At 60.3% G+C, this 115343-nt stretch carries 99 protein-coding genes and 2 pseudogenes (2 of these 101 only partly in view); 51 read left to right on the forward strand and 50 right to left on the reverse strand.

Annotated elements, in window-relative coordinates; translation table 11 throughout:
* Together AC13RC_RS09095 and AC13RC_RS09100 are read left to right on the forward strand one after the other, a co-directional pair.
* On the forward strand, positions 1 to 1442 hold the 3' portion of the coding sequence (locus AC13RC_RS09095) for a GMC oxidoreductase (RefSeq protein WP_488556964.1). Its footprint begins 211 nt before the window's first position; only the last 1442 of its 1653 coding nucleotides appear in the window; its start codon lies off the left edge, out of view; it ends in the stop codon at positions 1440 to 1442.
* Between the two features lie 452 nt (positions 1443 to 1894).
* Positions 1895 to 3187 carry an NCS2 family permease gene (locus AC13RC_RS09100; protein WP_069614091.1) on the forward strand — a complete coding sequence of 431 codons (1293 nt, stop codon included), beginning with the start codon at positions 1895 to 1897 and terminating at the stop codon, positions 3185 to 3187.
* Positions 3188 to 3335: 148 nt separating this feature from the next.
* On the opposite strand, the gene AC13RC_RS09105 is transcribed toward AC13RC_RS09100, so the two are convergent.
* Positions 3336 to 3821, reverse strand: coding sequence for an ureidoglycolate lyase (locus AC13RC_RS09105; protein WP_113420693.1), 486 nt, complete (start codon positions 3819 to 3821; stop codon positions 3336 to 3338).
* Between the two features lie 553 nt (positions 3822 to 4374).
* Here AC13RC_RS09105 and uraH point away from each other — a divergent pair.
* Genes uraH through xdhC form a run of 4 tightly spaced genes read left to right on the forward strand, consistent with a single transcriptional unit; the run spans position 4375 to position 9441 of the window.
* The gene (uraH, locus tag AC13RC_RS09110; RefSeq protein WP_113331751.1) at positions 4375 to 4740 is read left to right on the forward strand and encodes a hydroxyisourate hydrolase; all 366 of its coding nucleotides are present in this window, start codon (positions 4375 to 4377) and stop codon (positions 4738 to 4740) included.
* Positions 4741 to 4742: 2 nt separating this feature from the next.
* Complete coding sequence (gene xdhA, locus AC13RC_RS09115) at positions 4743 to 6227, forward strand: xanthine dehydrogenase small subunit (protein WP_488556965.1); 1485 nt, start codon at positions 4743 to 4745, stop codon at positions 6225 to 6227.
* Positions 6228 to 6230: 3 nt separating this feature from the next.
* Complete coding sequence (gene xdhB / locus AC13RC_RS09120) at positions 6231 to 8585, forward strand: xanthine dehydrogenase molybdopterin binding subunit (protein WP_488556966.1); 2355 nt, start codon at positions 6231 to 6233, stop codon at positions 8583 to 8585.
* Between the two features lie 4 nt (positions 8586 to 8589).
* Entirely contained in the window at positions 8590 to 9441 is an 852-nt protein-coding gene (gene xdhC / locus AC13RC_RS09125; RefSeq protein ID WP_113353387.1) for a xanthine dehydrogenase accessory protein XdhC, read from the forward strand.
* Here the strand turns inward: xdhC and AC13RC_RS09130 are convergent.
* From AC13RC_RS09130 to AC13RC_RS09140, 3 genes are all read right to left on the reverse strand, one after another.
* A complete protein-coding gene (locus AC13RC_RS09130) occupies positions 9431 to 9871 on the reverse strand; it encodes a PIN domain-containing protein (RefSeq protein WP_488556967.1) in 441 nt (146 codons plus the stop codon). The genes xdhC and AC13RC_RS09130 overlap by 11 nt on opposite strands.
* Before the next feature lie 2 nt (positions 9872 to 9873).
* Positions 9874 to 10125, reverse strand: a complete 252-nt coding sequence (locus AC13RC_RS09135) for a type II toxin-antitoxin system Phd/YefM family antitoxin (protein WP_113353389.1) — start codon at positions 10123 to 10125, stop codon at positions 9874 to 9876.
* An 82-nt stretch (positions 10126 to 10207) separates the two neighbouring features.
* Complete coding sequence (locus AC13RC_RS09140) at positions 10208 to 11146, reverse strand: LysR family transcriptional regulator (RefSeq protein WP_113353390.1); 939 nt, start codon at positions 11144 to 11146, stop codon at positions 10208 to 10210.
* A 155-nt stretch (positions 11147 to 11301) separates the two neighbouring features.
* On the opposite strand from AC13RC_RS09140, the gene AC13RC_RS09145 reads away from it, so the two are divergent.
* Both AC13RC_RS09145 and guaD read left to right on the forward strand, forming a co-directional pair.
* Complete coding sequence (locus tag AC13RC_RS09145; protein ID WP_488556968.1) at positions 11302 to 12540, forward strand: urate hydroxylase PuuD; 1239 nt, start codon at positions 11302 to 11304, stop codon at positions 12538 to 12540.
* Entirely contained in the window at positions 12537 to 13880 is a 1344-nt protein-coding gene (gene guaD / locus AC13RC_RS09150) for a guanine deaminase (protein ID WP_113420689.1), read from the forward strand. Before AC13RC_RS09145 ends, guaD begins: the two co-directional genes overlap by 4 nt.
* Before the next feature lie 61 nt (positions 13881 to 13941).
* On the opposite strand, the gene bhcR is transcribed toward guaD, so the two are convergent.
* Positions 13942 to 14769, reverse strand: coding sequence for an HTH-type transcriptional regulator BhcR (gene bhcR, locus AC13RC_RS09155; RefSeq protein ID WP_113331742.1), 828 nt, complete (start codon positions 14767 to 14769; stop codon positions 13942 to 13944).
* A 194-nt stretch (positions 14770 to 14963) separates the two neighbouring features.
* On the opposite strand from bhcR, the gene gcl reads away from it, so the two are divergent.
* From gcl to AC13RC_RS09190, 7 genes are all read left to right on the forward strand, one after another.
* Positions 14964 to 16748, forward strand: coding sequence for a glyoxylate carboligase (gene gcl / locus AC13RC_RS09160; protein WP_488556969.1), 1785 nt, complete (start codon positions 14964 to 14966; stop codon positions 16746 to 16748).
* A 12-nt stretch (positions 16749 to 16760) separates the two neighbouring features.
* Complete coding sequence (gene hyi / locus AC13RC_RS09165) at positions 16761 to 17576, forward strand: hydroxypyruvate isomerase (protein ID WP_152093943.1); 816 nt, start codon at positions 16761 to 16763, stop codon at positions 17574 to 17576.
* A gap of 5 nt (positions 17577 to 17581) precedes the next feature.
* Positions 17582 to 18466: a 2-hydroxy-3-oxopropionate reductase gene (glxR, locus tag AC13RC_RS09170; RefSeq protein ID WP_145321263.1), complete on the forward strand. Its 885-nt coding sequence runs from the start codon at positions 17582 to 17584 to the stop codon at positions 18464 to 18466.
* 15 nt (positions 18467 to 18481) lie between these two features.
* Entirely contained in the window at positions 18482 to 19750 is a 1269-nt protein-coding gene (locus AC13RC_RS09175) for a glycerate kinase type-2 family protein (RefSeq protein ID WP_113353396.1), read from the forward strand.
* Positions 19751 to 20300: 550 nt separating this feature from the next.
* Positions 20301 to 20768, forward strand: coding sequence for a putative pterin-binding protein (locus AC13RC_RS09180; protein WP_113353397.1), 468 nt, complete (start codon positions 20301 to 20303; stop codon positions 20766 to 20768).
* Positions 20769 to 20780: 12 nt separating this feature from the next.
* A complete protein-coding gene (locus tag AC13RC_RS09185) occupies positions 20781 to 23183 on the forward strand; it encodes a putative bifunctional diguanylate cyclase/phosphodiesterase (RefSeq protein WP_113420683.1) in 2403 nt (800 codons plus the stop codon).
* Between the two features lie 471 nt (positions 23184 to 23654).
* Positions 23655 to 25283, forward strand: coding sequence for an MFS transporter (locus AC13RC_RS09190; protein WP_113353399.1), 1629 nt, complete (start codon positions 23655 to 23657; stop codon positions 25281 to 25283).
* Between the two features lie 3 nt (positions 25284 to 25286).
* On the opposite strand, the gene AC13RC_RS09195 is transcribed toward AC13RC_RS09190, so the two are convergent.
* Entirely contained in the window at positions 25287 to 26096 is an 810-nt protein-coding gene (locus AC13RC_RS09195) for an AraC family transcriptional regulator (protein ID WP_112721621.1), read from the reverse strand.
* Between the two features lie 94 nt (positions 26097 to 26190).
* Here AC13RC_RS09195 and AC13RC_RS09200 point away from each other — a divergent pair, with 94 nt between their 5' ends.
* The gene (locus tag AC13RC_RS09200) at positions 26191 to 27387 is read left to right on the forward strand and encodes an MFS transporter (protein ID WP_113353400.1); all 1197 of its coding nucleotides are present in this window, start codon (positions 26191 to 26193) and stop codon (positions 27385 to 27387) included.
* A 56-nt stretch (positions 27388 to 27443) separates the two neighbouring features.
* Here AC13RC_RS09200 and AC13RC_RS09205 read toward each other — a convergent pair whose 3' ends face one another.
* Complete coding sequence (locus AC13RC_RS09205; protein WP_113353401.1) at positions 27444 to 28004, reverse strand: DsbA family protein; 561 nt, start codon at positions 28002 to 28004, stop codon at positions 27444 to 27446.
* 396 nt (positions 28005 to 28400) lie between these two features.
* On the opposite strand from AC13RC_RS09205, the gene AC13RC_RS09210 reads away from it, so the two are divergent.
* Entirely contained in the window at positions 28401 to 29495 is a 1095-nt protein-coding gene (locus AC13RC_RS09210; RefSeq protein WP_113353402.1) for a hypothetical protein, read from the forward strand.
* A gap of 66 nt (positions 29496 to 29561) precedes the next feature.
* Here AC13RC_RS09210 and AC13RC_RS09215 read toward each other — a convergent pair whose 3' ends face one another.
* A complete protein-coding gene (locus tag AC13RC_RS09215; RefSeq protein ID WP_113388778.1) occupies positions 29562 to 30482 on the reverse strand; it encodes a DMT family transporter in 921 nt (306 codons plus the stop codon).
* A 95-nt stretch (positions 30483 to 30577) separates the two neighbouring features.
* Between AC13RC_RS09215 and AC13RC_RS09220 the strand changes: the two genes are divergently transcribed.
* From AC13RC_RS09220 to AC13RC_RS09235, 4 genes and pseudogenes are all read left to right on the forward strand, one after another.
* Positions 30578 to 31351: an AraC family transcriptional regulator gene (locus AC13RC_RS09220; RefSeq protein ID WP_113388779.1), complete on the forward strand. Its 774-nt coding sequence runs from the start codon at positions 30578 to 30580 to the stop codon at positions 31349 to 31351.
* Positions 31270 to 31522: pseudogene (locus AC13RC_RS09225) on the forward strand (type II toxin-antitoxin system RelE/ParE family toxin). Before AC13RC_RS09220 ends, AC13RC_RS09225 begins: the two are co-directional and overlap by 82 nt.
* A gap of 155 nt (positions 31523 to 31677) precedes the next feature.
* Entirely contained in the window at positions 31678 to 32535 is an 858-nt protein-coding gene (locus AC13RC_RS09230) for a helix-turn-helix domain-containing protein (RefSeq protein ID WP_113420679.1), read from the forward strand.
* 99 nt (positions 32536 to 32634) lie between these two features.
* The gene (locus tag AC13RC_RS09235) at positions 32635 to 33510 is read left to right on the forward strand and encodes an NmrA family NAD(P)-binding protein (protein WP_488556970.1); all 876 of its coding nucleotides are present in this window, start codon (positions 32635 to 32637) and stop codon (positions 33508 to 33510) included.
* A gap of 50 nt (positions 33511 to 33560) precedes the next feature.
* On the opposite strand, the gene AC13RC_RS09240 is transcribed toward AC13RC_RS09235, so the two are convergent.
* Together AC13RC_RS09240 and AC13RC_RS09245 are read right to left on the reverse strand one after the other, a co-directional pair.
* Complete coding sequence (locus tag AC13RC_RS09240) at positions 33561 to 34619, reverse strand: sensor histidine kinase (protein WP_113331727.1); 1059 nt, start codon at positions 34617 to 34619, stop codon at positions 33561 to 33563.
* The gene (locus tag AC13RC_RS09245; RefSeq protein WP_113331726.1) at positions 34603 to 35295 is read right to left on the reverse strand and encodes a response regulator; all 693 of its coding nucleotides are present in this window, start codon (positions 35293 to 35295) and stop codon (positions 34603 to 34605) included. The genes AC13RC_RS09240 and AC13RC_RS09245 overlap by 17 nt, the downstream gene beginning before the upstream one ends.
* A 237-nt stretch (positions 35296 to 35532) precedes the next feature.
* Here AC13RC_RS09245 and AC13RC_RS09250 point away from each other — a divergent pair, with 237 nt between their 5' ends.
* From AC13RC_RS09250 to AC13RC_RS09270, 5 genes are all read left to right on the forward strand, one after another.
* On the forward strand, positions 35533 to 36717 hold the full coding sequence (locus AC13RC_RS09250; protein WP_488556971.1) for an efflux RND transporter periplasmic adaptor subunit: 1185 nt from the start codon (positions 35533 to 35535) through the stop codon (positions 36715 to 36717).
* 7 nt (positions 36718 to 36724) lie between these two features.
* Positions 36725 to 39883, forward strand: coding sequence for a multidrug efflux RND transporter permease subunit (locus AC13RC_RS09255; protein ID WP_488556972.1), 3159 nt, complete (start codon positions 36725 to 36727; stop codon positions 39881 to 39883).
* Positions 39884 to 40163: 280 nt separating this feature from the next.
* Entirely contained in the window at positions 40164 to 40490 is a 327-nt protein-coding gene (locus AC13RC_RS09260) for a hypothetical protein (protein WP_095438722.1), read from the forward strand.
* 168 nt (positions 40491 to 40658) lie between these two features.
* Positions 40659 to 41459 (forward strand): bestrophin-like domain, encoded by an 801-nt coding sequence (locus AC13RC_RS09265; RefSeq protein ID WP_113353584.1) that lies wholly within the window; start codon positions 40659 to 40661, stop codon positions 41457 to 41459.
* Positions 41460 to 41732: 273 nt separating this feature from the next.
* Positions 41733 to 43427, forward strand: coding sequence for a dihydroxyacetone kinase family protein (locus tag AC13RC_RS09270; RefSeq protein WP_488556973.1), 1695 nt, complete (start codon positions 41733 to 41735; stop codon positions 43425 to 43427).
* 280 nt (positions 43428 to 43707) lie between these two features.
* Here AC13RC_RS09270 and AC13RC_RS09275 read toward each other — a convergent pair whose 3' ends face one another.
* From AC13RC_RS09275 to AC13RC_RS09305, 7 genes are all read right to left on the reverse strand, one after another.
* Positions 43708 to 45786, reverse strand: a complete 2079-nt coding sequence (locus tag AC13RC_RS09275; protein ID WP_488556974.1) for an acyltransferase family protein — start codon at positions 45784 to 45786, stop codon at positions 43708 to 43710.
* A 647-nt stretch (positions 45787 to 46433) separates the two neighbouring features.
* Positions 46434 to 48401: a glycoside hydrolase family 3 protein gene (locus AC13RC_RS09280; RefSeq protein WP_488556975.1), complete on the reverse strand. Its 1968-nt coding sequence runs from the start codon at positions 48399 to 48401 to the stop codon at positions 46434 to 46436.
* A gap of 134 nt (positions 48402 to 48535) precedes the next feature.
* The gene (locus AC13RC_RS09285) at positions 48536 to 49384 is read right to left on the reverse strand and encodes a fumarylacetoacetate hydrolase family protein (protein WP_113353412.1); all 849 of its coding nucleotides are present in this window, start codon (positions 49382 to 49384) and stop codon (positions 48536 to 48538) included.
* Between the two features lie 43 nt (positions 49385 to 49427).
* The gene (locus AC13RC_RS09290) at positions 49428 to 50738 is read right to left on the reverse strand and encodes an MFS transporter (RefSeq protein ID WP_113420673.1); all 1311 of its coding nucleotides are present in this window, start codon (positions 50736 to 50738) and stop codon (positions 49428 to 49430) included.
* A 48-nt stretch (positions 50739 to 50786) separates the two neighbouring features.
* Positions 50787 to 52370 carry a bifunctional 3-(3-hydroxy-phenyl)propionate/3-hydroxycinnamic acid hydroxylase gene (locus tag AC13RC_RS09295; RefSeq protein ID WP_113395154.1) on the reverse strand — a complete coding sequence of 528 codons (1584 nt, stop codon included), beginning with the start codon at positions 52368 to 52370 and terminating at the stop codon, positions 50787 to 50789.
* Positions 52371 to 52396: 26 nt separating this feature from the next.
* Positions 52397 to 53290: a VOC family protein gene (locus tag AC13RC_RS09300; RefSeq protein ID WP_113395155.1), complete on the reverse strand. Its 894-nt coding sequence runs from the start codon at positions 53288 to 53290 to the stop codon at positions 52397 to 52399.
* Positions 53291 to 53294: 4 nt separating this feature from the next.
* On the reverse strand, positions 53295 to 54347 hold the full coding sequence (locus AC13RC_RS09305; RefSeq protein WP_113395156.1) for an amidohydrolase family protein: 1053 nt from the start codon (positions 54345 to 54347) through the stop codon (positions 53295 to 53297).
* Between the two features lie 124 nt (positions 54348 to 54471).
* Here AC13RC_RS09305 and AC13RC_RS09310 point away from each other — a divergent pair, with 124 nt between their 5' ends.
* From AC13RC_RS09310 to AC13RC_RS09325, 4 genes are all read left to right on the forward strand, one after another.
* Positions 54472 to 55167: a GntR family transcriptional regulator gene (locus AC13RC_RS09310; protein ID WP_113353416.1), complete on the forward strand. Its 696-nt coding sequence runs from the start codon at positions 54472 to 54474 to the stop codon at positions 55165 to 55167.
* Positions 55168 to 55504: 337 nt separating this feature from the next.
* Positions 55505 to 56800 carry a flagellar hook protein FlgE gene (locus AC13RC_RS09315; RefSeq protein WP_113353417.1) on the forward strand — a complete coding sequence of 432 codons (1296 nt, stop codon included), beginning with the start codon at positions 55505 to 55507 and terminating at the stop codon, positions 56798 to 56800.
* Positions 56801 to 57089: 289 nt separating this feature from the next.
* Entirely contained in the window at positions 57090 to 64982 is a 7893-nt protein-coding gene (locus AC13RC_RS09320) for a beta strand repeat-containing protein (protein WP_488556976.1), read from the forward strand.
* A gap of 376 nt (positions 64983 to 65358) precedes the next feature.
* Complete coding sequence (locus tag AC13RC_RS09325) at positions 65359 to 67407, forward strand: O-linked N-acetylglucosamine transferase, SPINDLY family protein (RefSeq protein ID WP_113388784.1); 2049 nt, start codon at positions 65359 to 65361, stop codon at positions 67405 to 67407.
* A 118-nt stretch (positions 67408 to 67525) separates the two neighbouring features.
* On the opposite strand, the gene AC13RC_RS09330 is transcribed toward AC13RC_RS09325, so the two are convergent.
* The 10 genes from AC13RC_RS09330 to AC13RC_RS09375 all read right to left on the reverse strand — a co-directional run bounded on the left by AC13RC_RS09330 (position 67526) and on the right by AC13RC_RS09375 (position 77887).
* Positions 67526 to 68527, reverse strand: a complete 1002-nt coding sequence (locus tag AC13RC_RS09330) for an ABC transporter permease (RefSeq protein WP_113353421.1) — start codon at positions 68525 to 68527, stop codon at positions 67526 to 67528.
* Positions 68528 to 68529: 2 nt separating this feature from the next.
* On the reverse strand, positions 68530 to 69549 hold the full coding sequence (locus tag AC13RC_RS09335) for an ABC transporter permease (protein ID WP_488556977.1): 1020 nt from the start codon (positions 69547 to 69549) through the stop codon (positions 68530 to 68532).
* Entirely contained in the window at positions 69539 to 71089 is a 1551-nt protein-coding gene (locus AC13RC_RS09340) for a sugar ABC transporter ATP-binding protein (RefSeq protein ID WP_488556978.1), read from the reverse strand. The genes AC13RC_RS09335 and AC13RC_RS09340 overlap by 11 nt, the downstream gene beginning before the upstream one ends.
* Positions 71090 to 71152: 63 nt before the next feature.
* Entirely contained in the window at positions 71153 to 72166 is a 1014-nt protein-coding gene (locus AC13RC_RS09345) for a sugar ABC transporter substrate-binding protein (protein WP_488556979.1), read from the reverse strand.
* Between the two features lie 195 nt (positions 72167 to 72361).
* Positions 72362 to 73054, reverse strand: a complete 693-nt coding sequence (locus AC13RC_RS09350; RefSeq protein ID WP_113353425.1) for an amino acid ABC transporter permease — start codon at positions 73052 to 73054, stop codon at positions 72362 to 72364.
* A 16-nt stretch (positions 73055 to 73070) separates the two neighbouring features.
* Entirely contained in the window at positions 73071 to 73778 is a 708-nt protein-coding gene (locus tag AC13RC_RS09355; RefSeq protein WP_113353426.1) for an amino acid ABC transporter permease, read from the reverse strand.
* Positions 73779 to 73835: 57 nt separating this feature from the next.
* Positions 73836 to 74654 carry an amino acid ABC transporter substrate-binding protein gene (locus AC13RC_RS09360; RefSeq protein ID WP_112721605.1) on the reverse strand — a complete coding sequence of 273 codons (819 nt, stop codon included), beginning with the start codon at positions 74652 to 74654 and terminating at the stop codon, positions 73836 to 73838.
* A 14-nt stretch (positions 74655 to 74668) separates the two neighbouring features.
* The gene (locus AC13RC_RS09365; RefSeq protein ID WP_069614054.1) at positions 74669 to 75409 is read right to left on the reverse strand and encodes an amino acid ABC transporter ATP-binding protein; all 741 of its coding nucleotides are present in this window, start codon (positions 75407 to 75409) and stop codon (positions 74669 to 74671) included.
* A 7-nt stretch (positions 75410 to 75416) separates the two neighbouring features.
* Positions 75417 to 76892 (reverse strand): NAD(P)-binding domain-containing protein, encoded by a 1476-nt coding sequence (locus tag AC13RC_RS09370; RefSeq protein WP_113353427.1) that lies wholly within the window; start codon positions 76890 to 76892, stop codon positions 75417 to 75419.
* Entirely contained in the window at positions 76889 to 77887 is a 999-nt protein-coding gene (locus AC13RC_RS09375; RefSeq protein ID WP_113395158.1) for a LysR family transcriptional regulator, read from the reverse strand. The genes AC13RC_RS09370 and AC13RC_RS09375 overlap by 4 nt, the downstream gene beginning before the upstream one ends.
* A gap of 162 nt (positions 77888 to 78049) precedes the next feature.
* On the opposite strand from AC13RC_RS09375, the gene AC13RC_RS09380 reads away from it, so the two are divergent.
* Both AC13RC_RS09380 and AC13RC_RS09385 read left to right on the forward strand, forming a co-directional pair.
* A complete protein-coding gene (locus tag AC13RC_RS09380; protein ID WP_113353429.1) occupies positions 78050 to 78532 on the forward strand; it encodes a CMD domain-containing protein in 483 nt (160 codons plus the stop codon).
* The gene (locus tag AC13RC_RS09385; RefSeq protein ID WP_113353430.1) at positions 78529 to 79104 is read left to right on the forward strand and encodes a peroxidase-related enzyme; all 576 of its coding nucleotides are present in this window, start codon (positions 78529 to 78531) and stop codon (positions 79102 to 79104) included. Before AC13RC_RS09380 ends, AC13RC_RS09385 begins: the two co-directional genes overlap by 4 nt.
* 116 nt (positions 79105 to 79220) lie before the next feature.
* Here the strand turns inward: AC13RC_RS09385 and AC13RC_RS09390 are convergent, their stop codons facing one another.
* The 6 genes and pseudogenes from AC13RC_RS09390 to AC13RC_RS09415 all read right to left on the reverse strand — a co-directional run bounded on the left by AC13RC_RS09390 (position 79221) and on the right by AC13RC_RS09415 (position 84459).
* The gene (locus AC13RC_RS09390; protein WP_488486676.1) at positions 79221 to 79349 is read right to left on the reverse strand and encodes a hypothetical protein; all 129 of its coding nucleotides are present in this window, start codon (positions 79347 to 79349) and stop codon (positions 79221 to 79223) included.
* A gap of 81 nt (positions 79350 to 79430) precedes the next feature.
* The gene (locus tag AC13RC_RS09395; protein ID WP_371864845.1) at positions 79431 to 80408 is read right to left on the reverse strand and encodes an aliphatic sulfonate ABC transporter substrate-binding protein; all 978 of its coding nucleotides are present in this window, start codon (positions 80406 to 80408) and stop codon (positions 79431 to 79433) included.
* Between the two features lie 18 nt (positions 80409 to 80426).
* Positions 80427 to 81210: pseudogene (locus AC13RC_RS09400) on the reverse strand (ABC transporter ATP-binding protein); the annotation flags it as partial.
* A complete protein-coding gene (locus tag AC13RC_RS09405) occupies positions 81207 to 81941 on the reverse strand; it encodes an ABC transporter permease (protein WP_113353587.1) in 735 nt (244 codons plus the stop codon). The gene AC13RC_RS09405 and the pseudogene AC13RC_RS09400, both read right to left, overlap by 4 nt.
* 68 nt (positions 81942 to 82009) lie before the next feature.
* Positions 82010 to 82969 carry a formylglycine-generating enzyme family protein gene (locus tag AC13RC_RS09410; RefSeq protein ID WP_488556980.1) on the reverse strand — a complete coding sequence of 320 codons (960 nt, stop codon included), beginning with the start codon at positions 82967 to 82969 and terminating at the stop codon, positions 82010 to 82012.
* 53 nt (positions 82970 to 83022) lie between these two features.
* Entirely contained in the window at positions 83023 to 84459 is a 1437-nt protein-coding gene (locus AC13RC_RS09415; protein WP_488556981.1) for a sulfatase family protein, read from the reverse strand.
* A 145-nt stretch (positions 84460 to 84604) separates the two neighbouring features.
* Between AC13RC_RS09415 and AC13RC_RS09420 the strand changes: the two genes are divergently transcribed.
* Positions 84605 to 85657, forward strand: coding sequence for a LacI family DNA-binding transcriptional regulator (locus AC13RC_RS09420; RefSeq protein WP_145321211.1), 1053 nt, complete (start codon positions 84605 to 84607; stop codon positions 85655 to 85657).
* A gap of 1 nt (position 85658) precedes the next feature.
* Positions 85659 to 87098: a sulfatase family protein gene (locus tag AC13RC_RS09425; protein ID WP_488556982.1), complete on the forward strand. Its 1440-nt coding sequence runs from the start codon at positions 85659 to 85661 to the stop codon at positions 87096 to 87098.
* A 94-nt stretch (positions 87099 to 87192) separates the two neighbouring features.
* On the opposite strand, the gene AC13RC_RS09430 is transcribed toward AC13RC_RS09425, so the two are convergent.
* Positions 87193 to 88461, reverse strand: a complete 1269-nt coding sequence (locus tag AC13RC_RS09430) for a D-tagatose-bisphosphate aldolase, class II, non-catalytic subunit (protein WP_488556983.1) — start codon at positions 88459 to 88461, stop codon at positions 87193 to 87195.
* Positions 88462 to 88512: 51 nt separating this feature from the next.
* Here AC13RC_RS09430 and AC13RC_RS09435 point away from each other — a divergent pair, with 51 nt between their 5' ends.
* Both AC13RC_RS09435 and AC13RC_RS09440 read left to right on the forward strand, forming a co-directional pair.
* The gene (locus AC13RC_RS09435; protein ID WP_113353438.1) at positions 88513 to 88800 is read left to right on the forward strand and encodes a hypothetical protein; all 288 of its coding nucleotides are present in this window, start codon (positions 88513 to 88515) and stop codon (positions 88798 to 88800) included.
* Between the two features lie 111 nt (positions 88801 to 88911).
* Positions 88912 to 89526 (forward strand): outer membrane protein, encoded by a 615-nt coding sequence (locus tag AC13RC_RS09440; RefSeq protein ID WP_488556984.1) that lies wholly within the window; start codon positions 88912 to 88914, stop codon positions 89524 to 89526.
* A gap of 207 nt (positions 89527 to 89733) precedes the next feature.
* On the opposite strand, the gene AC13RC_RS09445 is transcribed toward AC13RC_RS09440, so the two are convergent.
* On the reverse strand, positions 89734 to 90027 hold the full coding sequence (locus AC13RC_RS09445; RefSeq protein WP_488556985.1) for a substrate-binding domain-containing protein: 294 nt from the start codon (positions 90025 to 90027) through the stop codon (positions 89734 to 89736).
* 470 nt (positions 90028 to 90497) lie between these two features.
* Between AC13RC_RS09445 and AC13RC_RS09450 the strand changes: the two genes are divergently transcribed.
* From AC13RC_RS09450 to rpsU, 6 genes are all read left to right on the forward strand, one after another.
* Positions 90498 to 90935, forward strand: coding sequence for a curlin (locus AC13RC_RS09450; protein ID WP_113353441.1), 438 nt, complete (start codon positions 90498 to 90500; stop codon positions 90933 to 90935).
* 64 nt (positions 90936 to 90999) lie between these two features.
* Positions 91000 to 91398 (forward strand): curli-like amyloid fiber formation chaperone CsgH, encoded by a 399-nt coding sequence (gene csgH, locus AC13RC_RS09455; protein ID WP_113353442.1) that lies wholly within the window; start codon positions 91000 to 91002, stop codon positions 91396 to 91398.
* 236 nt (positions 91399 to 91634) lie between these two features.
* The gene (locus AC13RC_RS09460) at positions 91635 to 92048 is read left to right on the forward strand and encodes a curlin (protein ID WP_113353443.1); all 414 of its coding nucleotides are present in this window, start codon (positions 91635 to 91637) and stop codon (positions 92046 to 92048) included.
* Between the two features lie 220 nt (positions 92049 to 92268).
* Positions 92269 to 92418 carry a hypothetical protein gene (locus tag AC13RC_RS09465; protein WP_095438695.1) on the forward strand — a complete coding sequence of 50 codons (150 nt, stop codon included), beginning with the start codon at positions 92269 to 92271 and terminating at the stop codon, positions 92416 to 92418.
* Between the two features lie 49 nt (positions 92419 to 92467).
* Positions 92468 to 92998: a BON domain-containing protein gene (locus AC13RC_RS09470; RefSeq protein WP_488556986.1), complete on the forward strand. Its 531-nt coding sequence runs from the start codon at positions 92468 to 92470 to the stop codon at positions 92996 to 92998.
* A gap of 439 nt (positions 92999 to 93437) precedes the next feature.
* Positions 93438 to 93641, forward strand: a complete 204-nt coding sequence (gene rpsU, locus AC13RC_RS09475) for a 30S ribosomal protein S21 (protein ID WP_113353445.1) — start codon at positions 93438 to 93440, stop codon at positions 93639 to 93641.
* A 185-nt stretch (positions 93642 to 93826) separates the two neighbouring features.
* On the opposite strand, the gene AC13RC_RS09480 is transcribed toward rpsU, so the two are convergent.
* The 5 genes from AC13RC_RS09480 to AC13RC_RS09500 form a co-directional block, all read right to left on the reverse strand.
* Complete coding sequence (locus tag AC13RC_RS09480; RefSeq protein WP_113388796.1) at positions 93827 to 95170, reverse strand: PQQ-dependent sugar dehydrogenase; 1344 nt, start codon at positions 95168 to 95170, stop codon at positions 93827 to 93829.
* On the reverse strand, positions 95167 to 95616 hold the full coding sequence (locus AC13RC_RS09485; RefSeq protein ID WP_113353447.1) for a DUF2231 domain-containing protein: 450 nt from the start codon (positions 95614 to 95616) through the stop codon (positions 95167 to 95169). The genes AC13RC_RS09480 and AC13RC_RS09485 overlap by 4 nt, the downstream gene beginning before the upstream one ends.
* Positions 95617 to 95746: 130 nt before the next feature.
* Positions 95747 to 95953: a hypothetical protein gene (locus AC13RC_RS09490; RefSeq protein ID WP_113353448.1), complete on the reverse strand. Its 207-nt coding sequence runs from the start codon at positions 95951 to 95953 to the stop codon at positions 95747 to 95749.
* A gap of 10 nt (positions 95954 to 95963) precedes the next feature.
* Positions 95964 to 96146 carry a hypothetical protein gene (locus AC13RC_RS09495; RefSeq protein ID WP_083258237.1) on the reverse strand — a complete coding sequence of 61 codons (183 nt, stop codon included), beginning with the start codon at positions 96144 to 96146 and terminating at the stop codon, positions 95964 to 95966.
* 190 nt (positions 96147 to 96336) lie between these two features.
* Positions 96337 to 97191 carry an SDR family oxidoreductase gene (locus AC13RC_RS09500; protein ID WP_173002519.1) on the reverse strand — a complete coding sequence of 285 codons (855 nt, stop codon included), beginning with the start codon at positions 97189 to 97191 and terminating at the stop codon, positions 96337 to 96339.
* 176 nt (positions 97192 to 97367) lie between these two features.
* On the opposite strand from AC13RC_RS09500, the gene budC reads away from it, so the two are divergent.
* The 6 genes from budC (at position 97368) to AC13RC_RS09530 (ending at position 102540) form a co-directional block, all read left to right on the forward strand.
* Complete coding sequence (gene budC / locus AC13RC_RS09505; RefSeq protein WP_113353450.1) at positions 97368 to 98132, forward strand: meso-2,3-butanediol dehydrogenase; 765 nt, start codon at positions 97368 to 97370, stop codon at positions 98130 to 98132.
* Positions 98133 to 98148: 16 nt separating this feature from the next.
* Positions 98149 to 98586 carry a PPC domain-containing DNA-binding protein gene (locus AC13RC_RS09510; protein ID WP_113353451.1) on the forward strand — a complete coding sequence of 146 codons (438 nt, stop codon included), beginning with the start codon at positions 98149 to 98151 and terminating at the stop codon, positions 98584 to 98586.
* Positions 98587 to 98674: 88 nt separating this feature from the next.
* Positions 98675 to 100768 carry a catalase gene (locus AC13RC_RS09515; RefSeq protein WP_113353588.1) on the forward strand — a complete coding sequence of 698 codons (2094 nt, stop codon included), beginning with the start codon at positions 98675 to 98677 and terminating at the stop codon, positions 100766 to 100768.
* A 170-nt stretch (positions 100769 to 100938) separates the two neighbouring features.
* The gene (locus AC13RC_RS09520; RefSeq protein WP_113353452.1) at positions 100939 to 101259 is read left to right on the forward strand and encodes an oxidoreductase; all 321 of its coding nucleotides are present in this window, start codon (positions 100939 to 100941) and stop codon (positions 101257 to 101259) included.
* Between the two features lie 106 nt (positions 101260 to 101365).
* Positions 101366 to 101575 (forward strand): hypothetical protein, encoded by a 210-nt coding sequence (locus AC13RC_RS09525; RefSeq protein WP_113331686.1) that lies wholly within the window; start codon positions 101366 to 101368, stop codon positions 101573 to 101575.
* A 71-nt stretch (positions 101576 to 101646) separates the two neighbouring features.
* Positions 101647 to 102540, forward strand: a complete 894-nt coding sequence (locus AC13RC_RS09530) for a DUF72 domain-containing protein (protein WP_113353453.1) — start codon at positions 101647 to 101649, stop codon at positions 102538 to 102540.
* A gap of 25 nt (positions 102541 to 102565) precedes the next feature.
* Here the strand turns inward: AC13RC_RS09530 and AC13RC_RS09535 are convergent, their stop codons facing one another.
* From AC13RC_RS09535 to AC13RC_RS09545, 3 genes are all read right to left on the reverse strand, one after another.
* Positions 102566 to 102835, reverse strand: coding sequence for a hypothetical protein (locus tag AC13RC_RS09535; RefSeq protein WP_069614031.1), 270 nt, complete (start codon positions 102833 to 102835; stop codon positions 102566 to 102568).
* A gap of 157 nt (positions 102836 to 102992) precedes the next feature.
* The gene (locus tag AC13RC_RS09540) at positions 102993 to 104786 is read right to left on the reverse strand and encodes a thiamine pyrophosphate-requiring protein (protein ID WP_113353454.1); all 1794 of its coding nucleotides are present in this window, start codon (positions 104784 to 104786) and stop codon (positions 102993 to 102995) included.
* A gap of 232 nt (positions 104787 to 105018) precedes the next feature.
* Positions 105019 to 105267, reverse strand: a complete 249-nt coding sequence (locus AC13RC_RS09545; protein ID WP_113331860.1) for a hypothetical protein — start codon at positions 105265 to 105267, stop codon at positions 105019 to 105021.
* Between the two features lie 333 nt (positions 105268 to 105600).
* Between AC13RC_RS09545 and AC13RC_RS09550 the strand changes: the two genes are divergently transcribed.
* Positions 105601 to 107595: an ABC transporter ATP-binding protein/permease gene (locus tag AC13RC_RS09550; protein WP_488556987.1), complete on the forward strand. Its 1995-nt coding sequence runs from the start codon at positions 105601 to 105603 to the stop codon at positions 107593 to 107595.
* 140 nt (positions 107596 to 107735) lie between these two features.
* Here the strand turns inward: AC13RC_RS09550 and AC13RC_RS09555 are convergent, their stop codons facing one another.
* Both AC13RC_RS09555 and AC13RC_RS09560 read right to left on the reverse strand, forming a co-directional pair.
* On the reverse strand, positions 107736 to 107990 hold the full coding sequence (locus tag AC13RC_RS09555; protein ID WP_113353456.1) for a DUF982 domain-containing protein: 255 nt from the start codon (positions 107988 to 107990) through the stop codon (positions 107736 to 107738).
* A 235-nt stretch (positions 107991 to 108225) separates the two neighbouring features.
* Positions 108226 to 108600, reverse strand: a complete 375-nt coding sequence (locus tag AC13RC_RS09560; RefSeq protein ID WP_112721678.1) for a hypothetical protein — start codon at positions 108598 to 108600, stop codon at positions 108226 to 108228.
* Positions 108601 to 108911: 311 nt separating this feature from the next.
* Between AC13RC_RS09560 and AC13RC_RS09565 the strand changes: the two genes are divergently transcribed.
* Positions 108912 to 109754, forward strand: coding sequence for a DUF1236 domain-containing protein (locus AC13RC_RS09565; RefSeq protein ID WP_488556988.1), 843 nt, complete (start codon positions 108912 to 108914; stop codon positions 109752 to 109754).
* Positions 109755 to 109987: 233 nt separating this feature from the next.
* Here the strand turns inward: AC13RC_RS09565 and AC13RC_RS09570 are convergent, their stop codons facing one another.
* The 5 genes from AC13RC_RS09570 to AC13RC_RS09590 are packed head-to-tail and all read right to left on the reverse strand — an operon-like array spanning position 109988 to position 114900.
* Entirely contained in the window at positions 109988 to 110764 is a 777-nt protein-coding gene (locus AC13RC_RS09570; protein ID WP_113353459.1) for an ABC transporter permease, read from the reverse strand.
* 2 nt (positions 110765 to 110766) lie between these two features.
* Positions 110767 to 111585, reverse strand: coding sequence for an ABC transporter permease (locus tag AC13RC_RS09575; protein WP_269245436.1), 819 nt, complete (start codon positions 111583 to 111585; stop codon positions 110767 to 110769).
* A gap of 31 nt (positions 111586 to 111616) precedes the next feature.
* Positions 111617 to 112693, reverse strand: coding sequence for an ABC transporter substrate-binding protein (locus AC13RC_RS09580; protein WP_183809947.1), 1077 nt, complete (start codon positions 112691 to 112693; stop codon positions 111617 to 111619).
* Positions 112694 to 112707: 14 nt separating this feature from the next.
* On the reverse strand, positions 112708 to 113538 hold the full coding sequence (locus tag AC13RC_RS09585) for an ABC transporter ATP-binding protein (RefSeq protein ID WP_488556989.1): 831 nt from the start codon (positions 113536 to 113538) through the stop codon (positions 112708 to 112710).
* A gap of 6 nt (positions 113539 to 113544) precedes the next feature.
* Positions 113545 to 114900: an LLM class flavin-dependent oxidoreductase gene (locus AC13RC_RS09590; RefSeq protein WP_488556990.1), complete on the reverse strand. Its 1356-nt coding sequence runs from the start codon at positions 114898 to 114900 to the stop codon at positions 113545 to 113547.
* 307 nt (positions 114901 to 115207) lie between these two features.
* Here AC13RC_RS09590 and AC13RC_RS09595 point away from each other — a divergent pair, with 307 nt between their 5' ends.
* On the forward strand, positions 115208 to 115343 hold the start of the coding sequence (locus AC13RC_RS09595) for an acyl-CoA dehydrogenase family protein (protein WP_488556991.1). 1043 nt of this gene lie beyond the right edge of the window; the window shows 136 of its 1179 coding nt (coding positions 1-136); the start codon lies at positions 115208 to 115210; its stop codon lies beyond the right edge, outside the window.

Raw genomic sequence — 115343 nt, forward strand, 5'->3', positions numbered from 1 at the left:
CGATCCAGGCGCGCGCCGCCTTCTTTACCGAGCGCTTCAGCCATTTCTTCGTCAACGATCGCAAGAACCCTTATACGACCCCCAAGGATGCGCCATTCCTGTGGATACGCGGCCGCCAGGGCGGCGGCCGTCTGCACAGCTTCGGCCGGGTGCTGCTGCGCTGGACGGATGATGATTTCAAGATCCGCTCGAAGACGGGCAAGGGCGTCGACTGGCCGGTTTCCTACGACGAGCTCGCGCCCTATTATGCCGAGGTCGAAGGAAGCCTTGGTCTCTATGGCAACGAGGATGGCGTGGAGACATTGCCCGACGGCGTCTACGCCCATCCGGCGAAACTGACCCCGGCCGAAGAAATCTTCAAGACGGAAGTCGAAGGACGCTGGCCGAAGCGGCATGTCGTTTCCTGGCGCTATATCGCGCCCGATGCCGAACGGACGCCGAAGCCGCTGCGCGAGGCGTTGGCGACAGGACGGCTGACCATCCGCCATGACGCCATCGTGCGGCGTATCACCACCGACGATGCCGGCGGCCGGGCGACGGGTGCCGAGTTCATCGACCGCGCGACCGGCAAGGTCGAGGCCGCGCGCGCTGCCCTCGTCGTGCTCTCCGCATCGCCGATTGAAAGCGTCCGGCTGCTTCTCAATTCGGCCACGGCTCGCCACCCCCATGGGCTCGCCAACAGCTCGGGTGCGCTCGGGCGCTATTTCATGGATCAGCTTCCATGCCTTGCCTTCGGCTCCTTCTCCAAGGCGAAGGGTTGGACGGCCGATGATTCCGCGCCTGTCGATCCCTTCTACAATCCATCCGGCGGCATTTTCGTACCGCGCTTTGGAGAAGGCGACACAGGCCGCGGCGATTTCGACTATCAGGGAAGCATCGGCCGAGCGCCGACGCCGGATGAAGAGCCTTCGCGGCTGGCCTTCTTCGGCTTCGGCCGTATGCTGCCCTATGCCGACAATCGCATCACGCTCGATGTAGCGCGCAAGGATGCCTGGGGGATTCCGGTGCCCCATATCCGATGTGTCATGGGCGAGGAGGAACATGCCCTGCTGCGCCGGCAGGAAGAGGTATTAATCGATATGGTGCGCGGCGTCGGCGGCGAGCTGGAATTCATCGGCTCGCCCACCGGTCTTAGGGAGATGGGCCGCGGCGCCTTCCCCGATGCCGATCCGTTCAGCCGCTTCATGTTCCGCAGATGGTTCCGCAAGACCATGTGCATGGGCGCCGCAATCCATGAAACCGGCGGCGCGCGCATGGGAACATCGAACAAGGACTCCGTCCTCAATCCCCATAACCAGAGCTGGGATGTCCCTAACCTGCTCGTGACGGATGCTTCCGCCTTTCCGGGCAGCGGCATTGCCGGCACCACGCTGACCGTGATGGCCCTGACCATCCGCGCCTGCAGGAACATTGCCGATCAATATCGCGCCGGACAATCATGATCAGGCGCTTCGTTCCGATTGGAATTCAAACCTTCGGTCGACCTCCATTTTAGATATGGAGGCTCACCGCACTCCTCCATGGCCGCCGTCCGTGTAACCTTCGCGGTTTCGCCATCTGATGGAAATAGTTTGGCTTTGTCACCTTGCCACTGTAAATATCGTGCATATCCTTCTGCCCAACTACATCGAGCGATTGTGCAGGACGAAGAGGTGGGTTCGACCACTCCGTTACGGTGCCCAACCCAGAAGAAATTCGCGCCGAAATAGCTTGAAAAATTAGAATGTCTTTCGCCAATTGCAGGGAAATCCGGCTCTAGCGCGCAAAGCCATTTAAAGCGCACAATCTCCCCTCGCCACGAAGCGTCGAAAACCGCTTCTCGCGCCAGCATCTGGAGGAGATGCGGGACAAGCCCCATGATTTGACGAGCGTCGGGAACGCTTAGGGAGGAACAATGCTTGAACGACTTTTCAAATTGAGTGAGCACGGCACGTCCGCGCGCACCGAACTCATCGCCGGCGTGACGACGTTCCTGACGATGTCCTATATCATCTTCGTCAATCCCGACATTCTGTCGACGACCGGCATGGATCGCAACGCGGTCTTTGTCGCCACCTGTCTCGCAGCCGCGCTGGGTTCGATCGTCATGGGCCTCGTCGCCAATTGGCCGATCGGCATGGCACCGGGCATGGGGCTCAATGCCTTCTTCGCCTTCACCGTGGTTTCGGCTCTCGGCTTTACCTGGCAGCAGGCGCTCGGCGCGGTCTTCATTTCGGGCTGTATTTTCGTCCTGTTGACGGTAACCGGCGTGCGCAGCTGGCTGATTGCCGGCATCCCGCATTCGCTCAGAAGCGCGATTGCCGCGGGTATCGGTCTCTTCCTGGCGATCATCGCGCTCAAGAGCGCCGGCATCGTCGTCGCCAACAAGGCGACCCTCATTGGCCTCGGCGACCTCAAACAGACCGGCCCCCTTCTCGCGATCTTCGGCTTCTTCGTCATCGCCGTTCTCGATGCGCTGAAAATAAGAGGTTCGATCCTCATCGGTATTCTCGCCGTCACCATTCTCTCCTGGATCTTCGGCGTCAGCGAGTTCCACGGCATTGTTTCGGCGCCGCCGTCGATCATGCCGACCTTTTTGCAGCTCGACATCGTCGGCGCTCTCCATGGCGGCCTGGTCCATATCATCCTCGTCTTCGTGCTTGTCGAGGTTTTCGACGCCACCGGGACGCTGATCGGCATCGCCAAGCGGGCGAACCTGATCCAGGAAGGAAAGCCGAACAGGCTGAGCCGGGCTCTGCTTGCCGATAGCGCGGCCATCGTCGCCGGCTCACTGATGGGCACGAGCAGCACGACGGCCTTCGTCGAAAGCGCGTCGGGCGTCCAGGCCGGTGGTCGCACGGGTCTGACCGCGATCACCATCGCCGCCCTCTTCATCGCCGCCCTCTTCTTCTCGCCGCTCGCGGCTTCCGTGCCAGCCTATGCGACGGCTCCGGCGCTGCTCTATGTCGCGGGCCTGATGATGCGCGAGCTGACCGAAATAGAATGGGATGACCTGACCGAGGCGGCACCGGCGGCAATCACCGCGCTTGCGATGCCCTTCACCTACTCGATCGCCAATGGTCTTGCTTTTGGCTTCATCACCTATGTGGCCGTGAAAGTCTTCACCGGCCGCTGGTCGATGCTGCATCCGGCAACACAGATCGTCGCGGCCCTGTTCGTCGTACGCTTCGCCTTCTTCGCGGATTGACGGCGGAATGATTTCAAGGCCGGGTCGTTCGCTGGAATGACCCGGCCTTTTGGCATTCCGCAGATTGCGAGGAACGGGAACCACTTTGACAAATAAGGGGCGCTGCAACCGCAGCGCCCCTTATTTGTCTGCACCGATCGAGATCCGATCAGCGGATCAGGAACGCCTCGTCATAGAAATGCTCCTCAAGATTGACGCCTTTGCCACCGCGATCCACAACGATGAAATCCGAGATGCCGTCGAGGGGCGTCAGGATGCCGTGCCAGACGTTGCGCCGGATATTGACGCCTTGTCCGGGCCTGGTTCGGAAAGCCATGGGCTCGCCCGGACCATTGTCCGTCTCCGGCGCCGCAACGACGAGGAACGGATTGCCGGTCAGCGGCACGAAGGCCTGGCTGCCGAGAGGGTGCCGCTCGACCATCTTCAGTTCCAGCGGCAGCGCATAGGGTTCGCCGCGCAGCCAGCTGATCATCGTGCGTGCCTCCTCACCAATCGCTTCGACCTTTGCGAGATCATGATAACGAACGCATTTCCCGGCGTTGATGGGGAAACTTTGTGCCCCCTCCATTTCGATGACATCGCCAAAGGGCGCGAATGCGGCTCTCGTCAGCGGCTGAATTTCGATCACTTTCATTCATGGGTCTCCCGTTTCCATTCTCCGAAGTCATCTCTTCCTCGATCGACGATATGTTCGCTTGGGTTTGATACCTGACCCGCTGTGCGGACAGCGGAAATCGAGCCGGAGCGCGGCTGGCAACCCGGCGGCCGCCATGCCGCGGCTATTTCCATGGTCAATCACTACCGACGCTGATCACGAAGACCGCGGCATCGGATTCCCCCTGCCGCAAGCGCCTCTACCCGATACCCATCAGGGTCGGCCGAACATCGGCGTGCTCATCACGTCCGCCATGCAATACGGAAATCTGCATTTTCATGAAATGCATATCGCGATACCGGCACGTATTTCCCGGCCTCAGCGCATGCGAAGCGCGCAAGCCGTATTCATCCATCCCGCCGCGACATCGTATGAAACGCTCCTCCAAACGTTTCGACATCCAATGTCTAACCGCAAATCACGCGTGCCATTCCCCTTGGAAATTTTGAAAGTCTCGAACGTTACAGCTGCTTTTCATGGGAATGAGCCTGGCGGATAGTAGAGAAAGGAGCGCTACGTTCGGGAGAAGAATATGCAGTCTCATTCGCCAGGAGCCGGACGGCTCACGACCCACGTCCTGGATACGGCGCTCGGCAAACCTGCTGAAGGCTTGCGCATCGAACTCTACCGGATCGAGGGCGATGCACTGCACCTCCTGACGTCCACCGAAACCAACGACGACGGTCGCTGCGATGCGCCGCTGCTATCAGGCGAAACCATGCAGGCCGGCACCTACGAGCTGCGCTTCCATGCCGGTGACTATCTTGGCCGCACATCGGCGAGCCCGATGTTTCTAGACATCATTCCGATCCGCTTCGGTCTCGCTGATGAACAAGCGCACTACCATGTGCCGCTGCTCCTCTCGCCTTACAGCTACTCCACCTACCGCGGGAGCTGAAAATGACATCGACGAAAATCCGCTCCGAACTTCGTTTCATTCTCAACGGCCGGGACATCATTCTTACCGACGTGGCGCCGGACCAGACGCTGCTCGACTGGCTGCGCCTTTCCCGTTCGCTGAAGGGCACCAAGGAAGGCTGCGCCGAAGGCGACTGCGGCGCCTGCACGGTGCTTGTGGGTCGGCTGACGCCCGCGGGTGGCCTCGTCTATGAGAGCGTCAACGCCTGCATCCGCTTCCTCGGTTCGCTGGATGGCTGTCATGTGGTCACCGTCGAGCATCTCGCCCCGAGCGACGAACACCTGCATCCGGTGCAGCAAGCGATGGTCGACTTTCACGGTTCGCAATGCGGCTTCTGCACGCCTGGTTTCGTCATGTCGCTCTACGGACTTTGGATGCAGACGCCGAATCCCACGGATCAACAGATCGAAACAGCGCTCCAGGGCAATCTCTGTCGCTGCACCGGCTATGAACCGATCTTGCGCGCCGCCCGCTCCATCTCCCAATATGGCGGTACGCAAGACGACCCGCTGCTGATCGAACGCGAAACCATGATCGCGCGCCTGCAGGCCCTTCGCGATGGCGCCCGCGTCGAAATCGGCGAGGGTCGAAATCGGCTGATCGTGCCGGCGAACCTTGATGATTTCGCCTCGGTTCTGGAGGCATCGCCGACGGCGACCGTGGTGGCCGGCTCGACCGATGTCGGCCTCTGGGTCACCAAGCACATGCGCGACGTCACGCCGGTCATCTTCATTGCCGAGCTGCAGGAGTTGAAATCGATCGTGGTGAAAGACGGCGTGATCAGCATCGGCGCCGGCGTCACCTATTCGGAGGCGTTCGCGACGCTTTCGCAGCATGTCCCGGCGCTTGGGCCGTTGATTACCCGCATTGGCGGCCAGCAGGTGCGCAACATGGGCACGATCGGCGGCAACATCGCCAACGGCTCGCCGATCGGCGATACGCCACCGGCGTTGATTGCGCTCAACGCGTCGCTGACCTTGCGCAAGGGCATCGTTCGGCGCACCATTGCGCTTGAAGACTTCTTCATCGCCTATGGCAAACAGGACCGCCAGCCTGGCGAATTCGTCGAAGCCATCCATATTCCGGTTCCTGCAGCCGCGGCGAAATTCGCTATCTACAAGGTGACGAAGCGCCGGGACGAGGACATTACCGCCACGCTCGGCGCCTTCCGGCTGGTACTTGGCGAAGATGGCACGGTTGCCGAAATCCGGATCGCCTATGGCGGCATGGCCGCGACGCCGAAACGGGCCTTCGCCGTCGAAAGGGCGCTGCTCGGCCAGCCCTGGAGCGAGAGGACCGTGGAGACGGCAATGGAGAAATATGCCGAGGATTACGCGCCACTGACCGACATGCGCGCCACGGCGGAATATCGCGCGTTGGCTGCCAGAAACCTGCTGCTGCGCTTCTACCTGGAAACGACGTCCATCGCGGCGCCGGCGCAGGTATCGAGATACGAGGCCGCGTAAGAGATGAACAAGCACACTCCCGATTTCAAACCCGAAACCATCATTGGCGGCGTCCATACCAGCCCGCGCCATGATTCCGCCCACAAGCATGTCTCCGGTGCCGCCGTCTATATCGACGACATCACCGAACCCACGGGCACGCTTCACGTCGGCCTCGGCCTGTCCACCGTGGCGCACGGCATCCTGAAATCCGTCGATCTCTCAGCCGTGCGGGCCGCGCCCGGCGTCGTTGCCGTCCTCACCCATGAGGATGTGCCCGGCATCAACGATATCTCGCCCTCCTATATGCATGATGACCCCGTGCTTGCCGCCGGCAAGGTCGAGTTTCATGGCCAGCCGATCTTTTGCGTGATCGCCGAAACGCGCGAGCAGGCGCGCCGCGCCGCAAGGCTGGCAAAGATCGAGTACGAGGAATTGCCTGCTGATATCGACATCTGGGATCTGGATGTTTCCACTCATAAGCAGGTGGTCACGCCGCTAACGCTGAAGCGTGGCGATCCGGCGGACGCCCTTGCGAATGCACCACGGCGCGTGAAAGGCCGAATGCGGCTCGGCGGCCAGGATCATTTCTATCTCGAAGGCCAAGTCTCGCTCGCTGTTCCCGGTGAGGACGACGAGGTGGTTGTCTATTGCTCCACCCAAGGCCCGAGCGAGACGCAGCACATGGTCGCCCATGCGCTTGGCGTGCCGAGCAATGCTGTTACGATCGAGGTTCGGCGCATGGGTGGCGGCTTCGGCGGCAAGGAAACCCAGGCGAACCAATGCGCCGCGATCGCTGCCATCGCCGCCAAGAAGCTGAAGCGCGCCGTCAAGATCCGGCTCGACCGCGACGAAGACATGATCGCGACCGGCAAGCGGCATGATTTCGCCATCGACTACGAAGTGGGCTTTGACGACGAGGGCCGCATCCTTGCCGTCGACTATACCTTCGCGCTTCGCGCCGGCTTCTCCGCCGATCTGTCCGGTCCGGTCGGCGACCGTGCGCTGTTTCACTGCGACAATGCCTATTTCTTTCCGCATGTTCATGCGAAATCGGCGCCGCTCTATACCAATACCGTCTCCAACACGGCCTTTCGCGGCTTCGGCGGTCCGCAGGGAATGGTCGGCGCCGAACGGGTCATCGACGAGGTGGCCTTCGCCGTCGGCAAGGACCCGCTCGAAATTCGCAAACTGAATTTCTATGACGCGATGGGCGTCGATGGTGAGCGCAACCTTACCCCCTACCACCAGAAGGTCGAGGACTGCATCATTCAGCGCATCGTCGCCGAACTGGAGGAAAGCGCTGACTATGCCGGACGCCGCAAGGCGATCGCCGAGTTCAATGCCAAGAGCCGCATCGTCAAGCGCGGCATCGCGCTGACTCCAGTGAAATTCGGCATCTCCTTCACCAAGACGGAGTCGAACCAGGCCGGCGCGCTGGTGCATGTCTATAGCGATGGCTCCGTGCACATGAACCATGGCGGCACCGAGATGGGACAAGGCTTGCACCTGAAGGTGGCGCAGGTCGTGGCGGAAGAATTCCAGATCGATCTCGACCGGGTGAAGATCACCGCGACGACCACGGCCAAGGTGCCGAACACCTCACCGACCGCGGCCTCCTCGGGTGCCGATCTCAACGGCATGGCGGCCCAGGACGCCGCACGCCAGATCAAGGAGCGACTGATCGCCTTTGCCGCGGAAAGCCATCAGGTATCGCCTGACCAGGTTCTCTTCCTGCCCAACCGGGTGCGCATCGGCGACATCGAAATGCCGTTCGACGATCTCGTCAAGAAGGCCTACATGGCCCGCGTCCAGCTTTCGGCCGCCGGCTTCTACAAGACGCCGAAAATCCATTGGGACCGCAAGGCGGGCCGCGGCCATGCCTTCTACTACTATGCCTATGGCGCGGCGTGCTCGGAAGTATCGATCGATACGCTGACGGGGGAATATGTCGTTGAACGCACCGATATCCTGCACGATACCGGCCGCTCACTGAATAAAGCCATCGATATCGGCCAGGTCGAAGGCGGCTTCATCCAGGGCATGGGCTGGCTGACGACGGAAGAGCTCTGGTGGGACGGCAAGGGGCGGCTTCGAACGCACGCGCCCTCGACTTACAAGATCCCGCTTGCATCCGACCGGCCAAAGATTTTCAATGTGGCCCTAACCGATTGGTCGGAGGCCCATGAGCCGACGATCCATCGGTCCAAGGCGGTTGGCGAGCCGCCGCTGCCGCTCGGCCTCTCCGTCTTGCATGCCCTTTCGGATGCCGTGGCGAGCGTCGCCGACCACAAGATCTGCCCGCGTCTCGACGCGCCGGCGACACCCGAACGGGTGCTGATGGCGATCGAGCGTCTCAAGGCGGCGAAGAAGGAGTAAGATAATGCCTGCCGCCTGTGAAGACATCCGGGATTTTCTCCGCCGCGAACCGGCATCGATTCTCGTCGAGGTGACGGGGGTCGCAGGCTCCGCACCGCGCGATGCGGATGCCTGGATGCTGGTATCGGAGCGGGCAATCTTTGCGACGATCGGCGGCGGAACACTGGAATATATGGCGATCGACCAGGCACGACGGGCATTGCGCTCCGGCCTTGCGGCGGAGCCGATGAACGTACCGCTCGGCCCGGAGATCGGCCAATGCTGCGGCGGTCGGGTGGGCCTCGCCTTCACCGCCCTCAGCCCAGCGCTTGCGAATGATCTCATAGCTCGGAGCGACCGCGAGATGGCCACACGCCCACATGTCTATGTTTTCGGCGCCGGTCATGTCGGCGATGCGCTTGCCATGGCGCTTTCGCTCGCGCCATTACGCGTGGTACTTGTCGATACGCGAGAGGAAGAGCTTGTCGCCAGCTCCGTGCCAGGCATTGAAACCTGTCTCACGGCCATGCCTGAGGCTGTCGTGCGCGATGCGCCGGCCGGCAGCAGCTTCGTCATTCTCACCCATGATCACGCGCTCGATTTCCTGATTGCCGCCGAGGCGCTCAAACGTAACGATGCAGCCTATGTCGGCATGATCGGCTCCAAGACGAAGCGCGCCACTTTCCGCAACTGGCTGTCGCGCGAAAGCGGGCACGCTGAGCTTTTCGATCGCCTCGTCTGCCCAATCGGCGGAACGGCCGTGAAAGACAAGCGTCCCACGGTCATCGCCACGCTTGCCGCCGCCGAGATCATGACAGCGGCGCTGACTTGGACGGCCGCGGCACAGCTAGCCGCGACAAAACCTGTTATCGGATAACGGGCAACTGCTTGAAGGGATTGGCGACCGGCACGCCGAGCGGCGCGAAATGCCGCTCATTGGTCGTCAAAACCGTGAGGCCGCATGCAGCGGCGATGGCGGCGATGGCAATGTCCTCGAAGCCGGGGTCGTGAGCACGCGCCCGGTCAAGCATCAGGCCAGCATGCTGCGCCTCCTCAACTCCGAAGGGCAGGATACGGCCGGCATAGAAATGTTCCACCGCGGCGAGCCAGCGGCGCAGGTGCTCCGCTTTCGTCGTCGCCCCAATCCTAACCATGCGGGCGATGCCTGCCTCGATCTCGGCGATGGTGATGGCCGAAAGATAAAGCCGGTCACTATTGGCGCGCAGCCAGGCCGCGAATGCCTCAGCGCCGACTTGGCGCTTGATCGGCGCATCGGCCGATACGATATTGGTATCCAGAAGATACAAGATCAGAAGCCATTTTCACGCAATGAACGCGCGGGCTTTCGCGATCGCTCTGGAATATCGGCGGGCTCGCCGGGAAAGGCGAGAAGCAGATCGGGGAAATCAGGTACTTTGGAGACCCTTTGCCATTCCTCGAAGGAAACCAGCACCGCTTCCTTCCGGCCATGGCGGGTAATAACGGTCGGCTCACCGGCCACCGCTTGATCGACCACGGCCGAAAGCCTCGCCTTCGCATCCTTGAGCTGGATTTCCTTCATGCCGCCTCTCCATATGACCACCGATAGACATATGTGATTTCACTGAATTGAGCCAAGTGGAGATCAATCTGTCGCGTTCGATTCACGAGGCTGCGGCCACTGGCTCGTCCTCGAGCAGCTTGCCGATGAGCCGCTGACAGCGCTCCGCCATGAAATCGATCATCAGGCGGACCTTCGGATCCTGGAAACGCTTGTGCGGATAGATGGCGGCGAGCTGAACCGGAGCTGGCGGACTTTCCTTCAGGATCTCCACCAATCGCCCTTCCCTCAGATAGGCTTTAACCTCGAACAGCGGTTTGTTGATGATGCCGCGGTCTTCCAGTGCCCATTGGGTCAGCACATCGCCATCATCGCTGTCATAAGGGCCTGCGACCTCGAACTTGCGGGTACCTTCCGCCGTCATCAGCGTCCAGTAATATTCCTTCGATCCCGGATAGCGCAGCAAGAGGCAGTCATGCTTGTCGGCGATCAACGCATCCGCGCTCGCCGGCACGCCACGACTTGCAAGGTAGGCAGGTGATGCGCAAAGCACCCGCTCGCAATTGAGGATACCGCGCATGCGCAGGTTCGAATCCTCCAGCACGCCAAGCTTGAAGGCGACGTCGACGCCTTCGGCGAGGATGTCGACATTGTGGTCCGACAGGCGCAAGCGTACTTCGATATCCGGATATTTGTCATGAAACTCCGGAATGCCCGAGGCGATCAGCCTTCGGCCGATGCCGAGCGGCGCGGTGATCCTCAGCGATCCCTTCGGATTTCGCGAAAGATCGGCGATCGCCGCTTCCGCCTCATTGACCGCCTCGATGATCTTCACCGCTTTTTCGTAGAAAACGCGGCCATGTTCGGTCGGCGAGAGCTTACGCGTGGTGCGGTTGAAGAGGCGCACGCCAAGATGACGCTCGAGCTCCTTGATGCGGTTGCTCGCCACCGCAGGCGTGACGCGCTGGTCGCGGCCTGCTGCCGAGAGAGTACCGAGTTCGACCACACGAACGAAGACGCGGACATTATCAAGATAGGACATGGCTCCTTCTACCACATTGGCGCGCGGAACAAACCAGGGTTCATCTTATAGATTTTTTTGAAAGTGTTGGTGGATTCACCGGGATTTTCGAGAAAATCACCCGATGGCAAACAGTCCCGTGAAGATCAGGCCCATGAAGGCCGGGAGGAGTTCCCATGTATGAATATGCCATCGCCTGGGACTGGCTGACATTCGCCGTCCGCTGGCTGCACCTCATCACCGCCATCGCCTGGATTGGCTCGTCATTCTATTTCGTGGCACTCGACCTCGGCCTCAAGAAACATCCGGCCCTGCCGCCTGGCGCCTATGGCGAGGAGTGGCAGGTGCATGGCGGCGGCTTTTACCATATCCAGAAGTATCTGGTGGCGCCGGCCAACATGCCGGACCACCTCGTCTGGTTCAAATGGGAAAGCTACGTCACCTGGCTGTCGGGCTTCGGCATGCTCTGTCTTGTCTATTATGCCGGCGCCGATCTCTACATGATCGACCCGGCCGTGCTTGACGTCTCCAAGCCGGTGGCGATCGCCATTTCGCTCTGCTCGATCGCCGGTGGATGGCTCCTGTACGACCTGATCTGCAAGTCGCCCTTCGGCAACGATAATACCCGGCTGATGGTGGCGCTCTATTTCATTCTGGTAGCGGTGGCTTGGGGCTATACCCATCTCTTTACCGGCCGCGCCGCCTTCCTGCATCTCGGCGCCTTCACGGCGACGATCATGTCGGCCAATGTCTTCTTCATCATCATCCCGAACCAGAAGATCGTGGTTGCCGACCTGCTTGCCGGCCGTACGCCAGATGCGAAATACGGCAGGATCGCCAAGCAGCGGTCGACGCACAACAACTACCTGACGCTGCCGGTGCTGTTCCTGATGCTGTCGAACCACTATCCGCTGGCTTTCGGCACGCAGTTCAACTGGATCATCGCCTCACTCGTCTTCCTGATGGGCGTCACCATCCGCCACTGGTTCAATACCCGGCACGCCAATGCCGGCAACCCGACTTGGACCTGGCTGATCACCGTCATCCTGTTCATCATCATCATGTGGCTCTCCACGGTACCGAAAATGCTGACCGGCGAACCCACAACGAAGATCTCCGCCATCCAGCAGCCCTTCATCACGGCGCAGGATTTCCCAAAGGTCCGCGATACCGTGATGGGTCGCTGCTCCATGTGCCATGCGAAGGAGCCGAGCTGGGAGGGCATCGTCGCTCCGCCGAAGGGGGTGATGTTCGAGACCGATCGCGATATCGCCGCCCATGCGCGCGAGATCTACCTGCAGGCTGGCCGCAGCCACGCCATGCCGCCCGCCAATGCCTCTCACATAACCGACGAGGAGCGCCGCCTGCTCGTCTCCTGGTATGAAAGTGCCATCAATGGGGAGAAGACCCAATGAACGAAGTCCTAATCCGTGGTCGCGTGCTGACCTTCCTTGCCGAGCCGCAAGGCATAGATGACACCGCCTCCTATCGCTATATCGAGGACGGCGCCGTCTTCGTCCGCGACGGCAAGATCGTGGAAATCGGCACCTATGGCGACGTGAGAAAGCTGGCTGACGCCGGCATCAGGATCGCGGACCATCGCCCGAACCTCATCCTGCCGGGCTTCATCGACACGCACCTGCATTTCCCGCAGACGCAGGCGATCGCCTCCTATGGCGCGCAGCTGCTCGAATGGCTGAATACCTATATTTTCGTCGAGGAACAGAAGTTTGCACGCGCCGCCCATGCGGCCGAAGTGGCCGACCGCTTCATGGACGAACTCCTGTCGAACGGCACGACGACGGCGGTTGCCTATTGTTCGGTGCATCCGGAAAGCGTCGACGCCTATTTCGCGGCGGCGCAAGCGCGCGGCATGTGCATGATCGGCGGTAAGGTGATGATGGATCGCAACGCGCCGGAGGCGCTGCGCGATACGCCGCAGCGCGGCTATGACGAGACCAAGCGGCTGATTGCGAAGTGGCACGGCCGCGGACGCGTCCATTATGCCATCAGCCCTCGTTTTGCGATTACCTCGACGCCCGAGCAGATGGAAATGAGCAAGGCGCTCGTCGCCGAGCATCCGGACTGCTATGTCCAGACGCATCTCTCGGAAAATCGGGATGAGATCGCCTTTGCCACCTCTCTCTACCCCGAGGCCAAGGATTATACGGATATCTATGCTCGCTACGGTCTGCTCAACGACCGCATGCTGCTCGGCCATTGTATCCATATGAGCGAACGGGAAGTCGCGGTGCTTGCGGAGACCGGCGCGGTGGGTGTCTTCTGCCCGACCTCGAACCTCTTCCTCGGCTCGGGACTTTTCAACGCCGCACAGTTCGACAGGCTTGGCGCGCGCTGGTCGGTCGCAACCGATGTCGGCGCCGGGACCAGCTTCTCCATGCTGGAAACGATGGATGAAGCCTACAAGGTGTTGCATCTGCAGGGGCAGCGGCTGACGCCGTTCAACTCCTTCTATCGCATGACGCGCGGCAACGCCCTGGCGCTCGGTCTCGAAAAGCGGATCGGCTCGCTGCAGGCGGGCGCGGGCGCCGATATCGTCGTGCTGGATTCCAGCGCCAAGTCGGCCATGGAATTCCGCATGCGCACGACAACCTCATTGGCGGAGGAGCTCTTTATCCTTCAGACCATGGGTGATGACCGTTGCGTTGCCGAAGTCTATGTCGCCGGCAAGGCGATGAAGACCAAGGGTAAGAAGACAGATACGACGCTACGCGAACAACTGCAGCTCGCCTGACCCGAGTAAATGTGGCGGACCGGCAACGCCGTCGTCTCGGCAGAGACGGCGGCGAAGATGTTCAGGTCCGCTTCGAGCGTCCACCCATTGCCTTCGTCAATTCTTCCGCTGCGGCCCGCACGACAGGGCCGAGCGCAGCAACCCTTTCATCCGGCAACCGCACAGCCGGGCCTGAAATCGAAATTCCGGCGATAGCCTCGCCATATTCATCGAAGATCGGCGCCGCCACGCATCGCATGCCGAGCGTATGTTCCTCATCGTCGATCGACCAGCCGCGCGAGCGGATCTCGTCCATATCCGCGAGCAGCATAGGCAGAGTGTCGCGGGTTTTGTCGGTGAAATGCTGCAACGGACGCTCCTGGAGCAAAGTTTTTATCTCGCTGTCCGCCCAGGTGGAGAGGATTGCCTTGCCTATGCCCGATGCATGGATCGGCCCGCGGCGGCCAGGGCGGAAGAAGGCGCGCATCGGCGCGTGGCTTTCCGCTTGCGAGATGAAGACGACGTCACCGTCCTCCTCGATGGCGATATTGGCGGTCTCGCCGGATGCCTCCATCAACTGCTTGAGGAAGGGCCGGCTGATCGTGCCGAGCTTGCGGAAGCGCAAGTAGGCGGTTCCGATCTCGAAGGCTTTCACCCCGATCGTCCAGGCGCCGGTCTCATCGTCATGCGCCACCATGCCGTGCTGAGCAAGAGACGTCAGTAGCCGGTGGACGGTGGACGGCGCCATGGCCGACCGGTCAGCGAGATCGGTCAAAACCGCGCCGTCGGCTTGCGCCACCAACTCCAAGAGTTTCAGACTGCGATCGAGCACTTGGACGGATGAAGCCGCCGCGTTCCCTGCCGGTTTCCGGCCCGGCCTGCCCCTCGTCTTTTCCCGATTTTCCGCCATGACGCTCACTCTAGACCAAACGCATGCCGCACAATTTGGCGCGACCCGCTTGGGCTTCATGACATATCCGCTTCGCCGCGATTGTTCCAGATTCGTTGAAAATGTTTATTTCCATATGATGGGATTAATTTCCATTTTTTGATTGCGCTTGTTCACCCATGCGGTACCTTCGATCCAGAAACGGAGGAAATCTCATGGCGAAGATGCGCGCAGTCGATGCCGCAGTGCTGGTTCTGGAAAAGGAAGGCGTCAATTGCGCCTTCGGCGTTCCCGGCGCTGCGATCAACCCCTTCTATTCCGCAATGAAGGCACGTGGTTTTATCCGCCATGTACTTGCCCGCCATGTCGAGGGCGCAAGCCATATGGCCGAGGGCTACACCCGCGCGCGCGCCGGCAATATCGGTGTCTGCATCGGAACGTCCGGACCTGCCGGCACCGACATGATCACCGGCCTTTATTCGGCTTCCGCCGATTCCATCCCGATCCTCTGCATTACCGGCCAGGCGCCGCGCGCCCGTCTGGACAAGGAGGATTTCCAGGCCGTCGATATCGCCAAGATCGCAGCCCCCGTCACCAAGTGGGCCGTGACCGTCATGGAACCGGCGCTGGTTCCTTACGTCTTCCAGAAGGCATTCCACACGATGCGCTCGGGTCGCCCTGGCCCTGTGCTCATCGATCTGCCCGTTGACGTCCAGCTCGCCGAGATCGAGTTCGATATCGACACCTATGCGCCGCTTGCCCCCTACAAGCCCTCGGCGACGCGGGCACAGGCGGAAAAGGCGCTTGCCATGCTGAACGCGGCCGAGCGGCCGCTGATCGTCGCAGGCGGCGGCATCATCAATGCCGATGCTTCCGACCTGCTCGTCGAATTCGCCGAAATCACAGGCGTCCCGGTCATCCCGACGCTGATGGGCTGGGGGACGATCCCGGACGATCATCCCCTGATGGCCGGCATGTGCGGGCTGCAGACCTCGCATCGCTACGGCAATGCGACGCTGCTTGCCTCCGATTTCGTCTTCGGCATCGGCAATCGCTGGGCGAACCGCCATACAGGAAATGTTTCGACCTATACGGAAGGGCGAACCTTCGTTCATGTCGATATCGAGCCGACTCAGATCGGCCGTGTCTTTGCTCCTGATTTCGGCATCGTCTCGGACGCGGGTGCCGCCCTGAAGCTCCTCCTCGACGTCGCGACCGAATGGAAGACCGAAGGCAAGCTGCGCGACTGGTCGGCCTGGGCCGAGGAGTGCCGCGAGCGCAAGCGGACCATGCTACGCAAGACGCATTTCGACCAGACGCCGCTGAAGCCACAGCGTGTCTACGAGGAGATGAACAAGGCTTTCGATCGCGATACATGCTATGTCTCGACCATCGGGCTTAGCCAGATCGCCGGCGCGCAGTTCCTACACGTGTACAAGCCGCGCAACTGGATCAATTGCGGCCAGGCCGGCCCGCTCGGCTGGACGCTGCCGGCAGCACTTGGCGTGCGGGCGGCAGATCCCGACCGCCCGATCGTCGCACTGTCGGGCGACTACGACTTCCAGTTCCTCATCGAGGAGCTGGCCGTCGGCGCGCAGCACAAGCTCCCTTACCTGCATGTGGTCGTGAACAATTCCTATCTTGGCCTCATCCGCCAGGCCCAGCGCGGCTTCAACATGGATTTCGAGGTCAGCCTCGCCTTCGAGAACATCAATGCCGCTGATAATGCCGAACCCGGCTATGGCGTCGACCATGTCGCCGTTGCCGAAGGCCTCGGCTGCAAGGCGATCCGCGTGCGCAGCCCGAACGAGTTCCAGGAAGCGTTCACGACAGCAAAGCAGCTGATGGCGGAGCATCAGGTTCCTGTCGTTATCGAGTTCATTCTGGAGCGCGTCACCAACATCGCCATGGGCGCCGACATCAATGCCGTCGTCGAATTCGAGGAGCTTGCCGAGCGCGGCGAGGACGCACCGACGGCGATCCTCGCATTGCTAGACTAAAGGAGGAACACAATGCCGAAATTCGCGGCCAATCTCACCATGCTCTTCACCGAGGCACCGTTTCTGGATCGTTTCGCGCTGGCCGCCAAGGCGGGCTTCGAGGGCGTCGAATATCTCTTTCCTTACGATTTTGCCAAGGAAGCGCTGCGCGCCGAACTCGATCGTCATGGATTGACCCAGGTGCTGCACAATCTGCCGGCTGGTAATTGGGCCGGCGGCGAACGCGGGATCGCGATCCTGCCCGATCGTATCGACGAGTTCCGCCGCGGCGTTGCTTCCGCTATCGACTACGCGACGACGCTCGGCTGCAGCCAGATCAATTGCCTCTCTGGCATTACACCAGCCGGTGTGCCCGATGAGGTGCTGCGGACTACCTTCATCGTCAACCTCAAATATGCGGCGGAAGAGCTCGGCAAGCACGGGATCCGGCTACTGATTGAGCCGATCAACCGGTTCGACATTCCCGGCTTCTATCTCAACGCGCCGGACCAGGCAGCCTCGATCATCGCCGAGGTCGGCAGCGACAACCTGTTCATTCAGTACGACCTCTATCATCAGCAGCGCACCGAGGGCGAATTGATCGGCACCTTTAGGAAGCATCAGGCACGGATTGCCCATGTGCAGCTCGCCGACAATCCGGGTCGCAATGAGCCGGGCACCGGCGAGATCGCCTACCCCTTTGTCTTCGAAGCGCTTGATGCGCTCGGCTATGACGGCTGGATCGGCTGCGAATACAAGCCGCGCACCACGACCGCGGCGGGGCTCGGCTGGTTTGCCGCAGCAGGCCGCCACGCCGAAAGCGCAGCCATTCTCAATATCAGGAGCTAAACAGCATGGCACATATCGGATTTATCGGCCTCGGCATCATGGGTACTCCCATGGCGCGTCATCTGCAAAATGCCGGCCACATCGTCGTCACATCAAAGTTTGCCATTCCGCCGCGCCAGGAGCTGCTCGACAACGGTCTGCAATTCGTCGAAACGCCGAAGGAGCTTGCCGAAACCGTCGACACAATCATCCTGATGCTGCCGGATACACCTGAAGTGAAGGACGTGCTCTTCGGCGAGAACGGCGTCGCCTACGGACTGTCCAAGGGAAAGCTCGTCATCGACATGAGCTCGATCTCGCCGATCGAGACCAAGGAATTCGCCAGAAAGATTCGCGAGACTGGCGCCGAATATATCGACGCGCCCGTCTCCGGCGGCGAAGTCGGCGCCAAGAACGCCTCGCTTTCCATCATGGCCGGCGGTTCCGAAGCCAGTTTCGAGCGGGCGCTGCCCCTCTTCCAACTGATGGGCAAGAACATCACCCTCGTTGGCGATTGCGGCGATGGCCAGGTTACCAAGGTCGCCAACCAGATCATCGTCGCATTGACGATCGAGGCCGTGTCCGAGGCGCTTGTCTTCGCCTCCAAGGCCGGCGCCGATCCGGCTCGCGTGCGCTCGGCCCTGATGGGCGGTTTTGCCTCCTCGCGCATCCTCGAAGTGCATGGCGAGCGCATGATCAAGCGCACTTTCGAACCCGGATTCCGCATCTCGCTGCATCAGAAGGATTTGAACCTCGCCCTGCAGGGTGCCAAGGCGCTCGGCGTCTCACTGCCGAACACCGCGGCGACGCAGGAGCTTTTCAACCAATGCGTCGCCAATGGCGATAGCGGGCTCGACCATTCCGGTCTCGTCAAGGCGCTGGAGCGCATGGCGAACCATCCCGTCGCGTAACATGTGAGAAATCCGATGCCTGATATCGCCGATCCCCGCGCCTTTCTGGAAAAGCTGTTCTATGCGGCGGTCGCAGCCGCCGATCCGGATAAGGCACTGGTTCCCCATCTGCCTGAAAAGCCGAAGGGCCGGACGGTGGTGGTCGGTGCCGGCAAGGGGGCGGCGCAGATGGCGCGTGCCTTCGAGCGTCTTTGGGACGCACCGCTCTCCGGTGTCGTCGTCACGCGTTATGGCTATGCCGTGCCGTGTGAGCGCATCGAGGTTCTCGAGGCCGCGCATCCCGTGCCGGACGAAAGCGGTCTGCATGCATCAGATCGGTTGATGGCAGCGGTAAATGGTCTTACGGAAGACGATCTGGTCGTCGCCCTGATCTGCGGAGGCGGCTCGGCACTGTTGCCCGCGCCGGCAGGCGATCTCACGCTTGCCGACGAGATCGCCGTCAATCGGGCCCTGCTTGCCTCCGGCGCACCGATCGGCGCCATGAATGCCGTTCGCAAGCAGGTCTCGCGCATCAAGGGAGGGAGGCTGGCGGCCCTTGCCCATCCGGCAAGGGTCATCTCCCTCGTCGTTTCCGATATCCCAGGCGACAACCCAGCCCTGGTCGCCTCCGGCCCGACCATCGCCGACGAGACGATCCGCGCAGATGCACTTGCGATCATAGAACATTACGGTCTCGACTTGCCCGACGCGGTGATGCGTCATCTCGCAGATAATAGCGATGAGCCGCCCCTACCCTCCGACCCTCGTTTCGCTCGCAACGAGGTGAAGCTCGTTGCTTCGGCGGCCATCGCGCTGGATGCGGCCGCCGATGTCGCCCGCAAGGCCGGCGTCGAGACCATCGTGTTGTCCGATGCTATCGAGGGCGAGGCATCGGAGGTCGGTCGCCAACATGCGGCGATCGTCGCCAAGATCCTGCAGCGAGGTATGGCGTCGCAAGACCCCATGCTTCTTCTGTCTGGCGGGGAAACCACAGTAACGATCAAGGGCAAGGGCAAAGGTGGCCGCAACAGCGAGTTCCTCCTGTCCTTCGCCTGCGCCATTTCCGGCCAGAAGGGCATCTCAGCGCTCGCCGCCGACACGGACGGCATCGACGGCTCGGAGGACAATGCCGGCGCCTTCGCCGATGGCACCACCGTTGCCCGGCTTGCCGATCGAAAGAGGGATGCGGCCGACTTCCTTCAGCGCAACGACAGCTGGTCGGCCTTCGCCGCTATCGACGACCTCTTTGTGAGCGGCCCGACTGGCACGAACGTCAACGACTTCCGCGCGATCCTGCTGCAATAGATCATCGCCGCCCGCCAATCGAGCGACTCGGAGTTATGCTGCCGGTGGCGTGACGCATTCTGTATTGAGCGGCGCAGTTGGAAAGCGTATGAGTTCAACAAAAAGCTGAACTATTTTTCTTGCTGGCAACGCCAACCGTTGCGGGCAAGCCGGGGACCGTATCTATCATGAATTTGTTGCACGTGCTCACTATCGAGGAGTAGCAAGGAGAAGTGCTGTCGCGCCAGTCACTTTTTGGTGTGGTCACCGCACGTCTTGGGGATGATTGATGGGGAGATGAAATCGCAACGTCCTTAAAGCCGCCGAAGCTGCCGAGAAAATCCATATCGGCATCCGTCGACTTCATAGCAAAAGTGCAGATCAGTAGCACGTAACCCGGATCTTACCGAGCTGAAAATAGATCAGCGAGTTCGGACAAATGCTACGCTAAATCTTGAGCTGTTAAGTTTGTTTCCATCGCCCTGTGGAACTTAACCGATCTTTAACAGCCAGTTGTGCAGGCTGGAGATAGAACGGGCAAGGCCCATACCCCGAAAGCATCGGACCCTCAATGCGTCTTCTCGCCTCAGTTATTTTTGCAGTCCTTGCTTTGTTCGTCGCGCCCGCCCTGGCGCAGGACGTGCCGTCAGTGACGATTACCGGTTCCTCGGGCTCGGTGACCTTCGATCGCAATCAGCTTGAGGCGATGGGCCTCGTGTCGATCAAGACTTCGACGCCCTGGAACGAAGGTGTCGTCAACTTCGAAGGCGTGCCAATGGCGCTGTTGCTTGAAAAGGCCAAGGCCCAAGGTGCGACGGCCACCGTCATCGCCCTCAATGATTATAGCGTCGATATCCCGACCAGCGATTTTACCAAGTTCGGCACGATCCTTGCCGTCAAGCGCAATGGCGCATATATGCCTATCGACGATCAGGGCCCGTTCTTTGTTATGTATCCATTCGACAGCAACCCCATCCTGCAGGGACAGCCCTATCACGGTCGTGCCGTCTGGCAGGTCAAGGCAATCTCCGTGAAATAGCCCCGGGGCCGCATGCGCTATCTCCGCACAGCGCTGATCATTGTGATCCTGGGTTTCATCACCTCGGCGATCTATATTTCCGCCTTGGTTTTCCAGCGCCAGACCGCCCTGCAAGATGTCGGCCTGGGCAACATCACCTGGACGATAGCCCAAGCTCCGAGTGAGTTCACCAGGCTCGAACAGCGCGTCAGTGCCATGGGCATGAACGATGGCCAGGTCGATGCACACGAAGTCAGGCTGCGCTTCGATATCGTCGTCAATCGCCTCAAGACCCTGCGATCCAACGGGGTCGAGAAGTTCGTACAATCCAACCCTCATATCGGCGAGACCCTCGACGACCTCGAAGAGGCGCTCAACCAGACCCGCCCACTGCTTAGCCAGCTTTCTGTGCCTGGCACACCGGCGCGGATCCTTGCGATCCTGGAGCCGATCTATCCGAAGCTGGCGCGGCTCTCCAGCGACAGCAACATGTGGTATTCGGCGCGCATTGCCGAAGACCGGCGTGGCCTCCTCGCGCTGCAACTGGCCCTGACATGGGTGACCGTCGGCATGCTCATCGGCGGTTGTCTGCTGATTCTGCTGCTGCTCATTCACAATGGTCTTCTGGGCCGGGCGCAGAAGATCCTGCAGGCCAAGGAGCAGACCCTGGCAATCCAGAATGCACGGTTCGATGCGGCAATGGAAGCCATGTCGCTCGGTCTCTGTCTGCTTGACGACCAATATCGCGTCATCGTGCACAATCCCCGGTTCCTGGCCCTGTTCGGTCTGGACGAAGTCCGGGCGAAGATCGGCACCCCCTTGGCTGACCTCATCGCGCCCGAATTACTGCCTCCTGGACTATCCACCAGCGGGCCGCCCGGCGTTGCTGGCGATAAGGCGCGTGTCCGGAATGACATCGCGGTGCTCAGCGACCATATCCATCATCTCGCGAATGGCATGGTGCTGGCCGTATCGCACGAGCCGACGGCTGAAGGCGGTTGGGTCTGCACTTTCGAGGATGTCAGCGAGCGTCATCGCGCGCAGGATCGTGTGGTGCACATGGCCCATCACGACGCACTCACTGATATGCCCAATCGGCTGCTGTTCTGGGAAAGCGTCAGCCACGCACTGCGCGCATTGGCGGCCGGCGGCCAGTTATTCACCATACTCTATCTCGATCTCGACCGCTTCAAGGAAGTCAACGACACGCTGGGCCACCCGGTGGGCGACGTGTTGCTGCGCAAGGTCGCCAGGCGGCTGCGCAACACCGCGTCACAACATGACATCGTGGCGAGATTGGGCGGTGACGAATTCGCCGTGCTGCATCGGTGCCTGGACTCCACCCTCGACAGCGCCCGCGATCTGTCGGAACGCCTCATTGCCAGCATCAGCCGGCCTTATCGTGTCGATGGCAACGAGATCGTTGTCAGCACCTGCATCGGCATCGCGGTCGCACCGCGCGCTGGCGGTGATACCGGTCAACTGATGAAGAACGCCGACCTGGCGCTATACCAGGCCAAGGCCGATGGTAAGGGAGTCTACCGTATCTTCTCCCCGCAGATGGAGGAGGATCTCCAGAACCGGCGCAATCTGGAGGCGGATATGCGTCATGGCATCAAGCTTGGGCAATTCGAGATTCATTATCAGCCGCAGATTTCGCATAAGACCCGCAAGATCGTCGCCAGCGAAGCACTGGTGCGCTGGCGCCATCCCGAGCGCGGGCTGATCCCGCCGGCCGAATTCATCCCGCTGGCGGAGGAAACCGGCTTCATCGATACGCTCGGCAAATGGGTGCTGCAACGGGCATGCGAGGATGCCCTGAACTGGCCCGAGGACGTGCGCGTTTCGGTCAACCTCTCTCCGGTTCAGTTCCGTCAGACGGATTTGGTCGATATGGTCAAGAGTGTGCTGGAATTCACGGAATTCGATGCACGGCGGCTGGAGCTGGAAATCACCGAGTCGGTGCTCTTGCGGGACAATGCGGCGAACATCGAGGTACTGAACCGGCTGCGTTCGCTCGGCTTGACCATCGCGCTTGATGATTTCGGCACCGGCTATTCTTCGCTGAACTATCTGCAGCGCTTCCCCTTCGATAAATTGAAAATCGATCGCAGTTTCGTGCGCGATCTGGAAAACCGGCCCGACAGCTTTGCCATCGTCCAGTCCATCGCTACGCTCGGTCGTAATCTCAAGATGCTGACCACCGCGGAGGGCGTCGAGACGCAGACCCAACTCGACATGGTCATCAAGGCCGGTTGCTCGGAGAGTCAGGGTTATTACTTCAGCCCGCCTGTCCCGGAAGCCGAATTCCGCGCCATGGTCGACCGGAAGAACAGCAATACCGGCGGAACCTCAAATGGTCGAAGCCCCAAATCTGGCAGAGACAAAAGTCCTGAGAAGACCGCAGATGCTGATTCCGCGGACGGGCAGTATTAGCCCTTACCCGACTGCACGGCACTGACCTAATGAGTGGATGACAAGTTCTCGGGGAAAGCGACCTGCCGTTCAAAGCTGATGCCAATATTGAGGGGTGCGTCCGACGACAAAGGATGGGGGCAGTCGTCGGACGCTGCACTGTCCGGCCCGAGGGTGGCATTCAGGCCGGCAATTAGAATATTAGCATCTACCGCAGATTTAGGTGAGCTACCCAATTGGATTGGAAGGCGGATAGGATGACCCCGATCGAATTGGCACGTTGCTCGAGTGAAAACCGTTCTTCGCAGCTTTGCCGTCCGAGACTTCATTCATGCGAATGCTGAATTCCGCCTTTATTGGCGAGAATATTATTCCAAAATCGTTTCGGAAATTAGCAAATCACTATAGGCTCGATTTCGACTCGGCTGCGCCTACGCTTTGAGCGAGCTCACTGCGCCGCCGGGCAAGATAATCCTGCGAAGAAAAGCCGACATGCCCAATAGACCCTCTCCGCTCGTCGCGTTCCAGTCGAAGACTTTCCGCTCTCTCTGGTCGGCAACGCTCATCTCCAATCTCGGCGGATTGGTCGAAGGCGTCGGTGCCGCGTGGCTGATGACCAGCCTCGCGACATCACATGGCATGGTGGCGCTCGTTCAGTCCTCCACCACCCTGCCCGTCATGATCTTCTCGCTTGCGGCCGGAGCGCTGGCTGACAATTACGACCGCAGGCGGATCATGCTGATTGCGCAGACGCTGATGCTCTCGGTCTCGGCGACGCTGGCGATCCTGTCCTACAGCAATGCATTGACCCCATGGCTTTTGCTCTGCTTCACCTTCCTGATCGGCTGCGGCGGCGCGCTCCACAATCCGTCATGGCAGGCCTCGATGGGCGATGTTGTGCCACGCGAGCACCTGCCGGGTGCGGTCGCGCTGAACAGCATGAGCTACAACCTCATGCGCAGTATCGGGCCGGCGATCGGCGGCGTCATCGTCGCGGCCGCCGGTGCGGCCTTCGCGTTCCTCTTCAATGTCTTCTGTTACTTCGCGCTCATCATCACCCTGTGGCGGTGGAAGACCGCGCCCGCTCGCAATACGCTGCCACGCGAGCCGTTCGGCAGTGCGATGTCGGCGGGCTTTCGCTATGTGCTGATGTCGCCGAACCTTCTCAAGGTCATGTGCCGCAGTTTCGTCTTCGGCTTGACGGCGATCGTCATCCTGGCGCTCCTGCCCCTCGTGGCGCGCGACCATGTCCACGGCACGGCGATCACCTACGGCATCATGCTCGGCTTCTTCGGCTTTGGCGCCATCTGCGGCGCGATGCTGATCGGCCGCATCCGCGATATCCTGAGCAATGAATGGGTGATCCGCAGCGCCTTCTTCACATTGGCGGTGAGCTGTTTCCTGCTTGCGCTAAGCAATCAGGTATGGCTGAGCTGCCTTATTCTCATGCCGGCCGGCGTCGCCTGGGTGCAGGCCTTCTCGCTCTTCAATGTCACGGTTCAGCTTTCCACGCCACGCTGGGTGGTCGGCCGCGCTCTGTCGCTCTATCAGACCGCGACCTTTGGCGGTATGGCGGTCGGAAGCTGGCTGTGGGGTGCACTGGCCGACGCCCACGGCGTCACGGGCGCGCTTTTCATCGCAAGCGTCGGCCTGGCAATAGGCGGGCTGCTTGGCCTGCTGCTGCGCCAGCCGGATTTCGAATCGCTTAATCTCGATCCGACGAACACCTTCAGCGAACCACAATTGCAGCTCGACCTGCGTTCCAGAAGCGGCCCCATCCTGGTCATGGTGGACTACGACATCGATCAGGAGGATGTGGCGGAATTTCTAGCCGTCATGGCCCAGCGTCGCCGGATGAGAATCCGCGACGGGGCAAAGCAATGGTCGCTGTTGCGCGATCTGGAAAAGCCGAACACCTGGACGGAAAGCTACCATCTGCCGACCTGGATCGATTATGTTCGCCACAGCCAGCGCCAGACGCATGCCGATGTCGAGGTCGCCGAACGCCTGGACAGATTGCATCGCGGCGACCGCCCGCCCGTCATCCACCACATGATTGAACGGCAGACGGTGCCCAGGCACGACGACATGCCATTGAAGCCCTATCTCGACGCGACATGATGGTCATGGCTGGGGACTCGCAACGGCGGAGCCGCTTCCAGCGTGCTGGCGCGCCATTTCGCGTGGCGAACAACCGAAGGCGCGCTTGAACATGGTCGTAAAGGCGGCCGGATTCTTATAGCCAAGGTCAATCGCGATCGTCGTCACCGGCACGCCGGCGACAAGCCGCGGAAGCGCGGCATGCAGACAGGCCTGCTCGCGCCATTTGACGAAGCTCAGCCCCGTCTCCAGGCGAAACATGCGGGTAAACGCGCGGCGGCTCATGCGCATGTGGCTGGCCCATAGATCGATCGTATCATGCGTTGCCGGCCGCCTGAGGAAATCCTGGCATTTCTGAGCCAGCGTCCTGTTGCGCGGGATCGGCAGGGATAAGGGCAACGGCCTCAACCTTGCCAGTTCGTGCAGAAGCAATGCCATCAGGGCGCCGGCCCGATCATTGACGTCGTAATCGACCGGAATATCGACGGCTTCGGCGATGAGCGTGCGCAGCAGGGGCGAGATTTCGACCACCTGACAGTGATCCGGCATCGTCTTGATCGCTTCCGGCTCAATGTAGAGACTGCGCATGCTGACCTTTCCGAGCATGCGAACGCTATGGATCACGCCCGGGGGGATCCACATCCCACGCTCCGGCGGCATGACGAGCGTGCCGTCAGGCGTGGTCACCACCACGACGCCGGAAAAACCGTACAGCAGTTGGGCGCGGCGATGCTGGTGCGGTTCGACGCGGTGGCCGTCGCCATACTCATTGCCAAGGGCGATGAGTGGCCGGTCGACATCGATGAATGGGTCTATGCGGCTGTTCCTGACCATTCTGGCCCAGTCTCGTAAGAATTACGCCCTGTCGCGGTAGCGGGCAATTTTGTTTTCTAATATCAGCGCGACGACACATTGAAAAGTGACGATCATGAGCCAGGTGATGAATCCGCCCCGCGCGGCTACGACGATATATCCGGTTATTATGGTGGCGAGCCTTGGCCACTTCATCAACGACGTCACCCAGGCATTGCTGCCGGCAAGCTATCCGGTGCTCAAGACTGGCTTTGACCTGAGCTTCGCCCAGCTCGGCGTGCTGACATTCGTCTACCAGATCACGGCCTCGATCCTGCAACCCTTCGTCGGCTGGTACACGGATGGACGGCCCCAGCCCTATTCATTGCCATTCGGCATGATCTGCAGCTGCGCCGGCATGATCACGCTCGGCATGGCGCCCAATTACCCAGCGCTACTCATGGGCGCGATACTGCTCGGTTTCGGCTCCTCGATCTTCCATCCGGAAGCCTCCCGCATCGCCCGCCTGGCATCAGGGGGAAAGCATGGCTTCGCCCAGTCCCTGTTCCAGGTCGGCGGCAATTTCGGCACCTCACTCGGGCCGCTGCTCGCAGCCTTCTTCATCCTTCCGCGTGGCCAGCATGGAATGGCGGCGCTTGCGAGCCTGGCTTTTGCCGGCATTCTTATTCTTGCTGGCCTCGGCCGCTGGTATCAGCTGAATGGCAGCCATCTGCGCGCGCCGGCGAAATCTGGCAAGCCCCATAAGGCGCTGAGCCTGTCGCGCACCCGCGTCGGTCTTGCCATTGCCGTCCTGATCGCGCTGATCTTCTCGAAGTATTTCTATCTGGCGAGTTTCACCAGCTACTACAATTTCTATCTCATGGCACGGTTCGGCGTGACGGAACGGACGGCTCAGCTCTGCCAGTTCGTGTTCTTCGCCGCGGTCGCCGTCGGCACGATGGTCGGCGGCCCCGTGGGCGACCGCATCGGCCGCAAGAAGGTCATATGGGGTTCGATCCTCGGCATCCTGCCCTTCACCGTCGTTCTGCCCCATGCCAATCTCGAAACGACGATCATTCTCAGCGCGATCATCGGCACGGTCATTGCGTCGGCCTTTTCCGCGATCGTCGTCTACGCGCAGGAATTGCTACCGGGTCGTGTCGGCATGGTGTCCGGCCTGTTCTTCGGCTTCGCCTTCGGCATGGGCGGCATCGGCGCTGCCGCGCTTGGCGTGCTTGCCGACCACACCAGCATCGAGTTCGTATTCGAGCTTTGCGCCTTCCTGCCGCTGATCGGACTTTTGACGATCCTGCTGCCGAACGTCGAAGACTAAGGGCCCTCTGGAGCGAGGGCCCATGGAGGAAACATCGGCGCCTTGTCCTCTGGCTTTCACGAGGCGGAGATTCTCTTCACCCAGGCTTCGACGTCATCGCCGCTGCTCATGTCGGTCTGCACCAGTCCGTCGATCATGAAGGTCGGGGAAACGTGAATGCCGTTCTGCCGGGCATATTTGCAGTGCCACTTGATCTCCCGATCAAGATCCGGGATGGCGAAAGCCTCCTTCAACTTGATACCGCTGTAGCGCTCCAGCCGCTCGATCAGTTCATTCGGCGTCACATCCATATTCGGCCCGCCCGCGTGATGGGCGAATTCAAACTCCTCGCGGTGCGCCCCGATCGCGGCCATCACCTTCCTTGCGGTTTCCCTGCCGCCGCCAAGTGTCGACGCGGCGAGGATGCAGCGCACCAGAACACCCGAATACATATGCCAGGGCTGCGATTGCAGGCGGATCCTGATGGTGATCCTGTCCTCGCCCGCCTGCTCCAGCAAGGCATCGAGCTTGTTGAAGGCCCTGACCGAGAATGGGCAGGTCGGTTCCAGGAAAACCTCGAATATACGAGGTCCGTGACCCCAACTTAGCGGCTCTGCATGCCAGGCGGCATTGGTCATATTGATATCCTTCTTCGGTCTGGAAAATCCATATGGATGCGGAAGCTAAATCATGACGCGCAAAAATGCGCAGCGTTTTTGTGACACCGACACGCGCGAGATCAGAAGTCTTAAGGGCGAGAAACGAATCTGAGAGATCGCGATGCGCTCCCGACGGACTCGTCCGTACCGGTCAAGGTTGCGGTACAAAAAGGTCACACCCAGACGGGTTTACTCTAGCATCACCATGAATTCGTCGAATGGCCTACAACCGGGTATTGAGTCATTGGGTAGAGTATCTATTTCTTCGCGCCGCAGCTGTGGGCGCAAAGTGGGACTTCCGGAATTTTGCGAGGCCTCTGCTTCGCTTCCTGCTTTGCGGATGCCCACACAATCACTCGGAGTTTCAGGCAGACAATGACATTCCCGACAATCAAACTTCCAGAGAGAGCGCTGAGGCTTGGCCAGAACCTTATTTCAATGCCGAAAGCCGTCTATTTCTCCCTGCCGATCCTGATCGGTCTGACGGTTTTCATGGCTGTTTCCGAAGTGCCGGGCATATTGAGGGATTGGACGATCAGCCAAAATCCCGTCAAGCTCGCCAACGGCGATATCCGCGATGGGAAATGCTCGACCCGGAAGGGCTTCTTCACAACCTGCGAGGCGCATCTCAACTACGTCTACGATGGCCAGGCCTATGACAAGGATGTGGAGATCATGTTCGTCGATATCCATGTCGGTGACTATGACACGGACCTGGTCATCTCCGGTGACCATCCGGACCTGGCGACCCTCAGCCTCGGGCTGGATATGCTGTGGAACCGGATCATAACGCTAGCCGTGTTCGTCGCCCTTCTTGGGGGCGCCTGCATCGCCATGATCTTCCAGATCCTGCGTGTCTGGCGTGTTCGCGGGCAATTGCGCCGGGCTGCTCAGCTCGAGCCGGTCCCGGTGGAAATCACAGCCTTCCAGCGGCGAGGCAAGCGGCTGACGGTGACCTATACCGACAAGATCGCCGGCAGAAAAACCGGGCGCGTGGCCCATACGAACCTCGAGCCAGGACAGGAACCCCTGGTCGTCGGTGCAAAGAACGGCAAGGCGGTCGCGCTCGCCGTCTGGCATGGAAATGCGGCTCTCCCAGTACTTTTGGACAGCCGACTGGAGCGGATCGACATGCCGGCGGAGGAACGTACCGGCATTCTCGCGCCCCTGACATCGGAACTTGGCGGTCATCCGCCGCAGCTCGTGGCTCAAGGGAAGAATGGGCCGTCCGTCATGGCGCGGCTTGCCAGGGTTTTCCTGGTCATACTTCTCTTCGTCGCCGGCATTTTCGGTTACTGGGTCTGGTATGTGACCAGTGCCAGTTCGCAGTTCACCTCGCCCGCCATGGATCTCAACAATATGATGCCGGCGCCACTCAACCGCTGGGGCTGCGATCAGCTAAAGGAGCGCTTCGGTGATCAACGCGCGCCCTTTGGCTGTACAGCCTCGGACTATACGAGCTGGAAGTGACGTTCGACCGACACAGGTGGACGCGGCCTCCAACGAGTCCGCGTCCACCTGCCATGCCTTAGACCGTTACTCGACGATCTCGGCGGCAATTGGAGATGAGCCACGCAACGGCCGACGGAAAAGCCCGGCGCAGGCGACACCCACCAGAGCGGCGCCGCCGCCGATGACGTGGTAGGCGTGCACCGGCTCGCCGAGCATCACGATGGCGCCGAGCGCGGTGAAGACCGGCAAGAGGTTCATGAAAGCCGCGCAACGATTTGGTCCGAGAATGTGGACGCCGCGCACCCACAGGAACGGAAGAACGACGGAGGCAAGGCCTCCGGCATAGGCAATCAGCGGCAAGGTCTCGGCATTCAGCGAACGTAAGGGCGCAGGCGTTGCCAGGAACGCCGGAAACATGATGACCAGAGCGCAGATCGCCTGCATATAGGTCGATTGCCAGCCAGCGACTGGGAGGCTCCAGCGCTTGAGCAGAACCCCATATACGGCATAGCTCAGCGCCGCTATGAACATCAGCGGATCACCGAGATGCACGCCATCGCGAGCAAGCGCCGTCGGATCGCCGGCACTCACCAGATAGATAAGCCCGGCAAGCGACAGAACTCCGCCGCCGACCATGCCGACGGTCGGCGTATCCTTCAGCACAAAGGCGCTCAAAGCCACCGTAAGCAGTGGCGTCAAGGCCGTGAACACCGCCATGTTTGTCGCCGTGGTCGTTTCCGCCGCCAGATAGGACAGGCTCTGGAAGAAGCACATGGCAAGGAAGCCGAGAATGGCGAATTGCCCGAGATGCGGCCAGATGACGAAGCGGTTTCGCCAGGCGGGGATGGCGACGAAGGTGCTCATCAAGCAGACGGCGAGAAGCAGCCGATAGAAGGTGATTGCCTCCGGTCCGATCGTGTGCGCTGACAGCCGGGAGACAATGACGTTTCCGGACCAGAGGACGATGGCGACGAGGGGATAGAGGAATGCGAGGTTGTTTTTCATGTGCGATAACCATGGACCAATTCGAAGGCTCTGGCTTATCGTCTTGAAGCCGGTCCGTATCACTCTATGATGACCATGATTGTAGAGATTGGGACATGCAAAGCGATCCGACGCGCAAACATCTTGAGTTTCATAATACCCATCGCGCCATGGCGGCCATGGACGTCAACTATCCTGACGGCGCCTCCACCGGCTGGCATTCGCATCCGCGCGGCCAGTTGCTCCATGCGATCGAGGGGGTGATGATCGTGCGGTCGGCGGAAGGATCATGGGTGGTGCCGCCGAACCGGGCGCTGTGGCTCGCCGCCGGGCTGGAGCATGACGTGAAGATGTCCGGCGAGGTCAAGATCCGAACCGTTTTCATCGATGCGACGGCAATCCGCCATATGCCGGCGGAAAGCTGTGTCATCGAGGTTTCGCCGCTGTTGCGCGAGCTGATCGTTGCCGCCGTCCAAGTTCCGCTCGACTATGGGGAAGGCAGTCGAGACGACCGTCTCATGCAATTGCTCCTAGATGAAGTGCGTGTCTCCGATGTCTTGCCCCTTCATCTTCCCATGCCGGAGGATGAACGTATCAAACGGATATGCGAGGCGATGACCGCACATCCTGCCGACACGTCGACCGCGGGGCAATGGGCCGAACGTTTGAATGTAACGGCCAAGACGGTGCACCGCCTCTTCGCCAGGGAAACGGGCATGAGCTTCGCGCGATGGCGCGAACAGGCACGCCTCCTGTCCGCGTTGAGCAAACTGGCGAATGGCGAACGCATCATCGACGTCGCCTTCGATTGCGGCTACGCCAGCCAGAGCGCTTTTACCGCCATGTTCCGCCGGCACTTCGGCAAGCCGCCGTCGGAGTTTTATCGTTAGGCGCGCTTTGCCGGCGACTTCAACGAGAACCCGAGAATCGGCGAGCGGCTCTTCGAGTTCGGGCCGCGCGAAGTCAGACTGCTACTCGTAGGCCATTTTGAAACGCGCTACGAAATTCAGCAATCGACGATCTACATTCCGCGACTGTGGCACACGAGGCAAGATCGGTGACAGGCTCGAACATCGACATCGGCTCTTCCTGAGCCGAACATTGGATCATTGGCGTAGCCGTGATCCGAAGATGGCTCGACCGAAAGCATCGGCCTAACTATATTCCCTGGATCGTCCTCCATTCCGGACGTGGGATTTGGCGGAAGCACACAATCATGGACCAGTTCAGCAGCACCGCCGCGACCCTCCTCTCCAGCAAGGATCGCGGCTGGAAGGGCCTGGAGGCGAATTTCCTTCATATCAAGGCCGGCCGTACCCATGTGCCGGGGTCGCAGACGCATCGGCTCGGCATTCATTTCGGACGGGCCGTGAATGCTTTTTGCGAATGCGACGGCCGCCAATACCACCGTCGTCAATCGCACGGAGATATCGATATCGTCCCTGCCGGGCTGGATGGCTGGTGGGAGGACGACGGGGACTGCACCATTCTGCGCCTGAATATCCAGCAGGAACTCCTTCAATCGGCTGCGGAAGCACTCGGCGGAAATCCGGAAACCATCTCCCTGTCGCCAAAATTCCAGCTTCGGGATTCTCGGATCGAATCGATCGCCTGGGCGATCAAGGCTGAAATCGAGGCGCCGGTTCCGTCGGACAGGACATACGCGGAAGCGCTGGGATTGGCGCTGGCGATCCGCCTGATGGAAGGCGGCGAACAGTCTTCGGTCAGTACAGTCGCGACAGGCACAACTTTGACAATCCGCCATCAAAGACACCTGAGGGATTTCATCGAAGCGCATATAGATCAGTCGCTGTCCCTTGGCGATCTCGCCGCGACGGTCGGTCTCAGCGTATCGCATTTGAAGCCACTCTTTCGCGCCACTTTCGGCATGCCGGCTCATCACTATGTACTGACGCGCCGGATCGAGCGCGCCAAACTGCTCATCCTGTCTACCGACATGCCGCTCGCAGAAATCGCTTTGGCGACGGGGTTTGCCCATCAGAGCCACATGACGTACTGGATGCGCCGGATCCTCGGCCTCACCCCCGGCATGCTGAGCCGAATGCATTCATGACTTCGATTGTCGTCCAAACCTGCCATTGACTGTCCGAACCTGCGCGATCCCATGCGCATACAGGGCTAGGCTGCAGCAGGATCGACAGGAGAAGATGCAATGCACGCAATTCTGGGCGCCACCGGCAAGGTTGGCCGCACGACCATCACCACACTGCGCAAGGCCGACGTTGCTGTCCGCGCAATTCTGCGCGATGGCTCGAAAGCACAGGCTTTTTCCGATCTCGGCTGCGAGATCGCCATTGCCGACATACATGACCGGGAGGCGCTGGCGACCGCATTCAAAGGGGTAAGCGCCGTCCAGATCATCTGCCCGGTCGATATTCGTGCCGTCGAGGCCTATTCCGGCATGAAGCGAGTGGTGGACTGCCTTGGCGAGGCCCTAATGGCCGCCAGGCCGCGAACCATTCTCGCCATTTCCGACTATGGCGCACAGCATAGCTCTGGCACCGGCGTCACCTTGATCTTCCACGCCCTCGAAGCACGGCTGCGTCAGCTGGAGACCGAAAGACTTATCCTGTTGAGGTCGGCCGAGCACATGGAAAACTGGGCACGTCTGGCGAAGCTGGCGGCAGAAAGCGGCCGATTACCGAGCTTCTATGATCCGCTGACCAAGCCTCTTCCGACCATCTCCGCCCACGATGTGGGCTTGCTCGCCGCCGAGCTGCTTTTGGAGAAGCAGGACGCCGCTCTCAGGATCGTCCATGCAGAAGGCCCCCGGCGCTATACGCCGAACGACGTTGCGACGGCCATCGGTTCACTGACCGGTCGCGATGTCGTTGCCCAGCTGCTTCCCGAGAGCCAGTGGCAGGCCGCGCTCATCGGCGCGGGCCTATCCGAGGACTACGCGCGACTTCTCGTCGAGCTTTATGCCGCTCATAATGCGGGCCGAATAGACGCTGAACAAGATGTCGGTGAAATTCGTCGAGGCCGGAGCGAAATAGCGGAGGTATTGGGGCGGATTCTCAACGCCTGAGGCAGTCCCTGCATGCCCGCAACGGATCGTTTGCCGCCCACCACACCATTTCAGCAGCCCGGGATCGTCAGCACGACGGTCGTGCCGCCGCCCTTGCGGCTGTCGATCGTCGCGTGGCCGCCATGTGCCTCGGCTATGGCCTTGACAACGGCGAGGCCGAGGCCTGACCCACCGCCTCTTCGTGTTCTGGCATCGTCAGCTCTCCAGAACCGTTCGAAGGCCCGTTCGCTCTCCGCAGCCGTCATGCCCGGACCGTCATCCGAGATCATGATGACGCACAGATTGTCGACTGCTTGCGAGGTCACCGCTAGCGTCGAGCCTGGAGCGTAGCGCGCGACATTGTCGATGAGGGCAAGGACGGCCTGCCGGATACGCGCCCGGTCGGCAATGACAGGCATCTCCTGCAAGTCGGATTCGATCCTGATGTTGAGGTTGGAAAGCGTCGGCATTACGGATTCGAGGATGTCGCCGATTTCCTCTCCGAGGTCGAAGCGCGATTGCTGCAGCTCCATGCGCCCGGCATTCATCAGCGAAAGCGTCCTTAGGTCGTCGACGATGCGCGTCAGGGCATCTATATGCCCTATCAAACCGCGAAACACCTCCTGGCTCGGTTCGAACACCCCATCCGCCAGCCCCTGCATGCGGCCGCGCAGGATCGTCAGAGGCGTGCGCAGTTCGTGCGCGATCGCCGAATTTGAATATTGGAGTTCCTTTTCCGCTCTTTGCAGCTCCTCCGCCATGCGGTTGAAGTCGTTGATCAGACGGTCGGCTTCGCCAAAACTGCCTTCGCCGGTCGCCCGGCCGGCAAAGTCTCCCTCCGCGATGAGACGCGCAGCCTCCGTCACGGCCGTCAGGGGCTTCACAAGGCGCCTGGCGAGCCGCCATCCAACATAGGCGCCGACGGCCTGGCCGATCGCCACGTTGATGCCGAGCACGACGAAATCGCTGACTGCCCAATCATCCGGCGGAGCGGAGTCCTTGAATAGCCATTCGTAGGCATAGCCGTAGATCAGGAATCCGAAAAACATCACCGACAGGGCGACGAAAGCCACGATCGTCGTCGACCAGATGATTTGCCTGTTAAGGCTGTTGCTAACCGAAGTCGCCAAGGCGGTAACCCACTCCCCTGACGCCATTAAGGAGGTCGCCGACACCGGCGGCATCCAGCTTGCGGCGAAGTTTGCTCATGTGGCTGTCCACGGTGCGGTCGAGCGCATCTCCCTCGGGAAGGCAGGCATCGACGATTTCGCCGCGTTCGAAGGCCCTGTTCGGGAAGCCGGCCATGTATTCGAGGATGCGGAATTCGGTGCGCGTCAGGTTCAACGGGATGCGGCTTTCGCCGTCCTCCACCACCGCCATATGGGCTACCGGATCTATGGCGAGCCTGCCGACCCGCAGCACCTTATTCGCAGCGCTTCCCGTCGCCCTCCTTAGAACCGCCCGCGCCCGGGCGACCACCTCGACAGGGTTGAACGGCTTGACCACATAGTCGTCGGCGCCCGAGCGCAGCCCATGCAGCTTGTCGAGGTCGTCGGCGAGCGCGGTGACCATGATGACGGGCGTATCGCTTCTTTGGCGAATGGTGGCAAGCACGGTGTGACCGTCAAGCTTCGGCAGCTTGATATCGAGCACCACGAGATCCGGCCTCAGCCGCTGGTGATGGGAAAGCCCGATCTCGCCATCCGAGGCCGTCAGCACCCGAAATCCCTCGCGCTCGAAATAGCGTTCAAGGATATCGGAAATCTCCGGCTCATCTTCCACGATCAATATCAGCGCGTTTTCCATCCAGGGCTCCTTTGCCGGGAAGAAACGTCAGACGGGCCTGCACGTCAATATTCCTCCACCCTCCTCCATGAAACCTCCACAAAACGTCGACCAAAGAACAACAATCCCGATGTTTGCTTAGGCTCGGACGAAAGTGCCACTCGCGCCCGGCGTTGAAGCGGCTCCTTTCGGATAGTTCATGCCGGCAAGACGCGGAGCGACGATCTCGGCGCGTCACGGCCAATTGGGAATACATTCATGCGATCTGCATTCGAACTGCCTTGCTGGAAGGCAATATTGGCGGCGGCGGCGATGCTCGCGCTGGTTTCCGGCCACGCGTACGCACAGGGGAGCGGCGAAACGCCCCCGCCCGCCGTCGGTGTCCTGGAAATCAAGGCGCATCCGGTCCCTGTCATGAGCGAGCTTCCCGGACGCATAGCCGCGACCAGGATCTCCGAAGTGCGTGCTCGGGTCTCGGGCATCCTCCAGGAGCGCGTCTTTCAACAAGGCAGCCTCGTCCATCAGGGCGACGTCCTTTACCGGATCGACCCGAAACTGTTTCAGGTGCGGGTGGCGAGCGCCAAGGCGGCCTTGCAGAAGGCAAAGGCCGTGCAGGCCAATGCCAAGCAGCAACTGGAACGCCAACGCTCGCTCCGTGAGCGCAATGTCTCGACGGCCGTCGACTACGATACCGCCGCCGTCAATCTTGCCCAGGCCGACGCCGATGTCGCGTCCCAGGAAGCGGCGCTCGACGAGGCGGAGATCAATCTCGACTATACTGAGGTGCGAGCACCCATCACCGGCATCATCGGCGGAGCCCTCGTGACCGAAGGAACACTCGTGACTGCCGAGGGCGCGTCCAACCTCGCGCTCATCCAGCAGATCGATCCGGTCTATGCCGACTTCACGCAATCGGCGCAGGATCTCCTGGCGTTGAAGCGCGCCGTCAGCGAAGGCAAGCTGCAGAGCCCGGCGCCCGGAGAGGCGTTGGTCGAACTCGTCCTCGATGGCGGGAAAAGCTATTCCAAGTCCGGCAAGCTTTTGTTTTCGAATGCGAATGTAGACCCCAATACGGGACAGGTCACGCTACGCGCGGAATTTCCCAATCCCGATGGCGATCTTCTGCCCGGCATGTATGTGCGTGTGCGCATCGAGCAGGCCGTCCAGAAGAGCGGCATTACCATTCCGCAGAGAGCCGTGACGAGGGACGCCGAAGGCAATCCTCAGGTCCTCGTGCTCTCTTCCGATCAAACGGCCCAGATACGCAATATCGCCCTCGGCGCATCCCTCGGCGCCGAATGGATCGTCCTTTCGGGCCTGAAGGACGGCGAAACCATCATCGCCGAAGGGGTCCAGAAGGTCACGCCCAGCGGCAAGGTCGCCGCCGAACCATGGACGCCACAAAACGCGGAGCCGAACACCGCAGACCAGGCCGCAAAGTAATTAAATCATGGCACAGTTCTTTATCGGGCGACCCGTCCTCGCATGGGTCTTCGCTTTCTTCATCATGATCGCGGGGATCATTACGATTCCTGTATTACCGGTGGCGCAATATCCCGCCGTCGCTCCGCCGCAGCTCTCCATTTCCGCCTCCTACCCCGGCGCTTCCCCGCAGGAAATCTATCAGGGGGTTACCCGCCTGATCGAGGAGGAGCTGAACGGCGTCCATGGCATCGCCTATTTCGAATCGACCTCCGACAATTCCGGCTCGGTGAGCATCAATGCGACCTTCGTCTCCGGAACCGATATCGGCAAGGCGACCGTCGACGTCCAAAACGCCGTTCGACGCGTCGAGGCGCGGCTGCCGCAGGCGGTCCGCACGCAGGGCATTCAGGTTGAGGAAGCGAGCGCCGGCTTCCTGTTGATCGCCGCCCTGACCTCGACCGACGGCAAGATGGACGAGATCGCGCTTGGCGATTACATCAACCGCAATATCCTTGGAGAGCTGCGCCGTTTGCCGGGCGTAGGCCGGGCTCAGGTCTTCGCCTCACAGCGGGCGCTACGCGTCTGGATCGACCCGGATAAGATGGTGGGTCTTCACTTGACGGCGGCAGACATCGGTGCGGCAATCGCAGCCCAGAATGCGCAGGTCGCGGCCGGCCAGATCGGCGCCACGCCCAGTCCGGTCGGCCAGGATTTGACCGTGACCGTGATCGTCGAAGGCCAGCTCGACAGTGCGAAGCAATTCGGCGACGTCATCCTCCGCGCCAATCCCGATGGCTCGACCGTGCGCCTGCGCGACGTCGCGCGCGTCGAGGACGGCGCGGAAACCTATTCGACCGCAAGTCGGCTCAACGGCAATCCGAGCGCCGGCCTTGCCATCCAGCTTTCCTCGACCGGCAACGCCGTCGCCGTGTCGGGCGCCGTCAGGGCGAAAATGGACGAACTGTCGAAATTCTTCCCGAAGGGCGTCGAGTACTCGATACCCTACGACACCAGCCCCTTCGTCAATGCCTCGATCGAGAAGGTCGTTCACACGCTCATCGAGGCGATCGTGCTCGTCTTTATCGTGATGTTCGTCTTCTTGCAGAACTTCCGCTACACGGTCATCCCGACACTCGTCGTGCCGGTCGCGCTGCTGGGCACCTGCGCCATCATGTATGCGACAGGCTTCTCCATCAACGTGTTGACCATGTTTGCCATGGTTCTGGCGATCGGCATCCTTGTCGACGACGCGATCGTCGTGGTCGAGAATGTCGAGCGCATCATGGCCGAAGAAGGTTTGCCCCCGAAAGCCGCGACGCAGAAGGCGATGAAGCAGATCACCGGCGCCATCCTCGGCATTACATTGGTGCTGTCCTGCGTCTTCATTCCAATGGCATTCTTCCCAGGAGCCTCCGGCATCATCTACCGCCAGTTCTCGCTGACCATGGTCGCCTCGATCATGTTCTCGGCCTTTCTGGCGCTGTCGCTGACGCCGGCGCTCTGCGCCACCTTCCTGAAGCCGATCGACGGAAATCACCATGAGAGGAAGGGTCTCGGCGGCTGGTTCAATCGCAAGTTCGATGGAATGACGGCGAGCTACACCGAGATCGCGGTTGGGCTGGCGCGGCGGCCGGGACGCGTGATGGGCGTCTATCTCGCGCTCGTCGTCGGCCTCGGCCATCTTTTCGTCAACCTGCCTGGTTCCTTCGTGCCGGAGGAAGATCAGGGCATCCTGATCGTCGATATCCAGGGACCGCCGGAAGCGAGCGCCAACCGCACGATCGCGTCATTAAAGCAGATCGAAGCGATTTTCAGCGCAGAACCGGCTGTCGAGAACGTCTTCGCCGTCCAGGGCTTCAGCTTCTCCGGAAACGGCCCGAACTCGGCCATCGCCTTCGTGACGCTCAAGGACTGGGCCGTTCGGCCGGCCGGCAGTTCGGTGCCTGAAATCGCCGAGCGCGTCAACGCACAGCTCGCCGGATTGAAGGACGCCACCTCCTATGCGCTGTCGCCGCCGCCGATCGACGGCTTCGGCACGACAAGCGGTTTCTCCTTCAGGCTCCAGGATCGCTCCGGGCGCGGGCAAAAGGCGCTGAAGCTGGCCGGAGACGAGTTGATGGCAAAGGCGGCCGAGAGCAGCGTGGTGACGAATGTCCGCATCGAGGGAATGCAGGAGGCTGCGCAGATCGTGCTGGCGATCGACCGCGAAAAGGCAAACACCTTCGGCGTCGGCTTCTCCGACATCAACGATGCGATCACCACAAGCCTCGGCTCTTCCTATATCAACGACTATCCGAATGCCGGCCGCATGCAGCAGGTCATCGTGCAGGCGGACGGCCGCAGCCGCATGCAGGTGGAAGACATGATGAAACTGAACGTTCGCAACGCAAGCGGCGGGATGGTGCCGCTCTCGTCGTTCGCGACCGCCGACTGGCGCAAGGGCGATCCGCAGATCGTAGGCTACAATGGTTATCCGACGATCCGCATCACCGGCGAGGCAGCGGTAGGCAAGTCTTCGGGTGCTGCGATTGCCGAGATGGAACGCCTCGCATCCGAACTTTCCGACGGCTTCGGCTACGAGTGGTCCGGCCAGTCGCGCGAGGAAATCACCTCCGGCAGCCAGGCGCCGATCCTCTTCGCCTTCAGTATCCTCTTCGTCTTTCTGCTGCTTGCAGGCCTTTATGAGAGCTGGTCGATCCCGCTATCGGTCATGCTTGTCGTCCCACTCGGCATCATCGGCTGCGTGCTGGCGGCAATCCTGCGCGAGATGCCGAACGACCTTTATTTCAAGGTTGGGCTCATCGCGATCATCGGCCTGTCGGCGAAGAACGCCATCCTGATCGTCGAGTTCGCAAGGGATTACTATGCTCAAGGCAAGTCCCTGCTCGACTCGGCGATCGAGGCGGCCCGTGTCCGCTTCCGCCCGATCGTGATGACGTCACTTGCCTTCACGCTCGGCGTCGTACCGCTCGCCATCGCCACGGGTCCCAGTGCCGCCAGCCAGAACGCGATCGGCACCGGCGTCCTCGGCGGCATGATCTCCGCGACAATCCTCGCCGTCTTCTTCGTCCCGGTCTTCTTCGTCTTTGTGCTGTCCCTCCTCCGGACCAAAAGACCGGCCGAAGAGAAGGGTGCGGGCGCCGACGTCCCGCCCGCACCCACTGCTCACTCCGGTTCCGGATAAGGTGTGAAGGGGATAAGAGTGGAGGCGGCCTGAAATGTTCGAGGCCTCTTCCGTTCATGACCAATCAGGTCTGTTAGAAGCCGGGCTGGGAGCGCGGGATACCAGCCCACTGATCCTGCGTTAGAGAATCGAGGCCGCGAGAGACGGATTGTAGGTTGGAGATCGAACATGATGATCGTCATTCTTGCGATCCGGCCTTTGGCGATTTCAATCGCTTCACGTCGCGCGCAATTCCTGACATATATGCGGAGAGGCGACTTGCCGTCGTGGATATGGCGTCATGAACGGATCAACACCGGAGAAAAGCAAGTTGCGGGCACCCGCGGGCTCCGTCACGGGGCTTTGCTCAGCGTCCGCGACGATGTTTGCAGTGGGAATGGCCTTTCTGGGCTATTGGGGAGTGTATGATCAGGGGCCCTGGCGTATATCCGATTATTTCGTCGTGGCCTTAGCCATTATCGGATTCGCAGCTCTCGGCTCCGTGCCCTGGATCGTAACGACGCCGGTAGCGGAAGAAGAGGCGGAGAAAGTTGTCGGTGCCAGGCGCGCGTTGGCACTTGGGGTCGCCTTGATCTGGCTGTCCGTTTGCATCGCGGTATGCACCTGACCCATTCTGCCAACTTGTCGCATAGCTGATTTCAAAACTCCCCCGGCTGCAAGGGATACCGGCCTGCTGGGCTATGCGAACACCCGTGAAAGGATGGAGCTTTTATCCTCCCGCTTCCTCGATATACATGACATAATCAACGGCCATATGGAGCAGGAGCATTTTTCGATGCAGCGCGAAGCGGTGTGGACGCTGGCTTTGTTTATTCTCCTCGTGTTTAGCGCCGCGCTCGGTTCGATATTGCGCGCGAGATTACCCGCCCCGCATCGCGGCAACGAGACGATGGACTTTCTCCGGGTCGTTACAGCCCTTCTTGTCACCTTTGCCGCACTCGTCATGAGCTTGCTCCTGGCATCGGAGCTGAACGCATTCACAACGGCGTCTCACGATCGCAACCGCTACGCCGCCAGCCTGGCGGAGATGGACCGCTGTCTGAGGAATTACGGCCCGGCATTGGATCATGAGCGACAACTTCTGCGCGGCTACACAACCGCCGTCATTGCCAGCACATGGCCAGGTGAGCCAGTTCCAGCGGGGGTGACATATCCCGACATATCAAAATTGCCTTTGACTGGCGAAGCGCCCGTTCTTGGAGCAATTCTCAATGATATGGGTCTCGGCATTGCCCGCGAGCGGCCCACCGATCCCTTGCATCAGTTGCTCGTGACCCGTTGTAATCAGCTCTTCAGTGATCTCCTGGCGGCGCGATGGACCGTGATCGAGGACGCGCACGGCTCGCTTTCGGCACCGTTTCTTGGTGTCCTGATCTTCTGGCTTATGCTGGTATTCCTAAGCTTTGGTCTTCAGGCCCCCAGAAACCCGCTCACCGGCTCCATTGTCACCGTCGCCATCATTTCGGTGGCGAGCGTCATGTTTGTCATCTTGGATCTCGACCTTCCCTATGGCGGTCTCTTCGGCATTTCGAGCGAATCCATGCGGCATGCGCTCGCCGATATGCTGGCGCCCTAGCAGTCGACAAAGCCGTGTACATCGCTCGATCGACGCGTGGGCGCGAAATCATCGGATCGAAACTCGATAGCTGGCGAATATGCGCGTCTTGCAGCTATGATATGGCGCGCAGGATCCTGGAGAAGGCAGGCGTGAGGGTCGCACCGGGCTCGGTTTTCGGGCCTGGGGGGAAGATTGCGACACATGTGTTTTGCCGTTGATCCTGGCGCTCATCGAGGAAGGTGCGAAGCGACTGAAAGCGCTTCCGTGCAAGCAGCAATAGGATGAAGGATAATGAAGAAACTTATCAATCGACCCGCTGACGTGGTGCGGGAAATGCTGGAGGGCATTGTCGCCCTCGCGCCCGGCCTTGCGCTGCTCGACACGGAGAATGTCATCCTGCGCGCCGACCTACCCGCGATCGCGGACCGGGCGGTCGCCCTGATCTCGGGCGGCGGCGCCGGTCATGAACCGGCCCATGCCGGGTATGTCGGGCCTGGCATGTTGACCGCGGCTGTTACCGGCGAGGTCTTCACCTCGCCGAGCGTCGATGCCGTGCTTGCCGCCATTCGCGCCAGCGCCGGCCCCGCGGGCGCACTGCTGATCGTGAAGAATTATACCGGCGACCGCTTGAATTTCGGCCTTGCCGGAGAACTCGCCGCTATCGAGGGAATCCCGACCGAGCTCGTCGTCGTGGCGGACGATGTGGCGCTTTCCGGTCTCGTGCCGCGTGAGCGCCGCCGCGGCATCGCCGGAACGGTACTTGTCCATAAGATCGCGGGCGCGGCCGCGGCGAGCGGCAAGAGCCTGAAGGAGGTTGCCGCCATCGCTCGGTCGGCCGCGTCGCGACTCGGCACAATGGGCGTAGCGCTCGGTGCCTGCATCGTGCCGGCGGCCGGCAAGGCCGGTTTCACGCTCGCTGATGACGAAATCGAACTTGGCCTCGGCATCCATGGCGAAAAGGGCGTCGAGCGCACGAAACATCTGCCCGCGGACGCCATCACCGACAGGATCATCGGGCAGATCGTCACGGACATGCAGCTTGCGTTAGGTTCCAGGGTCGCATTGCTCATCAATGGGCTCGGGGCAACGCCGCCCATGGAGCTGGCGGTCGTCACCCGTCGCGCGGTCGCATCGCTGCGTTCTCGTGGTCTCAGGATCGAACGGGCCTGGAGCGGCAATTTCCTGACGGCGCTCGAAATGCCGGGTTGCTCGATTTCACTCCTGAACCTGGACGAGGGCGATATCGAACTGCTGGATGCCGATACGTCCGCGACCGCGTGGCCGCGGGGCGGCGCGATCTCGGAAGCACCCCATATCGTGCGGGTGCCGAACATGCCGGAGAGCGAAGCTCCGCTCGGCGATGCGGGCCGGTTCGACCCTCACGATTTGCGCCGCATCGGTCTCGCCGTCTGTGATGCGCTGGAGGCGGCCGAAGCCCATCTGACCGAGCTCGACAGCAAGGCAGGCGACGGCGATCTCGGCGCGAGCATGCTTCGTGGCGCCGAAGCCATTCGCGCCCTGCCCGAAAGCGCCTGGATCAACCCCGCCAACGCGCTGGTCGCAATCGGCAATGCGCTACGGCGGGCGATCGCCGGAAGCTCCGGGCCCTTCTATGCAATCGCGTTGACGCGGGCTGGGCGCCATCTCGGCGAGCACAATCGCTTCTCGCCTGAAGATTTTCGCGCCGCCCTCGCGATCGGTATTGCTGCCATCAGCGAGATCGGGGGAGCAAAGCCGGGTGACCGCACCATGCTCGATGCGCTTGATCCGGCCTTGCGAGCGCTCGAGGCAACCGGCGTCAAGGTGCCCGCCGCCGAGGCCTGGAAGCAGGCAGCCTCCGCCGCGGCCGAAGGCGCACGCCGCACGGCGGATATGGTACCGAAACTCGGCCGCGCGAGCTATCTTGGCGAAAGAGCTCTCGGCACCCAAGACGGTGGCGCAGCAGCCGTCGCGATCTGGATGGAGGCACTGGCGACAAGTCTCTGATTTCGCTGGCGTGGCGCCAAACCCGACATTCGAACCGCCTCGACTGCCATCCATGTGGCACTTATGGCCATCTTCTCGGCTGTATGAGCATTCGCATCGCGCGCTGCAGGATCGGACAGTTAGAGGAACGCCATATAATCGGTTTCGCTGTATCGCCAACTACGGCAGTCAATCCTTTTTCGTGAGAGGTTGCCGATACGGATCGACCAATCGGTCCACCCTCCCCCCGTACGCCGGCAGCATGAGTCAGCCGTGGAAACGAAATACATTCTCGTCCCACTCACTTTCCGGAGGAATCCAAGGTCGCCCGCAGCGATTGACGAGCTTCGGACAGCACGGGGACGTAGAGCGAGCTCAAGGTCGCCGCGAACGTCGCTGTGAGATGATCGGCATCCTTATAAAGCGGCAGACCGTTTCGCACGGCATCGCAACGATCGCTGCCGCAGATGGCTGGAAGCGGATCGATGATCGTTGCACCATATTTCGCAGCCACACGGCTTAGGATCACATGCGAGAGCGCCTGCCTCTTCTCGATATACTCCAAGGGGGGAGCAACCTCCGTTGACGTGCCTTGCATCATCGCCTTGGCGACGGCCTCCGGCATATAGCGCCCCATTTCGGGGACATCCGAGACCAGCACGACCTTGATGCCCTGACTAGTCAGATCGGCAATCAGGCGGTCCATCGATTGGGCGACCGACGCCGATCGATCCTCCACTGGAGGCTGCACGGAAGCATCGAAATACGGCCCCTCATTGGGCATTTCGGCATCGTGGACATATTTGGGCCAATAGGCCACCAGGAAAACCAGTGGAATATGCTGGGCCTTAATCAGATCGAGCACCGCGCCGTTGAAATCGCCGCAAAGCTCGGTATCACCGCGCGGTGTGAGCTGAACATCTGGCAAAGGCGGGCACGACGAATGGCCTGCGAATAGGCCGCTGATCCCAACCTGCCTCGCCGCCGCATCGATGGCGGGCGCCATGGCGCCGGAATGGGAATCGCCCCAAACGAGAAAAGTGGGTTTCGCCGCCTCCTCCGGCCCAAGCGGACAAAGCTTGCCCGCACGAATATCCGCAGCAGGACGCCCTGCCGTGTCGGATTCAGCAAAGCACGGCGGTAGGCTGAAGCGGCTCTGATCGTAAGTGGAAGCATAGACCCGCTGCACATCCGCCGGCAGTCGACCGGGTACACCGCCGTGATGGGCGACATAGTCTCCCAATCCGGCAGCGGCGATCACGACGGTCAGTGCCCCAGCAAATAACGGCGAGCGCTTTACCAGGCTGCCGCGTCCACGGAACGGCCGCTCGATGAAGCGCCATGAGATGATGGACATGGCGAGCGACGCCAGCACGATCAGGCCGCCCTGCATCAGCGAAAGCTCCCGTCCCGTCACCTCGCGGCTGAAGACGATGAGCGGCCAATGCCAGAGATAAAGCGAGTAGGAGATCAACCCAACGAAGACCATTGGCCGCGATCGTAGAACTCTGCTCGCTGGCCCGAGCTCGTCTCGCGCATGGATCACCAGTGCCACGCCAAGACAGGGTACCAGAGCTGCCGGCCCGGGGAAGAGTGTCCGCTCGCTAAAGCCGAAGACGGCGATCGCGATCAAAAGCACACCGGCGCAGGCCAATCCGGCTCGCACCTGGGGTCGCTTTGGCATCGGTAGGACACCGAAGGCCAGCATCGCTCCTAGGAGCAGCTCCCAGGCGCGAAATTGCAGCAGATAAAATGCGTCGGGCTGCGACCGGAACAGCGTCCATGTGACCGCTGCGAAAGACACGGCCAGCAATCCAGCCAGGATCGATGCGATATACCGTCGCGCAAACCGGTTTAGGACCAATAACAGCAAGGGAAACAGAATGTAGAACTGCTCCTCGACCGCCAAGGACCAAGTGTGCAGCAGCGGCTTCATTTGCGCGCCGATATCGAAGTATCCGCTCTCCTTGTCGAATTGGATATTCGATGTGAACAGGGCGGCCGCCTTCAAGCTACGCGCGAAATAGGCAAATTCGGCTGGCATCAGCAGGAACCATGCCGCGACCGAAGACGTGGCCAGGACAGCGAACAATGCCGGAAAAATCCGCCGGATACGGCGCTCATAGAATCGGACGAGACTGAATTCGCCCGTCGCGATTTCCTTGGAAATCAGTGATGCCATCAGGAAGCCGGAAATGACGAAGAATATATCAACGCCGACGAAGCCGCCGCCAAACCCCGGGATGCTGGTGTGATAGAGAACGACCGGAAGGATCGCCAGGGCGCGCAGGCCGTCGATATCGCGGCGATAGGTGAAGCCGCCAGGCTCGTATCCGGGGACGGACGCCACGGACGACGAGCGCCTAAGAACAAGATTCAAATTCAACGCTCCGACGCCGCCGACACGTGCATACAGCCGCGGCGTGTTGTTTTTCTGGGAAATAGTCTCTTTGACTGACGTAAAGCTGAAGAACCCTGGTTTCGAGTGCTTTCTCGAGGCGTCGGTCAGGGCGCCACCAGAATGGGGCCGACGGAGGCGATCAAGCATCAAGGCCTTCCGATGCGTCGGCGGCGGCGCATCTGACCGGCCGACACGGAATTCCAGCGTGTCACGTCAGCCTGGTCGTCCCCAGTGCAAGAGCGACATAGCTCCCAAACCTTCACGATCTTACAAGGAATAGGAAGGTCAAGGTCAACAATCGGTCCCGCGGCAACCCGCAACAACGATGATCGGATCGCCGAATGGATCGAACCGACAGCACCATTGTCGCTGGCGCGACTTTTTCGCCCATGGCCGATCTCATTCCGCTGTCTTTCAGAGAGTGTCTCAAAAGGGCTTGAACCGCCTGCTTATAGCTCCCATGGTGGCTTCGGGCAGATATCATTGAGCTGGCGCGTCCCATCGCGACGCGATGGGAGACCAAATGCGCGAACTCGATATTACCATTGCCAGATCGATCAACAGCTTCGCCGGCTGCTGATGACCTATCGGGCCGATTTGTCAAACCAGGTCGGACCGGCCCGATATCAGTACTGCATGCGATAACCGATCGGATAAAGCGGGCGGGATGTGTCGTGCGGCACATCGGATTTCTGCGCGCGCACCTCTTCCATCGATGAAGGAAGCTCGAAAGGCAGCCTGCCTTCAGCTTTCCGCTTGCCCTCGATCACATCGAACAAGGCTGTGTCGCTTGCGCCGAAATTGGCGAGGATTGCAGCGGCATGCTCGCGTATGCCGGTGAGGATTGCCGGACGGGCCAGATAGATGGAGACAACCGTCGGAACCTGTTTCGCCGTTTCCTTGAACGTCTCGAAATCGGCATTGCCGTCCTTGAAATCCAAATCGCCTTCCTGCTGACGGGAACCGAAGAAATAGTTCATATGAGGCTGCTGATAGGGCGCGCTGAGACGCATCACCGCAAAATCGGCATCCTTGGCGTCCGTCACCACGGTAAAGCCGCGTGCCGACACGATTTTTGCATCAACGCCGTACAGGAACACCTTTTTGCCTGGCGTCACAGGCAGCAGGCCAGCCTTATTGTCGAGCAAGACCATGGCGCGGCTTTGAGCGGCGGTTGCCTCCGCAGCAAATGCCCCATTGCCAACAATCACGTGCGCCTTTTGCGGTTCGACATAGGGATTTTCAAAAAGGCCCTGCTCGAATTTCTGGACAAGGATACGAGTTGCGGATTGATCGATGCGCTGTTGCTTGATCTTTCCTTCCTTCACCGCCTGAACGAGAAGATCGGAAGAAGTGACACCGCCGAACTGATCGACGCCGGCATTGACGGCCTTGGCAAAGCGGTCGACACGGCTCAAATCCTCCACGCCCCAAGGCATGCCGAAGGTTTCCTCGTTCAAAGTCGGCTTTACGCCCGGCTTCTCGCCATCCAGGCAAGTTCCCTTGCAGTCGTTGGTGATCAGCCAATCGCTGAGAACGACACCCTGGAAGCCGTATTGGCCACGCAGCAGATCGGTCAGAAGCTGCTTGCTGTATCCCGCTCCCACCGGCTCCAGCAGCTTGCCGCCGAGCGTCACACCGTCAAGGATCGAATATGTCGGCATGACGCCGGCGACCTTCGCCTTGAAAGCTCCCTCAAACGGAATGAGATGTTCGGCAAAATTATTGCCTGGAAAGGTCACGTGGCGTCCATAGGCGTTGTGGCTGTCATAACCGTCTTTTGCCGCACCGTAGCCGACCCAGTGTTTGGCCACGGCGACGACACTGTCCTTGTTGATGCCGTTCTCGCCGTTTTGAAACCCCGCCACATAAGCTTCCGCCATGGATTTGGAAAGTTGCGCATCCTCGCCGAACGTACCGTTGGTGCGTGGCCAGCGCGGCTCGCTGGCAAGATCCACTTGCGGAGACAATGCTTCCTGTATGCCGACGGCGCGGTATTCCTGACGGACAATGTCGCCGAAACGGCGAACGAGCGATGGATCGCCTATGGCCGCCAACCCTAAGGTCTCGGGCCATTTCGAGAATCCGCCGGCCGAAACACTCGCGCCGAGTACGAATTGGAAATGATTGCGCGGATCGGTGCTGATCGTCGCTGGAATCCCAAGCCGGCCAGCTTCCGCGATCTCCTGAAGCTTGTTGTTCTGCTCGGCCAATAGGGCGGCATCGCCCGCCAATCGCGTTATGAAGGTCACGACCTTGCGCCCGTCGATCATCTCCTTGGCGCGTGCAAGATCATATTCGGTCCCGACCCCCATCCCGGAACCGGGACCGGCGGATGGAGCCGTGCCATGCATCATGAGGCCGGCCTTCTCCTCTAGCGTCATCTGACTGATGAGATTGGCCGCCCGCTCGGCAGCCGGGAGGCGCCAGTCCTCATAAGGATCAAGTTTGCCATTGCGATTGAGATCCTTGAAGGAAAGCCCGTCAATGGTCAGCGTCTTGGCGACGCGGGCCGAAAGCGCCGGCTGCTCCTGCGACAAAGCCGTTGAAGCGAGCAACGATACGGCCGCACATAAGGCAATGAACTGTTTCACGGCATCCCTCCCCAAAGAATTTCAATCGATCCCGACAAATTAAAGGGGGCAAACCGTGCCGCCTCATGTACTTTGGCGGCACCTGTCGGCCCGTCGATGCCCATCAGTTCGCAACCGCAAACTGTAAGCATATACTAACCTAGTTCATCAACGACCGGGTTGCTGAGAATGCCGAGCCTGTCGATCTCCACCTCCACGACGTCTCCCGGCTTCATCCACAGCGGCGGCTGCCGCTTGGCGCCAACCCCGCCCGGTGTGCCACTGACGATGACGTCGCCCGGTTCCAGCCGTGTGAAGCTGGAGCAATATTCGATCTGCCGGGCGATATCGAAAATCATTTGGCCGAAGGTCGCATCCTGCACGACGGTCCCATTGAGGCGCGTCTGAATGCGAAGATCGGGCAGCGGACCAAGTTCGTCCGGCGTCATCATCCAAGGCCCGAAAGCGCCGGTGTCGGGAAAGTTCTTGCCCGGTGTGAACTGATGCGTATGACGCTGGAAATCACGCACGCTGCCGTCATTGTAGCAGGCATAGCCAGCAACGTATCCCATGGCCTCATCGCGGGTGATGTAACGGCCCGATTTGCCGATGATGACCGCCAGCTCGCCTTCGAAATCAAGTTCCGTCGAGACCCTCGGGCGCACGATCGGGGCGAGATGGCCCGTCTGGCTATTGGCATAGCGGGCAAAGATCGTCGGGTTTTCCACCTCCGCACGCCCCGTCTCCTTGCGATGCATTTCATAGTTCAGCCCAACGCAGAGGATCTTGTCGGGATTGGGAATGACCGGCAGCCATTCGACGTCACCTAGCGGCGTGGCGGCGGCGGAACCAGCGGCCTCGGCAACGCCGGCAAGGTCGCCGGCCACAGCCGATTTGAGATCGGCATAGCGTGACGCGAGAACCGCGCCGGCATCGAGGAAGCGATCGTCCTCGATGACGCCCCAGGTCGTGCAGCCGGCGATCTTGACGGTGGACAGTCTCATGGTTCTTGCTCCTTTAGGGGGTCGGACTGGGCGACGGGCGCGTTCACACCCGCTGCATTTGATCGGTGAAGCGCGTTAACTTGCCGAAGCGCTCGATGGTGCGATCCGGGAAGATCAGCGCGAAGGCGGAAATTGCGCCAATGATGAGGATCGCGGCCGTGAACAGCATGGCATTTGCATAGCCGGCCGCGACATGATCGGGTCCGGCTGCCTGCACGATCATGCCGGTGACGGCGTTGGATGCGAGTGCGGACACCGCATTCGCCGAATAGATCACGACGATCAGCCGGCCGCGCTGGACAGCCGGCGCGACGCTACCGAGCGTGATCGGGCCGTATATCGTGGTCAGACTTGGAGCAGCGAAAGCGATCGCGATCAGCGCCAGTTGCAATGGACCACTGACATGAACCGAGGCGATCAGCGCCAATCCACTGACGAGAAGCGCATAGCCAGAAGCGCTGCCGAGGGAAGCACGTTTGCTGGCGCCCTTCTGAAGCATGCGCTGCGCGATCCATGAACCAACCAGCAACAGCGGCGACTGGAAGATATAGACGGCCGAAATGATCGAGCCGGTTTCGGTCTGCGAATAGCCAAGGCCCTGCTGCAGGAAGGGCGGCAGCCACGTGGCCGACATGCCGACGATCCAGTAAGACATGGTCGACATGATGATGACACCGATCACGGTCGGGTCGAGCCAGAGTTTGCGGGCTGGGATCGGGGTCTCGCCCACTACGGCGCGCGCCTTTTCATTTTCCGCGACGGCATGCGGCCCTTCGCCGCCGATGAGCAGCCAGGCGATGATCCAGGCAACACCGATCAGCCCGCAGAACAGGAAGCCCGAACGCCAGCCGTAATTGACGATGACATAGGTCAGGATCGGCCCACCGGCGAGCAAGCCGACACTGATGCCCTGCAACACGACGGCGCTTGGCACGCTGCGCTTTTGCGGGCTGAACCAGTTATGGCAGGCATGCAATGCCGTCGGCAGCCCAGGTCCCTCGCCGAGGCCGAGCAAAATGCGGCAGGCGACCAGAACCGTCACCGAGCTGGTAAAATAGATCGGGATCTGCGCGAGCGACCAGATTGCCGCCAGAATGACAAGGATCCATTTGACGGGGACACGACCGATCATGAAGAGACCGACAAGAACGCCCGAAATCGAGAACAGCAGAAAGAAGCTGCTGCCGATCAGGCCGAACTGCTGTGGCGAAATACCGAGGTCCTTCATGATCGACACGGCGGAAAGGCCGAAGACGAGCTTGTCGAAGAAGTTCAGCGTCTGGAACAGGAAAAGCAGGATAAGGACGGCAAAAGGTCGCCATTTGCTGACGGTATCGATGGTTGGTTCAGACATATGTTCCTCCCAGAACTTCAAAGAAAACTGCGATTGCCGATGCGGGACTCAGGCAAGGCGAGCGCGCAGGTCCGCGATCTGCTGGCGAAGCGCCTCGAGGTTGCCTGCGGCGCCAAAGACATAGTGGTCAGGACGTACGAGCGCAGCGATCGCTTCATGCCGTTCGAACCAGGCCGAAAGCACGCCATCCCTTTCTCGGAGCGCGGCCGGATCGGCTGTATTATCGCCTTGAGGCACAACAGCCTTCACCACGATGCCGTCGATCGCGTCGGCGAGCGCCTGTCCTTCCGCCATCCCGATCCGGCGGCCGTCGAGCACAAGCCGCCATTGCGCTCCGGTAAAGGCATCCATCAAGCGCGGAGCGGGGTCTTCGACGATTGCCGGCTGCGGGAACAACAATCCTCGCGCCGGCGTGCCTTCTTCGGCGATCAGCCCATCCTCGATGGGCGGGACGATTTCCTGCCGGGTAATGGTAAGAGGCCGACCGCCGCCCTCGGCAAGTATGCGGGCATCACGCGCCGCGGCGGCTTCCGGATCGCGTTCGCAGATCGTCTGGCCAATCGCCTTGATCTTGCCGGTCAGCGTCTGCACATGCCGCTTGCGTTCCACCGTGTAGGTATCCAGCAGCGCTTCGGAAGACTGCCCCTTCAGGATGCGGTCGAGCCGCCAGACGAGATTGGAAACGTCGCGCAGGCCCTGGCACATGCCCTGGCCGATAAAGGGCGGCTGCTGATGCGCGGCATCGCCGGCGATCATGACTTTCCCCCGCCGCCATTCGTCGGCCACCAGCGCATGAAAGCGATAGGCGGCGGCCCGCCAAAGCTCGCCGTCTTCCGGCGCCAGCCAGGGCGACAGCAGCCGCCAGACATTGTCGGGCTTTTCCATCTCGCGTGGATCCTCGCCCGGCAGAAGCATGATTTCCCAGCGACGGTGATTTTTGGGCCCCATGATGTAGCTGGTCGGACGCGCTGGATTGCAGAACTGGGCCGAAGTCTGTGGTAGCTTGCCCAGCGCGGTTTCATGTACCTGCAAATCGACTACGAGCCACGGCTCGTCGAAGACGAGATCCTTAAGCTTCATTCCCGACAGTTCACGCACACGGCTCCACGCCCCGTCGCAGCCGATCACATATCTCGCTGTGATCCTCTGGCTCTCGCCGGACGAATCCCGAAGCGTCGCGACCACTTCATTCCCCTGAGGATCGAGATCGACCATTTCCGTGCCAAGTTCTATCGTCACGCAGTCGAAACTTTCGGCATGCCGTCTCAGCACGGCTTCGACCGGAGGCTGGGTAAACACCATGCTCGGGGTGTAGCCGAGCGGATACGGTTCCGGCACCATGTCGATACGACGGATGAGCTGCCCCTCTGCGCCGAAGTGCTGGGAGGCCGTGAACGGCGCGGTATGGGGAAGCACCTCGTCGGCGATGCCCATATTGTCGAAGTGGCGCAGGATTTCGTGGTCGAGCGCGATAGCGCGCGGCTTGTCATAGATACCGGTCAACCGATCGACGACGAGCGTGGAATGGCCTTGCGCGCCGAGCATGCCGGCGGCCACGGCTCCAGCCGGGCCGAAGCCGACCACCAGCACGTCATAAGAGTTCGAAATATCGTTATCGTTCGTCACGGGCATGCCTCTGCAAATGTCTATTGGGCGCATCAGGCGCCGGAAAAGCCGATGGAAATCTGTGCCTTCTTGCAGGCTTCGCTTTTGGGAGGCGCAATGCCCCAGTGATCGGTTCGGCCGGGCGGCCAGACCCATTCCTCGGGTCCTCGGGCGCGATAGGAGTCGTCCACCCGCAGGACTTCGGCGGTGTACTCGATCACTACGCCTTGCGGGTCGACGAAATAGGCAAAGACGTTGTCGCCCGGCCCATGCCGGCCCACGCCCCAGCCGATCGGATAGCCGTGATCGACGACGCGACCAGAACCTCGCATGACGGATTCGAGGTCGGGCATCAGGAAGGCGACATGGTTCAGCCCATTGACCGGTGCCTCGGCCAGCACGACCGCATGATGGTCGTCGTTGCAGCGCAGGAAAGCCATAAGTCTCGACCGGTCCGTCAGGCGGAAGCCGAGGACATTGCGATAGAAGTTCGAAAGCGCCTCGATATCAGCGCTGTTAATGTTGACATGCGCCAGACGTTCCGGCCGGTTGGGAACCACGCGGCCATGCTTGCGGCGGTCGCCGTGCACGAATTCCAGAACGGCGCCTTGCGGCTCGCGGATGACGAAACGCTCGCCACCGGCGGGACCATCAGCGGGTCCGATGTCGCGCAGGACAGCACAGCCTGCGGTAACCGTCTTTGCGAACAGCGACGCCAGCGCTTCAGCCGAACCGACGCGAAAACTGATCTTGCGCAGTTCCGAACGGTTGCTTTGCTTTAGCTCCAACACATGAAAATCAGCACCCGTTGCCGCCAGGAAAACCTTGCCCTCCACTTCGGCGACGACATCCAGGCCCCAGACGCGGGTATAAAAGTCGACAGACGACGCGAGATCGGGCGTACCCAGTTCCACGCTGCGCAAAGCGATGACAGGAAATTCAGTCATGGGATCAAACCTCATCCAAACCCAGGAAAGCGCGCGCATTCGCAAATGTCAGGCGCTCGCGCAAACTCGCATCCGCAAACGCCTCCTCGACGCCAGCGATGGGCTCTTTCTCGCGGAAATTGAAGGGATAGTCGGTGCCGATCATGATGCGATCCTCGCCGAAGACGGCGACAAGGCGGCGTAGCATGTCCGGATCGAAAACCAACGAATCCACATAGAGACGCCGCGCCTGCGCGGCGGGGCTCTCATGCGTGATTTCGCTGAGCGCCGGGAAGGCCGAATAGCCCTGCTGCAGCCGCGGCAGCAGCGAGGCAAACGTGCCGCCGCCGTGGCTGAAGGCGATCCGCAGTTTCGGGAATTTCTGAAGCAACCCGCCGGTGATCACGGATCCTGCCGCCAATCCGACATCGGTCGGATAGGCGAGCACCTGCTGAAGCGGCGCTGGCCCAACGAGACGATCCATGCCGGTCGGCCGCACGGCGTGCACGAAGACAGCGGCATTCAGCTTCTCCGCCTCCGCAAAAAAGGGATGGAAACGAGGATCACCGATAGGCACGTCATTGATATTGCTGCCGATCTCGACGCCACGAAAACCGAGTTCGCCGACGAGGCGATGCAACTCGGAAATCGCAAGATCAATATCCTGAAGAGGAAGGCCGCCGAGCCCAACGAAACGACCCTGGCCCTGCCCGATCATCACAGCGATCGCATCGTTGACGTATCGGACAAGGTCGTGGGCCGCGGTCTTTTCGATCCAATAGCCGAAGAGCTCAGGCATGGGAGACAGAGCCTGGATGCGGATACCGGTCCTGTCCATCTCCTCCAGCCGCCGTTCGGCCACCCAGCAGGCATCGCTGACCGTGCGATAAGGCTTGTCATCGATAACGACCGTTGCGTGACAAGCATCCGCGGCAACCATCGAGGGCCAGCCACGGATGGGAGCATTCCCTGCCGCAAGCGGAAAACGTGCGGGCACCACGTGACAGTGGATATCAATGCCGCAACAAGCGCAGCCGTTCGCAAAGGCGCCCGACGCTCGCTCTTTCGTTCCGCTCATGGAGCCCTCCCTCGTTAAGAGCCGTCATAATGTACAAACTTTACCACGTAAAGATAAAATTTATAAATTTTGCGCCGCTGCTTCCTCGTGTATATAAAAAGTGATTTGCAAGCCAGAGAGCACCATGAACGTCAACCTGCTGAAGAAAGAGGCCGGAAGCCCCGCGACATTGGCGACCAGCATCTATGAGCGGCTGAAGGCCGACATTCTCTCGACGCGCCTGGAGCCCGGCCGAAAGCTTCAGCTCCGCTTCCTGATCGAGCACTATGATGCCGGCCAGACCCCGTTGCGCGAGGCATTGAACAGATTGACGACGGAGGACCTCGTCATCGGAAAGGAACAGCGCGGCTTCTTCGTCAAACCCATCAGCCTGGACGAATTGCATGAGCTGACGAAAACGCGCTGCTGGGTGGAGACGCTGGCCCTGCGGGAATCCATGGCGAATGCAACGCCTGACTGGGAAGAGGCGCTTCTGGTCGCCCATCATCGGTTGGAGCGCACCCCGCGCTCACTCAACCCGGAGCAGTTCGAGGACAATCCGGAATGGGAAAGGCTTCACCGCGCCTTTCATGCGCTGCTGATCGGGGGATGTGGATCTAAGCCATTGATAGGCTTTTGCGAGCAGCTGGCCGATAGGCTCTACCGGTATCGAGCGCTTTCGATCCGCAAAGCCTTTCGCGTGCGCAAGGTCAATGATGAGCATGCGCGTATCCTCGGAGCCGTGCTCGACCGGGATACCGTGGAGGCCGAGCGGTTGCTGCAACTCCATTATGAGAAAACGGCCGACATCATCCGGACTGATCTTGATACGGCGACGTAAGGCGCCGCCGCGACCGGCTCGAATACCCAACATAGGGCCAGGGCATTATCTTTGGCAGGGATCTTTGGCAGGCGATAGCCGTTCATGATGCCTTGCGGTCCGAGACGCTGGCCATCGAGACCTGTGTCGCAGTCTCCGCGGGACGCGAAGCGCGCCGTCCAGGATATGAACCGGATCGCATGCCTTGAGCCCCACGAATCGGGAATGTGGAGCGCGCGCCGGCTCAAGCATCGTCGAATGTTTTGAACTGATTCAAACTGGCGGCGCACGCCAAAAAGCCAGCTTCACACAAGTCATTAACGCTACCATCCCCGCATCAGCAACGTGCGAGGAACCAATGAGCATCTTTGGTAGCATGAAAACGGCAGTTTCCGGCATGAACGCGCAGGCAAATAAGCTTAGCACCGTGTCGGACAACATCGCGAACGTCAATACAACGGGCTACAAGTCGGCGAGCACCAGCTTTTCGTCGTTGATTCTCCCTTCGGGCGGCGGCAACTATAACTCCGGCAGCGTCGAAACCAACGTCAGCTATTCGGTCTCGCAGCAGGGCGACACGGTCTCCACCTCGTCGAGCAGCGACTTGTCGATCCAGGGCGCCGGCTTCTTCGTCGTGCAGGGCGCCGACGGCAAGACCGTCCTGACCCGCGCGGGCGACTTTACGCCGGATGCAAACGGGAACCTCGTGAACTCCGCTGGCTATACGCTGATGGGCTACTCCTATGCTTCTGGAGCGCCGGCTGTCGTCGTCAACGGCTTCGACGGCCTGGTGCCGATCAACGTCAATCAGAGCGGTCTTGCCAGCTCGCCCTCGACAACGGGCACCTTCACCGGTAACCTCAATTCGAACGCGACCGTCGTTACCGATACAGCGACATTGCCAAGCGCCAACCCGACCTCGGTTACCTCAAATACCCAGAAGAGCTCGGTGGTTGCCTACGACAAGCTTGGCAACTCCGTCATGTATGACGTTTATTACACCAAGATACAGTCCGCCGATTCCACTACGGGCGCGACCGATCAGTGGGAGGTCAGCGTCTATCGCAATGCCGACAAGAGCACGTCAGGGAGCTCCTCGTTCCCTTATTCGTCGGACCCAGTCAATGTTCCAAATCCATCCACATTGACATTCGACGCAAACGGCAACATGACGAGCGGTGGGACATTCACCATCACCGACCCAACAACCGGCGGATCCATCGCGATGGATTTGAGCGGGATGACGCAGAAGGCCAGCGACTTCAGCTCGACGGGCTCGACCAATGGTCAGGCGGCAAGCCCCGTGACCGGCGTCACCATCGACAAGAACGGCATTGTCTATGCAAACTACAAGACCGGCGATCCGAAGGCGATCTACCAGATCCCGCTCGCGACCGTTGCAAGCCCCGACAAGCTGACGCTCTTGAGCGGCAACGTCTATCAAGCCAATGCCGATTCAGGCGTGACGGTCACCAGCTTTGCCAACAGCAACGGTCTCGGTTATATCCAGTCGAACTCTCTGGAAGCATCGAACGTCGATTTGGCCGGCCAGCTCACTGACATGATCCAGGCACAAAAGAGCTACACTGCGAACTCCAAGGTCTTCCAGACGGGATCAGACTTGCTGGACGTACTGGTCAACCTCCAACGCTGATCTTCCGCCTGCTCAATCAGAAGGGCCCTCCGGGGCCCTTTTGTCGTACGGCCCGATGACGAAGCCCGCTGCTCGATCAGCATGATCGGATTTCGATCAGTGGGAGAATTCGATACCCACAGCGACAATCACAAGTTCAACCACAGCTTCAGGCAAGCCAGTCGAACTACGCTGCGAGCGTGGGGCGTGAATTTTAGAGAGTGTTAATCCGCCAACGCTTCGGCAAGGCAAGCTTGGTCGGCTTTGAACATGCTGACAGTGCAACGTGGCTACGGAAAGAGTCCTGTTAATGACTTCGATCGTTTCATCCTTGAGCCTCACTCAGATCAGATCTCTTTCAACATCAGCTGTGGCGGCCTGGACCACGGAAGATGTGGCATCACTATCCACCAAGCAGATCAGCGTTCTCACATCAGCGCAGATCGCGGCGCTGGATACAGAGGACGTGGAGGTTCTCACCTCCCAGCAGTTAAGCGCAATTTCGCAAAGCGCCATTCCGGGGCTCACGCTCGATCAGCTGGCCGCCCTGTCAACATCCGCGATCGAGAGCTTCAGTTCCGTGCAGATCACCGCGATCACGACACAGCAACTCCAGGCCCTGACAATCGAACAGGCGGAAGCCCTGACGACGTCGCAGGTCCGGGTCTTGAGTTCGTCGCAAATCGCCGCGCTCAGCGCCGCAGATCTGGCTACCTTTTCGACAGACGATATGGCCGCGATCAGCAGCAAGGCGATATCGGGCCTCTCGACCGCTGCAATGGCCACGCTTTCGACCGAGCAGATCGCGGCGTTGAGCACCAGCAGCATTTCCAATTTGACGACAAGCCAAATCGCGGCGCTTGGCACGACGCAAATTGCTGCCCTGACGACGGCGCAAATCGCCGCTCTCAGGACGACGCAAGTCGCAGCGATGGCCACGAGCGATATAGCGGCCTTTTCAACTGCTCAGATCGCGGCCCTGACGGCCAGCGCGATTGCCAGCCTGAAGACGGCGCAAGTCGCAGCCCTGAGCACCGCACAAGCCGAGGCTCTCACCTCCAGCCAGGTCAAGGCCCTGAGCTCGGCGCAGCTTTCCGTGCTGTCCACGGGCGGTATCGCCGCGTTTTCGACGGATGACATGGCGGCGATCACGGCTGCCGCGGTCGCGGGCCTCTCGACAGCGACCATTTCCTCTCTTGCGACGAACCAAGTCGCCGCCTTGAACACGGCCGCGATTTCCGGCCTGACAACGGCTCAGATAGCTGCCTTGAGCACGGCGCAGATCGCCGCGATGACAACGGCACAAGTCGCGGCGCTCACCGCAACCCAGTTCGCGGTCATGAGCACGGGCGATGTTGCCGCCCTCTCGGTCTCACAGGTCGCAGCCCTCAGCAAGTCGGCCGTTTCCGGCCTGAGCACCGTCCAGATCACCGCGTTGAGCACGGCGCAGATCAGCGCGTTGACAACGAGCCAAATCAATTCGCTCAAGACGACGCAGACCGGAGCCTTGAGCACGAGTGATATCGCAGCACTTTCGACCGCGCAAATTGCCGCCTTCAGCGTGAGCGGCATCGCCGGGCTGACAACGAGCCAGATCAGCGTGATGACCACAACGCAGATCGCCGCTCTGACAACGGCTCAGGTCGCGGCGCTGACGTCGACCCAGATATCCGCGTTGAGCATGGACGATATCGCGGCGCTCTCGACCGCCAGCATCGCCGCAATCACCAGCAAGGCCGTATCGGGTCTTGACACGACAGCCATTGCTGCCCTGTCAACGGCGCAAGTCGCGGCGCTAAGCACCGCTGGGATTGCCGGGTTGAGCACCGCCCAGATCGCGATTCTGGGCGCGGCTAAAACGAGCGTCCTGACCACGGCACAGGTCGCGGCGCTCGGCTCAAGCCAAATTGCCGTGTTGGGTACGGATGTCATTGCGGCGCTTTCGACAGGACAGATCGCGGCTCTGAAAGCAGCCACCGTTGCCGGTTTGACGACAGATCAGATCGCCGCGCTAAGCACGCAGCAAGTGGAGGCGCTCACCAGTGCTCAAATCGCGGCGCTGAGCTCGGGCCAATTCTCGGCCCTCGGCACGGATGAGATCGCCACGTTCTCGACGACGGAAATCGCGGCCATTACCAGCAAGGCTGTGGCGGGGCTAGGTACGGAGGTCATCGCCGCCCTTTCAACCGATCAGATCGCCGCCCTTAGCTCGAGCGCGGTCACCGGCCTGACGACGGCCCAGGTCGCCGCGCTTTCGGGCGCTCAGGTCGCGGGCCTGGCGACGCGCGCCATCGCGAGCCTGACGACGAACCAGATCGCGAGCCTGAGCTCGCAACAGGTCGCGGCCTTGACGGCTACCCAGATCAGCGTGCTGAAAACAGCCCAGATCGCGGCTCTCAGCACGAATGACATCGCAGCCTTTTCAACCGCTCAGATTGGTGCACTGACCACGACCGCGATCACAGGGTTGACGACGGGCCAGATTACCGCGCTCACGACAGCACAGGTCGAGGCGCTGTCGTCGAGCCAGCTCAAGGTACTGAGTTCCACTCAACTTGCCGCCCTGGGTTCGGATGACGTGGCAACGTTCACGACAGACGAAATCGCCGCGCTTTCCAGCAAGGCGATCGGCGGCCTCACAACCAGCGTCATCGCGTCCCTTTCGAGCGCGCAGCTCGAGGCCTTGACCACGAGCGCCATCACCGGCCTGACGACCGCCCAAATATCGACGCTGGGTACCGCTCAGCTCGCAAGCCTCACGACCAGCCAGATCGCAGCGTTGAGTTCGACGCAAATGGCGGCGCTGACGGCGAACGACATGGCTGCCCTCTCGACGGTCGACATGGCGGCTATCGCCACCAAGGCAATCGCGGGCTTGAGCACTGGCGCCGTCGCTGCTCTCTCGACAATACAGATTGCCGCCCTGGGCACGAGCACGCTCGCGAACCTGACGACCAATCAGATCGCGGCCTTGAGCACCGCGCAGCTCGCGGCACTCAGCACGACACAGGTCGCGACCCTGACGTCGAGCCAGATCGCAGCCCTCGGCACGGGCACCATTACATCCCTCACCGCCAGCCAGATCGCGGCCCTCAGCACATCCGGCATCCCGGGTCTGACGACGGATCAAATCGCGGCCTTGAGCACGCAGCAAACGCAGGCATTGACGACGGCCCAGATCGCCAAACTGAGTTCGACCCAGGTCTCCGCTCTTGGAACGGATGATATCGCGACCTTTGCGACCGATGAAATCGCCGCGCTTTCCAGCAAGGCGGTAACGGGGTTGAGCACCGGCGTCATCTCGACCCTCTCGACGCAACAAATCGCCTCCTTGAGCGCCGCCGGAATTGCCGGTTTGACGACGAGCCAGATCGCCGCGCTCAATACCGCGCAGATCGCCGCCCTGCCGGCATCGTGGATGACGGCTCTCAGCGCCACCCAGATCGCGGCCCTCGATACCAACGTCATCGCCGCTCTGTCCACGGCACAGGTCGCCGCGATAAGCACGTCGGGGATTAGCGGTTTGACGACCGATCAGGTCAATGCGCTGAGCACCACCCAAGTCGCGACCCTGACAACAAATCAGGTCGCCGCTCTAAAGACCGCTCAGCTCTCCGCGCTGGGGACCGATGATGTCGCCGCCCTTTCAGTCGCCGATATCGCCGTGATCAGTTCGACTGCGATGTCGGGACTGTCGACCGACGCTATCGCCGCGCTGACGACCGCTCAGATCGCGGCCTTGAGCACGGCAGGAATCGCGGGTCTCAGCACCGCGCAGATCGACGCCCTGAGTTCCGGCCAAGTCGATGCGCTGCTCACCAATCAGATCGCGGCTCTCAGCCAATCGCAAATCGCGACCATGGATGCGGATATCGTCGCCTCACTCTCCACCGCCCAAATCGCGGCATTCAGCACGTCCGGGATAATAGGTCTGACAACAGGGCAGATGACCGCGCTTAGTACGGCACAGGCAGAGGCGCTGACCACCGCGCAGGTCAAGGTACTCAGCTCCGTCCAGCTCGGCGCCTTGAGCGCCGATGATATAGCAACGTTCTCGACCGCCGACATCGCCGCAATTTCGAACAAGGCAGTGTCGGGTCTCGGCTCGTCCATCATCGGTTCATTGTCCACGGATCAGATCGCAGCGCTCAGCACGACCACCGTCGCGGGCCTGACGACCGATCAGGTCGCTGCTTTGAGCACGACACAAGTGGCGGCCTTGGCCACAACGCGAATCGCGGCGCTGAGTTCGGCGCAAGTGGGAGCTCTCGGCACAGGAAGCATAGCTTCACTCACGACTGGCCAGATCGCTGCACTCAGCACCGCCGGAATTTCCGGACTGAGCACTGATCAGGTCAACGTCCTGAGCAGCGCGCAGCTTGCCGCCTTGACCACGACACAGATCGCCGCGCTCAGTTCGGCCCAGCTTGGCGTCCTCGGTTCGAGCGACGTCGCGGCCCTCTCGACCGCGGATATTGCCGCCATCGGTTCGAGTGCCATTTCGGGCTTGTCCACGGCAGCCTTGGCGGCGTTCTCGACGGCGCAGATCGCCGCGCTCAGCCCGACCGGCATCCTTGGCATGACCACGGATCAGATCAGTGCCCTCAACAGCAGCCAGATAGATGTGCTATCCACCAAGCAGATCGCAACCTTGAGCTCGGCGCAGGTCGGGGTTTTGGACCCGAGCATCGTCGCGACACTTTCGACCGCGCAGATCGCGGCCCTCGGCGGCTCGGCCGTCGCAGGCCTTACCACCACACAGATCTCTGCATTCAACACCAGCCAGACAGAGGCGCTGACATCGGCCCAAGTCGCGGCTCTGAGTTCCAAACAGATCAGCAGCCTGAGTGCTGCCGATATCGCCACTTTCTCGACCAAAGATATTTCGGCCATCGGCTCCGCCGCCATCTCCGGCTTGTCGACAGATGCCATCGCCGCCATGTCGACAGCCCAGATAGCGGCTCTCAGCACATCGGGCATAGCGGGGCTGACCACCCAGCAGATCGCCGTTTTGAGCACCGGGCAGCTCCAAGCCCTGACGACGGTACAAAGCGCAGCGCTCAATTCCGCGCAGCTTTCCGTATTGACGACAAATGACATAGCTGCTCTGTCGACCAAGAACATCGCAGCCATCACTTCCGCCGCCATATCGGGTCTTTCCACGACAGCAGTCGCCGCTTTGTCGACGAGCCAGGTGGCGGCCCTGAGCACCTCGAGCATTACCGGCCTCACCACGAAACAGATCGCAGCGCTCGGCACCATCCAGGCCGAGGCGTTGACGACAGCGCAGGTCGCGGCCCTGAACTCGACCCAGCTTTCAGCGCTAACGACAGACGACCTAGCCGTGTTTTCGACGCAGGACATCGCGGCCATCGGCTCGAACGCCATATCGGGCCTGTCCACGGGCGCGATAGCGGCACTGACGACAAACCAGCTCGCGGCCCTCAGCACGCTGGGGATCGGCGGTTTGTCGACCAAACAGATCGCCGCCTTGAATACCGCTCAGATCCATGCCCTGAGCAGCAAGCAGATGGCTGCGCTGAGTTCGGCGCAGGTTTCCGCCTTGAGTACGGCGGACATAGCCTCGCTTTCGAACGTCCAGATCGCGGCCCTTAGTTCATCCGGCACGGCCGGATTGACGAGCCTGCAGATAGCCGCCTTGGGCACGGGTCAGGTGCAAGCCCTGACGACGACACAGATCAATGTTCTTGGCTCTAAGCAGGTATCCGCGCTGACGACAGCCGATATAGCGGCGATGTCGACGGCGCAGATTGCCGCTTTGAGCAGTCTCGGCATTGCGGGCCTGACAAGTGCTCAGATCGCGGTCTTGAACACCGCCCAGGCCGAGGCCCTCACCTCGGCCCAGGTCGCCGCTCTCAGTTCGAGCCAGATTGCGACACTGGATGCTGCCAATCTGCAGACATTCTCGACGTCCGATATCGCGGCTATCAGTTCAAACGCCATTTCCGGCCTGTCGACGGCCACCGTCGCCGCCTTCTCGACAGATCAGATCACGGCGATCAGCACCGCCGGCATCGCGGGCCTCACCACCCTGCAGATTTCCGCTCTCGGCACCAACCAGGTCGGGGCGCTCACGACAGCCCAGATCAGCACTCTTGGCTCGAGGCAGATTTCGGCGCTGACAACAGCTGATATCGCAGCCATGTCGACCGCACAAATCGCCGCGCTTAGCACAGCCGGGATACCCGGCCTGACAACGGCACAGCTGGCGGCGCTCAGCGTCGACCAGGCGGAGGCCCTCACAACGGGGCAGATCGGCGCGTTGAGCTCGACCCAGGTCGCAGCTTTGAGCGCGGATGACCTAGACGCTTTTTCCACGGCCGATATCGCGGCCATCAGTTCGAGCGCGATACAAGGCCTATCGACGGCGACGATCGCCGGATTCTCGACGGATCAGGTCGCAGCGCTCAGCGCATCGGGCATTGCCGGCCTGACAACATCGCAGATAGCGGCTCTGAGCACCGGGCAGTTGGAGGCCTTAACCACGGCTCAGGTCGCGGCGCTCAATTCCAAACAGATCGCGGTGCTCGGCACGAACGGCATCGAAGCCCTCTCCACCAATCAGATCGCGGCGCTGAGCACCAGCGGGATTGCCGGACTTACGACCGATCAGATCGCGGTGCTCAGCACGGATCAGGCTGAAGCCTTGACGCCGACCCAGGTTGGGGCGTTCACCTCGAAGCAGATCGCCACCTTCGGGACAGAAGATCTCGCGACCTTCTCGACCGCGGACATGGCAGCCATCGGTTCGCTCGCTATGTCCGCCCTGTCAACCGCCGCGATCGCAGCCTTTTCGACAGAACAGATCGCCGCCTTGAGCACGGCCGGCATCGCGGGCCTCACCACCAGCCAGATGGCCGCTCTCAGCACGGCCCAGGCCGAAGCCCTCACACCCACCCAGGTCGGAGCACTCAGCTCCGCGCAGATCGCCGCTCTCGGAACCGATGATCTCCAGACCTTCTCGAGTGCGGACATCGCGGCCATCAGTTCAAGCGGTATTTCCGGCCTGACGACGGCCATTGTCGCGGCGCTATCAACGGCCCAGATTACGTCCTTGGGTACAGGCGGCATCGCCGGATTGACGACGGCGCAGATCGCCGTGCTCAGCACCGATCAAATCGAGGCTTTGACAGCGGCGCAAGTCGCGGTACTCGGCTCAAAGCAGGTCGCGGTCCTGAGCACCGCCGATATCGCCGCTTTATCGACAAGCCAGGTCGCCGCCTTGAGCACGGCGGGCGTGGCCGGCCTGAGCAGTACCCAGGTCTCCGCCATGAGCGTCGATCAGATCGCGGCATTTTCGACGGCCCAGATCGCCGCCCTGAGTTCAGCCGGAATTGCGGGCCTCAGCTCGGCCGACCTGGCAACCTTCTCCACTTCCGATATCGCGGCGATCAGTTCCAACTCGGTCCAGGGACTGTCGACCGACTTTATCGCCTCCCTCTCCACCGCTCAGATCGCGGCACTCGGGACAGGCAGCATCGCCGGCCTGAGCAGTACCCAGGTCGGGGTGCTTAGCATCGAACAATTCGAAGCGCTTTCAACCACCCAGATCGCGGCGTTGAGTTCAGCCGGTCTGGCGGGACTGACCACGGCGGATCTGACAACCATTTCCACCGCCGAGCTGCCCGTGATCAACTCGGATGCGATCCAGGGACTGTCTACCGCCGTCGTCGCGGCCCTCAGCAGCGATCAGATCGCGGTCCTGACGACCTCTCAGATCGCTTCATTGAGCTATGGTCAGATCGCGGCAATGAGTACGGCTCAGATCGCCGCTCTTTCAACGTCGCAGATCGGCGCCTTGAACGCCCTTCAGGTCGCGGCCCTGGATACGGATGATATTTCGGTCTTCACGACCGATGACATCGCCGCATTGAACTCGGGGGCGGTCGCCGGATTGACCACGCGGGTCATCGCGGCGCTGACGACGGCGCAGGCCGAGGCTCTCGCACCATCCCAGGTCAGCGGGCTGACCTCGGCGCAGGTCGCCGCCCTGACGACCCAGGAGCTCTCGACCTTCTCGACCAAGGATATCGCGGCTTTTAGCTCGAATGGCATAACGGGCCTATCCACTCAGGATATCGCGAGCCTTTCCAGTACGCAGTTGCTCGCGTTGATGCGTTCGCAAATGGCATATCTGAGCTCGGATCAAATCGCCGCGGTCATCTCGAGCTATGTGACGTGAAACGGCACAAAGGCCTTGCGACGGCGATAGGCGAGATCGAGACCCAGGACGCGAAAGGCGAATCCTGAAGATCGCGATATGCCCCGGCATTGCTGGATCGAATCACGCGACAGAGCGCCTGGCGGCGGGCGATTTCAGAAGCTGCCCGAGCCATCGCGAGCAGCGCCCGCGGCATATGACTTGGTCTCGTGGTCTCGAACACCCGCGCGGTCGTTGCAATTCGCCTTGGCGCGTTCGAAAGCTGTTGATTGCCGGCGCGCAACGGCCGATTCCCGCGGCAGGCTGATGACATGCCGACGGCAACCAAGCACAGTCGAGACATCGGCAGCCATTATGAAAATGGTCGCCTTGCCTGCCGCCAGTTTATGGAATGCCCATGGTCACCAATGATGCTTCAGTCACCAGTCCGGTCATGCCCCTTGCCGGCATCTTGGACCTGGCGCGTTCGCAGCGCCTCTCCTTCAACGACCTGTTCCAATTTGCCGAAACACGAAGTGCCGCCGGGCGGAAGCTGGAGGCGGCGGAGGCTTACAAGGTCTGGATTGCGTTCAACGATGGCCACCCCTACCTGCATCTCGTTTACTTCAACTATTCGGTCACGCTGCGGCAGCTCGGCGACATAGCCGGCTCCATTCAGGCGCTGCGCGCCTGCCTGAAGCTCGATCCGCAATTCGGCCCGGCACACATCAATCTCGGACGGGCATTGGAAGATAGCGGCGTCGCGGCGCAAGCCATCGTGCAATGGCGAAGCTTCGTCGACATGACGGCTGAAAGCACTCCGGACAAGCTCGCGCACCGCCTCATGGCGCTTCAACATATTGGCCGCGTCATGGAAAATGCGGGTCTTTTGGATGATGCCGAAGCGGCTCTTTGGCAGGCTATCGAACTACGACCCGACAAGGGCGAGGCCGGGCAGCATTGGAGCGCCTTGCGACAGCGCCAATGCAAATGGCCTGTTCTGACGTCATCCGACCACGTCTCCACGCGTCAGCTCCTCGATTCCATGTCGCCGCTGACGCTTGCCTGCTATTCCGACGATCCCCTGTTTCAGCTCGCAAGAGCCTATCAATACAACAAATCCTTTGTCGGTCGGCCCGACATAAGCGGATTTCCTCGCAAGATGCCGCGCAAAAAATCCGGAACCGCTCAGCGGCTTCGCATCGGCTACGTATCGTCGGATCTGCGCGATCACGCGGTTGGCTTCGCACTCAGGGAAGTGCTGGAGCTGCACGACAAGCAAAGCGTCGAGATCTACGCCTATTACTGCGGGGAGCCCGTGGAGCAAGACGCCACGCAAACGCGCATGAAAGCCGTCGTCGACTGCTGGCGCGAGATCGCCGCGCTCAACGATCAGGATGCGGCACGGCAGATCGCGGACGATGACATCGATATCCTCATCGACGTCAATGGCTATACCAAGCATGCGCGAACGAAGATCTTCGCATATCGACCGGCCCCCGTCATCGTCAATTTCTGCGGCTATCCGGGCACGATGGGCAGTCCTTTTCATCACTATATCATCGCGGACGAGCACGTCATTCCTCCGGAAAATGAGATCTTCTATTCAGAGAAGGTCCGGAGGATCCCTTGCACCCAGCCAATTGATCGCAAGAGAGCGGTCGCCGAAAAGCCGACACGCCTCGAAGCGGGCCTGCCGGACGGCGCCTTCGTCTTCGCCTGCTTCAACGGCATGCAGAAGATCACGCAGGAGACGTTTGCGCGGTGGATGGAAATTCTCGCGGCAACATCCGACAGCGTATTATGGCTGTTGAGCGGCGGTGGCGATGTCGACGCCCGTCTGCGCCAGGTCGCGGCAAATGCCGGTGTCGCACCTGAGCGTCTCATCTTCGCGCCCAAGGCACCAAATGCCCAACACCTCGCCAGGATTGGCCTTGCCGATCTTTTCCTCGACACGTTCCCCTATGGAGCACATTCGACCGCGGCCGATGCCCTGACCATGGGCTTGCCTGTCCTCACCATTCCAGGCAAGAGCTTCGCAGCACGCTTCTGCCATAGCATAGTCGCGGCTGCCGGCGCGACGCAGCTCATCTGCTCGGACCCGCAAGACTACATAGAAAAGGCGATCGGATTCGCAAAGGATTCAACTAGCCTGAAGAGAATAAGGGCGTCCATGCGGGAACAACGAGACACAAGTGTCTTGCGCGATATTCCAGCCCTCGTTCAGCGCCTGGAGACGCTGTTCTGGCAGATGCAAAGAGAAGCCGAGCAAGGAAACATTCCTCAGCCGGATTTGCGCAACCTCGATGTCTACTATGAGATTGGCGTCGGATTGGTGCAAGACCACATTGCCTTTCGCGACGACAGCACTTACAGGCGCGAATATAGAAAGCGGCTGGCCGAATGGCACGACTATTCCCCATTGCAGCGAGACGGTCGCCTCTGGCCTAATGGCACGGTAATCTAGGCATTCCCGTTGGATTTCTCCTGCGCCAATGCCCAAACGCCAAGGTTGCCGAATCTGACGGGCCAGAAGAATCTGACGGATACAGCGGCCGGATTTCCATCACTCTCTGCGGCTTGCCTCACGGGCGGCCAGCCGCTTTCCGGTTCATGAAGCTCAGGGCGAGCACGGTAAAGATCAGTGTTCCCGTACCGACCTGCTGCCAGTAGAAATTCAGATCGGTCAATAAAAGTCCATTGGCCACGATACTGAGCAGCAGCACACCCAGCACGGTACCAGTGACGTTCGGCCGCCCGAGCGGACTGAGCGTCGTGCCGATGAAGGTTGCGCCGATGGCATTCAGCAGGAATGCATTGCCGGAAGACGGGATGTAGACGGTGACGGTCGCGGTCAGAATCAGGCCAGCGACGGCCGCGATCAATCCGACCAATACGAAGGTGGGCGCTATATAGGCGGGAGCCACAATACCGGAATAGCGCACGACACCCGGCTGGATACCGATTGACAGCACGACGCGGCCGAAGCGCGTGCGGGCAAGAATGACCGCGGCGACCGCGATGAGGACGATGGCGATTGCGAGCGGCACAGGGAAACCCCAGATCGTACCGTGGCCAAGGAAACGGAAAGCCTCCGGCACGCCGTTCGGCGGCAGATAGACGGGATTGCCGCCATTGGTCAGCAGTTGCTGGATGCTGCGGCCGATGAACAGCGTGCCGAGCGTCGCAAGGAACGGCGAGACGCCGATCCCCGAGATCAATAGCGCATTAAAGGCGCCCACGAGCGCCCCGGCTCCCAATCCGGCAAACGCCGCAAGTGCCACCGGCTGCCCGGCAAGGACGAGCGAGACGAAGGCAAAGCTCGCGAAATCCATCGCCGTCCCCACCGAAAGATCGATGCCGCCAGAGGCGACCGCGAAGGTCATGGCGATGGAAACGATGGCAAGCAACGTGAAATTGTTAACCAGGATGCTCTGCAGGTTGGCAAGGGTCAGGAATGTCGGTGTGATCAGGGAAAAGACGGCGAAGACCGCAACCAGGGCGAGGATCAGCCCATAGCGCACGAGGCTGGCGGCGATCAGCCGCGTCAAGCCAACCGGGGCGTGTGCGGAACCATGGAGCGACATGTTCAGGCCTCCTGCCGACGCAACAGGGTGGCCGCGGAGACCACGATGAGAATGAGCAGGCCCTGCACGCCGCTGACCAGCGTGCTCGAAATATTGAGCAGCTGGAAACCGTTGGTGAGGAAGCCGACCAGCAGAGCTGAAAGCAACGTTCCAGTCACTGTTGGAACCAGCCTGCGTGAAAAGACCGAACCGAGCAAAGCGGTGACAACGACGGGCAACAGCATCTCGCCGGAACCCGTCGTGCTGCCGCTCAGGTAGGAAACCGAGAGGATGCCGGCGATGCCGCCAGATAGGCCGCTGGCGACGAATGCGCCGGCAAGCAGGCGACGAAGCGGAAGGCCAGCGGCGCGCGCGGCATCCGGAAACTCGCCGACAGCGTAAAGGCGCAGACCAAGCGGCGTATATTGCACGATCGCCGTCGCAATCGCCGTGAAGCCGATGAGCACATAGGCGAGGATCGGCATGCCGAGGGAGTCCGAAGCAGAAAGCGCCGAGAGGAATGGCGTGGAAGCCGGAAGGACGGTATTTCCCGTCAGCACCAGTTCCAGGCCGGCAACGACGTTCATGACGGCAAGCGTGGCGAGTAGCGGCACGATACCGGCATAGACGACGGCGATAGCATTGACCGCGCCGATCAGTGTACCAGTCAGGATCGATGCCAGGATCGCCGTGACATCACCAAAGCCGAGTTGCGTGAGGCTGGCATAGACGGCGGCGCTGAGGCCCATATTGGCAGCAAGCGACAGGTCGATACCGCCGGTGACGACATTGGAGCCGCCGGCGATGAGGACGATCGTCAGTCCGATCGCGAGCACGCCGGAGATGGCTGATTGGCCGAGCACATTGCCGATATTGCCGATGCTGAGGAAGTAAGGCGCGGTCAGCGAAAAGACGATCAGGATGACTCCAAAGGCGATCAGCGACCCGAAGCGCAATGCCGTGGCCGCTATATTGCCGGCCGGCCGGGCAGGTTCTTCTAAGGTCGAAAATCCGGAAGGCGCGAATTCTACCTCAGCCGACATGGCGCTGTCCTTCCGACGATCCGGTGGCTTCGGCGAGCACGGCATCCGCCGTCGTCTCCGACGATATGAATTCCCGCACCACCCGGCCACGGAAGAGCACAAGGATGCGATCTGTGATGCCAAGGAGTTCCGGCAGGTCGGAAGACAGGACTATGACACCGGCGCCGCGCGCCGCGAGTTCGCCGATCAGCGTATAGATCTCGACCTTGGAGCCGATGTCGACGCCGACCGTCGGCTCGTCGAGGAGGTAGACCTCGGAATGGCGACTGAGCCATTTGGCTATCGCCACCTTCTGCTGATTGCCGCCCGAAAGCGTGCGCAGCAAGGCGTTACGCCCGTTGGTCTTTACCTGCAGGCGTTCAATCAGGGCATCGACTTCCCGCCTTTCGCCCTCGCGGTCGAGAAAGCCGAGGCGCGTGAAGCGATCGAGGCTGGAAAGACTGATATTTTCCGCGACGCTGAGGTCGAGCGCGATGCCATGGCGGCGCCTATCCTCGGGCACCAGGGCGATCCTGTTATCCGTCGCGTGACTGGGATTGGCGAAACGGACAGCCTTGCCGCCGATTTCGATGCGACCGAAGGCCGGCCTATCCAGACCGAAGAGAGAGCGGACCAGCTCCTTTGCCCCGGAACCGAGCAAACCAGTGAGGCCCAGCACCTCGCCGCGCCGAAGGGTGAAGCTGACATCCTCGTATCTTCCGGGCGCCGAAAGCCGTTCGACCTTGAGGATTTCATCGCCGGGCACAACAACCGGCTTCGGAAACATGTCCTTGATGTCGCGCTCGACCATCAGCCGCGCGATCGCCGCGGCCGATGTTTCCCGGATCGGCACCGAAGCGACGTCCAGCCCGTTGCGCAGCACGGTGACATGGTCGCAGAGTTCCTCGATTTCGTTCAGGTAATGCGAGATGTAAATGACGGTCACGCCTTCATCGCGCAGGCGACGGATCAGACGGAAGAGAATATCGGCCTCGCGACGCACCAATGCCGCCGTCGGTTCGTCGAAGACAAGCACCTTAGGCTGGTTGAGAAGCGCGCGGGTGATCTGGACGATCTGCTTTTCGGCCGTCGACAATTCACCGATCAGCGCGCTGTTCGGCAACCGCACACCGAAATAATCCTTGAGGATATCGGATGCACGGCGCTGCATCAGCCGGCGATCGAGAAATGGCGTGCCTGGTATGCGCGGCTCCCGGCCGAGAAACAGGGCTTCGCCGACCGTAAAAGTCGGCACGAGAAGCCGATCCTGATGAATGAAGTGAACGCCCAGCTCTTCCGCGAGATGCGGGGTCAGCCTATCGAAAGCTTGCCCTTCGATCTCGATCCTCCCGTCATCCGGCTGATGAAGACCGGCAAGCAGCTTGATCAATGTCGACTTGCCCGCGCCGTTCTGGCCGACGAGACCGTGGATGGTTCCACGCCTGACGCTCAGCGACGCACCCGCCAGTGCCTGCGCTCCGCCGAAGCGCTTGACGATGCCTTCAAAGCGGATGATGTCGTCTTTTGCCGTCACCGGCTGCTTGAAAGAAATGGCCGTCATCTCGGTCTCCAGCGGACATGTTCCGGGCGATCCAGCCATGGCGGCATCGCCCGGAGCGGACTATCAGCCGATGCCGAGCTTCTTGGTGACCTCGCCGACATTGGCCTTGTTGGCCAGAAGTGCTGGAACGTAGGTCTCGCGCGGCAACGTCTGCCCGGCGAGGAGCTTCGCGACATTGCGGATGGCGGTGCGGCCGATTTCCGCGGGCTGTTGAGCGACGTCGGCGCCAGCGGGCGATTTCGGATCGGCGATGAGCTGCAGCACTTCCGGGCTGCCATCGACGCCGTAGGTGCGGATTTCGGTGCGGCCAGCGGCGGCAAGCGCCTGGGTCGCGCCGAGCTGCGGGACGTCCCATGCCGACCAGATCGCCTTGATCGACCCCTTTTCCGGATATTTGTTCAAAATCGCGGTGATCTGGGTGAAAGCGTCCTGCACGGTATTCGGGATGACGTCGCGCAGTTCCGGCTGGATGATCTTCACCTTCGGGAAATATTTGACGACATTGACCAGCTGGTCATAGCGGATCGCGCAAGGCGTCACGCCGTAAAAGCCGTTGAAGACGACGATATTGCCTTCGCCGCCGATATCGGAGACGAGCTGGAGCGCCAGGTCCTTGCCGATGCCCCAGTTGTCGGAGGTGGTATTGTTGATCGAATTGGTCGAGCCGACGTCGACCGTCAGAACCGGAATGCCGGCGTCGCGCGCCTTCTTCAGCCAGGGGTCGATGACGCTGAGCGTCCCGAGGATCTGAACGATGGCATCCGGCTTCTGGGCAATCAGCGTCTGCAATTGCGAGACCAGTTTGGCGTCGTTGCGCCCCGCGTCCACGGCGATCGGCTCGCCCCCGAGGCGTTTGACCTCTTCGATCTGGGCATTATAGGCCTGCAGGTCGAAGAAATGGTCGGTTCCGGTCGCGCTGATGGCGATGCGCTTACCCTTTAGGGACGGCTCTTCCCCGGCCGCGAAGGCGGGCTTTCGCCCGATCAGCGAAGCGCCGGCAACGGCAACTCCAGCCGCCGCGGATAATTTCAGCAGCTCCCGTCTTCCTAGACCGCTGTCGGACTTTTCGATGCTCATTGCCACTCTCTCCAATTTGACTTTAGTCTATAAATTAAGTGGACTAACGAGAATGGGGAGAAATGAATTTCCAAAAAGGCGGCCTGGAGAGGAAAGAGTAGACGGCGCGGGTGCTCGTCCCCGGCCGCGGCTTTCAAGGACGATCAGCCGATGGAGACCGTCTTGTCTTGCCGCGTCGGAAGCGTTGGGTCGAGATCAAGTCCGCACCCTGAGCGCTCGCTCCGTCCTGTCCGCGATCTGGGTTACTGCATAGGCTATCACCATGTAGATCACGACCGCGACCAGGAAGGCCTCGAGATAGTAGAAGTTCAGCGCTGCGGTCAGTTGCGACTGCGCGAAGATGTCGACCACCTCGATGGCGAACCCCAGGGAAAGCGCCTTCATGATGACCATGAAGGAATTGGCAAGATCCGGTATCGCCGCGACGATGACCTGCGGAAGCATGACCCGGCGGAAGAGTTGGCTCTTCTTGTAGCCGAGCGAATAGGCTGCATCGGCCTGGCCGGTGTCGAAAGAATTCAGAGCGCCCTTGACGACTTCCGCCTGGAAGGCGGCGACGCAAGCGGTCAGGGCGACAATGAGCGTGACCCAGTTTGGCGTGGAATGGCCGTTATAGTCCACGCCAATCAGCGATGTCAGGAATTGCAGGGTCGAGGGCAGGCCATAATAGGCGAGGAAGATCACCACGACCATCGGCACGCCCTTGAACGCGACCTTGTAGGCGACGACAAGCTGTCGCAGGACAGGGATGCGCCGATATTCCACCATGGCGAACAGGCTGCCTATGATCGTCGAGAAGACGAAGATCGCAAGCGCCATCGCGAGCGTGAGGGGTACCGCACCCAGGATATCCCAAAGATCGGAGAGAAGAACGTCGATATCGAACATGTAGCAACTCCTTCGATCAGACGCTTGCCATCATCCTGGTTCTGCCGCGCTTCGCGCCTGGAGAAAATCTCGCGGAACGAAGCTCGAAAAAGCGGACGACAGACCAGGCGACCAGGCAAAGCAGCGAATAGAGCACCGCCAGCACGAGGTATGTTTCGAACTGGTACTGGTTATAGTCACGCTCCATCACAAGATGAGCGGTCGCCATGACATCGGCCGCGCCGATATACATGACGAGCGCGACGTTATGGATCAGATAGATGATCGAATTGCCGTAGCCGGGAAGCGCGATGTGAACCGCCTGTGGCCCGAGAACGCGCGTGAGCTTCTGGCGGAACGTATAGCCAAGACTGTCCGCGGCATCATGCTGGCCGCGTTCGACGGCGAGATAGGCCGGCCGCATGACTTCGGACAGATAGCCGCCGTGATAGAGGCTCAAGCCCAGCATCGCCGCGATGGTCGGGGACACGAAGTCCGCGACGCCGAACACACCCACAAGCACGGGAAGCCCGTAGAAGGCGACGAACAATTGCAGGACGACGGGCACGCTGCGGGCATAGGATACGTAGAGATCCGCCAAATGGCTGATCACCGGGATCCTGCGAACCCGGAACGTCGTCGCGATCAACGCCAGCACGAAGCCGGCGATCATGGCCGTGAACGTGATCGCAAGCGTCAGCGGCAGAGCCGAGAGCAGCTCTGGGATCATGACGGAAAGGTCCACTTCGGAACACTCCTTCTCTCAGTCTTTGGGCCTGATCACCGGGGTCGGAGGGCGGCGTTACTTCATATACGTGGTGATGTCCTCGCCGAACCACTTCTGCGAGAGCTTGGCAAGCGTGCCGTCGGCCTTGAGCTCCTTCAGAGCCTTGTCGATGCCATCGGAGAGGGCCTTGTTCTCCTCGGAGCGATGGATCAGCACGAAGGTCTGATTGATCGCGACCGGCTCGCTCGTCTTGATATCGAGCTTCTGCTGGTCGATCACGGTCTGCTCGCCGAGGTTGGATGGCAGCACGAGCGCATCGTATTTGCCGTTCTGCACTTCCTTCAGCCGGTCCGGATAGGGAACGCCGGCGCTCGAGGCGGTGATCTCGATCTTGTAAGCCGGGTTTTGCTCCTGCCATGCCGTGGCGAACTTGTAGATGCCGCCGCCTGCGGTGACGGGCACGATCTTCTTGCCGACCAGATCCTTCATCTCGTTGATGCCGCTATCCTTGCGGCTATAGATCTTGATCAAGCTCGCACCGATCGGGGCGTCAGGAATGAGGAACTGCTTTTCACGGGCAGGCGCGCGATAATAGCCGCCCGTCGCGATGTCGTACTTGCCGGTGGCAAGGCCGGTTTCCTGGGCGATGTCGGCCGCACCTTCCATGACGAACTTGTACTGGGGCAGCTTCGCGTTGATCGCCCTTAGCACGTCGGGTTCGTAACCCTGCGGCTCGACGCCGATCGCGCCCCAGGAGAGCGGCTTCGATTCGGCCGCGGTGGCGATCTTGATCGTGCGGACCTCCTCGGCGAACGAGGCGGTTGCGAAGGCGATCGCGACGCCTGCTACGGCAAGACCGAGGCCACGGCGCGAGATTGAACTCATGGAAGTCATTTCAGGCATCCTTTCTACTGGATCGCGCGTTCGGAATTGAGAAACTGAGCGAGGCGCGGGTTGGAGGGTGTATCGAAGATTTCGGCCGGAGTGCCGTCCGCGGCGACAACGCCCCGGTCCATGAAGACGATGCGGTTCGAGATGTTCTTGGCGAACTGCATCTCATGGGTAACGAGGAGCGATGTGATGCCCGAGGACGTCACATCCTTGATCACCTTCAGGACCTCGTTCACCAGTTCGGGGTCAAGCGACGATGTCGGCTCGTCGAACAGCATCACGTCCGGCTTGACCGCCAAGGCGCGGGCGATGCCGGTCCGCTGGAGCTGACCACCTGAGAGCTGGGAGGGATAGTTGTCGAGCTTGTCGGCAAGTCCGACGCGCTCGAGTTCCCGCAGGGCAATCGCGCGGGCCTCTTCCTTCGGCTTGCGCTGAACGACCACCAGCGGGTCCATGACGTTCTGGATGACGGTCATGTTCTTGAAGACGTTGAACTGCTGGAAAACCATCGCCGTGCGAAGACGGATCGCCTGCACCGCGGCCTTGTCGGGGCGAGCGTAATCCATGCGGATGCCATCCAACGCGATCGAGCCGGAGGACGGCTTGGTCAGATGGTTGATGCACTTGAGAAGCGTCGTCTTGCCGGTGCCGCTCGGGCCGATGATCGACACCACGTCGCCCCGTTTCACCGACAGGTCCACACCATTTAGAATTTGCGTGCTTCCGTAAGACAGCTTTAGGTTCTTGATCTCAAGCATTGCGGGCTCAGGTCCTTTCGGAAGATAGTTCGGAAGGCTCCTTGGTATCGTCATCCGCCCACTCGTCACCGAGGAGTTCCGGCGTGTCGAAAGCCTGGAGGTTTTCAAAGTGTTTCTCGCGGTCGGCGACAAAGAGGGCGCGGACAATGCCGCGCGCCAGGCGATCGGCACCTTCGCTGATCGCGGGGATGTCGCCGGTGAGCTTGCCGTGACTGAGTGTCGCCGGAAAATTGAAGCAGTGAATCCTTGCCAGCGTCGGGCACGAGCCCGGCTCCCTTTCGAGGAATTCGAACGCCTCTCCGAGATCGGGGGATCCCTCGAGCTCGGCGTTGGGCATCTCCGCCGGCACCGGGAAGCGATCGCGCCACAAGCGTATATGTGGGCCGAAGGCGGCAAGCTCCGGTCGATTGCTCAGGTCGATCTTGAAGCCCGTTCCAAAGATCAGAAAGTCGACGGGATAGCCGGCCCTCGGCGTCGTCACGATGACGTGGTCGCCTTCTTGCTCCAGCCTGCTGATAGGGCTCTCAAGATGGAGATGGGCTTGCGGGAAGGAACTGACGCGCAAGACGCTCGGCCGCGGCGGCGGCGTCTGCTGGGCCATGGCATAATTGAGGAAGCGCCACTTCCACTCATCGGGAAGGCCGGCGAATCCGTGCACGACGCCCTGGCTGCCGATGCCGGTGAACTTGTTGATCCGCGGCAGCTCCCTGCGGCGCACGAACATGTCGAGGCGCGCCGCACCGGCTTCGAGAGCGGCCGCTGCATTGTCCATCGCCGAGGCGCCGGCACCAATCACGCCTATCCGCTTGCCGCGCAGCATCGCGAAATCGATGTCGTCAGCGGTATGCGCCCAGAACTTGCCACCGATACTTTTCGCGATATCTGGCACGAACGGGCCGCCCAGACCATCGCGGCCGGTCGCCAACACCGCATGACGCGCAATGATCGTCTCCTTGAGGCCGTCCTCGGTGCAGACAAGATCAAGCATTCCGTCCTCGCGTGGGAGGATCGCATCGACTGTCACGCCGTTGCGGACGGGAAGCTCGAGCACCTTACGGTACCAGATCAGATATTCCATCCACGTCTCACGCGGCGCGCGGTCGAGTGCGACCCACGCCTCCCGGCCAAAGCGCGCTTCGTAGTAGGCGCGAAACGTCAGGGCGGGCAGCCCCATCGCTGGACCGGTGAGCTGCTTGGGAGAGCGTAGCGTTCGCATTCGGGCGAAGGTGACCCAAGGCCCCTCGCGACCCGCGGGTGCCTTGTCGAGCACGACATGGTTGGCGACGCCCAGCCTCTTCAGCATCGCGGAGGCGACGAGCCCGGCCATGCCCGCGCCAATGATGACGACATCGACGACAGGCTGACCGTCGATCATGCGCGGCGGCACCCAGGATTTGGCCGGCAGTTCCAGCCAGGCGAGATCCTGCCGCAGCCGCGCCTCAAGAGCATCGAGACCGTCCGGCAAGATTGAAAGGTCGCTCATATCGACGCTCCCTCAGGTCTCGCGGTTTGCCCGTAAATGGTATCGGCCAGCGCTTCCGCGCCGCTCGAGTCGAACAGGCGGCAGCCTGGCATCGTTAAAGCCACCGCGCGCGCCGCCTCGATCACTGCCGTGATCGTCGATGTGAGCGGCAGCGCGGCGGGCGATATCGCACCGAAGAGAAAGGGGATGGTGTGATCAAGCACGCGCATCACGACACCGTCAAGCGGCACGCCGACGACGGTCGCCGGCTCGACGATGCCAACCCCTAGTCCTGCCCGAACCAACGACAGCGCCGTCAGTGAAGCATTGACGTCGATAATCCGGTCCGGCGAGACCCCTGCCCGTTCCAGTGCCTCATCGACTCGATGCCGCAAGCGATATGGATTTGCCAGGGTGATGATGCGGCGATCGGCGAGATCGGCAAGACGCACCACGTCACGGTCGGCGAGCGGATCGTTCGCGGCGATGGCGACGACACATGGCGCCTCCGCGATCCAGTGTATTTCGAGGCCCGGATGTTCGAGCGGCAGGCTTGCGATCCCCAAATCCGCCGAGCGGGCGAGCACTGCCTGGACGACGTTTTCGGCCGCAAGCGCCTGCACATGCAGATGACGCGGGATCAGATCCGGGGCAACGGCCGCGAGTGCCCGCGGCAGAACGCCCGCCGAAAGCGACGGCGTGGCCGCGATCGTCAGCGTGGGTGGTTCATCACGACCGATCGCCTCCGCGCGCTCACGGATATGTGTGAGACTGGCAAGATGGCGCTCGACCTCGGAATGAAACAGCACGCCTCGCGAGGTCGGCGTGATCCGTGGACCGCTTCGATGCAGGAGCGCATAGCCGATATCGGCTTCCAGATCCTGGATGAGCCTGGTGACCGCCGGTTGCGATCGGCCCAGCAAGCGCGCTGCCCCGGTCACGCTACCCGCGGAAATCACCGCCGCGAAGGCTTCAAGTTGACGAATATCGAAAGAGTTAGAATGCATAATTGAGATGAAACACCCCTCTTAATGCGAGTAAAGCATAAGAATTCTCACTTGACGATCGGAATTAGATAATTATTTCGCATGAAATTCGCTTAATCATTATCGTTTGACATAATGATGTGTCACGCTTACCTAGATGCTGCCCCCAAAGACGCACCCGAGGAGCCTGTTTTGACACTCATCGAAACCCTAGTCTCCGTGAAGCCTGGCTCCGCGCTCGCCGAAGCCATGGAAAAGCGCGCTGAGATCCTGCGCCTGAGCGAGGCAGCCCATGACGCGGTGCTGCTGCCACGCGATCCCGGCGGTCTGTCCCATGGACTTCGGGCGGCGCTTGCCGCCCGCATGGCCCGGCAAAATCACAACGAGGCGCTGGCGCGCCACTATGATGCTCTCGTGGAGCGGGCGGGCGAAACCGCGATTGCCCCGCTCTCCTCACCTGGCACGACCGTGGAGGACCCACGCGCCGCCGAGATCGTTCGTCACGCCGACCGGCTGACCGTCGCACCGAGGGAGGCGAGCCGGGCGGACATAGAGGCATTGCGCGCCAGCGGCGTGGCCGATGCCGACATCGTCCGCCTCTCCGAACTGGCAGCCTTCGTGAACTACCAGGTGCGCGTCATCGCGGGATTGGCATTGATCGGAGCAAGACAATGAGCGAGGTCGTCCATGCCTTCACCACCAAAATTCCGCGCTGGCAGCCTTATGTCGTTCCAGTCGACCTCGAGACCGCGACCGCGGAACAGCGCGCGGCCATGCAGGTGACGCCGTCCAACAAGGGCATTTCGCCCTATGTCCTGACGCTCGCGCACGATCCGGAATCGCTGAGCGTCCGCTCTCCACTGTTCAATCTGATCATGTACGGAAAGGATGGGCTTGCTTCGAGCGAGCGCGAACTGGGCGCGACGGCCGCGTCCATCGTCAACCACTGCGTCTACTGCGCCGCGGTTCACGCCTCCCGCTTCATCAGCCAGACCAAAAGAACCGACGTGATCGAAGCAATCTTCACGGACGGCCTGGATGCGGAACTCGACGAGCACCTGCAGGCGATCTTTGATTTTTCCGCACGCCTGTCGCCAACGCCGCCCGAAGCCACGAAAGCAGATGCGCAGGCATTGGCCGACGTGGGCTTGTCTGAATTGGAATCCATCGATCTCGTCTTCTCGTCGGCAATTTTCGGCTGGGCGAACCGCCTGATGCATACGCTCGGCGAGCCGGTGACCGATTAGGTCGGATAGACCGAAATATGGACCATGAGCCCCAGGACCGCATCCGCGGCTCTGGTGATCCGCTTGTCATCACCGTCTGGCGGTGCGGCCGCGGAGGTTGCTGGCAAGGCCTCCCATCATTTGACGAGACCAAGCGCCGCCGCCACGTGCCCCAGCCGTTGTTTGCTTGCCGGACGATCGTAGATTCGGCGCTTGCCCTCATGTGATTGCCCCTCGATCGAATGGACGATGGTGACTATGGGCACGCTCTTCCGGTATGAAAGGCCAATATGTTTGATCGCGGCTGCCGCGCCACACGACAGCCTTGCCGCCATGCAGGCCCGTTTTCAAGCGGAGAGGAACAATGTCGCGTCGAAATATTTTTCCGGTGGCAGCGGATCCTTGATGGTTCCGAAATCGACGAACATCTTGTTGAATTCACCCAACCACTTCGTGACACTGCCGTCCTCGGTGAACTTGTTCAGCTCGCCGCTCGTTAGAAGTTTTCGGCTTTTCGCAACCTTGGCCGTCGCATCGGGAGGCGATTGCGTAAAGGCGACCGTCAACTCAATCGAATGATCGAGATTGGCAACCCTGTAGTCCATGGCCTTCTTGATGACCTTCAGGAAGCTCTTGGCAAGATCGGGATCGCTTTGGATCGTCTCGTTGCGCGCCACGAAGGTGTTGATGAACGAGGTATCGGGATAGAAATCCTTGTTCGAGGCCAGCTCCTTCATATCGGGGACACGTGGTTTGATCGCATCGATCAAGGGATACCAGATGCCCGCCGCATCGATCTGCTTGGAGGAGAATGCAGCCACGACGGTGCTCGGATCCATCGGGACGACCTGCACGTCCTTGATCGTCAGGCCAGCCTTGCCGAGAGCCATGCGCAGGATCATCTCTCCGGATGTGCCTTGTGGGACACCGACCTTCTTGCCCTTGAGATCGGCGATCGAGGTAAATGCCGCCTGGGCGATGACGCGATCGCTGAACCCGATATCGTTGACGCCGAGCACCTTGGCATGGCCGCTGGCCGGAAGCCACAGCGCGCCCGGCCCGATCGTCCCGAAATCGAGGCTCCCCGCACCCATGGCCTGGATCTGAATGGGACCATTGGTGAACACCTTCAGGTCCGGCTCCAGCCCTTCGGCCTGCCAAAGCTTCTGATCGTTGGCAATCGCGAACAGGCTCGAATTGGGAAAGTCGGAGAGATAGCCGATCCGGATCGGCTTTGAGGCCGCGCGAGCCGACCTAGCGATCATAGGCATCGCGGTGGCGGCCGTCAGAGCCGCGGCCGTCGTCAATAAACTGCGTCTCGTCAGCATGATCATGTCCTCCTGTGATTGCTGATCTTCAGTTTGAGGCAGGGTGATAGACGGCCCGCCAGACCTCGTTGCGCAGCTCGGAAAACCGCGGCGAAAGCCGCATCTCCTCCGTCCGGGGAAAGGCAAGGTCCACGGGAATGATCTTGTGGAGCCGACCCGGACGGGCCGCCATCACAATAACCCGGCTTGCCAGATAGACCGCCTCGTCGACATCATGCGTGATGAACATCACTGTACGGCGCTCCTTGCTCCACATGGCAAGAAGCTGGTCCTGCAATTGCACGCGCGTCAGGGCATCGAGCGCGCCGAAAGGTTCATCCATCAGCAATATCTTCGGATTGACCGCATAGGCCCGGGCAATGGCGCAGCGCTGCTTCATGCCGCCTGAAAGCATTTTCGGCAATGCATCGGCGAAGTCCGTTAGGCCGACGAGCTCGATGAAATGGTCGGCGATGCCGCGGCGCTCATCCTTGGGACGGCCGGAGATTTGAAGCCCGAACTCAACATTCTGCCGCACGGTCAGCCACGGAAACAGGGCATATTGCTGGAAGATGACACCGCGTTCCGGCCCCGGCCCTTTCACAGGCATATTGTCGACCAATACCTGCCCCGATGACGGCGGGGTCAATCCCGCGGCGATGTTCATGGCTGTCGACTTGCCGCAGCCGGAAGGGCCGACGACGGTGATGAACTCGCCATCCTCGATATCGAGGTCAAGGTTTTGCAATGCGGTAAAGGCTGCCTGACCCGCAAGATCGAAGCTTTTCGAAACGTTCTGAAACGAAATCTTCGGCGTCATAGCTTTTCCTGCCATGCTGTGAGAATACGGTCGGCCATCATGACGATCCGATCCATGAGCAGGCCGAGAACGCCGATGGCGATCAGGCTCACGAAAATGGTGGGCAGATCATAATAGAGCTGGGCCTGCTGCATGCGGTAGCCCAGGCCGGACTGCGCGGCGATAAGTTCGGCTGCGACGACGGTGGCCCAGGACGAACCGAGGCCAATGCGCACGCCGACCATGATATAAGGCGTTGAGGCCGGAATGATCACGCGGCGGAAAATGGTGAAATCGTCCGCTCCCAATACGCGCGCGGCGTTGATGAGTGTCTTGTCGACGCTAATCACCCCCTGGTAGGTTGCAACGACGCTCGACAGGAAAGCGGCGAGGAAGATGACAAAGATCTTCGGTGTCTCGTCGATGCCCATCGTCACGATCGCAAGCGGAATGATCGCCAGCGGCGGAATGGTGCGGAAGAATTGCACATAGGGCTCGATGATGCCCCGGGCGATGCGATACCACCCCATCAGGAAGCCGACGGGAACAGCGACGATCAGGCCGAGGCAGAAGCCCGTCATGACCCGGCCGAGACTGGCCAGCGCATCGCCGAGCAGGATGCCGTTTTTAGCCTCGGCGGCGGCGGCCGCGGCCACCTGGGCAGGCGTTGGCAGACCAACCAGCCCTTCGGCCGTCACCAGCCACCAAAGGCCGATGCCGATGACGACAGCGGCCACATTCAGACCCAGCATCGCGGCAGGCGTCGTCAGCAACGGGCGCCGCGGAGCGCCAGGGCGTATGGTCGCGTTCGTCGCGATGGTCATTGGCGTTCGCTCCCAACTGCACATTGCTCGCCGCGAGACTTGTCAGCCTGACGGCTGACACAACGGAAGCCGATATGGGTCGTGGCGCTGTCGATCATTTCCGGATGCCGGGCCGCCGGCCGATAGCGGCGGCAATAAGTCGGCGCGCAAAGATGCGATCCACCCTTCAACACCTTGCGCGGAATGCGGATCGCCGGCTGACGCGGGTCGTAGCTTTGCTCGGCAATGGCGACTCTCGGATTTTTCGGAACACAGCAAGGCTTCGCTGCATCGCCTGGATGGCGGTTCGTCCAGTAATCGTCCGTCCACTCCCAGACATTGCCGATCATGTCGGAAAGACCATAGCCATTTGCGGGAAAGGCTCCGACCGGCGTGGTGCCGAACTCAGCCTTGCCGGGGAGATTGGCCATCGGAAAATCGCCGTTCCAGATATTCGCCATCCTGCGGCCGTCGGGCTCGAGCTCCTCGCCCCAGGCGAAGGTCGCCCCTTCCACGCCGCCGCGGGCGGCGAACTCCCATTCCGCCTCGCTCGGCAAAGCCTTTCCGGCCCAGCGCGCATAGGCTGTCGCGTCGGCATGGCAGATCTGCACCACCGGATGATCCATCATCGCCTCCGTCAGAGACGAGATGCCATCGGGCCGATGCCAACATGCACCCGCCGCAAAGTGCCACCAATCACCCCAGAAGCGCATATCGCCGGACCTCCGCGGCGCTCGAAAGACCAATGATCCCGGCTGCAGGATAGCCGGATCGGCGCCGGGATAAACCGATGGGTCCGGCGTCTGCTCCGCGACCGTCACATAACCGGTATCGGCGACGAAGCGCGAAAAGTCCCGGTTCGTGACCGGCGTGGCATCCATGAAGAAGCCGTCGACCCGCACGCGATGAACGGGCCCTTCCTCGGGATAAAAATCTTCCGATCCCATCAGGAAGCTGCCACCTTCGATCCATACCATCCCATCCTTTGCGGGCGGGGACGATCTGGTTGCGGTTGCCTCCTGAAAATCTGTCATCGCACACCCGCCATGACATCGCGCGTGCGGTAGTTCGACTCGATCAGCCAGTCCCGCATGACATCGAGAAGTTCGCGCTTTCGCGCCTCGCATGCGGGATCGTCCCAGAGATTTTGCACCTCGCCAGGATCGTTCTTGAGATCGAACAACTGTCCGTCGCTCGACCCTTTGAAATGGACCAACTTCCATCCGTCGCTACGCACGCCGGTCATGAATTCCACGCCGCCGCTCATGGCGACGTCACCGATCTGCTCGCAGAATACGTGGGTACGAGGCGTCCACTCACCCGTCTCCAGCGCCGACTTCAGGCTGCGCGCCTCGAAGCTCTTCGGCGGCGTGATCCCCGCATATTCCAATATGGTCGGACCGAGATCGAAGAGCTGGCAGAGGCCGTTTAGCTCCCTGCCACCCTCGAATCGATTTGCGGTCGACCAGATGATGGTGGGCACCCGTGTGACGACGTCATACATCGACCATTTCTGGATCAGGCCGTGGTCGCCGAGGCACTCGCCATGGTCGGAGGTGAAGATGACGATCGCATCCTCCAGATAGCCGCGCTCCTTCAAGGCTTCCAGCAACTCACCGATCTTTTGGTCGATCAGCGTCACGTTGCCGAGATAGTGAGCCCAGAGCCGCTGCATCTGCTCGGGCGACGGATCAAGGCTCCAGACAACCGAATCGTGATCGACCTCGACGTCGTGCTGTCGCTTCTCCTTCAGTTCCTGATGCAAGGAATCGAGCTCCTGGCGCGACGGCTTGGGCAACGGCAGATCGTTGCGCTTGAGGTAAGGCTCGGAATATCGCGCCGGCGGATCGAACGGCGGATGCGGGCCTGGGAAGCCGACCTGCAGGAAAAGCGGTTCGGTCCGTGGATATGTGTCGATCCACCACTTCGCCATATTGCCGACGAAAGCGTCGGAATGCAGCTCCTCGGGCAATTCCCAATCAAAGGCGCCAAGACGCTCGCGATAATCCTCCCGCCGACGATAGGTCTCGCGCTGCTGCTTGACCAGACCATTCGCGGCGAGCGCCTTGTCCCATTCGTCGAAATACCAGCGCCCCTCCATGTAACGATCCTTGTTTTCGACGACGTAACGCTCGTGGAAACCGGAGTCCGAATTGTAGGGAATGGTGTGCATCTTGCCGACGTTGACGCAACGATAGCCGGCATCCCTCAACTGCTCGACCCATGTCCTCTGCCAGCGCTGACCATTGGCGAGCACCCCGGTGGTATGTGGATAGTAGCCAGTGAAGAGGCTGGCTCGTGAGGGAACGCAGCTGGGGGCGTTGATATGACAATCAGTCAGCGTCACCCCCTTTTCGACAAGCGCATCAAGATTGGGCGTAACCGCATACGGAAATCCAAGCGCGGCGATGGAGTCGTATCGCTGCTGGTCGGTCATGATCAGGATGATATTGGGGCGGTCGGCCACGCTTTACGTCCTTCCCTGCTGCCAGAACGCAAACTTCAACGGAAAGTCTCGTTGGAAAAATTTTGCGCTCTTGTCTCCTCGTTCGAGAAATGACATAAAGTTAACGGTAACGCAACGCTCACTTGAGCAAATTTTTGCGAGAAGAATGGGGGCGAACGTGGAGGAGCGAGAAAAGGGCGGCGCACCAACACTGGCTTCGATCGCCGTCAGGGTCGGGGTTTCCATCAATACGGTCTCGCGGGCGCTTCGCGCGCCCAACACGGTGAGGCCGGAACTGCGGCGAGAGATCGCCAAGGCCATGGACGAGCTGAATTATGTGCCGAACCGGCTGGCCGGGGGATTGTCGGGGACGAGATCCGACATCGTCGGCGTCGTCGTGACATCGCTCTATTATTCTGAATTTGCCTCCATTATCGATGCCCTGCAATCGGCGCTTCTCAAAGACAATCTTCAGGTCATGCTCGCCAATACGCGCTATGATCCTGACCAGGAGATAACGCTCGTGCGCTCGATCCTCAGTTGGCGCCCAGCCGCGGTTGCCATTATCGGTGTCGACCACCCGACCAAGGTCACTGAGCTGCTGACGTCCTCGGGCGTTCCGGTCGTCGAAATGTGGGATGTTGGCGGCGACATCATCGATTCCGCGGTCGGCATGGATCATCGGGAGGCCGGCGGGGCGCAGGCCGACCACATGATTGCGTGCGGTTACCGGCATCTCGCCTTTCTCGGCAGCATGCGCGAAAACGACATGCGGGCAAGGAAACGCGCCCACGGCTCAGCACGCGCCATTGCCGCGGCCGGATTGCCGGATCTCGTCTATGCTGTTCGACAGGAAGGCGGCCGGCCGGCGCTCGGCGAAGAGCTCGCCCATGAACTGCTCGACAGCAATCCACGGATCGACGGGATCATCTGCAACAGCGACGTCGTCGCCTTCGGTGTCCTGAAGGCGCTGCATGAGCGCGGCAGGAAAGTGCCCGCCGATATCGGCGTCGTCGGCTTCGGCGACAGCGAGGCGGCAAGCTACGTCACCCCTTCGCTCAGCACCATCAAGCCCGACCGTCATCGGATCGGCGAACTCACGGCCGAATTGATCGTCGCGCGGATCAACGGCGAGGACCCGCGAACGAGTGTGGTCGACTGGGAACTGCTTGCACGCGACAGTACCCGCTCGCCCTTTAAATCCCTGAATGGAGATTGACGTGACAGAGGCAAGGAACAGGCCCAACATCGTCTTCGTCATGACCGACCAGCAGCGTTTCGATACGATCGCGGCGGCCGGTTTCGACTACATGATCACGCCGAATCTTGATCGCCTGGTTCGGGAGGGCACGTGTTTCAGCCACATGTACGTGACGTCACCGTCCTGCGCGCCCTCGCGGGCAAGCCTGTTCACGGGACTCTATCCGCACACCAACGGCGTCTTCCGCAACGATGAGCGCTGGACGCATAGCTGGGTTCGCCGCCTTGCCGATGCTGGCTATCGCTGTGTCAATGTCGGCAAGATGCACACCTCGCCCTTCGAGGAGTCCTTCGGTTTTCACGAAAGGCATGTTGTCGAAAACAAGGATAGAGCGACCGAGCGGCTGCCGTTTTATCTCGACAACTGGGACAAGGCTTTCTGGAGCCGAGGCATCGAAAAGCCGAGCCGCGTCACATACCGACGGCTCGAAGATTATCGCGAACGTCTTGGCGCCTTTGTCTGGGATCTGCCTGAAGATCTGCATTCGGACAATTTCGTCCCTGAGTTCGCCGCCATGTGGCTTGATCGCTACCGGGGCCAAGAACCATTCTTCCTGCAGATCGGCATTCCAGGTCCGCACCCGCCCTACGATCCGACACAGGACTATCTCGACAAATATAGGGATCGCGATCTGCCAGAAGCGATCCGTGACCATGCGGCAATGGATGGGCAGCCATCGGCACTCAAGAAGCTTAGAGAACAACATATCAGCGTCGATCATGATGCGGTCGTGCATCTTGAAAATCCGACGCCGGAACAATTGCGCCGCCAACGCGAGCATTATTTCGCCAACGTCTCGATGATCGATACGCAGATCGGCAAGCTCATGGAGGCGCTCGAGCGTCGCGGCGTTCTTGAGGATACCATCATCATCTTCACGTCGGATCATGGCGACTGTCTGAACGATCATGGACACAGCCAGAAATGGACGATGTACGAGCCGAGCGTGCGCGTGCCGGCAATCGTCTGGTCGCCGGGCCGTGTCGAGCGTGGCAAGATCGTCGGCGACCTCGTTTCGCTCTTCGATTTCGGGCCGACAATCCTGGAGCTGGCGGGACTTGAAGCGCCAAAATGGATGGAAGCACGTTCCTTGGCTCCTTACCTCACCGGTGCGAACGTCACGCCGCGCGAATTCGTCTTCTCCGAACATGCGGGCGACCGTATCCTGAGCGGCACGGAATTCATGACGATGATCCGCGACAGGCGGTTCAAGCTGGTCCACTTCGTCGAGAGCGACGAAGGCCAGCTTTTCGATCTGTCTGTCGATCCAAATGAAGTCAATGACCTGTGGAGCGACCCCGCCTATCAGGATGTCAAACGCCGCCTGATCGATGAAATCCTGAAATGGCGTATCCGCAGCGACCTGAAGACACAAGGCTGGACGGAGGCGATCCTATAAGCGGGAATGGCAAGAGCCTCGATCGCGAGGCCTTTCGAGCTTTAGGTGGCAATGATGAACGGAATATGCGGCAGGAGAGCCGTTTTCCGATCGGTCAGCCGGCTTGTCGGCACGCACGGGCGTAGGTCTCGAGGACCCCACCGACAAACGTCTTGACGATCCTGTCGACGCTGTCCTTCGCGCCGATCCTGTCTGCCATCCGCCCGAGGAACTGGCTTGCCAGCGTCGGCGGAATTTCGCGGCGATGAAGTGTATCGGTCAGCTTTTGAACGGCGCCAACAGCCTCCGGATAACCCCAGTAATAACGGATGCGGTCACTGTAACTGTAGCGAAGTTGAAGCCGGATAGCCTCTTCGCTGCCATGATAATGTCCCGCCCAGTCGCCCGTATGTTTCAGCATGAGGCGCTCCATGGTGACGGCAAGGTCGCGGTCATAGTCCGGGTCAAGTTCCGTTGCGATCAAGTCGAGCGCCAAGAGACCTTCTCGCAGCGCGAACGTCAATCCAGGCCCAACCTTCAGAATTGGAAATCCATCGCGTACCAGTGCGGTCAGCGCGCTTTCCGACTGGTAGTCTGTCGAATGCGCTTCGAAAACCAGACCCACTTCATGATCCAGCACGCTGATTAGTTTCCTAGCGAGCTCAGGTCTGTAGCCAACGACGTTCTCATTGCCAAACTCCACGCCCGGCTGGACGACGAAGGCAATGCATCTGTCGAACGCCTCCGACAACCCTTCCCTCGCAAAAATCTCGCGATGGATCTCGATGGTGGCGGTGGCGGCTTCGGCCTCGGTCGGTTCGACAACATCGAGCGTGTGGTCCGCGCCTCCCGGCACCGGGACTTCCGTCCCCAGCACGTAGAGCGGCTTGGTGCCGACTTCCCGCGCAGCCTGCTCGGCAATTTTGGCAAGCCTTGCCGCCCTTTGAGCCACGATCGCATCGTCGAGGGCGGATGGGTCATCGGCGCATGCCATGGATGCGTCGAGGTGAATTTTCGTGAAGCCCGCTCTCACATATTCAGCAACCATGACCTCGGCCTTGGCCATTGCCGCGGAGGCGGTCTCCCGCCGCCAGGGATTGGGTCCGAGATGGTCGCCACCGAGGATGACGTCGGAAGTCGTTACCCCGTTGGCCGCGGCGAGCGCGAGAACATCTCCGGCAAAATCCGCCGGCGTTTTTCCAGTGTAGCCGCCAAACTGATTAACCTGGTTACAGGTAGCCTCTATCAGGACGGGACCACCCTCCCGCCGAGCCAGCGACATCGTCGCTTCAAGCACGAGCGGGTGCGCCGAGCATACCGACGTAATTCCGACCGGCTTGCCCGCGCGGCGCGCGTCTGCAAGGCTTTTGAGGAAGAGGTTCATGCGGCTCTCCAACCTTATCCGCTTCTGGAATAGCAATGCGGTTCCCATCACATGTACATGCCCGGCGCCTTCGCAATCAAGGTTTCCGCCGGGGGCTCAAGAATTATCAAGCCCGCCGCCGAACGCATGAAGGTTCGAACCTTCATCGACTTCTTCGCTTCGCGGCCAAACCTGTGTTCGGGGCGGCCGAAAAGCGCTGACCGCATGGGCCTGGATGTTTCCTGCGAAATCACGCGGCATGGGACGCGCCGGGATGGCCCCGTTTTCAAATCCGACAACCCGCCGACCTTGCACCTTTTGACACTCCCCAGTGTTTTTTCGCCGTCGCAACAAAAATGAACATGAAAGCACACACAGCAATCTTGCGGGACGACATAGTCACCCTATGAGCCGGGCGGATGCGACACGCGAACGCCTTTCCGCTGGTGCAAAACATGAGGCACTGCCATTATGCATATCAAGCTTTTCGTCGTCGGCGCCCTGGCGTCGTTCCTGGCCGTTCCGGCCCTCGCCGCCGACCTCACCTATGAGCGTTCTGCGCCAGCCGCCGAACAGGCTTATTCGGCCTATGACTGGTCCGGCTTCTATCTCGGCGGACAGGGCGGCTATGTCTGGAACAAAGGGACCGTTCTGGGCACCGACCGCAATCTCGACCGTGGCACGGCTGGCGTTCATGCCGGATATAATTTCCAATCCGGCAATATCGTCTACGGTATCGAAAACGACTTCAACTACAATTTCAAGGACAAGAAGGAAGCGGATCTCGAATGGGATGCGTCGGGCCGCGCTCGCGTCGGTTACGCCCTGGACCGGACGCTGCTCTTTGCGACAGCCGGTCTCGCTGCCGCCGGCGGCAAGGTTGATGCCCCCGGCGTTGGGAAAAAAGACGATATCCTGATCGGCTGGACGGCCGGCGGCGGCATCGAGCACGCCTTCACGGATAATGTCATCATTCGCGGCGAATACCGCTATTCCGATTTTGGAAACAAGGATTTCGGGTCGGCGATCGGGGAGTTCGGCGCCACTCAGAACAAGGTGCTTGTTGGCGCGAGCTACAAGTTCTGAAAAAACGAACAGCAAGCCGCGCTGGCCAAAGCCAGTAGACGAACCGGCAATCGGGCGGAGGAAAAAATCCTCGGTCCAATTGCTGGCACCGGCACGTTTCCCGTCTGCCTTTGCAAACAGCGGTTAGCTATCCGGCTGTCCCCATGCCGAGCAGGGGCGGCGGACACGACCGGGTGCGTCTTACTACCTTTTCGTCCGGATCGCGCGTCAAGTGCTGCCGCGCAATTCCACGCGGGGTTCGATCAGCGGATGTCTGGCCTCGCGCCGGCCATCGATCCTGCCGAGCAGCACCTCCACAGCCGTCCGCCCGAGCAGCATCTGGTTTTGATCGACGCTCGTCAGGCCGACGAGCGGCATGGCGGCCATCGGAGAGTTGTCGTAGCCGATGATCGCAAGATCTTCAGGAACCCGAATAGCGCTTGTCCGTGCTGCATTGATCAAGGGGGCGGCATCGAGATCGGGCGCCATATCGAGCGGCTCGGCGCCGACACGGTCGTTCATCTTGATGTCCCCGAACTGATATCACTTGTCGCACGCACCGACGGCGATCGACCGATCCAGATCGGCGAGGCTTTGTTCGCCACGCCGTTGACCGGGAAGGAGCACAGATTTTCATAGCACCGAGCCACATTGATCTTGATCCAAGGGAGGCGGCCCGCGGGGCTTCGCATGCACCAAGCCGTTGCATTGTTTTTTTAATGCGACGAGCAGAAGCTCTTTACCTGCGATGTTTCCGACCTTCAGAGCAGACAATCGCCGGCCTATATCCATTTTCATCGTGCGGGTAGCTGCCAGCTCGCTAGAAACCAATGAGCCACCATGTCATTTCTTCGGAACGCTAATTGCGAGAGGCTGGTACCGATCTCCGCGAATGAACCCGGGCTGAATGGTGCTTTCAGCTTCTGTTCCGAAGGCGGCGTCTAAAAGAAAGACGTTCAACCGCGGTCTTATCCGCCTGAGGAGACACAGTCATGATCCGCACGTCTTTCATTGCAACCGCACTCGTCGCTCTCGTCGGCATCACCGCCGCGGCCCCCGCCATGGCCAACGATGTGCGTATCGAACAATATGGCTGGTCGAACTCCGCCGGCGGCGCTCAGGAAGGGTATGCAAACCGCATCAGAACCTACCAGAACGGCGCCTACAACCGGATCGTCGGCCATCAATATGGCCGCCACAACCTTTCGGCTATCGGTCAGGAAGGCAATGACAATTACGGCGCCACCTATCAGAACGGTGACCGCAACATAGCCGGCATCGGCCAGTTTGGCTCCAACCACACGACCATTCTTACCCAGGACGGCAATGGCAACATCGCGGCTGGCGTCCAGGTCGGCCATGGCTGCAGCGCCAATGTCAGCCAGGGCGGCAACGGCAATGTCGCGGCCTTCGTCCAGGCCTGCCCTTAAGCGACCGCGCGATGACGTGAAAGAAGTCACAAACGCGACAGCAGACCATTTGGGGAGATGACCCATGCCAAATAGCGTCAAACATCCACGCCGACTGATGACGATCCTCGCGCTGGTCCTGCTTCCCGTCGGCGCCGTTGCGGCCATGACGACTGCCAACCAATCTGACGATGCGGGGCTTTGCGAAATCAAAGCAACGCCTGGAGCAGGTATGGTGAGACTGGATGCGCTCGTCCACGCCGACACGCATGTCGGCGGGACTTACACGTTTCGCGTCGAAAAATCGGGAGACGGTGGAAGTTCCATGATCAACCAGAGTGGCGATTTCGATGCCACGGCCGGGCATCCGGCAATCCTCAGCTCCGTCTCGCTCGGCTCCAAAGGAACCGCATACAGGGCAACGCTGGATATTGTGATCGGAGATAAGAGTTTCAGCTGCACGAAGCAGGTCGGCGACAACTAATCGGCCTCCAAACTCTGCAAATCCCTTTAAAAGGGCGCCGGCTCCTGGCGCCCTTTTGCTTTCGATCAGGTTTAGAGCGGTTCAGTTTCTCACGGAGCCTCTGAACCGCTCTGTCTCTTTGGTTTCACGCAATTCCAGACGACTGAACCACAACTGAACGGGCAATTCCGACTGGGTTCAGCTTAAAGATGCGAAGGTTGGTCATCGGCTCAGACAGCCGGCCAATGGAGATCAGGATGACCCGCAGCGTGTTTAAGATCCTTACCATCACTCTTCTTGCCGGGAGCCTGGGACAGGTCGCCTTGTCCGCGCCAGCCTATGCCGGTGGCCGGATCTCGTTCAACCTTGTGCCTGATAATGCCGAGGATGCGGATCTTTTCTCGACCGGACTGCGCGTCTATTCGCTGTACCGCGGCCTGAAAGACGCCGACATCCGGCAGCTGGGCCGGGGGAACGCGGCTGGCATTGCCCAGGCCGGCCGAGGCAATCTCGGCTTCATCCAGCAGCAGGGCAATGGTCATTCCGCAACCTTGCGGCAGAACGGCAACAACAATGCCTATGGCATTTTCCAGTACGGACGAAATACTGAAACCGATGTGGAGCAGGATGGGGATAATGGCAGTGGCGCTACCTTCAGCTACGGCTGGTAGGCAGTTCACGGCAATCCCGAAGGCGATCCCAGGCAAAAGATCTTCGCTTATTTTGGCAGAGAGAGAAAGCGCCGGCGAACGGCGCGCGGAATGATTTCCTCCTCGATACAGGCGAAGGAAAAGCCGGTCTTTCCTTTCGGATGGGCTTTTATCACGGCTTGGCACGATCGGAACCAGGGCTGCCGACGGGGGTTATATCCATAGCAAAGGAGAAACCGTCATGATCCGCAAACTGAAATCCGGTGAATATCGTCTCTACTCACGCAAGCTCGATCCGAAGACACACAAGCGCAAGAATCTCGGGACGTTCAAGACCCGCGAGGCGGCCGAAAAGCATGAGCGCGAGGTGCAATATTTCAAGCACCATTAACAGATCGGCGGAGCCGGATGGGCGTCCGAGAAGCAAATCGGAGCTTAGCGTGTTTCTTGAGCTGAAGGGAAGGAGATTGGCTATGACACAGTTTCGAAAGAAGAAATCGCTGTCGCGAGAAGAAGATTATCGCGACTATCAGGATCGCGATGCCCGCGAAGGCTGGCCATATTCCGACGAAAGCGCCCTAGATTCGACCGAACCGGAAAATCGAGAATATGGCACCACTCCAGCGAACTTTGACGAAGATACCCCCTCTGGCCTGATTGGAGATAACGCGGACACGAACGGGCTTGAGGAAGACACGGCCCACACGATTGGGCCATTGCCACCCAGCCGTATCGATAACGATGAACTGGAAGCGGCAATTACCGAACGGTTCATCGAAAGCAAAGAAATCGATGCAGACAGCATCGAGGTTCATGCCGAGGACGGTATCGTAACATTGGAAGGCAGTGTCGAAACGCAGGCGGCTGCCGAACAGGCGGAAGCGCTTGGGCTGTCTACGCCCGGTGTCGTCAAGGTTCGCAACAATCTGAAAACGATCGGTGTCGATTCCCATATTCCCCCCGATGTGTGATACGCGGGCCCCACATGCCCTAGACGTTGGGAAGATGTTGCCCCCTTGCAACATCGGAATTCGATACCCATTTATTGGCTTGAGATATGCGGTTCCGCTCGCCCGTTGCATTGCAATGGCTGGTCCAGGCCTTAATCGCCCGACCCATCATGCGGTCCGTTCCTTGCCCTCCGTCCGATGACGTGACGGGCGCTTCCATCATCCATTGACATGAGCGCTGGCTTAGTGGCCGGCGCAGGAGATTTTATTGAAAAAATCAAAGGCAATCGACGCGCTCGCGGCGGTGAAGCCGCGCGGATGCGATCAACCCATCAACCAGCTCCCCGACAAAAGCTGGAAACCCTATCCCTGTTTGCTCACCCGCGAGGAGCTTCAGAAGCTGATAGCCGAGCAACTCGGCTGACGGCCGCCATTCATCACCAATAGTGAGGAGAACAAAATGCAGGTCCTGGTAAGAGACAACAATATCGAACAAGCAATCCGAGTTCTCAAACGAAAGATGCAGCGTGAAGGCTTGTTCCGGGAAATGAAGGAGCGACGAGCCTACGAGAAACCATCCCAGCGGCGTATTCGGGAAAAAGCGCAGGCCATCAGCAGACATCGCAAAGCCGTGCGCAAAAGAATGAAGCGCGATGGCGGCTGATTAGGTCAGCCAGATCCGACATGAAATCGGATGAACACATCATAATGCATGCAAGTTCATTTCGTTCAGGGCGGCTTTGCCATGATGACCGCGACTATGCTGGCGCTTCAAGGCGCCTTTCGATCCGCCGGCATTGCGCGAAACGCGGGCCAAGCACACCGCTTTCTCGACGGCGTCGGTAAAGTTTACGGCGCTGCCGAGCTAACGCGCCAGACCGTATTGCCGACGTCATCGGCGATTAGCAAGGCGCCAGGCTTGTCGACCGCCAAACCTACCGGCCGGCCCCTCGCCTCGTTGTCGCCATTCAAGAAGCCGGTCACGACGTCTTGCGGAAGGCCTTTGGGCCGACCGTCCGCGAATGTGACGAAGACCACCTTGTAGCCGTTGAATTGGTGTCGATTCCAACTCCCGTGCTCGCCGACGAAGGCACCGCCGCGATACGCTTCCGGCAAACTGGTACCGGTATAGAAGACCATCCCAAGGGGCGCCACGTGCGAACTCAGCGCGTAATCCGGAACGATTGCCTTCGCCACAAGGTCTGGTCTTTGCGGCATGACCCTGGGATCGATGTTCTTGCCAAAATAGCTGTACGGCCAACCATAGAAGCCGCCCTCCTTCACCGAAGTCATATAGTCCGGCACGAGATTGGGACCTAGCTCATCGCGCTCGTTGACGACTGCCCAGAGAGCGTGCGTTTGCGGCTCCCAGGAAAGACCATTCGGATTTCTCAATCCATCCGCGAAGATGCGATGGCGCCCCGTTGCTCTATCGACCTCCCAGATGGAGGCGCGGTCCATTTCAGCCTGTATGCCGTTTTCCGTGATATTGCTGTTCGAGCCGACACCGACATAAAGTAGCGTCCCATCAGGGCTCGCCACAAGGCTCTTGGTCCAATGGTGATCGATGGGTCCGCCGGGCAAATCGGTAAGTTTCGTTCCCGGATCGGGGATGCTCGTCTCTCCCGTCTTGTATGGATAACGCATGATCTTGTCCGTCTCCGCGACATACAGGTCGCTACCGACAAGAGCGACACCGAAAGGAGAGGCGAGATGATCGAGAAAAACGCTCTTCGTTTCGGCAACTCCATCCCCATCGGCGTCACGCAGCAAGGTTATACGGTTGCTTCCTTCATTGCTGCCGGCAGATGTCGCCATCGACTCGATCCAGCCCATGATCAGATCCTTGGGACGCTTGATCGATGCCGCGGGCGGCGCAACAGATTCCACGGCAAGAACATCGCCATTCGGCAGCACATAAACCGAACGCGGGTGCTTCAGTCCTGTCGCGAACGCCTTTATCTGCAATCCTTCCGCAACCTTTGGCTTGTCGCCGTTTTGCCAGCCGATCACCTTCGCGACATGCATCGGTGGGATGAGATATTGCGTCTGGGCCGGCAATGTCGGATTTGGTCCGACCTGATCCTTCGGATCCTCTTCGTTCTGACCGCAGCCAGACAGGATAAGGATCGTGCCGCAGATAAGCGCGGCAACGGGGGATGGCGCGGTCAACTTACCTACACCGATCTTCATCTCTCGGCTCCCGGATCTCTGCGGAAAATCAATACCCGCCTTATCCAGCCGCTCAAAAGGACGAGAACGACCACCACGGATGAAAGAATAAGCCCGGTCGGAACGACGGAAGTCCATGCATCCCGGCTATGCACGAGCGCGTTAAAGAAGGACAAGACGAGGATAAGAACGCCGCAGATCGAATAAAGCCAGACTGGTCCGCGCATCAAGGAAAGGCGCCTGCCGAGTGCATCGATTATCATGGCGATTATAGCAAGCAAGCCGAACAGCAAGCCAACCGCGAGCAGCCACGCGGAAGCATCCGCCCACATCATCTCGGCGGTTCCCCAATAGGCCAGGTCCGTTGCCAATGTGCCAAGGAAGCAAACCATCGGGATCGGAATGAGGAGCGAGTGAAGGGGGCGGGGCGGAAGAGGGTGTGCAGCGCGAAGGTCCTGTGCGACCATATCGGTGTCTCCAATATTCCTGAGAGCACCCAAACATTTATCGACTTGCTTTGTTCCAGGCGGACAATTGGGGTCTTATGGACTGCATCGGGCCTTCCGCTCGGCTTCTCGACACGAGCGGAATTCGGCCTCAGCTTGCGGAGTGGCCACCTTTCCGGCTGGGATCGTGGCCATGATGGCGATCTCGTTCGCCGCCGCCGCCGGAAACCTTGCTGCGGTCCCGCTTATCGGGCTCGGCCGGCGGCTTTGGAATATTCAAGGGCGCCTTGGCATTTTCATGGGATGCTCCCGGGCCGCCTTGGCGAATACTGGCCGGTGTTTTCGTCGACGTGGACATTGACACCTCCCTATCGATCCTGTTGATGCCCCTGGTGACTGGTATTGATCCGGCTGTTTCCCTGCTGACCTTTCTTGTCGGGATCCACCGTCATGTCAGGCTTATGGGGGTCGGATATCGATGGCTTGGCGTGGTCACCAACACCTTTATCGCTTCGATTCTCCTCGGGAACCGGTGGTGGTCTGCTGTTCATCATCTCCTCCTGTCATTGCCTTGCCAGAAGCTGTGGACGATTTATCTTGGCCGTCTTGCTGCATTCGTTGTCATGGCCAAACCACTTCCAGCCCGGAATGTTCCGAGAATGAGCGCCGTTCGCGGACATAAGCACATGATTTCGATCTGAAGAGCGCGGCTCAGCTCCGTGTCGCGCAGATGCACCGAACTCAAAGGAGAGGCTTGCCCCCAGTGACCGCGACGGTCGTGCCGGAAACATAGCTGGAGAGTGGATCGGCAAGCATGACATAGGCCGTTGCCAGTTCAGCCGGCTGACCCGGTCGCTTCATCGGCACTTGCTTTCCGAAATTCTCGACTGCTTCCGACGTCATCGTCGAAGGGATCAATGGCGTCCAAATAGGTCCTGGCGCCACGGCATTGGCGCGAATGCCTTTTTCCGCGAGCAATTGCGCCAGCCCCGCGGTAAAATTCTGGATGGCCCCTTTGGTGGTGGCATAGGCAAGCAATGTGGGGTTTGGAGTGTCCGAGTTGATGGACGCCGTATTGATGATGGCGCTGCCCGGCTTCATGTGTGGTACGGCCGCCTTGGTCAGATAGAACATGGCATGGATATTGACCTTGAAGGTCAATTCCCATTCCTCGTCACTGATATCGCCGATATCTTGAAAGCTCGCCTGATGCGCGGCATTGTTGACAAGAATATCGATCCCTCCCAGTTCGGCGACGGCCTTGTCGATGATATCTCGACAATGTCTGGGATCCTGAATATCGCCGGCCATCAACACCGCCTTGCGGCCGGCCTCCTCGACCCATTTCTTGGTTTCGTGAGCATCGTCGTCTTCGCTCAGATAGGCGATCAAAACATCCGCGCCCTCGCGGGCAAAGGCGATCGCGACAGCGCGGCCAATGCCGCTGTCACCGCCGGTGATGACAGCCCTTTTGCCGGCAAGCTTTCCCGATCCGTGATAGGTCACCTCTCCATGATCGGGTTTCGGATGCATGTCGGCGGTATAGCCGGGCATGGGCTGTTGCTGCGGCGGAAATGGTGGTCGTGGATGTGTCATGACTTTGCTTCCGGAGATGATTGCGTTGTCATTCCAAACCATCCACCTCGCTTTCGGTTCCATCCATGGCACACTATCCGCCCGGTGCATCGGGGAACATTCAAGTCCGGTCCTGGTTCCTATCGAAAGCTACGTTTCGATAGATCCCGTTTCGCCGATTTTGAAAGGACAGCCCGATGCATCGCTTCGAAGGAAAGGTCGTCATCGTAACAGGTGCTGCATCGGGAATGGGAGAGGCGACGGCACGACGCTTTTCCAAGGAAGGCGCCAATGTCGCTCTCGTCGACCGCCGCGAGGATGCGCTGGAAAAAGTCATCGCGGATTTGCCAGCCGAACGCAGCCTTAAGCAGTTGGTGGATGTATCGGCATCGTCGGCGGTCGCCGCGATGGTAGCGGCGGTTGTGGAACGGTTCGGTCGCCTTGACGTCATCGTGAACAATGCTGGCATTCACGAGGGTGGCGCGCCCGCCGACATTTCCAACGAGCAATGGCGCGATGTCATGGCGACCGATCTGGACGGCGTGTTTTTCGGTTGTCGTGCGGCCATACCGCATCTTGAAAAGACCAAGGGGTCGATCATCAACACTGCCTCCGTCTCCGGCACCGGCGGCGATTGGGGTATGAGCCCCTACAACGCCGCCAAGGGTGCCATCGTCAATCTGACCCGCGCGCTGGCGCTAGATCTCGGCCGAAAGGGAATTCGCGTCAATTCCGTATGCCCGAGCCTCACGCGCACTGGCATGACGGAGGACATGCTCAAGGATGAAGCCCTCGTTGCCAAGTTCAAGGAACGCATTCCACTTGGTCGTGTCTGCGAGCCGGACGAGGTCGCGGCCGTCATCGCCTTTCTGGCAAGCGACGATGCAAGCTTCGTGACCGGCGCCAACATCGCCGTCGATGGTGGCGTGTCGGCTTCCAACGGCCAGCCGGCACAGGATTGAAAGGGAGACGAGCGCGATGAATTTCAAGAAAGTTGACCTGCGGAACGGCCTGAAGACCTATGTCGTCGTGCTCGATGCGAATGAGGAAGCATTCTCCACGCTCGCCCGCTTCGCCACGGATCAGGACCTGAAGGGGGCTTCGATCACCGCGATAGGTGCGTTTGAACGCGCGACTGTCGGCTGGTTCGATTTTAGCGAGCGAAGCTACCGCAAGATCCCGATTACCGAGCAATGCGAGGTGCTGAGCCTGATCGGCGATATCGCGACAGGCGACGATGGCAAGGCGAGCCTCCATCTTCATGCCGTCCTCGGTCTGAAGGATGGCTCCACGCGCGGCGGCCACTTTCTCGACGGTATCGTGCATCCGACCTTGGAAGCGACCATCGTGGAAACACCGGCGGAATTGCAGCGTCGGCATCAAGAGGATCTCGGCATCGCGCTGATCGAACTTTGAGGTCACCAGCCGCCATCTCCGGCCAATCGGAACATTGCCCGTCGAACAAGGTTCGGTCAGCGGTTCCAACGGCAAAAAAGAGGATATCATGGCGAAGGACACGAGCTTCGAAACATCGCGCGGCGAAGGCGGGGAGACGCACCAGCATATTCCCGAAAGCGGCCCCCATGGCGACGCGGAGCATCTGACCACCAATCAGGGTATCCGGGTGTCGGACAATCAGAACAGCCTGAAGTCCGGGGTCCGTGGCCCGACGCTGCTTGAAGATTTCGTCCTGCGCGAAAAGATCTTCCATTTCGACCATGAGCGCATCCCTGAACGGATCGTGCATGCACGAGGTTCGGCCGCACACGGCTTCTTCGAGCTCTATGAATCGCTGTCCGATGTGACCAGCGCCGATCTGTTTCAGCGCAAGGGTGAAAAGACGCCGGTCTTCGTCCGCTTTTCGACCGTTGCCGGCGGTGCCGGCTCGGTGGATACGCCGCGTGACGTGCGCGGCTTCGCCGTGAAATTCTATACCAAGCAGGGTAATTGGGACCTTGTCGGCAACAACATCCCCGTCTTCTTCATTCAGGATGCGATGAAATTCCCCGATCTTGTGCATGCCGTGAAGATGGAGGCCGACCGCGCGTATCCGCAGGCGGCTACCGCCCATGATACGTTCTGGGACTGGGCGTCGCTGATGCCGGAATCCACGCATATGCTGATGTGGGCGATGTCCGATCGAGCTATTCCGCGCTCGCCGCGCATGATGCAAGGCTTCGGCGTCCACACGTTTCGCTTCGTCAACGATGCCGGTAAATCCACATTCGTGAAATTCCACTGGAAGCCGAAGCTCGGCATTCAATCGCTTGTCTGGGACGAGGCATTGAAGCTGCAGGCGGCCGACAATGACTACCATCGCCGCGACCTCTTCGAGGCGATCGCGGCCGGGCATTTTCCTGAATGGGAACTGGGCCTGCAGCTCTTCGACGATGCCTTTGCCGAAAACCTTCCCTACGACGTCCTCGATGCCACGAAGATCATCCCGGAAGAGGTACTGCCGGTAAAGATCGTCGGACGGCTGGTTCTCGATCGCAATCCGGACAATTTCTTCGCGGAAACCGAGCAAGTGGCGTTCTGCCCGGCAAACATCGTCCCAGGCGTCGATTTCACCAACGATCCCCTGCTGCAGGGCCGGCTCTTCAGCTATCTCGACACGCAGAAATCCCGCCTTGGGACCGCGAACTTCCATCAACTGCCGATCAATGCGCCCAAATGCCCCGTCATGAACTTCCAGCGCGACGGGCAGATGCAGATGCAAGTGCCGAAGGGCCGCGCGAACTACGAACCGAATAGCCTTGGCGACAACGGCGAAATCGGCGGTCCGCGCGAATGTCCGGTGACGGGCTTCCGCACCTATGAGCATCAAGCCGGGAAGGAAGAGCAGGGCGATAAGCTGCGCGTGCGCGGTGAACTCTTTGCCGACCATTACAGTCAGGCTCGTCTTTTCTGGAAGTCCCAGACACCGTCGGAACAGGCTCACATCGCATCGGCCTTCGTCTTCGAATTATCGAAGGTTCAGCTCCAGCACGTGCCGCCCCGCATGGTCGGCAACCTCATGAATGTCGATGCGGGGCTTGCCAACAGGGTCGCCGCGGGCCTCGGGCTCGTCAACCCGACCAGGAATTTGCCGGCGCGTGAGCCGATCGATCTCGCCCCCTCCCCCGCTCTTTCCATCCATAAGAACATGAAGGAGACGCTCGAAGGGCGGCAGATCGGCATATTGATCGCCGACGGAAGCGACGCCAAGGCGATCTCCGATCTCGTCGAAGCCCTCAACGACGCCAAGGCGAGGCCTTTCATCGTGGCGCCCAAGGTGGGGGAGACGAAGCTTTCCGACGGAAATACGATCCGTGCCGATGGGCAGCTCCTTGGTTCGCCTTCGCAGCTTTTCGATGCCGTTGCCGTCATCCTCGCGAAGGAAGGCGCCGCTGTGCTCCTCAACGAAGGGGCTGCCGTGCAATGGGTGATGGATGCTTTCGGACACCTAAAGGCGATCGGTCATGACGCTGCCGCCAAGGCGCTTCTCGACAAGGCGGGCATTCAACCCGACGCCGGTGTCGTGGATCTCGCCTCCTTCCTGAGTGCCGCGCCCAAGCGATATTGGGACCGCGAGCCCCGTGTCCGGATGCTCGCCTGATGGGCAAGCTCCCCTCACGTCGCTGCCTGCCTCCGTTGGTGATCAGCGGTGTCCACCGATTATCGCGCCATTCCCTGATCTGATTACCAGCGAGGAAATATCGGAAAATCCGGAAACAACTGCCCGCCATTGGAGTTGGAAGGTGGCAAATCCAAAGAAAGGAAATACCAATGTTGACGAGAATAATCGCAGTCTGTGCTCTTTCGATCGGCATGGCCACGGCAGCCATGGCTCAGCAATCAGGTTCCGGCGGAACAGGCAATTCCGGAAGTGGTAACGGCGCCGGCACCGGTTCGCAGAGCAATGGCACCTCCAACGGAACTGGAGGCGCCAATAGCAATACCACCGGAACCAACGGGACTCCGAATTCCAACGGTCAGTCCCAGGACTGCAATGCCATGAAAACCGGCAAGAACACGACGCAAGGTACGGATACGCAAAACAATAGCCAGTCGAGCGACAGCACGTCCAGCCAGAACTGCCCGCAATAATAATGGTGGAAATCCGAAATGCCTCCCGCATTTCGCACACCTCTTGGCTGTCGGTGTCCGTGACGTGGATCACCGGCAGCGGGAGGGCCAATCAAGGAGACAAATCATGATGAATGGCGCTCAGGAACTTGCCGAGGAATATCTAAGGCTCGGTGGAAAAAGACTTCTGGTAATGGATGACAACATCCTGTCGACCAACAGCTGGGAGGCTGATCCGCTCGAAGCTGAAGCCTTTTGGAAAAGGGAAATCGAGAGTTTGGCACCAAGACAACGCAACGAGGTCATGTCGTTCCTGCCGTCCATCAACGTTACCTGACGGGATCGACGGGCATTGAATTACGACATCGTCTCTTGCACAGGCAAGGTGATCCGGACGCGGTATGAACCATGGTAAAGGCTGGAACGATCCGCATCGGAATTTCCGGGTGGACGTACGCACCCTGGCGCGGCGTTTTCTATCCGAAGGGCGTGACCCAGAAACACGAATTGTCCTACGCCTCGTCGCAATTTCCATCCATTGAAATCAACGGCACATTCTACAGCCTGCAGACACCCGACACCTTCGCAAGATGGCGGGAGGCCACTCCAGACGACTTCGTTTTCGCGGTCAAGGGATCACGCTATATAACCCATCTACGAAGGCTTCGCGATATCGAGGTGCCGCTTGCCAATTTCATGGCCTCCGGCCTCTTGCGGCTGGGAGCAAAGCTGGGACCCATACTTTGGCAGTTTCCTCCCCGGCTGCGGTTCGATCGAGAACTGTTCTCCAATTTCATCCACCTGCTGCCAAAGGACACGGATGAGGCACTTTCCTTGGCCAAGCGGCATGATGAGCGCTTGAACGGCCGAGATTGGTTGATGGCGGACAAAAGGAGACCGATCCGCCATGCATTCGAAATCCGCAACGAGAGCTTCGTGGACGCCGATTTCATTGAACTCTTGCGGAAGCATCGGATCGGGCTCGTTTGCGCCGATACCGTCGAGTGGCCGTTGCTGATGGATGTCACCGCGGACTTTATCTATTGCCGCCTGCATGGCTCGGAAGAACTCTATGTCAGCGGCTACGATGATGAAGCGTTGAGCATGTGGGCGGAGCGCATCGCCGATTGGGCGCACGGGCGCGAGCCGGACAATGCCAACCGTGTCCTGAAGCCATTGAAGCGGTCACGACGGGGTCGCGATGTCTATGTCTATTTCGATAATGACGTGAAGGTGCGGGCGCCGGCCGACGCGCGGCGGCTCAGCCAGTATCTTGGGCTGGTCTGGCAAAAAGGTCCGTAAGGAGGAGCACGCGGCGGCATCATACTTATTCAAGCCGCCCCCAGGCCGGATTCCAGTTCACGCCTTCCGACAGTTCGACATAGATGGGCCGCATAACCTCATTCGACATCTTGTTGCGAGCGGCCCGAAAGGCGTCATCTGGCTCCATTTCCTCACCAGGAAAAACCGTGTCATCCTCTCCTGGCGACATGACCTTGCGCAGGAATCCTCGGATCTGATCGCCGGAATGGTAGAACTTGATGACGATGGAGCCTGGTGGCACGTTGTTCTTACGATACCTATGATAGGTTTCCACCTTACACCTCCTGACGTTGTCGCCTGTTGCCGCGTCCAGAGCACTTCGCCGTCTCGCGCTATGCTCTTTCATTCAGCCAAGGCTTAGTCGATTGACATCGGTCCAAACCACCCTTCCCAGCATTGGTTCCCGCAGCGCAGCCGACATTTGCCCGTCGTCACCTGTTGGCGCGACTAGGAAGGATGGCACTCAGCGCCTGTCTTAGCGTTCCCTTGATCACACCGCTTTCTTCAGGATCCCCTTTCAGCAGGGCGGTGGTCAGGTTGCGCATCTGCTCGAAAGTCAGGTGCGGCGGTATCGGCGGCACTTCGGGATCTGTCTTGACCTCGAGAACAACGGGACGATCGGCGGTAAGCGCTTCATCCCAGGCGGCGCCAAGCGCCTCCGGTCGATCGACGAAAATCCCCTGAAGGCCAATCATGTCGGCGAAGCGATGATAGGGGACATCGGGGATCCGCTGCGAGGCATCAAATTTTGGGTCTCCTTCCATGACGCGTTGCTCCCAAGTCACCTGGTTGAGATCCTCGTTGTTGAAGACGCAGACGACCATGCGTGGGTCGGACCATTCGCGCCAGTATTTCGTCACGGTGATCAACTCCGCCATGTTGTTCATCTGCATGGCGCCATCACCGACCAGGGCGACGATTGGCCGATCCGGATGCGCGACCTTCGCGGCGATCGCATAGGGCACCGCCGCCCCCATGGACGCGAGACCGCCGGACAAGGAGGCCATCATGCCGCGGCGCATGCGCAAATCGCGCGCGTACCAATTGGCGCATGAACCGGAATCGCTCGTGACGATGACGCCGTCTGGCAGGCGTGGCGAAAGCTCCCAGACGACACGCTGCGGGTTGACCGGATTGGCCTCCACGTGCGCCCTCGCCTCCAGCGTTCGCCACCACTTTCCGACACTCGTCTCGATCTCCTTGCGCCAGGAAAGATCCTGCTTCTGCTTGAGAAGCGGCAGCAATGCCTGCAAGGTCTCCCGGGCGTCGCCGACAAGATTGACCTCCATGGGATAACGCAAGGAGAGCATGTCAGGCCGGATATCGATCTGAACCCCTTTTGCATCGCCTTCTTCGGGCAGGAACTCCGAATAAGGAAAACCGGATCCGACGACCAACAGGGTATCGCAGTCTCGCATCAGGTCCCAGGATGGTTCGGTACCCAGAAGGCCGATGGAGCCGGTGACCCACGCCAGATCATCCGGTAGGGCGGCCTTGCCGAGCAAGGCTTTCGCCGCTCCTGCTCCCAGCCGGTCCGCGACCGCGATCAGCTCGTCGCTCGCGCCCAACGCGCCGGCACCGACGAGCATCGCGACCCTCTTTCCGGCATTCAGGACGGACGCGGCGCGCTTCAGATCGATCTCGTGCGGCACCGTTCTCGGTGCCACATAGCCGACGCCCGACATGACCGAGCCATGCTTGCGTGGCGGCGTCTCATAGGGCATCTCCTGCAGGTCGTTCGGCAGGATGACGGCAGTGACCGTCTTGTTCGCCAGCGCGATGCGCGCGGCCCGATCGACCAGATGGCGTACTTGCGCGGGAGCTGAGGCCTGATGGACGAAGTTGCCGGCAACATCCTTGAAGAGCGATGCGAGATCGACTTCCTGTTGATAGTGACCGCCCAGCGCCCGACGGGCCTGCTGGCCGACAAGGGCCAAGACAGGTTGATGATCCAACCGCGCATCATAGAGCCCGGTCACCAAATGCGTGGCACCCGGTCCAGAGGTGGCGACGCAAACGCCAAGCTCGCCTGAGAATTTGGCATAAGCCGACGCCATGAAAGCGGCCATCTCCTCGTGACGAGCCTGAACGAATTCAATTTTTCCATCGGCCCGGTTCAAAGCCCCGAAGAGGCCGTTGATGCCATCTCCGGGATAGCCGAAGATGCGTCGCACGCCCCAATCGTAGAGGCGCTGCACGATAAAGTCGCCAACCGTCTTTGCCATGATCCATCTCCACTTGTCGCGCGCCATCAAAGCGCGTGGGGTCCAACAAGCAGAGGCTCTTTATGTTCCCGCTATCGGAAGAGGCAGTCATTGGAAAAGCCGGGCATGCGAAGCCTTCGTCGCCGTCCATCGGACGCATCGATCATCGTTCGACACGTCTCTCTGCTAATCCATGAAAAGCCCTCGCATTGCTAAATGAACACGTGCGAGATCATCGCTCGCCATTGTGTGGCTACGACCGGATCTTTTGACCATCAAGGTAACCGTGCTCGTAGGCTTTGGCCAGTTCGCTATTGTCAGGATAAGGGTTCTTTCTATTCTCGGCTTCACATTTTCCCGCCTTGACTCCCTCTTCATACGCTTCCTTTTCACTTTCTGAAGCGGGAAGACGAGGCGATTGCTCGGGGTAATATTGTATCGGATTCGGCAGCCCAAGCGCGGGTGCGAAAAGCGAAGCTATGATTGGCTTTTGCGGGCACATGATGAATTCCTCCTGATATTGAAACGCCATTTGCGATGGACGAGTTCCCTGGAGCCGTCTCATCATTGGCGCGCTGCCATCCGCGCGATAGCGCCGGCCAACACAAGCCAAGGGCGCGTGGTCCGCCCATGGGGTGCATTCTTCCTTGACCGAGGTGCACCTTCGTTCCTAGGGATAAGATACAGTAATCAACCGACTTACGCTTTTACATGAACCTTCCGTTACATGCCGAGGGTTCGCGCGACGACTGCCTCATTGTCCCGACACATGGCCGCCACCATCGACGACATTCCTATTGTGAAACTTTTTGAATTTTAGTCCGTTGTCGTGCTTATGACCGACGCTAAATCCAATCCGAAATCGGTCGACGGCGCCAAGTCGCCTGGGCGTGAGAGGTCGCGCCGGGAGAAAGCTCCGACTATTGATGTCGAGCCACCAGCAAATATCATTGAATCCGATCCGGACATGACGCCCGAGGAGGCCGAACGGGCACGCAAAGGGTACTTGCTTGCACGTTTCTGGATCAGCGCGCGTGGCTACTGGAGTCGCCGCGGAGATGGCTTCGCGTGGCCGTGCACGATCGGACTACTTGCGCTGATCGGCCTGAACGTCTGCTTCCAGTATGGCATTAACATCTGGAACCGCGCGATTTTTGACGCCATTGAGCAACGCAACGCCCACACTGTTTATGTCCTGAGCGCGGTGTTTCTGCCGCTGGTGCTCGGAAGTGTCGCCCTTGTCACGGTACAAGTCTACATTCGCATGATGATCCAGAGACGATGGCGCTCCTGGCTGACGACCGGGCTCATCGCTCGCTGGGTCGCGAACGGCCGTTATTATCAGCTGAACCTGATCGGCGGCGAAGGCCACAAGAACCCCGAGGCGCGTCTCTCCGAGGATTTGCGCATCGCCACGGAGTCCCCGGTCGATTTCCTGGCCGGCGTCATTTCCGCGTTCTTGTCGGCATCGACCTTCATCGTCGTTCTGTGGACGATCGGCGGAGCCCTGACGTTCCAGATCGCTGGTTCAGTCATCACAATTCCCGGCTTTCTTGTCGTCACCGCGGTTCTCTATGCCGTGGTCACGTCCACCTCGATGGCAGTTATCGGCCGGCACTTCGTCGAGATTTCCGAGGTCAAGAACCAGGTGGAAGCGGAATTTCGCTATACGCTGACACATGTGCGCGAAAACGGCGAGAGCATCGCATTGCTCGGCGGCGAAGAGGAGGAGCGTAATGACCTCGAACGAACTTTTGGCAATGTGCTGAGGCAATGGGCGCGGTTGGCGCATCAATACATGCGCACGACGCTTATCTCGCAAGGGTCGATGCTGATCGCGCCCGTCGTGCCGGTCCTGCTTTGCGCACCGAAATTCCTCGAAGGCAGCATGACGCTCGGTCAAGTGATGCAGTCTGCCTCTGCCTTCGCCATCGTCCAGAGTGCGTTCGGATGGCTGGTGGACAACTATCCGCGGCTTGCCGACTGGAATGCCTCCGCACATCGCGTCGCATCGCTCATGACGTCACTCGACGGATTGGAGCGTGCCGAAAAGAGCGATTCCCTCGGACGCATCAAGCAGGGTGAAACAGAAGGCAAGGTGATGCTGTGCTTAAATAATCTTTCCGTGACGCTCGACGACGGCACCTCCGTGGTCAGGGAGACGGAGGTCGAGATCGAGCCGGGCGAACGCGTGTTGGTCGCCGGAGAATCCGGCACGGGAAAAAGCACGCTCGTACGGGCCATTTCCGGTCTTTGGCCTTGGGGTCATGGCAGCGTCAATTTTCATCCCGGTAGCCGATTGTTCATGCTGCCCCAGCGACCCTATATCCCATCGGGCACACTTCGCCGGTCCGTGGCCTATCCGCGAGCGGCCGAGGACTGGACGCTGGATGAGATCAAAGCGGCCCTTGAGAAGGTCGGGCTTGACTATCTCAACGACAGAATTGAGGAAGATGCGCCTTGGGACCAGACGCTCTCGGGCGGCGAGAAACAGAGGCTCGCATTCGCGCGTCTTCTGCTACACGATCCCGATATCATCGTCCTGGATGAGGCCACATCAGCGCTCGATGAAAAAAGCCAGGACAAGATGATGGAGATGGTGATCCGCGAACTGCCGAAGGTCACCATTATCAGCGTCGGGCACAGAGCCGAGCTGGAGGCCTTCCATAGCCGCAAGATCACCCTTGAGCGACGTGAGGGTGGCGCGATGCTTGTCAGCGACATTGATCTCGCCCAGCGCGGGAAAAGACGGAACCTGCTTTTGCGCCTCTTGGATGACCAAAGGCCCGCAGCAAGAGGCAACTTGGCTCACGGAAAGCAGCGCCGTTAGGATTGACTGACATTTGTCTCATCATCAGTCCGGTGGCACCGAGGGCAACACATGATCTTTCGTGTAGTCTGATAGAGCGCATGGCCGCTAGGAATATGGCTGTCATTACAAAGTCGGATCGAGCGCGTCGCGCTCGCCCATCACGCTTCAAATATTTGGATACCGCTTTCTTTAAGCGCGGCGAGGAACGCGGCTCTTGCTACCAGGGCCTCCACGTGACCTTGGTGCGCACTGATCAACGTTCGCTTCGCATTCTTGAAGGCGATCCCGTGCGACTTTGCGGGCCAGTTCCGCAGCAGGTAATAGGTGGCGGTCTCCGTGTTGGCGATCGTCAGGCGCTGACCGGGTTTGCGCGTCTCGACGGTGATTGGCTTGTTCCACAATTGTTGTGTCATGATTGTCCTCTTGCGGCGAAACGGCACCGCGATCCGAATGTTCCGCCGAGGTTGTCACCAAAGCCGCAAGCCAAAGCCACCCAAGCTCGAGCTTTCACCTGAGCGAACTCGGCGGAGCCTTTCCCCGCCACGTGGACCGTGATCATTCCGACCGAACGGTCGCTCTGACCGACAGGCAAATCCTTGGCTTCAAAGGCGGGCACCAAATCTAACATTCCTTCACCACTCACAGCGGCTATTTTTCCGCTCGTTGCAAGAGAACGCGCATTTCCTCGAAGCGTCGCTTGCGGTCCGCATCGCTCTCATTCGCAGTATAGCAAGTGGTTGATACGCAGAACTTAGCGAGATTATGGGGTTTGTCGGGCTTGTCGAATTCACATTCGAAGGTGTCGGTCATTTCCGCGGGAGATGTTCCCTGACGGGTGGAATAGGCCATGCGCACACCAGGCGGCTTCAGTTCCGGAAAGGATTGGATAGCGCCGATCGCGAGGCTATCCGACAGGAAGAAGTTCTTGGCTACGATCTTGCAGGTTGCCTCAAGATCGGCCGACTGCGCGAAAGCCGCTGCCGGCATCAGCGCGAGGCCAAATAGAATCAAAGGTTTGATCACGGTAAGCTCCTTCAGCGAGGTTTCCGCTGTTTCAGAACGCAAATAACAAAGAAGGGAATGCCGATCGCGTTGCAAAGTTCCTTTAAAGAGCCCGCTCGGAGTGATCAAAGTTGCGCCATGCCGACACAGTCCGACAAGGCTTACCCACCGCAAAAAATAGCTGCGGCATGTTGGAAGCTCACGGCCGAGCCTTCAGTCGGATGCCCGTGCGACTGAAGTCCAATGCCGGAACATGGAGGCCCGTCACCTTGTTCGTCCTATAGCGGCGGATAAACGCCGTTATGTACTCAACAGCGAGAAAAGAGAAAATCATGAAGACGACGAACAGACTTGCCGTTCTGATGACGGCGCTTTCAATCGGTGTTTCCTTCGCAGCCATCACACCCGCAAGCGCGCAGGATACCCAGGTCATCCCCAAAAGCGGCACGACGCGCGACAGCAAGCCATCGACCAGCGAGCAACAGCCACAGTCCGGAACATCCACCAAGGACTTGAAGGGAAATTCAGATAATTCTCCCGGCCAGGCACCGGCCCAATCCACTCAAGGCAATCAGGATTCGAAGTCGAATGGCAGTCAGAACAACAGCTCGACAAACACCGGAGCAACAGGCCAGACAGGAAGCCAATCCGGAGACCAAACTCAACAAGGCAATGGTACCAAGGCAGGAACCAACAACAAATCAGCATCTCCCCAGTCCCGAGGCACCAACAGCTCGAACGATGAGCAAGGGACTGGTCAAGGTGGTACAGACACCAACAAAGCGGGTTCCGCGGGAAGCTCCGGCAGCAATATGAAAGCCCCTAGCGGCACCAAGCAGGATCAACAGACGGACACGACCGGAGGTGAGACGGGAAGCAAAACCACGACAAAAACAAACACGCAGGGCGGCTCGCAAGTCCAGGTCTCCGTTGAGCAACAAACACAGATCCGGCAGGTGGTTAAAGAGGTCCATGTCACCCCCGTTCGCGAGACGGATTTCTCGGTATCGGTAGGCGCAACCATTCCCCGGAAGATCGAGCTGGAGCCGCTGCCGCCGCGCATCGTCCAGATCGTTCCGCAATATAAGGCGTATCGATTCTTCGTCCTAGCGGACGGACGGATCGTCATCGTCGATCCCTCGACATTCACGATCGTCTATATCATCGATGCCTAGTTCTGGATGTTTGCGGGCGCCAGAGTTTTCATGGCGTCCGCAAACATATGTCTTGCCCGATGCCGTCAGGCAGGCAAGGCAGAAGTTGCAGGAATTTCGATCCGGCCGCTCATTGCATCAACAGTGGGCGATTGAACGTGTCCGCGGGGCCAAGATCGAGAACGGTCTCGAGAACAGCAGCCGAGGAACCGGGTTTAGCTGCGTGATACATTGAAGCGCATGATGTTCGCAGCCTATACGGTCTGCTTAGGCCGCCAGCGCAACAAATAAGCTTCAAGCGCGGAGGCAAGGCGATTTAGTGTAAAGCCGACGAAGCCGAGCACCAGGACGCCGACCATGACGAGCGCCATGTCGAACCGCTCCCGACCGGCGATGACCAGGCCGCCGATGCCCGGACCGACGGCCAGGAAATATTCCGCGCCGACCGTTGCCAGCCAGGCATAGATCAAGCCGAGATGCACGCCGGTGGCGATCGACGGCATCGCCGCCGGAATATAGATCCGCAATGCCTTCTGCCGCGCATTGAACCTTAGCGCCGTTGCGACCTCAAGCAGTTCGGCCGGCGCCTCACGCATGCCATCATAGGTATTGAGAACGATAGGAATGAAGGCGGCGAGCGCGACGAAGACGATCTTCGCCTGTTCGCCAAAGCCGAACCAGACCGAGATCAGCGGTATCCAGGCCAGAAGGGAGATCTGCTTCAGTCCATTGAAGGTCGGCATGATCAGGCGGTCGGCAATCCGGGAGAGCGCCAGCAGGCTCGCAAAAGCGATGCCGAGCACGCATCCAATCAGGAAGCCGGCAATATTGCGCATCAGGCTGAAACCCAGTTCGCCGATAAGATCATTGTCGATCAGCTCACGCTTGGCCGTCCCGACGACATCCTCTAGCGACGGCAGAAAGCGCGCGTCCACGAGACCCGTCCGGCTTGAAACCTCCCAGGCCACGAGGAGGAGGATCGGCAACGTCATGCCGCGCCGGAAACGTACGAAACGGCTTGCTCTTGCCATTGTCAAAGCTCCCGCCGCTTCCACCGCTGGATCAGCAGTTCGGTGCGATCCAGCCCCTTGTCCATGACGAAGCCGACAAGTCCGATGGCAATCATCGCGACGATGACGGTATCGAGCCAGAACATCTGCCGCCCCCAGACCAACAGGTAGCCGAGCCCTTCGGACGAGGCGAGCAACTCGACACCGACAAGCGATGTCCAGGAATGGGTAAGGCCATAACGGATACCGGTGAATATCGAGGGAACGGCAGCCGGCAGCACGATCAAGCGCAGGGTTTGCCAGCGGCTGAAGCGAAGCGCTCTGCCGACCTCGAGATATTTCGGCGGGACGCCGCGGACCCCGGCGAGCGTGTTCATCGTCATCGGCACGATGGCGCCCTTGGCGATGATGATGATCTTCAAGCTCTCCTCGATGCCGACAAGCAGCATCAAAAGCGGGATCCATCCGAGCGTCGGGATCTGCGCGAAGGCGAGGAAGAGCGGCTTCACATAGTCCTCGACCCTTTCGGAAAGCCCCATGGCAATGCCGAGCAACAGGCCGAGCCCGGCGCCGATGGTAAAGCCAACGACGACACGGCCGAGACTGACCCCGGTGTGATAGAGAAGCTCGCCGCTCAGGATCATGTCGCGGCCGGTCTGGTAGACATAGGCTGGCGGCGGCAGGATCTGCTCCGGCAGCCAGCCCCTGGCGGAGGCAACCCACCAGAGGCCAAACAGGCCAAGCGGAAAGATCAGGCCTGTCACGAAAAGGACAAGGCGCTGGAGCCTTGCTGGCGATAGCGGCAAGCCGGCCCGACCGGTAGTCTCGACAACAGCGCTCACGCCAATCTCCTAGTCTTGATCGCGTCTCCGATCAGGAGGCGACCGGCTTTCCGTCGGCGCCATAGGGCTGCCAGAATTTCGTCAGCCCGAGCTTTTCCAGCGCATTGTTGAGATATTTCGGTTCGAACCAGCCGTTAAGGTCGACATCGCGCCGGATCAGGCCGTATTCCTTGCTCTTGATGGCCTGCTCCTTGTACTGCGAGACCAGGAGATCGTCGATCAGCGGCGAGTTGCGATAGGTGAGCGTATCGTTGCGGAAATATTCCTCCAGGATCGGAACGGGCGTGCCGGACTTGTGCCAGAGTTCGAAGAGGGCCGCACGGTTCTGCTCTTCCGACGACCACTGCGCCGCCTTGACGAACGCGTCGACGACACGCTGCGTGATCTGCGGATGGGCGTCGATGAAGGCCTCGCGGCCGATGATGCCGGCATTGCGCCCGAAACGCGGATCGTCACCCTTCGTCGTGTAGATGACATCGGCGCTGTCCTTCGCCGCGAGATTGATGAGCTGCGTGTCGCCAAAAGCCGCATCTATGTCCCTGCTGGTCAGGGCCGCGACCGTGCCGGCGGTATCCAGATTGACGACCTGGATGTCACGCTCGGTCAATCCGTGTGCCTGCAAGATCTTGATTGCGGAGAGGTGGCCGTTGGTACCGCGCTGCAGCGCGACCTTGCGGCCCTTCAGATCCTCGATCGTCTTGATGCCGGATCCCTTGGCGACAGCGAGATAAAGCGGCTTGCGTGCGCCGCTCGCCAGCAGAAACTTCGTCTTCAGGCCGGTTGCCCGCCCAATCAGCGCCGGAAGATCGCCCTGATAGGCGAAGTCGAGCTGGTCGTTGGCGAAGCCCTCGTTGACCGCTGGCCCGGCACCCTTGAAGAAAGTCCATTCGATCTTGACGTTCGGATCGTTGGCGAATTCCTTTTCCAGAAATTCGCCGGCGCGAGCCGTCGCAGCCGACGTTCCCTCGGCATAGGGTTTGTTGTCGACGCCGATCGCGGCGTAGCCAACGTGAATGACGAGGGGATCCTGCGCCCAGGCCGGGGCGGATAACAGGCTCAGGGCGACCGTCGCGCTGGCGACCAAGCGGGAAATAATGGACAGTTTCATCTGTTGCTCCGTGATTATTCTGCTGCGACGACGGCAGGCCGGGTTTCAACCGCCGGACTTGTGATGCTCGCTGGCGGGCGAGGCGTTGACGTCGTGGCGTTGAGGCTCTCAAGCACCCGATTGCGGATTTCGACCAGCATCGGGGAGGTGCGATCGCGTGGGCGCGCCAAGTCCACCGGAACGATGTCACGGATGCGACCCGGCCGGGGTGACATGACGACGACGCGATCGCCGAGATAGACGGCCTCCTCGACGTCGTGCGTCACCAGAACCATGGTGATGCGTTCCTTCGCCCAGATCGTCTGCAACTCGTCCTGCAGCCTTGCTTTGGTGATGGCGTCGAGCGCGCCAAAGGGTTCATCGAGAAATAGGACATTCGGGCGATTGACCAATCCCCGCGCGATGCCGGCGCGCTGCGCCATCCCACCGGAAAGCTGGTGCGGATAGGCCTTTGCGAAGCCGGAAAGCCCGACAAGTTCGAGGTGGGATTCGACGAGCCTGTTCTTCTCTGCCTTGGACAGCCCGGAATTCTCGAGCCCGAGCGCGATATTGCGGGCGACGGTCAACCAGGGGAAAAGCCGTGGCTCCTGAAAGACGATGCCGCGCTCAAGGCTCGGCTCCTTGACGGGCCGGCCTGCGTGACCAACGAATCCCGATGTCGGAAGATCAAGGCCGGCACCAAGGCGCAACAGCGTCGACTTTCCGCAGCCGCTCGCTCCGACGATCGTCACGAATTCACCCTCGGCGATATCGAGGCTGACATCGTCGAGCGCGGTCAAAATCTCACTGTTGACCTTGAACTGGCGGGTGACGTGGCTGATCTGGAGATGCAGGGAGTTGCCCATGGCCGACTACTCCGCGGCGACGGCATGCCGCGCCGGATGCAAAGGTACTCTCAATCCGAGGTTTTCGCGTAGTGTCGAACCTTCGTAATCGCCGCGGAAGAGGCCGCGGCGTCGCAGCTCCGGCAACACATGTTCGACGAAATCATAGAGACCGGTCGGCAGTTGCGGCGGCATGACGTTGAAGCCATCGGCAGCACCCGTCCTAAACCATTCTTCCATCTGATCGGCGATCTCGATCGGCGTTCCCACGATCTGCCAATGACCACGCGCGCCGGCGATACGGAGATAAAGTTCCCGGATCGTCAGGCTTTCGCGCCTGGCAAGATCGAGCAACAATTTCTGGCGGCTCTTGCTGCCATTGGTCTCAGGCAGATCCGGAACGGGGCCGTCGAGCGGATATTGGGAGAGATCGACACCGCTTGCCATGCCATTCAGCATTGAGAGGCCGACCACCGGATGGACGAGATCCTGAAGTTCGGCGAATTTTTGCTGCGCTTCCTCGCGCGTTCTGCCGACGACCGGGAAGATGCCCGGCATGATCTTGAGGTCATCTCGGTCCCGACCATATTTCGCGAGGCGACCCTTGATACCCGCGTAGAAGGCTCTCGCATCCTCGATGGTCTGATGGGCGGTAAAGACGACTTCCGCGGTGCGGGCGGCGAGCTCCCTTCCCGGCTCGGACGAGCCTGCCTGCACGAGCACTGGGTGGCCCTGCGGCGTGCGCGACACGTTCAGCGGCCCCCGCACCTTGAAGTGCTTACCCTTGTGATTGAGGATGTGCTGCTTCTCAGGCTCATAAAAGACGCCGCTCCGTTGATCGCGGGGGAATGCGTCTTCCTCCCAGGTGTCCCAGAGCCCAAGCACGACGTCGGCGAACTCCTCGGCGCGTTCGTAACGCTCCGCATGGGCATAATGCTCGTCCCTGCCGAAATTATGCGCTTCGTGATCGCTGGACGATGTCACGAGGTTCCAGCCGGCGCGGCCGCCGCTTATATGATCGAGAGAAGCGAATTTGCGGGCGATGTGATAGGGCTCGTTGAAGGAGGTCGAGGCGGTCGCCACGAAGCCGATATTCTTCGTCACCGCCGCGAGAGCGGAAAGCAGGGTGATCGGCTCGAACTGCGCGACATAACGCTGGGCCGTGCGATGGAGCGCCTCCGTATCGGATCCGCGCGTTCCCACACCGTCAGCCATGAAGATCAGATCGAACTTCGCAGCTTCGGCGACTTGCGCCAGCTCGACATAGTGGGCGAAATTCGAACCGGCGTCGGCCTGCGTCAGCGGATGCCGCCAGGCGGCAATGTGGTGCCCGGTCGGATAAAGAAAAGCCCCGAGCTTCAGTTGCCTTTGTCTGTCCGTCATCGTCTTCTCCATCATGGCTGCGGAAGAAGGCTAAACGTTAAAGATTACAATCTATAGAAATTATATTCTATTTACCGCCACCAGTTCGGATTCCTTCGTCACGCGACATGTCGAACCGACGGAGATCATTTCGCGGCGACACGTAACGGCTGGAAACTGCGGACGCCTAAGTTTTTTCGATAAGCGGGGAGAAGAATTTCTTCCCAACGGATCAAATAGATATTGCTGGACTTGGGCCCGCAATCACCGAACCCTTCAGGCCTCAAAGCGGCGATGCGCCGTTCAAATCCATAGGCGTGAAGCAGACATGTCTTTCCCATCACACACATCCGATCCCCTTGTCGCAAAAGCCGTCGAGCTCCGGCGGGCATTCGACCGGGACGCGGTCGAGCGCGACAAATTGGGTGGCAGGCCGACCGAACAGATCCGCCTGCTGAAGGAGA

It is taken from the genome of Martinezella sp. CNPSo 3890 (assembly GCF_057784455.1).

What these genes read in the sequence shown, in the direction of transcription:
- AC13RC_RS09100 (WP_069614091.1), top strand. Translation starts at nt 1,895, where the DNA reads ATGCTTGAACGACTTTTCAAATTGAGTGAGCACGGCACGTCCGCGCGC.
- AC13RC_RS09105 (WP_113420693.1), bottom strand. Translation starts at nt 3,821, where the DNA reads ATGAAAGTGATCGAAATTCAGCCGCTGACGAGAGCCGCATTCGCGCCC.
- uraH (WP_113331751.1), top strand. Translation starts at nt 4,375, where the DNA reads ATGCAGTCTCATTCGCCAGGAGCCGGACGGCTCACGACCCACGTCCTG.
- xdhA (WP_488556965.1), top strand. Translation starts at nt 4,743, where the DNA reads ATGACATCGACGAAAATCCGCTCCGAACTTCGTTTCATTCTCAACGGC.
- xdhB (WP_488556966.1), top strand. Translation starts at nt 6,231, where the DNA reads ATGAACAAGCACACTCCCGATTTCAAACCCGAAACCATCATTGGCGGC.
- xdhC (WP_113353387.1), top strand. Translation starts at nt 8,590, where the DNA reads ATGCCTGCCGCCTGTGAAGACATCCGGGATTTTCTCCGCCGCGAACCG.
- AC13RC_RS09135 (WP_113353389.1), bottom strand. Translation starts at nt 10,125, where the DNA reads ATGAAGGAAATCCAGCTCAAGGATGCGAAGGCGAGGCTTTCGGCCGTG.
- AC13RC_RS09140 (WP_113353390.1), bottom strand. Translation starts at nt 11,146, where the DNA reads ATGTCCTATCTTGATAATGTCCGCGTCTTCGTTCGTGTGGTCGAACTC.
- AC13RC_RS09145 (WP_488556968.1), top strand. Translation starts at nt 11,302, where the DNA reads ATGTATGAATATGCCATCGCCTGGGACTGGCTGACATTCGCCGTCCGC.
- guaD (WP_113420689.1), top strand. Translation starts at nt 12,537, where the DNA reads ATGAACGAAGTCCTAATCCGTGGTCGCGTGCTGACCTTCCTTGCCGAG.
- bhcR (WP_113331742.1), bottom strand. Translation starts at nt 14,769, where the DNA reads ATGGCGGAAAATCGGGAAAAGACGAGGGGCAGGCCGGGCCGGAAACCG.
- gcl (WP_488556969.1), top strand. Translation starts at nt 14,964, where the DNA reads ATGGCGAAGATGCGCGCAGTCGATGCCGCAGTGCTGGTTCTGGAAAAG.
- hyi (WP_152093943.1), top strand. Translation starts at nt 16,761, where the DNA reads ATGCCGAAATTCGCGGCCAATCTCACCATGCTCTTCACCGAGGCACCG.
- glxR (WP_145321263.1), top strand. Translation starts at nt 17,582, where the DNA reads ATGGCACATATCGGATTTATCGGCCTCGGCATCATGGGTACTCCCATG.
- AC13RC_RS09175 (WP_113353396.1), top strand. Translation starts at nt 18,482, where the DNA reads ATGCCTGATATCGCCGATCCCCGCGCCTTTCTGGAAAAGCTGTTCTAT.
- AC13RC_RS09180 (WP_113353397.1), top strand. Translation starts at nt 20,301, where the DNA reads ATGCGTCTTCTCGCCTCAGTTATTTTTGCAGTCCTTGCTTTGTTCGTC.
- AC13RC_RS09185 (WP_113420683.1), top strand. Translation starts at nt 20,781, where the DNA reads ATGCGCTATCTCCGCACAGCGCTGATCATTGTGATCCTGGGTTTCATC.
- AC13RC_RS09190 (WP_113353399.1), top strand. Translation starts at nt 23,655, where the DNA reads ATGCCCAATAGACCCTCTCCGCTCGTCGCGTTCCAGTCGAAGACTTTC.
- AC13RC_RS09195 (WP_112721621.1), bottom strand. Translation starts at nt 26,096, where the DNA reads ATGGTCAGGAACAGCCGCATAGACCCATTCATCGATGTCGACCGGCCA.
- AC13RC_RS09200 (WP_113353400.1), top strand. Translation starts at nt 26,191, where the DNA reads ATGAGCCAGGTGATGAATCCGCCCCGCGCGGCTACGACGATATATCCG.
- AC13RC_RS09205 (WP_113353401.1), bottom strand. Translation starts at nt 28,004, where the DNA reads ATGACCAATGCCGCCTGGCATGCAGAGCCGCTAAGTTGGGGTCACGGA.
- AC13RC_RS09210 (WP_113353402.1), top strand. Translation starts at nt 28,401, where the DNA reads ATGACATTCCCGACAATCAAACTTCCAGAGAGAGCGCTGAGGCTTGGC.
- AC13RC_RS09215 (WP_113388778.1), bottom strand. Translation starts at nt 30,482, where the DNA reads ATGAAAAACAACCTCGCATTCCTCTATCCCCTCGTCGCCATCGTCCTC.
- AC13RC_RS09220 (WP_113388779.1), top strand. Translation starts at nt 30,578, where the DNA reads ATGCAAAGCGATCCGACGCGCAAACATCTTGAGTTTCATAATACCCAT.
- AC13RC_RS09230 (WP_113420679.1), top strand. Translation starts at nt 31,678, where the DNA reads ATGGACCAGTTCAGCAGCACCGCCGCGACCCTCCTCTCCAGCAAGGAT.
- AC13RC_RS09235 (WP_488556970.1), top strand. Translation starts at nt 32,635, where the DNA reads ATGCACGCAATTCTGGGCGCCACCGGCAAGGTTGGCCGCACGACCATC.
- AC13RC_RS09245 (WP_113331726.1), bottom strand. Translation starts at nt 35,295, where the DNA reads ATGGAAAACGCGCTGATATTGATCGTGGAAGATGAGCCGGAGATTTCC.
- AC13RC_RS09250 (WP_488556971.1), top strand. Translation starts at nt 35,533, where the DNA reads ATGCGATCTGCATTCGAACTGCCTTGCTGGAAGGCAATATTGGCGGCG.
- AC13RC_RS09255 (WP_488556972.1), top strand. Translation starts at nt 36,725, where the DNA reads ATGGCACAGTTCTTTATCGGGCGACCCGTCCTCGCATGGGTCTTCGCT.
- AC13RC_RS09260 (WP_095438722.1), top strand. Translation starts at nt 40,164, where the DNA reads ATGAACGGATCAACACCGGAGAAAAGCAAGTTGCGGGCACCCGCGGGC.
- AC13RC_RS09265 (WP_113353584.1), top strand. Translation starts at nt 40,659, where the DNA reads ATGCAGCGCGAAGCGGTGTGGACGCTGGCTTTGTTTATTCTCCTCGTG.
- AC13RC_RS09270 (WP_488556973.1), top strand. Translation starts at nt 41,733, where the DNA reads ATGAAGAAACTTATCAATCGACCCGCTGACGTGGTGCGGGAAATGCTG.
- AC13RC_RS09285 (WP_113353412.1), bottom strand. Translation starts at nt 49,384, where the DNA reads ATGAGACTGTCCACCGTCAAGATCGCCGGCTGCACGACCTGGGGCGTC.
- AC13RC_RS09290 (WP_113420673.1), bottom strand. Translation starts at nt 50,738, where the DNA reads ATGTCTGAACCAACCATCGATACCGTCAGCAAATGGCGACCTTTTGCC.
- AC13RC_RS09295 (WP_113395154.1), bottom strand. Translation starts at nt 52,370, where the DNA reads ATGCCCGTGACGAACGATAACGATATTTCGAACTCTTATGACGTGCTG.
- AC13RC_RS09300 (WP_113395155.1), bottom strand. Translation starts at nt 53,290, where the DNA reads ATGACTGAATTTCCTGTCATCGCTTTGCGCAGCGTGGAACTGGGTACG.
- AC13RC_RS09305 (WP_113395156.1), bottom strand. Translation starts at nt 54,347, where the DNA reads ATGAGCGGAACGAAAGAGCGAGCGTCGGGCGCCTTTGCGAACGGCTGC.
- AC13RC_RS09310 (WP_113353416.1), top strand. Translation starts at nt 54,472, where the DNA reads ATGAACGTCAACCTGCTGAAGAAAGAGGCCGGAAGCCCCGCGACATTG.
- AC13RC_RS09315 (WP_113353417.1), top strand. Translation starts at nt 55,505, where the DNA reads ATGAGCATCTTTGGTAGCATGAAAACGGCAGTTTCCGGCATGAACGCG.
- AC13RC_RS09320 (WP_488556976.1), top strand. Translation starts at nt 57,090, where the DNA reads ATGACTTCGATCGTTTCATCCTTGAGCCTCACTCAGATCAGATCTCTT.
- AC13RC_RS09325 (WP_113388784.1), top strand. Translation starts at nt 65,359, where the DNA reads ATGGTCACCAATGATGCTTCAGTCACCAGTCCGGTCATGCCCCTTGCC.
- AC13RC_RS09330 (WP_113353421.1), bottom strand. Translation starts at nt 68,527, where the DNA reads ATGTCGCTCCATGGTTCCGCACACGCCCCGGTTGGCTTGACGCGGCTG.
- AC13RC_RS09335 (WP_488556977.1), bottom strand. Translation starts at nt 69,549, where the DNA reads ATGTCGGCTGAGGTAGAATTCGCGCCTTCCGGATTTTCGACCTTAGAA.
- AC13RC_RS09340 (WP_488556978.1), bottom strand. Translation starts at nt 71,089, where the DNA reads ATGACGGCCATTTCTTTCAAGCAGCCGGTGACGGCAAAAGACGACATC.
- AC13RC_RS09345 (WP_488556979.1), bottom strand. Translation starts at nt 72,166, where the DNA reads ATGAGCATCGAAAAGTCCGACAGCGGTCTAGGAAGACGGGAGCTGCTG.
- AC13RC_RS09350 (WP_113353425.1), bottom strand. Translation starts at nt 73,054, where the DNA reads ATGTTCGATATCGACGTTCTTCTCTCCGATCTTTGGGATATCCTGGGT.
- AC13RC_RS09360 (WP_112721605.1), bottom strand. Translation starts at nt 74,654, where the DNA reads ATGACTTCCATGAGTTCAATCTCGCGCCGTGGCCTCGGTCTTGCCGTA.
- AC13RC_RS09365 (WP_069614054.1), bottom strand. Translation starts at nt 75,409, where the DNA reads ATGCTTGAGATCAAGAACCTAAAGCTGTCTTACGGAAGCACGCAAATT.
- AC13RC_RS09370 (WP_113353427.1), bottom strand. Translation starts at nt 76,892, where the DNA reads ATGAGCGACCTTTCAATCTTGCCGGACGGTCTCGATGCTCTTGAGGCG.
- AC13RC_RS09385 (WP_113353430.1), top strand. Translation starts at nt 78,529, where the DNA reads ATGAGCGAGGTCGTCCATGCCTTCACCACCAAAATTCCGCGCTGGCAG.
- AC13RC_RS09405 (WP_113353587.1), bottom strand. Translation starts at nt 81,941, where the DNA reads ATGCTGGGTCTGAATGTGGCCGCTGTCGTCATCGGCATCGGCCTTTGG.
- AC13RC_RS09410 (WP_488556980.1), bottom strand. Translation starts at nt 82,969, where the DNA reads ATGGTATGGATCGAAGGTGGCAGCTTCCTGATGGGATCGGAAGATTTT.
- AC13RC_RS09420 (WP_145321211.1), top strand. Translation starts at nt 84,605, where the DNA reads ATGGGGGCGAACGTGGAGGAGCGAGAAAAGGGCGGCGCACCAACACTG.
- AC13RC_RS09430 (WP_488556983.1), bottom strand. Translation starts at nt 88,461, where the DNA reads ATGAACCTCTTCCTCAAAAGCCTTGCAGACGCGCGCCGCGCGGGCAAG.
- AC13RC_RS09435 (WP_113353438.1), top strand. Translation starts at nt 88,513, where the DNA reads ATGTACATGCCCGGCGCCTTCGCAATCAAGGTTTCCGCCGGGGGCTCA.
- AC13RC_RS09440 (WP_488556984.1), top strand. Translation starts at nt 88,912, where the DNA reads ATGCATATCAAGCTTTTCGTCGTCGGCGCCCTGGCGTCGTTCCTGGCC.
- AC13RC_RS09445 (WP_488556985.1), bottom strand. Translation starts at nt 90,027, where the DNA reads ATGAACGACCGTGTCGGCGCCGAGCCGCTCGATATGGCGCCCGATCTC.
- AC13RC_RS09450 (WP_113353441.1), top strand. Translation starts at nt 90,498, where the DNA reads ATGATCCGCACGTCTTTCATTGCAACCGCACTCGTCGCTCTCGTCGGC.
- csgH (WP_113353442.1), top strand. Translation starts at nt 91,000, where the DNA reads ATGCCAAATAGCGTCAAACATCCACGCCGACTGATGACGATCCTCGCG.
- AC13RC_RS09460 (WP_113353443.1), top strand. Translation starts at nt 91,635, where the DNA reads ATGACCCGCAGCGTGTTTAAGATCCTTACCATCACTCTTCTTGCCGGG.
- AC13RC_RS09465 (WP_095438695.1), top strand. Translation starts at nt 92,269, where the DNA reads ATGATCCGCAAACTGAAATCCGGTGAATATCGTCTCTACTCACGCAAG.
- rpsU (WP_113353445.1), top strand. Translation starts at nt 93,438, where the DNA reads ATGCAGGTCCTGGTAAGAGACAACAATATCGAACAAGCAATCCGAGTT.
- AC13RC_RS09480 (WP_113388796.1), bottom strand. Translation starts at nt 95,170, where the DNA reads ATGAAGATCGGTGTAGGTAAGTTGACCGCGCCATCCCCCGTTGCCGCG.
- AC13RC_RS09485 (WP_113353447.1), bottom strand. Translation starts at nt 95,616, where the DNA reads ATGGTCGCACAGGACCTTCGCGCTGCACACCCTCTTCCGCCCCGCCCC.
- AC13RC_RS09490 (WP_113353448.1), bottom strand. Translation starts at nt 95,953, where the DNA reads ATGTCCACGTCGACGAAAACACCGGCCAGTATTCGCCAAGGCGGCCCG.
- AC13RC_RS09495 (WP_083258237.1), bottom strand. Translation starts at nt 96,146, where the DNA reads ATGAACAGCAGACCACCACCGGTTCCCGAGGAGAATCGAAGCGATAAA.
- AC13RC_RS09500 (WP_173002519.1), bottom strand. Translation starts at nt 97,191, where the DNA reads ATGACACATCCACGACCACCATTTCCGCCGCAGCAACAGCCCATGCCC.
- budC (WP_113353450.1), top strand. Translation starts at nt 97,368, where the DNA reads ATGCATCGCTTCGAAGGAAAGGTCGTCATCGTAACAGGTGCTGCATCG.
- AC13RC_RS09510 (WP_113353451.1), top strand. Translation starts at nt 98,149, where the DNA reads ATGAATTTCAAGAAAGTTGACCTGCGGAACGGCCTGAAGACCTATGTC.
- AC13RC_RS09515 (WP_113353588.1), top strand. Translation starts at nt 98,675, where the DNA reads ATGGCGAAGGACACGAGCTTCGAAACATCGCGCGGCGAAGGCGGGGAG.
- AC13RC_RS09520 (WP_113353452.1), top strand. Translation starts at nt 100,939, where the DNA reads ATGTTGACGAGAATAATCGCAGTCTGTGCTCTTTCGATCGGCATGGCC.
- AC13RC_RS09525 (WP_113331686.1), top strand. Translation starts at nt 101,366, where the DNA reads ATGATGAATGGCGCTCAGGAACTTGCCGAGGAATATCTAAGGCTCGGT.
- AC13RC_RS09530 (WP_113353453.1), top strand. Translation starts at nt 101,647, where the DNA reads ATGGTAAAGGCTGGAACGATCCGCATCGGAATTTCCGGGTGGACGTAC.
- AC13RC_RS09540 (WP_113353454.1), bottom strand. Translation starts at nt 104,786, where the DNA reads ATGGCAAAGACGGTTGGCGACTTTATCGTGCAGCGCCTCTACGATTGG.
- AC13RC_RS09545 (WP_113331860.1), bottom strand. Translation starts at nt 105,267, where the DNA reads ATGTGCCCGCAAAAGCCAATCATAGCTTCGCTTTTCGCACCCGCGCTT.
- AC13RC_RS09550 (WP_488556987.1), top strand. Translation starts at nt 105,601, where the DNA reads ATGACCGACGCTAAATCCAATCCGAAATCGGTCGACGGCGCCAAGTCG.
- AC13RC_RS09555 (WP_113353456.1), bottom strand. Translation starts at nt 107,990, where the DNA reads ATGACACAACAATTGTGGAACAAGCCAATCACCGTCGAGACGCGCAAA.
- AC13RC_RS09565 (WP_488556988.1), top strand. Translation starts at nt 108,912, where the DNA reads ATGAAGACGACGAACAGACTTGCCGTTCTGATGACGGCGCTTTCAATC.
- AC13RC_RS09570 (WP_113353459.1), bottom strand. Translation starts at nt 110,764, where the DNA reads ATGGCAAGAGCAAGCCGTTTCGTACGTTTCCGGCGCGGCATGACGTTG.
- AC13RC_RS09580 (WP_183809947.1), bottom strand. Translation starts at nt 112,693, where the DNA reads ATGAAACTGTCCATTATTTCCCGCTTGGTCGCCAGCGCGACGGTCGCC.
- AC13RC_RS09585 (WP_488556989.1), bottom strand. Translation starts at nt 113,538, where the DNA reads ATGGGCAACTCCCTGCATCTCCAGATCAGCCACGTCACCCGCCAGTTC.
- AC13RC_RS09590 (WP_488556990.1), bottom strand. Translation starts at nt 114,900, where the DNA reads ATGACGGACAGACAAAGGCAACTGAAGCTCGGGGCTTTTCTTTATCCG.